This window comes from Mesorhizobium sp. B2-6-1, from assembly GCF_006440475.1.
GTDB lineage: Bacteria > Pseudomonadota > Alphaproteobacteria > Rhizobiales > Rhizobiaceae > Mesorhizobium.
Window position 1 is genome coordinate 1 of the sequence record NZ_VFUH01000014.1, and the last position, 111,646, is coordinate 111,646.

At 60.5% G+C, this 111,646-nt stretch carries 115 protein-coding genes and 8 pseudogenes (1 of these 123 cut by a window edge); 45 read left to right on the forward strand and 78 right to left on the reverse strand.

The window, feature by feature from the left end; all coding sequences use genetic code 11:
- Together FJ443_RS31285 and FJ443_RS24435 are read left to right on the forward strand one after the other, a co-directional pair.
- Positions 1-312 (forward strand): annotated as a pseudogene (locus FJ443_RS31285) (cation transporter); the annotation flags it as partial.
- Between the two features lie 53 nt (positions 313-365).
- Positions 366-524 (forward strand): annotated as a pseudogene (locus FJ443_RS24435) (MFS transporter); the annotation flags it as partial.
- A 337-nt stretch (positions 525-861) separates the two neighbouring features.
- Here the strand turns inward: FJ443_RS24435 and arcC are convergent.
- From arcC to FJ443_RS24465, 6 genes are all read right to left on the reverse strand, one after another.
- Positions 862-1,767, reverse strand: a complete 906-nt coding sequence (gene arcC / locus FJ443_RS24440) for a carbamate kinase (RefSeq protein ID WP_140522943.1) — start codon at positions 1,765-1,767, stop codon at positions 862-864.
- Between the two features lies 1 nt (position 1,768).
- A complete protein-coding gene (gene argF, locus FJ443_RS24445) occupies positions 1,769-2,770 on the reverse strand; it encodes an ornithine carbamoyltransferase (RefSeq protein ID WP_140522941.1) in 1,002 nt (333 codons plus the stop codon).
- A 17-nt stretch (positions 2,771-2,787) separates the two neighbouring features.
- A complete protein-coding gene (locus tag FJ443_RS24450; protein ID WP_140522939.1) occupies positions 2,788-4,002 on the reverse strand; it encodes an arginine deiminase in 1,215 nt (404 codons plus the stop codon).
- A gap of 13 nt (positions 4,003-4,015) precedes the next feature.
- Entirely contained in the window at positions 4,016-5,482 is a 1,467-nt protein-coding gene (gene arcD / locus FJ443_RS24455) for an arginine-ornithine antiporter (protein WP_140522937.1), read from the reverse strand.
- A gap of 273 nt (positions 5,483-5,755) precedes the next feature.
- The gene (locus FJ443_RS24460) at positions 5,756-6,352 is read right to left on the reverse strand and encodes a cytochrome b/b6 domain-containing protein (RefSeq protein WP_318013168.1); all 597 of its coding nucleotides are present in this window, start codon (positions 6,350-6,352) and stop codon (positions 5,756-5,758) included.
- The gene (locus FJ443_RS24465) at positions 6,330-6,608 is read right to left on the reverse strand and encodes a PepSY domain-containing protein (RefSeq protein WP_140522935.1); all 279 of its coding nucleotides are present in this window, start codon (positions 6,606-6,608) and stop codon (positions 6,330-6,332) included. Before FJ443_RS24465 ends, FJ443_RS24460 begins: the two co-directional genes overlap by 23 nt.
- A gap of 276 nt (positions 6,609-6,884) precedes the next feature.
- Here FJ443_RS24465 and FJ443_RS24470 point away from each other — a divergent pair, with 276 nt between their 5' ends.
- Positions 6,885-7,361, forward strand: a complete 477-nt coding sequence (locus tag FJ443_RS24470; RefSeq protein WP_224656351.1) for a plastocyanin/azurin family copper-binding protein — start codon at positions 6,885-6,887, stop codon at positions 7,359-7,361.
- A gap of 150 nt (positions 7,362-7,511) precedes the next feature.
- A pseudogene (locus FJ443_RS24475) lies at positions 7,512-8,493 on the forward strand (zinc-dependent alcohol dehydrogenase family protein).
- Between the two features lie 14 nt (positions 8,494-8,507).
- Here the strand turns inward: FJ443_RS24475 and FJ443_RS24480 are convergent.
- The 6 genes from FJ443_RS24480 to FJ443_RS24505 form a co-directional block, all read right to left on the reverse strand.
- On the reverse strand, positions 8,508-9,098 hold the full coding sequence (locus FJ443_RS24480; protein WP_140522933.1) for an NAD(P)H-dependent oxidoreductase: 591 nt from the start codon (positions 9,096-9,098) through the stop codon (positions 8,508-8,510).
- 32 nt (positions 9,099-9,130) lie between these two features.
- The gene (locus tag FJ443_RS24485; protein ID WP_140522931.1) at positions 9,131-9,517 is read right to left on the reverse strand and encodes a hypothetical protein; all 387 of its coding nucleotides are present in this window, start codon (positions 9,515-9,517) and stop codon (positions 9,131-9,133) included.
- Between the two features lie 85 nt (positions 9,518-9,602).
- Positions 9,603-10,856, reverse strand: coding sequence for an MgtC/SapB family protein (locus tag FJ443_RS24490; RefSeq protein WP_140522929.1), 1,254 nt, complete (start codon positions 10,854-10,856; stop codon positions 9,603-9,605).
- A gap of 13 nt (positions 10,857-10,869) precedes the next feature.
- Entirely contained in the window at positions 10,870-11,322 is a 453-nt protein-coding gene (gene trxC / locus FJ443_RS24495) for a thioredoxin TrxC (RefSeq protein WP_140522927.1), read from the reverse strand.
- 28 nt (positions 11,323-11,350) lie between these two features.
- On the reverse strand, positions 11,351-13,204 hold the full coding sequence (locus tag FJ443_RS24500) for a heavy metal translocating P-type ATPase (protein ID WP_140522925.1): 1,854 nt from the start codon (positions 13,202-13,204) through the stop codon (positions 11,351-11,353).
- Positions 13,205-13,238: 34 nt separating this feature from the next.
- Positions 13,239-13,625, reverse strand: a complete 387-nt coding sequence (locus tag FJ443_RS24505) for a DUF302 domain-containing protein (protein WP_140523416.1) — start codon at positions 13,623-13,625, stop codon at positions 13,239-13,241.
- Between the two features lie 164 nt (positions 13,626-13,789).
- Between FJ443_RS24505 and FJ443_RS24510 the strand changes: the two genes are divergently transcribed.
- Positions 13,790-16,468, forward strand: coding sequence for a bifunctional acetate--CoA ligase family protein/GNAT family N-acetyltransferase (locus tag FJ443_RS24510; protein WP_140522923.1), 2,679 nt, complete (start codon positions 13,790-13,792; stop codon positions 16,466-16,468).
- 22 nt (positions 16,469-16,490) lie between these two features.
- On the opposite strand, the gene FJ443_RS24515 is transcribed toward FJ443_RS24510, so the two are convergent.
- Genes FJ443_RS24515 through FJ443_RS32095 form a run of 3 tightly spaced genes read right to left on the reverse strand, consistent with a single transcriptional unit; the run spans position 16,491 to position 18,491 of the window.
- Complete coding sequence (locus FJ443_RS24515) at positions 16,491-18,044, reverse strand: bifunctional aminoglycoside phosphotransferase/ATP-binding protein (protein ID WP_140522921.1); 1,554 nt, start codon at positions 18,042-18,044, stop codon at positions 16,491-16,493.
- A 49-nt stretch (positions 18,045-18,093) separates the two neighbouring features.
- Positions 18,094-18,339, reverse strand: coding sequence for a hypothetical protein (locus FJ443_RS32090; protein ID WP_318013167.1), 246 nt, complete (start codon positions 18,337-18,339; stop codon positions 18,094-18,096).
- Positions 18,336-18,491, reverse strand: coding sequence for a c-type cytochrome (locus FJ443_RS32095; protein WP_318013166.1), 156 nt, complete (start codon positions 18,489-18,491; stop codon positions 18,336-18,338). Before FJ443_RS32095 ends, FJ443_RS32090 begins: the two co-directional genes overlap by 4 nt.
- A 173-nt stretch (positions 18,492-18,664) precedes the next feature.
- Here FJ443_RS32095 and FJ443_RS24525 point away from each other — a divergent pair, with 173 nt between their 5' ends.
- The gene (locus FJ443_RS24525; protein ID WP_140522920.1) at positions 18,665-19,501 is read left to right on the forward strand and encodes a universal stress protein; all 837 of its coding nucleotides are present in this window, start codon (positions 18,665-18,667) and stop codon (positions 19,499-19,501) included.
- Between the two features lie 64 nt (positions 19,502-19,565).
- On the opposite strand, the gene FJ443_RS24530 is transcribed toward FJ443_RS24525, so the two are convergent.
- The 7 genes from FJ443_RS24530 to FJ443_RS24555 all read right to left on the reverse strand — a co-directional run bounded on the left by FJ443_RS24530 (position 19,566) and on the right by FJ443_RS24555 (position 23,151).
- The gene (locus tag FJ443_RS24530; protein WP_140522918.1) at positions 19,566-20,012 is read right to left on the reverse strand and encodes a pyridoxamine 5'-phosphate oxidase family protein; all 447 of its coding nucleotides are present in this window, start codon (positions 20,010-20,012) and stop codon (positions 19,566-19,568) included.
- 19 nt (positions 20,013-20,031) lie between these two features.
- On the reverse strand, positions 20,032-20,430 hold the full coding sequence (locus tag FJ443_RS31770; RefSeq protein WP_224656350.1) for a phosphoribosyltransferase family protein: 399 nt from the start codon (positions 20,428-20,430) through the stop codon (positions 20,032-20,034).
- Positions 20,427-20,717, reverse strand: a complete 291-nt coding sequence (locus FJ443_RS31775; RefSeq protein ID WP_224656349.1) for a phosphoribosyltransferase family protein — start codon at positions 20,715-20,717, stop codon at positions 20,427-20,429. Before FJ443_RS31775 ends, FJ443_RS31770 begins: the two co-directional genes overlap by 4 nt.
- A 3-nt stretch (positions 20,718-20,720) precedes the next feature.
- Positions 20,721-21,155, reverse strand: a complete 435-nt coding sequence (locus FJ443_RS24540) for a DUF2267 domain-containing protein (protein ID WP_140522916.1) — start codon at positions 21,153-21,155, stop codon at positions 20,721-20,723.
- A 114-nt stretch (positions 21,156-21,269) separates the two neighbouring features.
- Positions 21,270-22,547, reverse strand: a complete 1,278-nt coding sequence (gene hemA / locus FJ443_RS24545) for a 5-aminolevulinate synthase (protein WP_140522914.1) — start codon at positions 22,545-22,547, stop codon at positions 21,270-21,272.
- Between the two features lie 137 nt (positions 22,548-22,684).
- Complete coding sequence (locus tag FJ443_RS24550) at positions 22,685-22,882, reverse strand: universal stress protein (RefSeq protein ID WP_224656227.1); 198 nt, start codon at positions 22,880-22,882, stop codon at positions 22,685-22,687.
- Positions 22,879-23,151, reverse strand: coding sequence for a hypothetical protein (locus FJ443_RS24555; protein ID WP_140522912.1), 273 nt, complete (start codon positions 23,149-23,151; stop codon positions 22,879-22,881). The genes FJ443_RS24550 and FJ443_RS24555 overlap by 4 nt, the downstream gene beginning before the upstream one ends.
- 369 nt (positions 23,152-23,520) lie before the next feature.
- Between FJ443_RS24555 and FJ443_RS24560 the strand changes: the two genes are divergently transcribed.
- Together FJ443_RS24560 and FJ443_RS24565 are read left to right on the forward strand one after the other, a co-directional pair.
- Positions 23,521-23,904: a phasin family protein gene (locus FJ443_RS24560; RefSeq protein ID WP_140522910.1), complete on the forward strand. Its 384-nt coding sequence runs from the start codon at positions 23,521-23,523 to the stop codon at positions 23,902-23,904.
- A gap of 78 nt (positions 23,905-23,982) precedes the next feature.
- Positions 23,983-24,273 carry a cytochrome c gene (locus FJ443_RS24565; protein ID WP_140523410.1) on the forward strand — a complete coding sequence of 97 codons (291 nt, stop codon included), beginning with the start codon at positions 23,983-23,985 and terminating at the stop codon, positions 24,271-24,273.
- Between the two features lie 505 nt (positions 24,274-24,778).
- Here FJ443_RS24565 and FJ443_RS24570 read toward each other — a convergent pair.
- On the reverse strand, positions 24,779-24,997 hold the full coding sequence (locus FJ443_RS24570) for a biotin/lipoyl-containing protein (RefSeq protein ID WP_224656228.1): 219 nt from the start codon (positions 24,995-24,997) through the stop codon (positions 24,779-24,781).
- Positions 24,998-25,193: 196 nt separating this feature from the next.
- On the opposite strand from FJ443_RS24570, the gene FJ443_RS24575 reads away from it, so the two are divergent.
- Entirely contained in the window at positions 25,194-25,427 is a 234-nt protein-coding gene (locus FJ443_RS24575) for a hypothetical protein (RefSeq protein WP_140527996.1), read from the forward strand.
- Between the two features lie 225 nt (positions 25,428-25,652).
- Here the strand turns inward: FJ443_RS24575 and fixJ are convergent, their stop codons facing one another.
- Complete coding sequence (gene fixJ / locus FJ443_RS24585; protein WP_140522905.1) at positions 25,653-26,267, reverse strand: response regulator FixJ; 615 nt, start codon at positions 26,265-26,267, stop codon at positions 25,653-25,655.
- Complete coding sequence (locus FJ443_RS24590; RefSeq protein ID WP_224656241.1) at positions 26,254-27,744, reverse strand: PAS domain-containing sensor histidine kinase; 1,491 nt, start codon at positions 27,742-27,744, stop codon at positions 26,254-26,256. The genes fixJ and FJ443_RS24590 overlap by 14 nt, the downstream gene beginning before the upstream one ends.
- Before the next feature lie 257 nt (positions 27,745-28,001).
- On the opposite strand from FJ443_RS24590, the gene FJ443_RS24595 reads away from it, so the two are divergent.
- The 4 genes and pseudogenes from FJ443_RS24595 to FJ443_RS24610 all read left to right on the forward strand — a co-directional run bounded on the left by FJ443_RS24595 (position 28,002) and on the right by FJ443_RS24610 (position 32,299).
- A complete protein-coding gene (locus FJ443_RS24595; protein ID WP_140522901.1) occupies positions 28,002-28,814 on the forward strand; it encodes a universal stress protein in 813 nt (270 codons plus the stop codon).
- Entirely contained in the window at positions 28,814-31,459 is a 2,646-nt protein-coding gene (mgtA, locus tag FJ443_RS24600) for a magnesium-translocating P-type ATPase (RefSeq protein WP_224656229.1), read from the forward strand. The genes FJ443_RS24595 and mgtA overlap by 1 nt, the downstream gene beginning before the upstream one ends.
- A 43-nt stretch (positions 31,460-31,502) precedes the next feature.
- Positions 31,503-31,935, forward strand: a pseudogene (locus FJ443_RS31785) (NUDIX hydrolase).
- A gap of 94 nt (positions 31,936-32,029) precedes the next feature.
- The gene (locus FJ443_RS24610) at positions 32,030-32,299 is read left to right on the forward strand and encodes a DUF6455 family protein (protein WP_140522897.1); all 270 of its coding nucleotides are present in this window, start codon (positions 32,030-32,032) and stop codon (positions 32,297-32,299) included.
- Between the two features lie 289 nt (positions 32,300-32,588).
- Here the strand turns inward: FJ443_RS24610 and FJ443_RS24615 are convergent, their stop codons facing one another.
- The 3 genes from FJ443_RS24615 to FJ443_RS24625 form a co-directional block, all read right to left on the reverse strand.
- On the reverse strand, positions 32,589-33,287 hold the full coding sequence (locus FJ443_RS24615; protein ID WP_140522895.1) for a CBS domain-containing protein: 699 nt from the start codon (positions 33,285-33,287) through the stop codon (positions 32,589-32,591).
- Between the two features lie 130 nt (positions 33,288-33,417).
- Positions 33,418-33,885, reverse strand: a complete 468-nt coding sequence (locus FJ443_RS24620) for a DUF2231 domain-containing protein (RefSeq protein WP_140522893.1) — start codon at positions 33,883-33,885, stop codon at positions 33,418-33,420.
- Between the two features lie 117 nt (positions 33,886-34,002).
- On the reverse strand, positions 34,003-34,281 hold the full coding sequence (locus tag FJ443_RS24625) for a hypothetical protein (RefSeq protein WP_140522891.1): 279 nt from the start codon (positions 34,279-34,281) through the stop codon (positions 34,003-34,005).
- Between the two features lie 131 nt (positions 34,282-34,412).
- Here FJ443_RS24625 and FJ443_RS24630 point away from each other — a divergent pair, with 131 nt between their 5' ends.
- Genes FJ443_RS24630 through FJ443_RS24640 form a run of 3 tightly spaced genes read left to right on the forward strand, consistent with a single transcriptional unit; the run spans position 34,413 to position 36,747 of the window.
- Complete coding sequence (locus FJ443_RS24630; RefSeq protein WP_140522889.1) at positions 34,413-34,739, forward strand: PepSY domain-containing protein; 327 nt, start codon at positions 34,413-34,415, stop codon at positions 34,737-34,739.
- The gene (locus tag FJ443_RS24635) at positions 34,739-35,404 is read left to right on the forward strand and encodes a response regulator transcription factor (protein WP_140522887.1); all 666 of its coding nucleotides are present in this window, start codon (positions 34,739-34,741) and stop codon (positions 35,402-35,404) included. Before FJ443_RS24630 ends, FJ443_RS24635 begins: the two co-directional genes overlap by 1 nt.
- Positions 35,404-36,747, forward strand: a complete 1,344-nt coding sequence (locus FJ443_RS24640) for a HAMP domain-containing sensor histidine kinase (protein WP_140522885.1) — start codon at positions 35,404-35,406, stop codon at positions 36,745-36,747. Before FJ443_RS24635 ends, FJ443_RS24640 begins: the two co-directional genes overlap by 1 nt.
- A 7-nt stretch (positions 36,748-36,754) precedes the next feature.
- Here the strand turns inward: FJ443_RS24640 and FJ443_RS24645 are convergent, their stop codons facing one another.
- The 3 genes from FJ443_RS24645 to FJ443_RS24655 are packed head-to-tail and all read right to left on the reverse strand — an operon-like array spanning position 36,755 to position 39,856.
- Positions 36,755-38,266 (reverse strand): RnfABCDGE type electron transport complex subunit D, encoded by a 1,512-nt coding sequence (locus FJ443_RS24645; RefSeq protein WP_140522883.1) that lies wholly within the window; start codon positions 38,264-38,266, stop codon positions 36,755-36,757.
- Positions 38,263-38,985: an FAD:protein FMN transferase gene (locus FJ443_RS24650; protein WP_224656230.1), complete on the reverse strand. Its 723-nt coding sequence runs from the start codon at positions 38,983-38,985 to the stop codon at positions 38,263-38,265. The genes FJ443_RS24645 and FJ443_RS24650 overlap by 4 nt, the downstream gene beginning before the upstream one ends.
- A 25-nt stretch (positions 38,986-39,010) precedes the next feature.
- Complete coding sequence (locus FJ443_RS24655; protein ID WP_224656231.1) at positions 39,011-39,856, reverse strand: FMN-binding protein; 846 nt, start codon at positions 39,854-39,856, stop codon at positions 39,011-39,013.
- 111 nt (positions 39,857-39,967) lie between these two features.
- On the opposite strand from FJ443_RS24655, the gene FJ443_RS24660 reads away from it, so the two are divergent.
- Together FJ443_RS24660 and FJ443_RS24665 are read left to right on the forward strand one after the other, a co-directional pair.
- A complete protein-coding gene (locus tag FJ443_RS24660) occupies positions 39,968-40,486 on the forward strand; it encodes a cytochrome b/b6 domain-containing protein (protein WP_140522880.1) in 519 nt (172 codons plus the stop codon).
- Between the two features lie 4 nt (positions 40,487-40,490).
- On the forward strand, positions 40,491-41,186 hold the full coding sequence (locus tag FJ443_RS24665) for a VIT family protein (protein ID WP_140522878.1): 696 nt from the start codon (positions 40,491-40,493) through the stop codon (positions 41,184-41,186).
- Between the two features lie 230 nt (positions 41,187-41,416).
- Here the strand turns inward: FJ443_RS24665 and FJ443_RS24670 are convergent, their stop codons facing one another.
- Positions 41,417-41,692 (reverse strand): DUF6522 family protein, encoded by a 276-nt coding sequence (locus FJ443_RS24670; RefSeq protein WP_140522876.1) that lies wholly within the window; start codon positions 41,690-41,692, stop codon positions 41,417-41,419.
- A gap of 744 nt (positions 41,693-42,436) precedes the next feature.
- Here FJ443_RS24670 and FJ443_RS31290 point away from each other — a divergent pair.
- From FJ443_RS31290 to FJ443_RS24690, 5 genes are all read left to right on the forward strand, one after another.
- A complete protein-coding gene (locus FJ443_RS31290; RefSeq protein ID WP_181165392.1) occupies positions 42,437-42,610 on the forward strand; it encodes a hypothetical protein in 174 nt (57 codons plus the stop codon).
- Between the two features lie 54 nt (positions 42,611-42,664).
- Positions 42,665-44,047 (forward strand): hypothetical protein, encoded by a 1,383-nt coding sequence (locus FJ443_RS24675; RefSeq protein WP_318013165.1) that lies wholly within the window; start codon positions 42,665-42,667, stop codon positions 44,045-44,047.
- An 11-nt stretch (positions 44,048-44,058) separates the two neighbouring features.
- Positions 44,059-44,598 carry a DUF2249 domain-containing protein gene (locus tag FJ443_RS24680; RefSeq protein WP_140522874.1) on the forward strand — a complete coding sequence of 180 codons (540 nt, stop codon included), beginning with the start codon at positions 44,059-44,061 and terminating at the stop codon, positions 44,596-44,598.
- Positions 44,595-44,921 carry a metal-sulfur cluster assembly factor gene (locus tag FJ443_RS24685; protein ID WP_140522872.1) on the forward strand — a complete coding sequence of 109 codons (327 nt, stop codon included), beginning with the start codon at positions 44,595-44,597 and terminating at the stop codon, positions 44,919-44,921. Before FJ443_RS24680 ends, FJ443_RS24685 begins: the two co-directional genes overlap by 4 nt.
- A 525-nt stretch (positions 44,922-45,446) precedes the next feature.
- Positions 45,447-45,662, forward strand: a complete 216-nt coding sequence (locus FJ443_RS24690) for a DUF1858 domain-containing protein (protein ID WP_140522870.1) — start codon at positions 45,447-45,449, stop codon at positions 45,660-45,662.
- On the opposite strand, the gene FJ443_RS24695 is transcribed toward FJ443_RS24690, so the two are convergent.
- A complete protein-coding gene (locus FJ443_RS24695; RefSeq protein ID WP_140522868.1) occupies positions 45,659-46,363 on the reverse strand; it encodes a Crp/Fnr family transcriptional regulator in 705 nt (234 codons plus the stop codon). The two genes, FJ443_RS24690 and FJ443_RS24695, sit on opposite strands and share 4 nt — an antisense overlap.
- A gap of 218 nt (positions 46,364-46,581) precedes the next feature.
- Between FJ443_RS24695 and FJ443_RS24700 the strand changes: the two genes are divergently transcribed.
- Positions 46,582-47,028, forward strand: coding sequence for a pseudoazurin (locus tag FJ443_RS24700; RefSeq protein ID WP_140522866.1), 447 nt, complete (start codon positions 46,582-46,584; stop codon positions 47,026-47,028).
- A gap of 84 nt (positions 47,029-47,112) precedes the next feature.
- Positions 47,113-48,318, forward strand: coding sequence for an NnrS family protein (locus tag FJ443_RS24705; protein WP_140523397.1), 1,206 nt, complete (start codon positions 47,113-47,115; stop codon positions 48,316-48,318).
- Positions 48,319-48,461: 143 nt separating this feature from the next.
- On the opposite strand, the gene FJ443_RS24710 is transcribed toward FJ443_RS24705, so the two are convergent.
- On the reverse strand, positions 48,462-49,355 hold the full coding sequence (locus FJ443_RS24710) for a ferritin family protein (protein WP_140522864.1): 894 nt from the start codon (positions 49,353-49,355) through the stop codon (positions 48,462-48,464).
- A gap of 339 nt (positions 49,356-49,694) precedes the next feature.
- Between FJ443_RS24710 and FJ443_RS24715 the strand changes: the two genes are divergently transcribed.
- The 11 genes from FJ443_RS24715 (at position 49,695) to FJ443_RS24765 (ending at position 63,444) form a co-directional block, all read left to right on the forward strand.
- Positions 49,695-51,815 carry a NosR/NirI family protein gene (locus FJ443_RS24715; protein WP_224656232.1) on the forward strand — a complete coding sequence of 707 codons (2,121 nt, stop codon included), beginning with the start codon at positions 49,695-49,697 and terminating at the stop codon, positions 51,813-51,815.
- 24 nt (positions 51,816-51,839) lie between these two features.
- Positions 51,840-53,765, forward strand: coding sequence for a TAT-dependent nitrous-oxide reductase (gene nosZ / locus FJ443_RS24720; protein WP_140522862.1), 1,926 nt, complete (start codon positions 51,840-51,842; stop codon positions 53,763-53,765).
- A 37-nt stretch (positions 53,766-53,802) separates the two neighbouring features.
- Positions 53,803-55,152: a nitrous oxide reductase family maturation protein NosD gene (locus FJ443_RS24725; RefSeq protein WP_140522860.1), complete on the forward strand. Its 1,350-nt coding sequence runs from the start codon at positions 53,803-53,805 to the stop codon at positions 55,150-55,152.
- Positions 55,149-56,066, forward strand: coding sequence for an ABC transporter ATP-binding protein (locus FJ443_RS24730; protein ID WP_140522858.1), 918 nt, complete (start codon positions 55,149-55,151; stop codon positions 56,064-56,066). The genes FJ443_RS24725 and FJ443_RS24730 overlap by 4 nt, the downstream gene beginning before the upstream one ends.
- Positions 56,063-56,893 carry an ABC transporter permease gene (locus FJ443_RS24735; RefSeq protein ID WP_140522856.1) on the forward strand — a complete coding sequence of 277 codons (831 nt, stop codon included), beginning with the start codon at positions 56,063-56,065 and terminating at the stop codon, positions 56,891-56,893. Before FJ443_RS24730 ends, FJ443_RS24735 begins: the two co-directional genes overlap by 4 nt.
- The gene (locus FJ443_RS24740) at positions 56,890-57,450 is read left to right on the forward strand and encodes a nitrous oxide reductase accessory protein NosL (RefSeq protein ID WP_224656242.1); all 561 of its coding nucleotides are present in this window, start codon (positions 56,890-56,892) and stop codon (positions 57,448-57,450) included. The genes FJ443_RS24735 and FJ443_RS24740 overlap by 4 nt, the downstream gene beginning before the upstream one ends.
- A gap of 133 nt (positions 57,451-57,583) precedes the next feature.
- Positions 57,584-58,456 carry an FAD:protein FMN transferase gene (locus FJ443_RS24745; RefSeq protein WP_224656233.1) on the forward strand — a complete coding sequence of 291 codons (873 nt, stop codon included), beginning with the start codon at positions 57,584-57,586 and terminating at the stop codon, positions 58,454-58,456.
- A gap of 465 nt (positions 58,457-58,921) precedes the next feature.
- Positions 58,922-59,200: a DUF2249 domain-containing protein gene (locus FJ443_RS24750; protein WP_140522850.1), complete on the forward strand. Its 279-nt coding sequence runs from the start codon at positions 58,922-58,924 to the stop codon at positions 59,198-59,200.
- A gap of 117 nt (positions 59,201-59,317) precedes the next feature.
- The gene (locus FJ443_RS24755; RefSeq protein ID WP_140522848.1) at positions 59,318-59,788 is read left to right on the forward strand and encodes a (2Fe-2S)-binding protein; all 471 of its coding nucleotides are present in this window, start codon (positions 59,318-59,320) and stop codon (positions 59,786-59,788) included.
- Entirely contained in the window at positions 59,785-62,898 is a 3,114-nt protein-coding gene (locus tag FJ443_RS24760) for a molybdopterin cofactor-binding domain-containing protein (RefSeq protein WP_140522846.1), read from the forward strand. The genes FJ443_RS24755 and FJ443_RS24760 overlap by 4 nt, the downstream gene beginning before the upstream one ends.
- A 186-nt stretch (positions 62,899-63,084) precedes the next feature.
- On the forward strand, positions 63,085-63,444 hold the full coding sequence (locus FJ443_RS24765) for a hypothetical protein (RefSeq protein WP_140522844.1): 360 nt from the start codon (positions 63,085-63,087) through the stop codon (positions 63,442-63,444).
- Between the two features lie 234 nt (positions 63,445-63,678).
- On the opposite strand, the gene ric is transcribed toward FJ443_RS24765, so the two are convergent.
- From ric to FJ443_RS24795, 6 genes and pseudogenes are all read right to left on the reverse strand, one after another.
- The gene (gene ric, locus FJ443_RS24770) at positions 63,679-64,374 is read right to left on the reverse strand and encodes an iron-sulfur cluster repair di-iron protein (RefSeq protein WP_140523391.1); all 696 of its coding nucleotides are present in this window, start codon (positions 64,372-64,374) and stop codon (positions 63,679-63,681) included.
- A 647-nt stretch (positions 64,375-65,021) separates the two neighbouring features.
- Positions 65,022-65,551 (reverse strand): annotated as a pseudogene (mog, locus tag FJ443_RS24775) (molybdopterin adenylyltransferase).
- Between the two features lie 318 nt (positions 65,552-65,869).
- A complete protein-coding gene (locus tag FJ443_RS24780; protein ID WP_224656235.1) occupies positions 65,870-66,472 on the reverse strand; it encodes a U32 family peptidase in 603 nt (200 codons plus the stop codon).
- Positions 66,473-66,476: 4 nt separating this feature from the next.
- A pseudogene (locus FJ443_RS24785) lies at positions 66,477-67,363 on the reverse strand (peptidase U32 family protein).
- 108 nt (positions 67,364-67,471) lie between these two features.
- On the reverse strand, positions 67,472-68,020 hold the full coding sequence (locus tag FJ443_RS24790; RefSeq protein WP_140522842.1) for an SCP2 sterol-binding domain-containing protein: 549 nt from the start codon (positions 68,018-68,020) through the stop codon (positions 67,472-67,474).
- A gap of 28 nt (positions 68,021-68,048) precedes the next feature.
- The gene (locus FJ443_RS24795) at positions 68,049-68,489 is read right to left on the reverse strand and encodes a hypothetical protein (protein WP_140666177.1); all 441 of its coding nucleotides are present in this window, start codon (positions 68,487-68,489) and stop codon (positions 68,049-68,051) included.
- Between the two features lie 156 nt (positions 68,490-68,645).
- Between FJ443_RS24795 and FJ443_RS24800 the strand changes: the two genes are divergently transcribed.
- From FJ443_RS24800 to FJ443_RS24810, 3 genes are read left to right on the forward strand one after another with little or no spacing between them, the layout of a single operon-like run.
- Entirely contained in the window at positions 68,646-70,154 is a 1,509-nt protein-coding gene (locus FJ443_RS24800) for a UbiD family decarboxylase (RefSeq protein WP_140523388.1), read from the forward strand.
- Positions 70,151-70,735 carry a UbiX family flavin prenyltransferase gene (locus FJ443_RS24805; protein WP_140522838.1) on the forward strand — a complete coding sequence of 195 codons (585 nt, stop codon included), beginning with the start codon at positions 70,151-70,153 and terminating at the stop codon, positions 70,733-70,735. The genes FJ443_RS24800 and FJ443_RS24805 overlap by 4 nt, the downstream gene beginning before the upstream one ends.
- A gap of 37 nt (positions 70,736-70,772) precedes the next feature.
- Positions 70,773-71,027 (forward strand): DUF2249 domain-containing protein, encoded by a 255-nt coding sequence (locus FJ443_RS24810; protein WP_140522836.1) that lies wholly within the window; start codon positions 70,773-70,775, stop codon positions 71,025-71,027.
- A gap of 57 nt (positions 71,028-71,084) precedes the next feature.
- On the opposite strand, the gene FJ443_RS24815 is transcribed toward FJ443_RS24810, so the two are convergent.
- Entirely contained in the window at positions 71,085-71,396 is a 312-nt protein-coding gene (locus FJ443_RS24815) for a hypothetical protein (RefSeq protein ID WP_140522834.1), read from the reverse strand.
- A gap of 143 nt (positions 71,397-71,539) precedes the next feature.
- Positions 71,540-71,932, reverse strand: a complete 393-nt coding sequence (locus FJ443_RS24820; RefSeq protein WP_140522832.1) for a hypothetical protein — start codon at positions 71,930-71,932, stop codon at positions 71,540-71,542.
- 262 nt (positions 71,933-72,194) lie between these two features.
- Here FJ443_RS24820 and FJ443_RS24825 point away from each other — a divergent pair, with 262 nt between their 5' ends.
- Positions 72,195-73,385, forward strand: a complete 1,191-nt coding sequence (locus tag FJ443_RS24825; RefSeq protein ID WP_140522830.1) for an NnrS family protein — start codon at positions 72,195-72,197, stop codon at positions 73,383-73,385.
- 160 nt (positions 73,386-73,545) lie between these two features.
- Here FJ443_RS24825 and FJ443_RS24830 read toward each other — a convergent pair whose 3' ends face one another.
- The 18 genes from FJ443_RS24830 to ccoN form a co-directional block, all read right to left on the reverse strand.
- On the reverse strand, positions 73,546-74,361 hold the full coding sequence (locus FJ443_RS24830; RefSeq protein WP_140522828.1) for a c-type cytochrome: 816 nt from the start codon (positions 74,359-74,361) through the stop codon (positions 73,546-73,548).
- Positions 74,361-75,983, reverse strand: a complete 1,623-nt coding sequence (locus FJ443_RS24835) for a b(o/a)3-type cytochrome-c oxidase subunit 1 (protein WP_140522826.1) — start codon at positions 75,981-75,983, stop codon at positions 74,361-74,363. Before FJ443_RS24835 ends, FJ443_RS24830 begins: the two co-directional genes overlap by 1 nt.
- Entirely contained in the window at positions 75,973-76,530 is a 558-nt protein-coding gene (locus tag FJ443_RS24840) for a cytochrome C oxidase subunit II (protein WP_140522824.1), read from the reverse strand. The genes FJ443_RS24835 and FJ443_RS24840 overlap by 11 nt, the downstream gene beginning before the upstream one ends.
- Before the next feature lie 202 nt (positions 76,531-76,732).
- Complete coding sequence (locus FJ443_RS24845) at positions 76,733-78,010, reverse strand: cytochrome c (RefSeq protein WP_140522822.1); 1,278 nt, start codon at positions 78,008-78,010, stop codon at positions 76,733-76,735.
- 9 nt (positions 78,011-78,019) lie between these two features.
- On the reverse strand, positions 78,020-78,730 hold the full coding sequence (locus FJ443_RS24850; protein ID WP_140522820.1) for a c-type cytochrome: 711 nt from the start codon (positions 78,728-78,730) through the stop codon (positions 78,020-78,022).
- A gap of 308 nt (positions 78,731-79,038) precedes the next feature.
- Positions 79,039-79,380, reverse strand: coding sequence for a DUF982 domain-containing protein (locus FJ443_RS24855; RefSeq protein ID WP_140522818.1), 342 nt, complete (start codon positions 79,378-79,380; stop codon positions 79,039-79,041).
- Between the two features lie 177 nt (positions 79,381-79,557).
- Positions 79,558-79,815, reverse strand: coding sequence for a hypothetical protein (locus FJ443_RS31295; protein WP_181165394.1), 258 nt, complete (start codon positions 79,813-79,815; stop codon positions 79,558-79,560).
- 122 nt (positions 79,816-79,937) lie between these two features.
- Entirely contained in the window at positions 79,938-80,315 is a 378-nt protein-coding gene (locus FJ443_RS31460) for a hypothetical protein (RefSeq protein ID WP_140522814.1), read from the reverse strand.
- 885 nt (positions 80,316-81,200) lie between these two features.
- Positions 81,201-82,070 carry an SUMF1/EgtB/PvdO family nonheme iron enzyme gene (locus FJ443_RS24875; RefSeq protein WP_140522812.1) on the reverse strand — a complete coding sequence of 290 codons (870 nt, stop codon included), beginning with the start codon at positions 82,068-82,070 and terminating at the stop codon, positions 81,201-81,203.
- A 53-nt stretch (positions 82,071-82,123) separates the two neighbouring features.
- A complete protein-coding gene (gene nirK / locus FJ443_RS24880) occupies positions 82,124-83,230 on the reverse strand; it encodes a copper-containing nitrite reductase (protein ID WP_140522810.1) in 1,107 nt (368 codons plus the stop codon).
- A 207-nt stretch (positions 83,231-83,437) separates the two neighbouring features.
- The gene (ccoS, locus tag FJ443_RS24885) at positions 83,438-83,593 is read right to left on the reverse strand and encodes a cbb3-type cytochrome oxidase assembly protein CcoS (RefSeq protein WP_140522808.1); all 156 of its coding nucleotides are present in this window, start codon (positions 83,591-83,593) and stop codon (positions 83,438-83,440) included.
- Positions 83,593-85,878 (reverse strand): cation-translocating P-type ATPase, encoded by a 2,286-nt coding sequence (locus FJ443_RS24890; RefSeq protein ID WP_140522806.1) that lies wholly within the window; start codon positions 85,876-85,878, stop codon positions 83,593-83,595. Before FJ443_RS24890 ends, ccoS begins: the two co-directional genes overlap by 1 nt.
- A complete protein-coding gene (locus FJ443_RS24895; protein ID WP_140522804.1) occupies positions 85,853-86,371 on the reverse strand; it encodes a FixH family protein in 519 nt (172 codons plus the stop codon). The genes FJ443_RS24890 and FJ443_RS24895 overlap by 26 nt, the downstream gene beginning before the upstream one ends.
- Complete coding sequence (gene ccoG / locus FJ443_RS24900; RefSeq protein ID WP_140522802.1) at positions 86,368-87,927, reverse strand: cytochrome c oxidase accessory protein CcoG; 1,560 nt, start codon at positions 87,925-87,927, stop codon at positions 86,368-86,370. Before ccoG ends, FJ443_RS24895 begins: the two co-directional genes overlap by 4 nt.
- A gap of 173 nt (positions 87,928-88,100) precedes the next feature.
- Positions 88,101-88,964: a cytochrome-c oxidase, cbb3-type subunit III gene (gene ccoP / locus FJ443_RS24905; protein WP_140522800.1), complete on the reverse strand. Its 864-nt coding sequence runs from the start codon at positions 88,962-88,964 to the stop codon at positions 88,101-88,103.
- 2 nt (positions 88,965-88,966) lie between these two features.
- On the reverse strand, positions 88,967-89,116 hold the full coding sequence (locus FJ443_RS24910; protein ID WP_140522798.1) for a cbb3-type cytochrome c oxidase subunit 3: 150 nt from the start codon (positions 89,114-89,116) through the stop codon (positions 88,967-88,969).
- 11 nt (positions 89,117-89,127) lie between these two features.
- Positions 89,128-89,859 carry a cytochrome-c oxidase, cbb3-type subunit II gene (ccoO, locus tag FJ443_RS24915; protein ID WP_140522795.1) on the reverse strand — a complete coding sequence of 244 codons (732 nt, stop codon included), beginning with the start codon at positions 89,857-89,859 and terminating at the stop codon, positions 89,128-89,130.
- Between the two features lie 11 nt (positions 89,860-89,870).
- A complete protein-coding gene (gene ccoN / locus FJ443_RS24920) occupies positions 89,871-91,481 on the reverse strand; it encodes a cytochrome-c oxidase, cbb3-type subunit I (RefSeq protein WP_140666178.1) in 1,611 nt (536 codons plus the stop codon).
- Positions 91,482-91,625: 144 nt separating this feature from the next.
- On the opposite strand from ccoN, the gene FJ443_RS24925 reads away from it, so the two are divergent.
- Positions 91,626-92,123 (forward strand): hemerythrin domain-containing protein, encoded by a 498-nt coding sequence (locus FJ443_RS24925; RefSeq protein WP_319023035.1) that lies wholly within the window; start codon positions 91,626-91,628, stop codon positions 92,121-92,123.
- Between the two features lie 2 nt (positions 92,124-92,125).
- On the opposite strand, the gene FJ443_RS24930 is transcribed toward FJ443_RS24925, so the two are convergent.
- Positions 92,126-92,854, reverse strand: a complete 729-nt coding sequence (locus FJ443_RS24930; protein WP_140522791.1) for a Crp/Fnr family transcriptional regulator — start codon at positions 92,852-92,854, stop codon at positions 92,126-92,128.
- Between the two features lie 160 nt (positions 92,855-93,014).
- Between FJ443_RS24930 and hemN the strand changes: the two genes are divergently transcribed.
- Positions 93,015-94,364 carry an oxygen-independent coproporphyrinogen III oxidase gene (gene hemN, locus FJ443_RS24935; protein WP_140522789.1) on the forward strand — a complete coding sequence of 450 codons (1,350 nt, stop codon included), beginning with the start codon at positions 93,015-93,017 and terminating at the stop codon, positions 94,362-94,364.
- A 46-nt stretch (positions 94,365-94,410) separates the two neighbouring features.
- On the opposite strand, the gene FJ443_RS24940 is transcribed toward hemN, so the two are convergent.
- The 6 genes and pseudogenes from FJ443_RS24940 to FJ443_RS24965 form a co-directional block, all read right to left on the reverse strand.
- Positions 94,411-94,770 carry a DUF779 domain-containing protein gene (locus tag FJ443_RS24940; protein ID WP_140522787.1) on the reverse strand — a complete coding sequence of 120 codons (360 nt, stop codon included), beginning with the start codon at positions 94,768-94,770 and terminating at the stop codon, positions 94,411-94,413.
- A gap of 41 nt (positions 94,771-94,811) precedes the next feature.
- On the reverse strand, positions 94,812-96,329 hold the full coding sequence (gene adh / locus FJ443_RS24945) for an aldehyde dehydrogenase (RefSeq protein WP_140522785.1): 1,518 nt from the start codon (positions 96,327-96,329) through the stop codon (positions 94,812-94,814).
- Positions 96,330-96,471: 142 nt separating this feature from the next.
- The gene (locus FJ443_RS24950) at positions 96,472-97,440 is read right to left on the reverse strand and encodes a GAF domain-containing protein (protein WP_140522783.1); all 969 of its coding nucleotides are present in this window, start codon (positions 97,438-97,440) and stop codon (positions 96,472-96,474) included.
- A 198-nt stretch (positions 97,441-97,638) separates the two neighbouring features.
- A pseudogene (locus FJ443_RS31790) lies at positions 97,639-98,070 on the reverse strand (ion channel).
- Between the two features lie 172 nt (positions 98,071-98,242).
- Complete coding sequence (locus FJ443_RS24960) at positions 98,243-98,782, reverse strand: hypothetical protein (protein ID WP_140522781.1); 540 nt, start codon at positions 98,780-98,782, stop codon at positions 98,243-98,245.
- A 10-nt stretch (positions 98,783-98,792) separates the two neighbouring features.
- Positions 98,793-99,302 carry a hypothetical protein gene (locus tag FJ443_RS24965; protein ID WP_140666180.1) on the reverse strand — a complete coding sequence of 170 codons (510 nt, stop codon included), beginning with the start codon at positions 99,300-99,302 and terminating at the stop codon, positions 98,793-98,795.
- Between the two features lie 161 nt (positions 99,303-99,463).
- Here FJ443_RS24965 and FJ443_RS32100 point away from each other — a divergent pair, with 161 nt between their 5' ends.
- Both FJ443_RS32100 and FJ443_RS24975 read left to right on the forward strand, forming a co-directional pair.
- A complete protein-coding gene (locus tag FJ443_RS32100) occupies positions 99,464-99,928 on the forward strand; it encodes a metalloregulator ArsR/SmtB family transcription factor (protein ID WP_210239480.1) in 465 nt (154 codons plus the stop codon).
- Positions 99,929-99,996: 68 nt separating this feature from the next.
- The gene (locus FJ443_RS24975; RefSeq protein WP_140522777.1) at positions 99,997-100,440 is read left to right on the forward strand and encodes a hypothetical protein; all 444 of its coding nucleotides are present in this window, start codon (positions 99,997-99,999) and stop codon (positions 100,438-100,440) included.
- Between the two features lie 661 nt (positions 100,441-101,101).
- On the opposite strand, the gene FJ443_RS24980 is transcribed toward FJ443_RS24975, so the two are convergent.
- The 7 genes from FJ443_RS24980 to leuC form a co-directional block, all read right to left on the reverse strand.
- Positions 101,102-101,932: an ABC transporter permease gene (locus FJ443_RS24980; protein WP_140522775.1), complete on the reverse strand. Its 831-nt coding sequence runs from the start codon at positions 101,930-101,932 to the stop codon at positions 101,102-101,104.
- Positions 101,929-102,681 carry an ABC transporter permease subunit gene (locus tag FJ443_RS24985; RefSeq protein WP_140522773.1) on the reverse strand — a complete coding sequence of 251 codons (753 nt, stop codon included), beginning with the start codon at positions 102,679-102,681 and terminating at the stop codon, positions 101,929-101,931. Before FJ443_RS24985 ends, FJ443_RS24980 begins: the two co-directional genes overlap by 4 nt.
- The gene (locus FJ443_RS24990) at positions 102,678-103,496 is read right to left on the reverse strand and encodes an ABC transporter ATP-binding protein (protein WP_140522772.1); all 819 of its coding nucleotides are present in this window, start codon (positions 103,494-103,496) and stop codon (positions 102,678-102,680) included. The genes FJ443_RS24985 and FJ443_RS24990 overlap by 4 nt, the downstream gene beginning before the upstream one ends.
- Positions 103,493-104,485, reverse strand: a complete 993-nt coding sequence (locus tag FJ443_RS24995; RefSeq protein WP_181167710.1) for an ABC transporter substrate-binding protein — start codon at positions 104,483-104,485, stop codon at positions 103,493-103,495. Before FJ443_RS24995 ends, FJ443_RS24990 begins: the two co-directional genes overlap by 4 nt.
- A 114-nt stretch (positions 104,486-104,599) precedes the next feature.
- The gene (locus FJ443_RS25000) at positions 104,600-105,478 is read right to left on the reverse strand and encodes an isocitrate lyase/PEP mutase family protein (RefSeq protein ID WP_181165395.1); all 879 of its coding nucleotides are present in this window, start codon (positions 105,476-105,478) and stop codon (positions 104,600-104,602) included.
- On the reverse strand, positions 105,475-106,113 hold the full coding sequence (leuD, locus tag FJ443_RS25005) for a 3-isopropylmalate dehydratase small subunit (protein ID WP_140522766.1): 639 nt from the start codon (positions 106,111-106,113) through the stop codon (positions 105,475-105,477). The genes FJ443_RS25000 and leuD overlap by 4 nt, the downstream gene beginning before the upstream one ends.
- Positions 106,110-107,597: a 3-isopropylmalate dehydratase large subunit gene (gene leuC, locus FJ443_RS25010; protein WP_140522764.1), complete on the reverse strand. Its 1,488-nt coding sequence runs from the start codon at positions 107,595-107,597 to the stop codon at positions 106,110-106,112. Before leuC ends, leuD begins: the two co-directional genes overlap by 4 nt.
- Before the next feature lie 170 nt (positions 107,598-107,767).
- On the opposite strand from leuC, the gene gcvA reads away from it, so the two are divergent.
- Positions 107,768-108,682, forward strand: coding sequence for a transcriptional regulator GcvA (gene gcvA, locus FJ443_RS25015; RefSeq protein ID WP_140522762.1), 915 nt, complete (start codon positions 107,768-107,770; stop codon positions 108,680-108,682).
- A 169-nt stretch (positions 108,683-108,851) separates the two neighbouring features.
- On the opposite strand, the pseudogene FJ443_RS25020 reads toward gcvA, so the two are convergent.
- From FJ443_RS25020 to FJ443_RS25050, 4 genes and pseudogenes are all read right to left on the reverse strand, one after another.
- Positions 108,852-109,020: pseudogene (locus tag FJ443_RS25020) on the reverse strand (DUF4158 domain-containing protein); the annotation flags it as partial.
- Positions 109,021-109,611: 591 nt separating this feature from the next.
- Entirely contained in the window at positions 109,612-109,962 is a 351-nt protein-coding gene (locus tag FJ443_RS25035; protein WP_140522758.1) for a DUF2200 domain-containing protein, read from the reverse strand.
- Between the two features lie 796 nt (positions 109,963-110,758).
- On the reverse strand, positions 110,759-111,451 hold the full coding sequence (locus FJ443_RS25045) for a hypothetical protein (protein ID WP_140522756.1): 693 nt from the start codon (positions 111,449-111,451) through the stop codon (positions 110,759-110,761).
- Between the two features lie 47 nt (positions 111,452-111,498).
- Positions 111,499-111,646, reverse strand: partial view of a lysozyme inhibitor LprI family protein gene (locus FJ443_RS25050; RefSeq protein ID WP_140565795.1) — the 3' end only. Its footprint extends 2,786 nt past the window's final position; only the last 148 of its 2,934 coding nucleotides appear in the window; its start codon lies off the right edge, out of view; it ends in the stop codon at positions 111,499-111,501.

The following is a 111,646-nucleotide window of genomic DNA, read 5'->3' on the forward strand; positions in this document are numbered from 1 at the left end:
CCGGAGCCTTTCAAGGTCGTCAGCGACCTGGCAACGGGAACGCTCGAAATCGTCGATACGCCCGCTGGCGAGCGCTTCCGTCTCACCATCGACAGCCATGCCGACGATCTAGGGGCGACCGTGATCATCGACCGGTCCGAAGATCCCGAGACGCTTTCGCTCGGGCCTGTCGCCGGCAATCACCACCGTCGTGAAAGCAGCGTCGCCCCCGCCGAGCCGCACGAGTTCGAGGCGAGGCTGATCCTGACCTCAAAGGGCAAGCAACAGGTCCTGCCGTTCAAGATGGTTGAGCCGGAAGGCCACAAACACTGATCCTACTACTGGCGTGGCACCTTACGCCGCCCAAGCATCCCGAGAAGATAATCATGCTGGAAGTTCTCGCCGATCGCACCTATCGGCATCTGTTCATGGCGCAGGTCATCGCGCTCATCGGCACCGGCCTCGCCACTGTCGCGCTCGGGCTTCTCGCCTATGATCTTGCCGGCGCAGATGCGGGCGCGGTGCTCGGCACTGCGCTCGCCATCGACTGCTCCCACAAACTGCGCGGCCAGCTCGGCGCCTTCCGGAGCCATTGTCACCGGCAGCGGAGCTTCGGCCGCGCAAAAAGCCTATCAACCGGGCGAGGTCGATACCTACCCTGGCAATGGGCTCGATCGGACCGTCAATGTCCACGTTCAAGCGAATGGATTTGTAGCTCATCCGCCGGCGCCCCGTTCGCGTTTCCAGGAGCAACCTAACGTGCGACGCGGCTTGCCTTGACGGCGATCAAGCGATGCGCATGACGATGAATTTTAGAGGTACTGGGATCTCAGCGAGCAACCCGGCTGGAAAAATGCTCGAAGGCCTTGAAGGCCGGACGGCTCAGGGGGCGAACAGGGTGCCTCGCTCGCCTTTGACGATTTCAACGGCGTCCTTGAGTTGGCCTATCGCTGAAGGATTGCCAGTCGCTTGCGCGAATTCGACCGCAGCTTCGATCTTTGGCCCCATCGATCCCACTGCAAAATTCCGCCCTGATATTTCCGTTGACCGCACTTGACGAAGCGCGCGAGCGCCCGGCGTGCCGTAGCCTTCATAAACGGCGTCGACATCGGTCAGCATGAGCAGCATGTCGGCTCTCAGCTGTCGGGCGAGAAGTGCGCTTGCCAGGTCCTTATCGATGACTGCCTCCACACCGCAAAGACTGCCGTCCTCCCTTGCTATCACAGGAACACCGCCGCCACCGGTGCAGATGACGATCACGCCGCGCTCGACCAGGAACGCGATTACCGATGCTTCCAGGATTGCCAGGGGCCTGGGCGAAGGCACGACGCGGCGCCACTTGTCGCCATCTGGCGCGATCTGCCAATCGCGCTCGCTGGCAAGCCTGCGTGCGGTTGTCTCATCGTAGACAGGGCCGATAGGCTTCGTTGGATGAGCGAAGGCCGGATCCTGCGGATCGACCCTCACCTGCGTCAGCAGCGTCGCAAAAAGCCTCTCCTTAAGGAGGTTGCAGAGCTCCTGCTCAATGACGTAGCCGATCATCCCCGCGCTCTCGGCGCCAAGCACGTCGAGTGGAAATGTGCGACCGTCCGCAGTTGTCGCTGCCTGCAGGGCCAACAGTCCCACCTGCGGACCGTTGCCGTGCGTGACGACAATCGAGTGCCCTGTGTTGACCAGCTTCGCCAACACAGCGGCAGCGCGCACGATGTTGGCGCGCTGGTTTTCGGCCGTCATCGGTTCGCCGCGTCGCAGTAGCGCGTTTCCGCCAAGTGCAACGACGATCAGCATCTCAGTTACCGATCGTGGCGACGAGGAGCGCCTTGATTGTATGCATGCGATTTTCGGCCTGATCAAAAACGATGGAGGCAGCAGACTCGAACACCTGGTGGGTGACCTCCATGCAATCGATGCCATATTCCTTCGCAACGAAGGCACCGATCTCGGTATCCGTGTCATGGAACGCCGGCAGGCAATGCATGAATTTGACGTGGGGGTTGCCGGCGGCAGCCATTACCTCGCCGGTCACGCGGTAGGGTGTCAAAAGACGAATACGCTCGGCCCAGCCGGATTTGTCCTCGCCCATTGACATCCACACGTCGGTGTAAATGAAATCGGCATCCTGGACGCAACCCGTCACATTCTCGTCGAGCCGGAAGCGGCCGCCGCTTTGTGCTGCGAGCTCTCCGACATGGCCGCAAAATACCTCATCCGGCCAGAGCTCCCTTGGCGAGGCGATGCGCATGTCGATACCGACCTTGGCTGCGCCTAGTGCCAGCGACAGCGCGACGTTGTCGCGCCCTTCGCCGACGAAGGTGACGGTCATGTCCGAAAGATGCTTGTGCGTGTATTCGCGCATGGTCATGAGGTCGGCGAGGATCTGTGTTGGATGCGCCTCGTTGGTGAGGCCGTTGTAGACGGGCACGCCGGCATGCGCGGCAAGCAATTCCGCCTGGTGCTGGCCAAAGCCGCGATATTCGATCGCATCGTACATGCGACCGAGCACGCGCGCCGTGTCCTTCATCGATTCCTTGTGGCCAATATGGCTGCCGCTGGGACCAAAGTAAGTCACGTGTGCGCCCTGGTCGTAGGCCGCGACTTCGAACCCTGTGCGCGTGCGAGTCGAGTCCTTCTCGAAGATCAGTGCGATGTTTTTCCTGACCAGACGCGGGATCTCATGCCCGGCGAGTTTGGCCGCCTTGAGGTCCGCGGCAAGCTTAAGAAGAAAGCGGATTTCATCGGCGGTGAGATCGTCCAGCGTCAGGACGGAGCGGCCGTGAAGATTGGTCGACATCCAGAATTCCTTTCACGTCAGATTGCGTCGCGGACCACCGGACAGGTCATGCAATGGCCACCGCCGCGGCCGCGGCTGAGTTCAGCCCCCTCGACGGTGATCACTTCGATGCCCGCGCGGCGCAGAAGCGTGTTGGTGTAGACGTTGCGGTCATAACCGACCACCACGCCGGGTTCGACCGCAACGACATTGTTGCCATCATCCCATTGTTCGCGTTCGGCCTCGTAGCGGTCGCCACCGGTGGCGATGATTCGGAGCGTTTTCAGCCCAAGCGCTTCGGCAATGACAGCCGTGAATGGTTTTGCCTCATCCGTGACCTCGACCGCCGCCTCGCCATCGCCCGGCCGCAGCGAGAAGGAGCGCAAGCGGTCGACCACCGGTGGATACAAGGTCACAAGATCGCGATCGCAGAAGGTGAAGACGGTGTCGAGATGCATGAAACTGCGGTCGCGTGGCATCAAGGCGGCAATCACGCGTGTTGCCTCACCGGCTGCGAACAGCTTGCGGGCCAGGTCGCCAACGGCTTGCGGCGTGGTGCGCTCCCCCATGCCGACGAGAACAGTCCCGCCACCGATCGGCATAACGTCGCCGCCTTCGAGGCTCGTGCCTGTGCCTAGGTCCGGCGACACGAAAGGTATGCCGCTGTCGCGAAAGCGAGGATGGAAGCGGTAGACGGCCTCGACGTTGGCGGCTTCAGGGCGCCGCGCAGCCCAGTACATGGAATTGACCGAGACTGAGCCGTAGATCCAGCAGGAACTGTCGCGGGTGAACAGCTGGTTCGGAAGCGGCGGCAGCACGAAATCTTGGGGGGCGAGCGTCCTCCCGGTCAGACCTTTGGGTTCGAAAGGAAGCTCCGCCCTGGCAACCCCGCCGACGAGGAAGGACGAAAGCTGCGCCGACGGCATATCATCGAGCCATCCGCGCAGCTCATTGACCATGTCGAGACCGACGACCCCGGGGTGGACCCTGCGGTCGAGAAGCCACTCGCGGGCCTTGGCCAGGCTCATCGTCTCAGCCAGGAGCTCTCCGAAGGAATGGACCACGACGCCGCGTTCACGCAATGCATCGACGAAGACATCGTGCTCCTGGCGGGCGCGCTTGACCCATAGCACGTCATCGAAAAGCAGCGCCTTGCAGTTCTCCGGCGTCAGCCTGCGCAGGCTGAGGTCCGGACGATGGACCATAACCTCGCGCAGACGGCCGACTTCGGAGTGAACACCCAGGCTTGTCATCGAACCGATCCCTTCAAAGCGGGCTGACGGCGCCGGTCCACATCTCGTAAACGGCGAGGATGGCGACGGCGACGAGAGCTGCGGCGAGCGCTGCTTCGGCAGGGTGGAACACACGCTGGTTGGTTTCGCGGCGCGCCCAGATGTAGAAGATGATGCCGGGCGCATAGAGGATCGCGCACATGAACAGGTAGGCGGGTCCCGCCGCATAGACGAGCCACAGTCCGTAGACCGTGGCCAGCAATCCGGCAAAAAGAGCCCCGACGCGCTGCTCGCCATTCCCGTAACTCTCGTCGGTCAGCGCGAGCTTGGCTGCGTAAGCTCCGGAAAAAATGTAGGGAACCAGGATCGCGGCCGACGCGATGTAGAACAGCGCTTGATAGGTGCTTTGGGCGAAGAGCGTGATCACCAGGAATGCCTGGACGAGCAGGTTGGTGATCAGCAGCGAGGTCGATGGCACACCGCGTTCGCTCTCCCAGCCGAAGAACTTCGGCATTGTGCCGTCCTTGGCGGCGACATGCGGAATTTCAGCCGCAAGCAGCGTCCAGCTCAGGAAGGCGCCGACCACCGACACCACGAGCGCGATGTTGATGAGGCTAGCGCCCCACGGGCCGACAACGGCTTCTAGCACACCGGCCATGGAGGGGTTCTTCAGGCCGGCGAGTTCGGGTTGACTGAGGACGCCGAGTGACAGCAGCGACACCAGGGCGTAGAGCGCGAGGCATGTGAAGAAGCCAAGAACCGTCGCGGTGGCGATGTCCTTGCGGCGCTCCGCACGGCCAGAAAAGACGCTGGCGCCCTCGATGCCGATAAACACCCACAACGTCACCAGCATCGTGCTCTTCACCTGTGCGGTGATCGAGCCGAGACTGGCGTTGCCGAGACCGGTAAAGTCGAGGGACCAGACCTGAAGCTTGAAGGCAACGGCAACAACGCCAACGAACAGGACGATCGGAGCGATCTTTGCCGCGGTGACTATGAGGTTGACGACCGCGGCCTGCCGGATGCCGGCGAGAACCAGGATGTGGATCAGCCACAGCAGGACCGATGCGCCGAGCACCGCCTGCCAGGTGTTTCCGTCACCGAAGGCCGGAAAGAAATAGGACAGGGCGCTGAACACGATCACAGCATAGGAGACGTTGCCGACCCAGGCACTGATCCAGTAGCCCCAGGCGCTGTTAAAGCCGATGAAGGGACCAAAGCCGGCCTTGGCGTAAGCATAGGGACCGGCGTCGAGCTCGGGCTTGCGGGTCGCAAGCGATTGATAGACGAAGACCAGCGCCAGCATGCCGAACGCGGTGATACCCCAGCCAATCAGAATTGCGAGGGGACCAGCGCCTGCCGCCATGTTCTGCGGCAGGCTGAAGACGCCGGACCCGACCATCGAGCCGATGACCAAGGCGGTCAACGACCCCAATCGAAGTTTCGCAGGCGCCAAGGTACCGACTTGCGGAACCGGGATGTTGAAATCAGCCGTAGTCATGATGCTCTCCCCACTTTTGAAAGCTCTGATGGGAGGCAATAAACAGGAAGGCAGGACCGGCAGCTTTGATGCGGGTCAATAAGCGGTTGCTGAATAAAAAGAGTGGCGTTGGTGTTCCGGTTTCTGGGTCGCCGCACCAATGCCTGCTCTTATATTATCCGCTCCGCCCATGTCGCATCGCGCGCTTCCAGGGCCATGTTGAACAAGGAGCGACCGACACGCGCCCCCGATATCGGCCGGGGCGCAAATCGAATTTGGCCCATTGGCAGGTCGTCAGGCGATGTCCGCCGACTCGGCTTTGCGTTTTCGCCCGGTGATCATGGCCCGTACCAGGTTTTCGCGATGGCGAAAGCTTGCCAGCGCGACGCCGCCTATATGGAAGAGGACCAGCACAAGTAAGCCGTGCGCGCTCAGGCTGTGCGCCGTTTCAACCCGCGACACGCCGAAATAGGCGTCCGTAGTCATCAGCCAGCCGGTCAGTGCGGTTGACCCCATCGCAGCCATCAGCGCGACCACCATTGCGCCGCCGGCCGGGTTGTGGCCGATGTAGCGGGCTTCGCGACCGCTCGGTATTGCAGAGAGATAGCGCAGCACCGTCGCCGGGTCTCGCACGAATTGAGTGAACCGCGCATAGGGCGTGCCCACAACGCCCCACAGGAGCCGCATCACGACCAGGGCGGCGGCGGCGTAACCTGCCAAATGGTGCAAGACCTCGGAGGAATGGGAGGTGAACCAGGCCGTTACGAAGCTGAGCACCAGCGCCCAGTGGAAACTCCGTACGACCAGGTCCCAGACGCGCACCATCTGCGAAGATGGCTGCACGTCCGCAGTGGCTGAAACACGCAGATCAGTTTTCGCCGGCTTCGGCATTGTCGAGCTTTTCAAGGGTTTCGGCATTGTAGGCCAGGTTGACTTTCTTGCCGGCCTTGTCGACCGCGTAGACTTCGTAGCAACCCTTCTCGACCTTGATCTGGCGCACGGTGAGGCCTTGGCCGGTCAATTGCGCCTCGAGCGTTGCCTTGGGCTTGAACTGTGATTTCGGGGCGGTGCTGCAGCTGTCGCCGGCGGCGAGCGCCGGTCCTGCAATCATGCCAGCGAGAGCGGCGAGGACGAGTGTGCGATACATGATGGCTCCATTCGGGAGTTGGGCGCCGATTTTGCGCCTGCGGGTGGATTTCGATCGGTCTGTCAGACGGCCTTTTCGCCGTCATTGGTTCCGAAATAACCACTTCAACCTGACAACTGGCTGACAGTTTGGTCGGGCCGCAGATCGGGCTCGCATCGGTCGGTTTGATCTGGCGCAACGACCGCGGGTGTGCTGCGAGCATGATGACCGCCAGGATGTAGAGCGCTTCTGCTGCCGTCCTGAAAGAGGAATACCGTGGAAACCATATCGAGGAGAGTGGCGCTCGGGCTTGCGGCCGCAATGCTGATGGCAAGCAGTGCGGGCGTTGCGCGGACTGCCGAGCTTGTTCAGGTCTCGCTTTCGGACAAGGGCGCGAGTACGGAGATGCCGATGGCTCTTGCTTATGCAACGCCAGGACGCGATCTCTCGAAGGCCACCATGGGCATCAAGGCGTCCCCCGGAGCCGTGAAGGCCGGGGAGGTCACATTCAAAGTGAAGAATGACTCCAAGGACACCGTTCACGAAATGATCGTGATGTACCTTGCCGATCCCGGCAAGCCGCTTCCCTATGTTGAGGCCGAGAACCGGGTCGACGAAGACAAGGCGGGCGACAAGGGCGAGGTTTCGGAGCTCGATCCCGGCAAATCGGGCACATTGACCGTCGACCTGAAGGCTGGAAAATACCTGCTTATCTGCAACGTGCCAGGTCATTTTGGCGCCGGCATGTGGACCGAGTTCACCGTCGGTCCATGAACCCCCAAAACAGAGCAGCGCTAGGAGCCTGCGACTTGTCGCCGTTTTCGAAAGGTTGCCCGGATCGCATCCCATCGCCTGGTGCCGGGAATAGCGGAGGAGTTGATCGTAATCGGCTTCGTTTGTTTGCGGGGCAACATGGAGCGCGTCATAAGAGCAATGGTGCTCGAAAGCATAGGCACTCCCTTGAAACTGGTCGAAGATTCGACCCCTTACCGGGGATGGGTGAGATCAGGTTGAAGGTCGAGGCATGCGCTATCTGTCGGACCGATCTCACGTCATAGATGGCGATCTGCATCACCCAAAATTGCCGCTCGTTCCCGGTCACGAAATCGTCGGCATCGTCGATGCCGTGGGCAAGGGGGTGGCGCCTTCCAGGATCGGGCAGAGAGTCGGTGTGCCATGGCTTGGGCATACTTGCGGGCGTTGTCCCTACTGCGCCACAGGACATGAAAATCTTTGCGATCAGCCAGATTTCACGGGCTACACGCGCGATGGCGGCTTTGCCAGCCATGTCATTGCCGACGCGCAATTCGCCTTCGATCTGGACCGGGATGCCGACCCCGTATCGCTGGCACCCTTGCTTTGCGCCGGCCTGATCGGCTGGCGATGCCTGAAGAAGGCCGGCGACGGCAAGCGGCTCGGGATTTACGGCTTCGGCGCCGCCGCGCACATCGTCGCTCAGATCGCGATCTGGCAAGGCCGTGAGATTTTCGCTGTCACCCGGCCCGGTGACGAGCAAGCACAGGATTTCGCGCGCTCGCTTGGAGCGACCTGGGCGGGCGGTTCGGATCAACTTCCGCCCGGGCAACTCGATGCCGCGATCATCTTTGCTCCTGTGGGTGACTTGGTGCCGATCGCGCTTGGTGCCGTCCGCAAGGGCGGCCGGGTGGTTTGCGGCGGCATCCCTATGAGTGACATTCAGGCGATGGCCTACGAGTTGCTCTGGGAAGAGCGCGAACTGGTGTCGGTGGCAAACCTGACGCGCCGCGATGCCGAAGAGTTTTTCCCCATTGCCAAGCGTGCGCAGGCACGCACCCACACCAAGGTCTACTCACTGGAACAGGCCAATCAGGCACTGGACGATCTGAGGCAAGGCAGATTGAGCGGCGCCGCCGTCCTGGTACCGTGATTGGCGGTTGAGGATTATCTGGCCCGCTCGCCAAGATTTCGGATCTGGCTGATCCACTTCGCGCGGGTCGCATCGCTGGCGCCGGCGACCATGCCGAACAACGTCTCGCGCACCGGACTGATACCGACAAAATGCAGGATGCTTCGCTTCATGCCGGCGATGCCGTGTCCCAGGAACCATAGCCGGTAAAGAACGGAAGGCATACCCATCGTCACCACAACGCGCGCGGAGCGGCCGCGAAGCAGTGTCTTGGTAAAGCTGCCGCCCTTGTCCGGATAGGCAAAGGCCGTCCCCGGCCGCATGACCTGTTCCAGAAATGCCTTGAGCATGGCCGGCATGGTCCCAAGCCACAGCGGAAAAACAAAGACAATGTGCTCCGCCCAGACGATCGCTTCGGCTGCGTCCTTCAGTTCATCGGGAATTGAACCGTGCTCGAACTCCTGCATTGTCCGCAGCATCGGGAAATCGATCGCCGCCAGGTCGACCCGGCGGACGGCGTGCCCCGCCTTCTCCGCGCCCTCGCCATAGGCCCTGGCGAGACCGCGGCAGAGCCGGTCCGGGGACGGATCGGGATGGCCGACCACAATCAAGATGCGTCGCGACATGGTCTACTCCAGGGGAGCCTTGCGTCGCCGCGTCAGGGCCGCTCGACCCTCGCCACCTGGTACGTGTGCATGGCGCCGTTGCGCTCGATCGACACATACTCGCCGGTCACGAACCGTTCGTCGCCGAGACGAAAGCCGATCTCGTCGTCGCGGTCGCCGTCGGCATAGTCGAAGAACCAATGTCCGCCGGGCTTGCGCCTCAGCCGACCGACCAGATCCTCCTCGCCAGTGCGAAATCGGCGAACGCGGCACGAGGCCTTGTGCGATTTCCACTCTTGCGCATCGATCCGGCCTTCGCCGGTCAACGGAGCGAGCACGTCATAGCCCTCTTCGCGGTCGCCTTCCGGATGACCTTTCTCACGGGCGAGCAGCAGCCGGACGTTGCGGAATTTCGGGGTGAGGTCCTTCACACTGGTCATGGCGAACTCCTTCTACGGAGTTTCATAGAGCGGTGGCGGGACCTAGCTCTTGATCCGTATCAAAAAAAGCGCGAGCACAGCACTTCTATCCAGGACCGAGCAACAACAGGGCGCAGATACCCATGGCCGCGGCTATCAGTGTTGTGACGGCCAGTGGCAACCAGAACGTGATCGGACCAGCAAATACTGCGAGCGACAGGCGACCGATCGCGTTTGCTGCGAGCGCCGCGAGCACGGCCTGGCCCACGGTCTCGACGGACACGGAATGCTTGACCAGGCGCAGCGCGCCAAGCACCGAGACATCGACATCGAATGCGCCGGCCAGCGCCGAACTCGCCAGCAGACCGCGCCCACCGAATTGAACGGCCAGCCCGGCACTTGCGGTCGCGACGATGGCAAAGAGCAAGGCGAAGAGCAGCAAGGGGCCCAGTTCGAATGGATTGCGCGCGATCGCGCTGCCTTTACCGTTCCCGCTGTCACGAGCCAGCAGCAATGCGCCGCAGACAGCGAAGGCAAGCGCTGCGGTAATCGCCGGAATCACGACCGATGCGAGCACACTTGGCTCGACGATCAGAACCACGGCGCAGACGCGGAGCACCGAAACCATTGCTGCCAGGGACGCCGCCCCGGCGAGCGGCAGCGGATTGCTTGCCGACGCGGCATTGCGGGCAAGCGCCAAGGTCACTGCTGTGGAAGAGACGATTGCACCGGTGAGCGAACTGACCAGCAGACCGCGTGTATTTCCCAGAATGCGAACAGCCACGTATCCGGCGAACGAAATCGAGGCCATCAGCACCGTCAGGAACCAGACTTCCCAGGGATTGAAACCGGCCCACGGGTCGATCGTGCGGTTTGGCAGCAAGGGCAAGACGATCGCCGTCATCACCGCAAGGACCAGCGCCGAACGCAGTTCGACCCAGGTCAGTCGCTTCAAAAGACCGTGCAGGACCTCGCGGCTGGCCAGGATTACCGCCAATGCCGCGCCACCGGCGGCTGCAGCACGATAATCGCCGGCGACGGAAAGCGCGCCAAGGGCAAACACCCCCAGGCCCGCGATCACGCTGGTGACGCTGAAGTCCTCGTCATGGGCAGCCTCGCGTGCCTTGTACCAGGCAAAGATTGTCGCAAAGGCGATGAACCCGCCGACCAGCACGGATACAGCGCCGAGTGCGTTGGCGAGTGCAGCGAGCACGCCACCCAGCAGGCCAGATATGCCGAATGTCCGGATGCCAGCTGTGCGACTGCGATCGGGCGCGTCCCGCTCCTGCCAACCACGCTCCAAGCCGACAAGAAGACCTATTGCGAGCGCCAGCCCAAGCCGGGCGATGATCGGATCCATTGGCGCGACGACTTCAGGCGGTGACCGTTGGCGGCAGGCGGTCACGAACCCACCTGACGATTTGGCCTGCCGTCATTGCGCCGGATGTGCGCGCGATCTCGCGCCCGCCATGGAACAGGATCATGGTCGGAATGCCACGGATGCCGAGCCTGGCCGCGACAGCCTGCTCATTGTCGGAGTTGAGTTTGATCAGACGAACATGCGGCTCCAGTTCACTTGCCGCCGCTTCATAGGCTGGCGCCATCATCTTGCAGGGGCCGCACCAGGGTGCCCAGACGTCGACGACAACGGGCAGACTGCTGCGCGCGATCTGATGATCGAAACGCGCGGCGTCGACATCTTCCGGGTGACCCGAAAACAGCGCGGTCCCGCACTTTCCGCATTTCGCCTCACTGGCATTGCGGGCTGGCGGCAGGCGGTTGACCCCACCGCATTTGCTGCAAACCACCAGATTTTGCTGTGCCATCGCCATTCACCGATTTTGTTCTCAACCACTATGCGCGCCACAGATGCCCATCGCCAAGCGTGCGCAAGGCGTTCAGGATAACCGCGACGTCAATCCCCTCCTGAAGCAGCGCTCCGGCAACCGGCGTGATCTGCCCCATGGCCGCCGCGATCATTGCCAGCCCGGACAACGCCAGCCCGGCGATGATGCTCTGCAAGGCGATCGATCGCGTTCGCCGTGCAATCCGAACCGCGTCCGCAACCGGCTGCAGCCTGTCGGTCAGCACGATGACGTCGGCCGCCTCGGAGGAGGCGGTCGCACCACGGGCGCCCATGGCGATACCGACCGTTGCGGCGGCAAGGGCAGGTGCATCGTTGATGCCATCGCCAACCATCATTGTGGGCGCTGTTGCTTTCTCGGCCTCGACGGTGGTGACCTTGTCCGCAGGGACGGCATCGGCGATGATGACATCCAGATCAAGCCTGGAGGAAACACGCTTTGCTGCCGCACTGTCATCACCTGTAAGCATGACCATGCGCGTGATGCCAGCCGAGCGCAGATTGGCGAGCGCGTCGCGTGCATCAGGACGCAACGCATCGCCCAAGGTGAAAATCCCAGCAAGCTCTCCAGCGACGGCGACAAAAACCCTAAGCACCGGCTCGTCCCGGTATTTTTCTTCGCCGCTTTTCGCCCAGCCGGGCAGCGGCTCGTCGGCGAGCACGAAAGCCCGCGATCCAGCCGCGACCGACATGGTGTCGACCCGGCCGTTGAGGCCTGCACCGCGATGCTCGCTGACATCATGCGGATGCGAAAGCATCAGCTGCCTGCCGCGCGCCGCCCGGATGATCGAGTCGGCGAGCACATGGTGCGATGCCTGTTCCAGGGATGCCAGCAGCTGCAGCGATTGGTTCGCTTCACAGCCGGGTGCGGCTTCGATGTCGATGAGCTCGGCGCCGCCGATGGTCAAGGTCCCCGTCTTGTCGAAGATCGCGGTTCGGACTTGCGCAAGCGCTTCCAGAGCCGCGCTGCCTTTCATCAGGATGCCTGCACGCGCGGCACGCGAGACGCCGCCGATGAAGGCAACAGGGGCAGCCAGGATGAGCGGGCAAGGTGTGGCGACTACCAGCACGGCCAGCGCCCGGATTGGATCACCGGAGATGTACCAGGCGGCGCCGGAAACCACCAGAGTGGCAGGCAGCAGGAACAGGGCGAAACGGTCGGCCATGCGAATGAAGGGGGATTTCGCCGTCTGCGCTGCAGCGACCATGCGTACGATCGCGGCATAGGTGCTCTGGTCTGCCAAGGCGGAAGCCTGCATGCTGAATGTCTCGCCGGCATTGATGGTGCCGCTGCGCAGCGTGTCGCCCGCTATCCGCCGCTCGGGCAGCGGCTCGCCGGTCACCGCGGACTCGTTGAGGGAGGCCGAAGGATCAAGCAATATACCATCGACGGGAAGCAATTCGCCGGCCCGGACCAGAAGCTCGTCCCCGACAGCAACATCTTCGACGGGGACTGTCTCTGTCCCTCGGGTTGTCGTCCGATGGGCCACACGCGGCGATCGGTCGGTCAACGCCTTGAGGTTCCGTTCCGCGCGGCCACGAGCGAAATCCTCAAGGACTGTACCACCGGCATACATGATAGCGACCACCACTGCCGCAAGCGGTTGTCCGAGCAGCAGCGCGGCGGACATCGAGACCAGCGCAATCGCATCAACGCCGAAGCGGCCGATCCAGAAATCGCGCAGAATGGAGATTGCGAGAGCCGCCACCACGGGCAAGGTCGACACCGTCCAGATCGTGTGGGCTTCGATGGGACCGAGCCCCGTTCGCCAGGCTCCGGCTCCGACGGCGAGACCCAGGATAGCGATGACCAGCAATGCGCGTCGTAGAGCAGACTCGCTCATCCGATGTCCCTCAACCTTGATGGCCCCTTTGGCGCTAGAGCTCGCGGACCATCTCCTCGAGCACGCGACGCACAACGTTCGCGACCTGCGCAAGCTCGCGATTGGCGATGGCCCCCATTGAAGCGACCGGATCCACCGCCGCGACTTCTACCTTTCCTGGTTCGACCTCGGTGACGATGACATTGCAGGGCAGCATGGTTCCGATCTTGTCTTCGGCCTGAAGGGCTCGCCAGGCGAAATGCGGATTGCACGCGCCCAGGATCACATAGGGCCTGAAATCTTCACCAAGCTTGGCCTTCATGGTCTGCTGAACATTGATCGAGGTCAGAACGCCAAACCCCTTGCTTGCGAGCTTGTCGCTCACGTGGTCGATTGCCGCTGTGAACGGCATGGCGACGATCTTGCTGAAATAGTAACTCATCTTAACTCTCCAATCCTTGACCGCAGCAGTGGCTGCTACGTCGCAAGCGACCGCTTCGAACCCTCTTGCAACAGCTAATCGCGAGAACCGGACGAGGCTTTGATCCAGCGCAATGAAGGGGCAGGATCGATTGGCGACTATCGCCGCGAACGGGAGACCCACCGGTGACGATCCGAAATCTTGAACATGCGTTCGCCCCGAGGTCGGTCGCCGTATTCGGCGCATCGGTGCGCGAAGGCTCCGTCGGCCGCGTCGTCTTCGACAATATGGTCAGCGGCGGCTTCGAGGGCGAGATCTGGCCGGTCAACCCGAAATATTCGCAAGTGGCTGGTCGGCAATCCTATGCCAAGGCGGCCGATCTTCCAGGCGTTCCAGACCTTGGTGTCATCGTCACGCCGCCCCGAACAGTTCCGGCCATAGTGCGCGACCTTGCAGAGAAGGGCACGCGGGCGGCGATCGTCATCACCGCCGGGCTCACGCACGAAAACGGCCTGCGTCAGGCGATGCTCGATGCGGCCAAGCCCACCGTTTTCCGCATCATTGGGCCGAACACGGTCGGGCTGATGATCCCGCCATTGAAGCTCAATGCTGGATTTGCGCACATGGCCGCCAAACCCGGCAGCATCGCGCTGCTGTCGCAATCCGGCGCCATCGCGACGTCGCTGATAGACTGGGCGGCGGACAACAATGTCGGCTTCGCCCAGATCGTCTCTCTGGGCGACATGGCGGATGTCGACGTGGGAGATTGTCTCGACATGCTGGCGGGCGACATGCACACGCGCGCCATCGTAATGTATCTCGAAACCATCCCCAATCCGCGCAAGTTCATCTCGGCCGCGCGTGCGGCGGCACGCATAAAGCCGGTGATTGCGATAAAGTCGGGCCGGCACGAGCAATCAGCCAAAGCAGCCGCGACCCATACCGGCGCGCTATCGGGCGCCGATCGCGTCGTCGATGCGGCATTGCTGCGTGCTGGCATACTGCGCGTCAAAGGTCTCACCGAGTTGTTCGATGCGGTTGAAACGACCGCCCGTTTCGTTCCGCTGGAACGAGCCCGCGTCGGCATAGTCACCAATGGTGGCGGCGCCGGCGTGCTTGCCGTCGATCAACTCGTCGAAGGCAACGGGCACCTGGCCGAGCTATCGCCGGAAACGATCACTCGTCTGGATGCCGTCCTGCCGAGTACATGGTCCCACGCCAATCCGGTCGACATTATCGGGGACGCCCCGCCAGAACGCTATGCCGCCGCGATCGAGGCGATCATGGCCGATGCCGGCACCGACGTCGTCCTGGTCATGAACTGCCCGACTGGGCTCGGCTCGCCGCTTGCCGCGGCAAGCGCCGTGGCGGTGCTCGCGCAGGGCGGCAAGATCAGCGGCAAACCTGTCCTGACCTGCTGGCTCGGCGAACACACGGCGCGCGAGGGGCGACGTGTTCTTCAGGATGCTGGTCTTGCCAGCTTCGAGACGCCGGCGGACGCCGCAACGGCGGTTTCTTATCTCAGCGAATGGTCGCGTGCCCAGCGGGCATTGATGCGCACGCCGTCGAGCCGCAGCGACATCGCGAGCGACCGGGAAGCCGCGCTTGCAATATTCAGGGCCGTCGCCAGGGAAGGGCGGCGTATGCTGACCGAGTCCGAAGCCAAGGCGGCAATCTCGGCCTACGGCATCCCTGTCCCCGAGACGATCGTCGCCAGATCTCCTGCCGAAGCGCAACTGGCAGCCAGCCGGTTCCTCAAGACATCCGAGCAGGCCGTCGTCAAACTCCTGTCCAAGGCGATCACGCACAAGTCGGACATTGGTGGGGTGGTGCTTGGCATCGCCGACCCCGTTGCCGCCGGGGAGGCGGCACGCGCAATCGAGGCGCGCGTGCGCAAGCACGCACCGCAAGCCGACATTGAAGGCTATGCCGTTCAGCCAATGGTGGCGCGAAAACAGGCGCAGGAACTCATCCTCGGGATAAGCCGCGACCCGATCTTCGGGCCAGTCATCCTCTTTGGAGCCGGGGGCGTCGCGGTCGAAGTGATGAACGACACGGCGATCGCGTTGCCGCCGCTCGACGACATTCTTGCCGGTGACCTAATCGACCAAACCCGGATCGGCCGCGTTCTTGCCGGGTTTCGTGATCGCAAGCCGGCCGATCGGCAATCGATCATTGCTTCACTCAACGGCCTATCGCAGATGATCGTCGACTTTCCGTGCCTCGTTGCGGTGGATATCAATCCGCTGCTGGCCGACGCCGAGGGTGTGATTGCACTCGACGCCCGCATCGAGATCGAGCCGGAACGGGTGGAAGAGGCGGGGCCGAACCCGGCACTTGCCATAAGGCCCTATCCGTCGGGTTGGGAAAAGGTGTTTTCGGCGGGCGACATCGACTACAATATCCGTCCGATCAAGCCGGCCGACATCTCGCTCTATCCCGAATTCCTTGCCAGGATTTCGCCCGATGATCTGCGCCTGCGTTTTCTGTCGCCCCGCAAAAGCTTCTCCGACCAGATGCTGAAGCGGCTCACCCAGCTAGACTACGGTCGCAACATGGCTTTCGTTGCGCTGAATACGAGCTCCGGCGCGCTGGCCGGTATCAGCCGGATATCTTGCGATCCCGACCACACCGTCGCCGAATACGCCTTGCTGGTGCGTACAGATCTCCAGGGTAATGGTCTTGGCTGGGAATTGCTCAGCCAGATCGTCGATTATGCGAGGGCCGATGGGATCGGACGAATCGAAGGGATAATGCTCGCCGAGAACACGAGGATGTTGGCCATGTGCCGCGAGTTTGGCTTCTCGATAAGGCGTCATCCTAGCGAACCCGGCCTTGTCGAGGTAACGCTCGAACTCAGTTGAGGCCGATCGCCCGCTGCACCGATCAGGACGCTGTGCACAGGGTTTCGGACGCATCGCTCTCTGAGTGCCTTCTCAATTCCAAGACAATGTCGGCGAGCATCCGATCAGCGTCGATTTTTCGCCAGCCAGACTGGGTGGCATTTCGCTCCAATTGCCGCGAGAGTATCTCGATCGTGGCATCTGAAGGGCCGCCCTTGCGCTCGCTGACCCGCTGCCACAGGACAAGCGGGGCCGCCTCCAACCAAAATCCGGAGAATCTGATAGCCCGGCTGCGCGCCGCTTTCTCGATCCGCTCACGATCGGCGGGTCTGTCGAAAACGGCATCGGCCACGACCGAGCCGCCCTGCGAAAGGATCAGGCCGGCGCGCCATGCCATTTCGCGGTAGACGCGATCGGAAACTTCGGGCCGATAGGCTTTGTCCGGCAGCCTGGTCTCCGGCGGTACACCATGCATGGCCTTGCGGACGCGGTCGCTTTCGACAATGCGGGCGCCTGGCGCTGCACCGAAATGGGCGGCCAGCGCCTCGGCAACGGTCGTCTTTCCCGAGCCACTCAGACCGCCAACGGCAACGAGTCGCGCCGGTTTTTCCTGGAGAAATGTTCGGGCAAGGTCGAAATAGGATCTCGCCTCGGCAACCAGCCTGTCGCTGTCGGCGCTGCGTTCCTCGACCTGCGTTGCGATGACGTGGGCGCGCACGGCAGCCCGCACAGCCATGAAAAAGGGCAGCAGCACGAACCCATCCTCGTCGTCGGCTTCATCGAGATAGCGGTTCATCACAAGGTTGGCGAGCTGCGGAAAACCGCGATGCCAAAGATCCATCAACAGGAAAGCAAGGTCGTATAAAACGTCGATGCTGGCGATCTGGTCGTTGAATTCGATACAGTCGAAGAGGCGAGGCTCGCTGTCTAAAAGGCAGATGTTGTGCAAATGCAGGTCGCCATGGCAGCCGCGGATCTTGCCTGCGGCTTCCCGGCGGTCGAGCAATCCGGAATGCCGGGCGAGGGCGTTGCGGAAGGCCTCGGCAAAGCTCGTGACCTCAGCTTTTGCGAAAACGTGGCTGGTGGCAAAGCCAGCCTCGTTGATGTCGAGCACGCCAGCCAGATTTGATGAGCCGCCGCCATTGTGGATCGTCGGCGCGGCACGGTGGTAGCTGACGATCATGCGCGCAACCGCGGTCATCAGCGCCGGCGTCAATTCTCCGGCGGTTGCCATCCGATCGAGGAGCTTCGACTGGTCGAAGCGGACCATCTCGATCGCAGCATCGACCATTTGGCCGGTGCCATTGAAAGCCAGTTTGCCGTCGGCTTCGCGGGTGATTCGACGCACGACCAAATAGAGGCCGGGCGCGGTCTTCGAGTTGAGTTCCACCTCTTTCTCGCAAGCGGCAAGCCTGAGGGCCGGCGCCGAGAAATCGACATAGGGCAGCTTGACCCCCCGCTTCATCTTGTAGGCGCGTTGGCCAACGAGGAAAATACGGGAAATGTGAGTCTCGATCGCCTCGACGGCCCCGACCGCGCCATGGGTAGCAGGATCAAGCAGAAAAGAGGCAGCGGCTTGCTGCTCATCGACGATCATGGCCGGCCTTCCACGTGTGTTTTGCGTATTTCGTTTGCGCGAGCTGCGTTCATTGCTGCAATGTCTGGACATAGCCTGCCAACTCATGGATCCGTTCCCTGGTGACGATTTCGCCTGCGTTCGGGCCATATTTCTTCACGTCGGCAGGCAGGAATTGGCTGCCCCACACCGGCATGTCGCGCTCGCCATGCGCCGGCACCATGGCGCGGCCGTCGATCACGGCATAAACACGCCAGTAAGGGAATTCGCCGCCATTGCGCCTGGAGAGGCGCGTCAGGTCGCTCGGCCGCTTCAACAACTCGTCGCCAACGGGCCGTCCCCCTTGCCTTCCGGACCATGGCAGACCGCGCACGAGTTCATGTATTCGGCCTTGCCGTCGCCAAGTTCCTGGGCGCGAGCCGCGTTGAAGGCCAATCCTGCCAGAGCCGCCGCGATCAGGAATTTCATCTGCGTTTTCCGATTGATTAGCTGAAAACCTACAGCCCTGGTTTGGCAGTACGTTGATGCGGATCAAATGCCCCGCGGTCACGGTATTTGATTCAGCGCAATGAGCGCGCCGGGCACCCGCGCTAATGACTGAAGCCAGATTGACCTTTCAATCGAAATCAGGAGTTGCCGCCGTGACTTTCAGGACGCTGCTTACGGTTACTGGGCCGAACCAGGGCGAAGCCGATCTAAAGCTGGCCGCCTCACTGTGCGAACAGGTCGGTGCCCATCTCTCCGTGCTCGTTCTCGAGCTGGCCGCGCCGCCCTCTGGGGGCGAGTATGCCGCTGTCGTCTCGCCTGCCTGGCTTGCGGAGCGGCAGGCCGAGTTGAGAAGGCTTGAGAAACGAAAATCAGACGTCGCCGGCTTTCTCTCCCAGACTGCCGTATCGGCCGATCTGAGCGACGACTATCCCGACATGGGATGGGCCGACGACGTCATCGGAAGGCGTGCCCGCTACGCCGATCTGACCCTTCTCGGACCAGATCTGCTGGCAAGCCATGCGCTGAAGGAGAAAGTCATCGAGGGCACGCTGTTTTCATCGGGAAAGCCCATCCTGCTTGTTCCCGAGGGCTCGCGCCCGACGCTGAAGCCGAAACGCATCCTCGTTGCATGGGACGCCCGCCTGGAGTCATCGCGCGCCGTCCGCGAGTCGCTCGATATGCTGAAAGGCGCCGAAGATGTGCGCCTTGTCATCATCGATCCCATCGAAAATGAGTTCCATCACGGCGACGAGCCAGGTGCAGATGCCGCGGCTTATCTTGCCCGGCACGGCGTGAAGGTTACCGTCGAGCGGCTACCGAGTTCGAATCATTCGGTTGCCGACGTGCTTCGCCAGCATGCCGGCGACGTCGCGGCCGAGCTCTTGGTCATGGGCGCCTATGGTCATTCCCGCCTGCGGGAGCGAATCTTCGGCGGGGTCACTAAGTCAATGCTTGAGGGCTCGTCACTACCGGTCTTAATGGCGCGATAACAATCCAAAAGGGCCGGTGCAGATTGCGCCAGCCCTTCGCATCTCGCGCAAATTGATGGAATGACTACTCGCTCGCTTCCCGTCCCGATACCCGTTCGATCAGGATCCGAAAGAAGACATGCGGCGCACTGTCGGCTGTGGGAGGAACCAGCGGCTTGAGTGCGCCGGGTTCCCACCAGTCGGAGTGCTTGCTCAAGACCGTCCAGGCATGATCCCGCTCAAGCTTGTGGCCGATCCGGTCAGGCAGTTCTTCGTATCGGCCGTCAACAACGACGCTTCTCCATCCCCGCCCCTGTCCATGCTCATCCACCTGGACGCACACCAGCGGATTGGCCCGCATCCATTCGATCTTTTTGCCCGGCATGGAAAACGCGTAAAGATGGGCGTCCGAATAGGCGTAGTGGAACGGCACGACATAGGGCTGTCCATCCTTTGCGCATGCCAGGCGGCCCACGCGATTGGCCGTCAGCAATTTGGTACATTCCAAAGCAGAAAGCGTGCGGATCTGCATCAGTTCGATCTCCTGTTCTTCATGGCCTTTGAACCAGGCCGGAAACGTGCCACTGGCCAGTTTTGTACAGCTGGGCAGCCTCGTCCATAGCGGAGACAACGTCGTTGTCAGAGAGTTGCGGGAACTGGCGATAATGATGGCTCAAGGCCTGGAACTGTCCTGGCCTACTGAGGCAGACTACACGGTCCGCTTCCTGCTCCAGCGCGGCGACCGTCACTTGCGGTGAAACGGGAACCGCCACGACGATTTCCCTCGGTGACCGGCGCTTGAGGGCGCGGATCGCGATTTTCATGGTCGTACCGGTCGCGACACCGTCATCGACGATGATAGCCGTCTTTCCTGCGATCGACATCGGTTTGGTCTTGCCACGATAGGCAACGCGCCGGCGTTCGAGTTCAGGACGTTCATTTGCAATCAAGACACGTAAGGCGTCGTCGTCGAGCCCATAGGCTCGACAATTTCACGGTTCAGCACGACCTCCCCAGGGTCGCCATCGATGATTGCGGCAACAGCCAATTCGGGATTGCCCGGGGCGCCGATCTTGCGGACGATCAGCAGGTCAAGAGGAGCGTTGAGGGCTTTGGCCACTTCCACTGCGACGGGCACGCCGCCACGCGGCAATGCCAGTACGATGGGCCGATGCAGTTGAAGTCTGCTCAGCTCCAGGCCAAGCTTCGCTCCAGCGTCTTCCCGGTCACGGAACATCGGTCAATCCACCGGCCACAGGTTTCGCAGCGACTTTTTCATCGAGTTTCTGACCTGTACGATCTCGCCATGCGAAATGTGACGGTCGAGAAGCTTGAACACGGCACTGATCGCGACATCGAAATCGATCTCCTCATCGTAGCCGAAACTGTTTCTGACACTGATAATGAAGTCGCGCTTCGTGCGCTCATGCGCAGGCACCGACGGCTTCCAACCTTCGAAATAGATGCCGCGGACCAAAACAGGCAGTTGCGCCGAGAGATCGGCCATTTCCGCCGGCGACAGCCAGTCCCGCACCGTGTGCAGGACAGCCCTCAGCAGCCGGCACGCGCTCGGTTCGCTCCAGCAGAGGTCTTTGGCGAGCTCCTTGACCCATTGTTGCGCCTGCTGGCCGGCATGCGTGAAGTCAGCGAAGGACGTGTGAGGACAAGGACCCATGGCGATGCTCCTGAGATTTGGCGCCATTCTGGGGCATAATAAGGCTCTGAGCATTGAGCGGGATCAAATCGTTCGGGCTCTGCGTCAAACGAACCGGAGGTGCTGGGCGCCAGTTCAGCCAAAAGCCTGCTGCACCAGCAGGGGAATGATCCGGTCGGTCTTGGCCACGGAAGGTCGTCCTGCTGAACCATAGGAAATGCCGAGCGCGTCCCAGGTCTCGACCAGGGCGTCCTGCAGCTCGGCGATCAGCGCATCCGAATGGAACGGCGTCGGCGTGATGCGCAGCCGCTCCGTGCCGCGCGGCACGGTCGGATAGTTGATCGGCTGGATGTAGATGCCGTGCACGCCGAGCAGCCGGTCGCTTGCCATCTTGCAAAGCTCGGGGTCGCCAACCAGCACTGGCACGATATGGGTCGCCGATTCCATCACCGGCAGGCCGGCGGCGGAGAGGATCTGCTTGGTCCGCGTCGCCTGCTGCTGCTGGGCGTCACGCTCGGCCTGCGAGCGCTTGAGATGACGGATCGAGGTGGTGGCAGCGGCGGCGATGGCCGGCGGCAGCGCGGTGGTGAAGATGAAGCCCGGCGCATAGGAGCGCACGGCGTCGATGACAGCACTCGTGCCGGTGATGTAGCCGCCCAGCGTGCCGAAAGCCTTGGCCAGCGTGCCCTCGATGATGTTGATGCGGTCGGCGAGGCCTTCCCGCTCGGTGATGCCACCGCCGCGCGGACCATACATGCCCACGGCGTGGACCTCGTCGATATAGGTCATGGCGTTATAGCGCTCGGCGAGGTCGACGATCTCCCGGATCGGCGCGATATCGCCATCCATCGAATAGACGCTCTCGAACACGATCAGCTTGGCGCGTTCGCGGCCCGCCGCCTGCAGCAGGCTTTCCAGGTGCGCGACATCGTTGTGGCGAAAAATCTTCTTTTCCGCGCCCGAGCGCCGCACGCCTTCGATCATCGAGGCATGGTTGAGCTCGTCCGAAATGATCAGGCAGTTGGGCAAAAGCCGCGCGATGGTCGAGATCGAGGCTTCGTTGGAGACAAAACCGGAGGTGAAGACCAGCGCGGCTTCCTTGTCGTGCAGGTCGGCGAGCTCATGCTCGAGTTCGACCAGCGGATTGCTGGTGCCGGAGATGTTGCGGGTGCCGCCGGCGCCCGAACCCATCCGGCCCGCCGCGTTCTGGAACGCTGCGATGACATCCGGGTGCTGGCCCATGCCGAGATAGTCGTTGGAGCACCAGACGGTGATTTCCTCTGCGCGGCCGTTGGCGCGCCAGATGGCACGCGGAAATTTGCCCGCTATGCGCTCGAGGTCGGCAAAGACGCGGTAGCGTCGTTCCGCATGGAGCTGGTCGATCGCGTCCTCGAAGAACCGCTGATAATTCATGTCCGAATCTCCTTATTTACTCGCTGTCGCGCTGCGGGCATCGGCTACACCGAATTTGGCAAGGGTTGGACGTAACCCTTTGCGGCAACGGACGACCTTGATTCATGTCAAAATCACGACTCCGAGGCTCCGCCTGCTCAGGTCGATATGAACCGATGCAATGATCCGCTGCGCAGCACAGAACGCGTCACGCCGCCAAAGGTCCTCTCCAGTAGCCGACTGTGACCGTAGCCGCCGAGAACTATGAGATCGGCCGCAATATCCTGTCCGATCTGCAGGAGGATGTCCGCCGGTTCGGAGAGGCGCGCATCCAAGACCACAGATCGCGCTGTCACTCCGTGCCGTGCCAGAAAGAGCTAACGTCCGCGACATCGTCGCCACGGGACGCCAGGATGAGACTCGCCGCATCCAGCATACGATTATGGTCGACCACCAGATCGGTCGACGGCGAGCCGGTCAAGATCAAATCGGCAGCACGCGCATTGAGTGCAAGTTCGCGCGTGGGATTGCCTATCTTTGCGCGCCAAGATGCACGATTGCTGCCGTTGACGGTGCTCAGGAATTCCTCTCTCAGGCAGTCGAGGCGACCTTCTATCTCCTCCACCTGGCACCACAACGCCTTGGGCGCGGCCTGGTCGTCAGTGCCGGTCGGAAGGACAAAATGCGGCTCGGCGGCGCTAGAAGCCAGAGGTCGGCCTCGAGCCGTTGAGCCAAATCCCATGCCATCGAGATGCGCGGCGCGGCGTCGCGTCTACGTCCAGTTGCACCATAATCATCTTAAAAGCCATCGCTCATTCCATCTGCGGTTGAACCGACTTGGCCATCAAATAGAGGGAGGCGTAAAAGCAAGGAAAACGGCTGGTGCCGGCACGCTCGTACAGCCCGCAAGACCATAGGGTTGATCCTGATCAAGGACATGACGACGAATGGCGTCAACGTCGTGCTGTGGAGATTCAGAACGGAGTAGTCGATAATGCACACTCAGCCCGAGCCATCCTCATTAGGCACACAATTGTTGCCGGTGGCGGAGAATGGCCAGAAGCTCTTCCTCGCCGCCGCGTCCCTTCAGGTGCACGCCTTCAAGGCCATGATGCGCTTCAATGTTGAAACGCTGGCGTTTCTGAAGCATCGTTGTGAGCAGGACGTGAGGCTGGCCGATGACTTGATCAGTGGTCCGCAGTTCAATGATGCCTTCGACATCTTCGCTGCTTTCGTGCAGAATGCGACGTCGCAATACGTGATCGAAGCCGGCAAGGTCGCCGCATTGACCTCCAGGCTCGCTTCCGAAACGGCCAGAAACATGCGTAAGGGCGCCAGGATAGCGATCGAGGATGCCGCGGCTAAGACTGTCGTGTAGACGGCAATGCGGAGGTCGTCAGACAACATGAACGCCGTTTACAGACATAGTCGTCTCAGGGCTTCCGTATTTGCGTTGATGTTACTCGGATGTGTGCAGCCAGCCTTGGCCGATAGCGTAACGGAGCATGGCAAGGCGTTGGTGGAGGTCAACTGCGCCCGCTGTCACGCCGTCGGAAAAACTGACAGGAGCAACCATCCCGACGCTCCGCCATTTCGCACCTTGTCAAAGCGCTATCCGATCTCCGATCTGGAGGAAGCTCTTGCGGAGGGCATTTCGACTGGCCATCCGGATATGCCAGAGTGGACTGCGAGCCCCGATCAGATCGAAGCAATCATCACGTATATCAGCACGCTGCAGCAGCCGTGACCCAGTCTCGAATGCGGCAGGCGATCGGGTCTGAACGGCTCCGGCTATTCGCGGCCAATTGCCGGCCAGCAAACTGCTACCGGAGAGGGCCAGGGCAACATCCGGCCAGGGGCACGAAGAAACGACTGCGCATGCGCCAGGATCTGGGCCTCGGTAGGAGGATCCGCCGGTTCGATGCCGACAATGCGATTGTTTAAGCCGGTGTTGTACTCGCGGATGTGCGTGGCCAGCTCGTGCTTCGCCGACCCTGGTCGCGGACCGAAGGGCGCTGAGGATGTCGTGGTAGAAGGCCTGATTTCCCAATGCACGCTTGCCGTCGACCGAGCCAGCCTTGTTGTGGCTCGGATGATGCGCAAGCGTCGTCGCAAGTCTCACACTGTCGGAGGTTCTCGCGGTTGAAAAAGAACACCTTGGCTTCACAATGGTCGCAGGCGCGGCGTGTCGGGTCGCCATTGCTGGAAATCCTTGCGTGTATTGCTGAACGGCAATCTGAGGCGCTGAGGGCTTAAGCAGGCTGCGACACCAGGATTGCCAGGATCGATCCAGGTTTAATGACGGTATTCGCCGATGCGACAATGGTCGCACGCCCAGCTGCCGGCGCGACAATCTCGTGCAGCGCGCTTTCGACGCGAACCTCGGCTATGCGCTCTCCGGCCCTGATCGGGTCGCCGCTGGCAATGAACCAGTGCTCCAGGATGCCCTCTGGCAACATGCTGGCCGCCACTGCGCCTTCGTCGACCTAGGTATACCGCATGGCAAATCTCGTTTTGCCGTCGAACGATAGGCTCCTAGGCGGCGCAGTCCTTGATCACGATCAATCGGCGTATGGCGCAGATGCCGCGATTGTGCGGTGATTGACGCGGATCAAATTCTGGTTCGGCAGCCGGCCTAAGATGGCCGATCATCGCCGGAGCGAGGTCATGGAGCAGTTCAGGGAAATGGTGCCCATCGCCATGGACGTCGGATCAGATATCAATGCTGCAATCGCGATCGATTGGGCTGCCCGCGGCGCGCATGTGATTGCGGCCGGTATGGCGTCTGCCGCAGGAATTGTGGTCGACATCGGTTCGACACAGGCAATCGCGCCCGCTTTGCCGGTAATTTCAAAAAGTGATGCAGATCAAGGCGCGCCACACCGTTTGCGAAGATTTTGATGCGATGTGGAAACCAATCCTAAGCGCTCCTTTTGGTCGCGATCTAGAACTGGCCGTTTTCGACGAAGACGGCGAGCACGCGCTTGTGTTTGCCTGCAGAAGGATAAAGGAGGGCTGGAAGAATGCTGCTAGTGGTGCCCGTCTCGACATCCGGCCGACCCATTGGCGCGATTGGGATTGGGAAAGGACCGAGGTCAGAAATCGCAATCCTCTCGAGGACTCTCCCTAGGGTCGGGACTCCACGATCAACGCCATACGCACCAGGTGTGACAGACTACTCGCCTCCATTTTGCTCATGACATTGGCCCGGTGGATTTCGACCGTGCGCGGGCTGATCCCCAGATCGTAGGCAATCGTCTTGTTGGGTAAACCGGCAACGAGTCCGTCCAGCACTTGGCGCTCGCGGTCAGACAAGGTCGATAGACGCGCGCGGATATCCGCGGACTGGGGATGCGCCGCGTTCGCCTCGTTCCGGTTGGCCAGTGCAGAGCGTATCGCCTGGATCAGCATCTCGTCGTCAAACGGCTTTTCGACGAAATCGGAAGCGCCTTCCTTCATGGCCTGAACGGCGAGCGCCACGTCGGCGTGACCTGTCATGATGATGACCGGAATCTTGTGGCCGCCTGTTCTGAGTTGCCGTAGCAATTCGATGCCGTCTATTCCCGGCATGCGCACGTCCGTAACGATGCAGCCGTCGAGATGGCCATCCGCCGCTGAGAGAAAAGCAGTGGCCGACTCGTACAGGCGTACGGCAAAGTCGGCTGTCGCCAGCAGAAAACCGAGAGACTTGCGAACATCAACATCGTCGTCGACGACGTGGACCAGATCACTGTCGGCCATTTGTGACCTCATCCTTCTCAACGATGCGTAAGGTGAACCGAAAGGCGGTGCCGCCCGTCGGCATTGCCTCGGCCCAGATGTGGCCGCCGTGCGATTCAACGATGGTGCGGCAGATGGAGAGACCGACACCCATACCCTGCTTCTTGGTGGTCACAAATGGCTGGAACAGTTGCGCCGAAACCTCTGGCGCGAGCCCCGGACCGGTATCGATCACGCTCACTTCAGCCATGCCATCGTCCCGGGCAACGGTTGTGATTTTCAATTCACGGCGCTGCGTTTCCTGCATGGCCTCCACTGCGTTGCGCATCAGATTGAGCAGAACCTGCTGAATTTGGATGCGATCGGTCAAGACCAGTTCCGCGGCAGGGTCGAGCTTGTAGCCGATCTGGACATTGATCTCCCTCGCACCAACCAGGGCGAGCGACGAGGCTTCCTCGATGAGCGCCGGCAATCGCTCGACCTGGCGCTCGCTTTCGCCCCTGGCAACAAAATCGCGCAGATGACGAATGACGTCGCCTGCCCGCAGGGCCTGCTCGGCGGCCTTTTCCACGGCATCCCGCAGCATCGGCGCGTTTGCTTCCGTGCTCTTCTCCAGGAGCCGTCGGCTGCCCTTCAGGTAATTGGTGATGGCTGTCAGCGGTTGGTTGATCTCATGAGCGAGCGTCGATGCCATCTCGCCAAGGGCGGTAAACCGCGCCATGTGCAGAAGCTCCTGCTGCTGTTCCTGAATTCTTGCTTCCGCGCGATGACGTTCAGTCAGGTCGCGGCAAAAGCCGGTAAAGAAGCGTCCGGTTCCCGGGTGCATTTCGCCGACGGAAAGCTCCATCGGGAAAGTCGTGCCATCCTTGCGTGCCCCGGTCACGGTGCGGCCGAGCCCGATGATCCGACGCTCCCCGGTCGTCAGGTAGCGAAGCAGATAAGCATCGTGCTCTTCGCGATAGGGCGCCGGCATCAGCATCTTGACGTTCTGTCCGATGACCTCGCCCGACTGGTAACCGAACAGCGTTTCGGCGGCCGTGCTGAAGGACTGGATACTGCCTTGCTCGTCAATGACGACCATCGCATCAGGCACGGTCGCCAGGATTGAACGCAGATGATCTTCGCGCAACAGAAGCGCGGCATTCGCAAATGAGAGGTCGCTGACATCCGTGCCTTCAATGAAGATGGCGGTAATTCGACCGTCATCGGCCCTGATCGGCTGATAGACAACATCCAGGATACGCTCTTCAATTGGCCCATTGCTGCTGTTGCGGAATCCGACCTTCACGCCTTTGCCGCTGTAGGACTCGCCAGTCACGTACACGCGGTCGAGCCGTTCGAGGAATTCGTGTCTTTCGAGTTCGGGAAAGGCCTCGCGCGCCGATTTTCCAATAACCTGCCGGTCGCCAATGAGTTGCTGGTAGGCGGCATTGGTCAGTACGAACACATGGTCAGGCTCGCGTATCAGAGCCATGAACCCGGGCGCCCGATCGAACATTTGCGACAATAGGGATTCGAGCGTCGTCCCGCCAGGCGTCAAACTGAATGCTTCGTCTTGGATCACCCGCGGTTCCTTAGGCTCGAGACACATAAACAAGGCCTAACTATCACTTCTCCGATCAGAGACAAAACGGATCGAGGCCGAAGTCTAGATGCAAAAGCGATTGGCCGGTTCTTTGACGCGCATCAAGGAAGCCAGCGCCCGTGAATGCAATTCATAGCACATTCGAAACGCTTGAGTGAAAGGCGCGTCCAATGTCCTACAAGTCCATAATCGCGAATCTCGCCGTCGATACGCCCCCTGCTGCGATTGTGAAAGTGGGTATCGAACTCGCAGAGCGTTTCGGCGCCCATCTCATTGGTCTGGCGGCGGCGGATGTTCCGCCCTTGGTCGCGACGGGTGAAGGCATGGTCTACGAAGGGGAGGTCATGCAGATTCAGCGGACTGAAATCGAAAAGAGGCTTGCCGAACTGCGTGCCGAGTTCGAAAGCCTGGTCCCGGCTTCGATCACAAGCGAGTGGGGACAGGCCGTCTGCAGCCCGACCCGCTTCCTCAGCGTTTTCGCCCGCGCAGCCGATCTTGTCGTGACCGGTGCGTCGGGAGACGACGTGTTTCGCGCCGCCGATGTTGGCAGCCTGGCGCTCGGCATCGGCCGGCCAGTCCTGGTCATCGGAAACAACGTCGAACACCTCCGCGCTAATACGGTCCTGGTTGCCTGGAAGGATACCAGGGAGGCGCGACGGGCGGTGGCGGATGCCTTGCCTTTTCTGGCCAAGGCCAATGAGGTTGTCGTCGCCACGATCGCCGCCGCCAAAGGCGACGACAATGTTCGTGACAGTCTCGCCGATGTCGCTGTCTATCTTGAGCACCATGGCATCATGGCGCAGACGGAACTGATCACCGGTGAAGTCGATGGCGAGCAGTTGTTGACATTCGCACGCTCGATCAATGCCGACATGATCGTCTCAGGCGCCTATGGCCATAGCCGCCTGCGCGAATGGGCGTTTGGTGGCGTCACCCGCACGCTGATCGAAGAGAGCAGCATCAACCGCTTCCTGTCATACTGATGGCGAATATCGTGTCTTCTGGCGTGGACCAACATTCCGTTGCGGCGGCCGCAAGTCCGTATTGGTCGATCACCAGCGAAGATCTCGTGCGAGGTCTGGCAACTTCGCCCACATCGGGCCTGGCTGGGTCGGATGCCGCCTCGCGGCTCATCAAATACGGCGCGAATACGCCGGCCTCGAAGTCAGGCGCGTCGGCGCTTAGCGTGTTCGTTCGCCAGTTCCGTAGCCCGCTTGTCCTGATCCTGATCTTCGCGGCTAGCGTTTCGGCCTTCGTCGGTGCAGGTCAGGAGGCCGCAATCATCGGGGCGATCGTGCTGGCAAGTTGCGTTCTCAGCTTCACCCAGGAGTATGGGGCGTCGCGGGCGACAGAGGCACTTAAACAGCGTATCTCGCGCAAGGCTACCGTGCTGCGAGATGGCGTCGAATCCTCCGTTTCTGCCGAAGAAATCGTGCCGGGCGACCTCATCCGGCTATCGGCCGGAAACCTCATACCTGCCGACTGCGTCATCCTCGAAGCGCGGGATTTCAATGTCAGCGAGGCGGTGCTGACTGGCGAAACCTTCCCCGTCCTGAAGGCGGCGGGGCGATCAGATCCTGATGCGTCCGTCGCCCAACGCAACAATGCGGTGTTTACCGGTACGTCCGTGCGCAGCGGCACGGCGACCGTGCTTGCGGCAGCGACCGGCCGGCGCACCGAATTCGCCTCCATCGCAGCGGCACTGGAGCGACAAATCCCGGAAACGGATTTTGCCCGCGGGATCAGATCGTTTGGCTATCTGATGACCGAGATCATGCTGGCGATTGTCATCATCGTGTTTTTTGCCAATCTGATGCTGCATCGTCCGCTGATAGAATCGCTGTTGTTTTCCCTGGCACTCGCGGTCGGCCTCACACCTGAACTGCTCCCGGCCATTATCAGTGTAACACTTGCTCGTGGCGCCCGCGCCATGGCTGCCAATGGCGTCATCGTGCGCCGTCTCGACGCCATCGAGAATCTGGGCAGCATGGACGTGCTTTGCACCGACAAGACCGGCACGCTGACGGAAGGCGTGATCCACCTTGACGGATGGCTTGATGTCGACGGCAACCCGTCAACCGACATCCTGCTTTGGGCACGTCTCAACGCAACCCTGCACACTGGACTGAAGAACCCGCTGGACGAAGCCATCGCCGGTGCGCCGGGCAAGGGTGCATCATTGGCCGCTTTCACCAAGGTCGACGAGATCCCTTATGATTTCATTCGCAAGCGCCTATCCGTTGTTGTGCGAACCAAGGATGGCGAAGATCTTCTGATCACGAAAGGCGCAGTACAGAACGTCCTCGAAACCTGCAGCTTCGTCGGCACAGCGAAAGGCCTGGAACCTCTCGAAGACACGCACCGCGCGGCGATCGACAAGATGTTTCGACGCTGGAGCGCGGAAGGATATCGCGTTCTGGGGCTAGCGACGCGTCGATTTGAAAGCCACGCTACCTATGGCAGGAAGGACGAGGTCGATCTCGCCTTCGCCGGCTTTCTGCTTTTCCTAGACCCGCCCAAGGAAGGCGTAAAGAGCACGCTTGCCGAACTCGCCCACCGGGGCATCGCCGTGAACGTCATTACGGGCGACAACCGCTACGTTGCAGCCCATCTTGCTCAAGCGGTCGGCTTGCGTAGCGATCGGATCATGACCGGGGAGGATCTGTCGAAGTTGACCAAGAGCGCGCTCTTTGCAGCCGTGCAGGACACTGACCTCTTCGTCGAGATCGATCCCAACCAGAAAGAACGCATTGTCCAGGCCTTGCGGAGCAGGGGCCATGTCGTTGGCTATCTGGGTGACGGCATCAATGATGCGCCCGCGCTCCATGAGGCCGATATTGGGGTCTCCGTCGACACCGCATGCGATGTCGCGCGTGAGGCTGCCGATATCATCCTTCTCAAGCAGGATCTCGGAGTGCTGGTGCGGGGCGTCGACGACGGCCGCAAGACCTTCGCCAACACCATGAAATATATCTCCATCACCACCAGCGCCAATTTCGGCAACATGATAAGTATGGCGGTCGCCTCGCTATTCCTGCCTTTCCTGCCACTTCTGGCAAAGCAGATCCTGCTCAACAATTTCCTTTCCGACGTGCCCTCACTCGCCATCGCAAGTGACAACGTTGACGCAGATCAGCTGCACAGGCCGCGCCACTGGGACATCCGTTTCGTGAGGCGATTCATGATCAGCTTTGGCCTGGTCAGTTCGCTGTTCGATTTCGCAACCTTCGCGTTCCTGCTGCTCTTCGCCCATGCCACAGAGGCTGCATTCCAGACAGCCTGGTTTGTCGAATCGTTGCTGACCGAGCTTGCAATCGTGCTCATCGTTCGTACGCACCGCGCTTTTTGGGCGAGCCGTCCGAGCCCCTTGCTCGCCTGGCTGACACTGGGCGTCGGGTTTGTCGCGATCATGATTCCGTATCTGCCGTTCGCAGACTGGTTCGGTTTCGTGCCCTTGCCGCTGCCTATACTTGCCGGACTTGTCGCTATCACCGCGCTCTATCTATGGGCCTCAGAGGCGACAAAGCGCGGGTTCTTCGGCCAGGAGGAGCCGCAGTCGCACCCGAAGAGGCCGGGGCAACCTATTGGCAGAGCCACCAAGTCTCATTCTGCGTACCCGACATTATAGGCTGGGTGGAGAGGCTTGAAACCATCGTGAAAAGAGCGCCGGCATTTTGCCTTATCGCAGATTGGACAAGGGGCTGCAGGTGCTGCTCGTTCATCCAGGCGGCCCATTCTGGCAAAAGCGAGATCTTGGGGCCTGGTCGATTGCAAGGGCGAGTATAATCCTAGCGGGGACGGCGCGGCGCGAGTTCACCGAAGAGACAGGCTGGGAGCTCAAGGGCCCACTGCTGAATTTGGGTGAGTAGCGCCAGCGAGAAGGCAAACCCAGCGCTCGAGGGTGATTTCGACACCGCGATGATGCGCAGCAATCTGTCTGCTATGGAGTGGCCACCACGCAGTGGCCGGGGACAATTGTTTGTCGACGTCGACCGCGGTGAATGGCTGGATCTAGCCTTGGCCCGGGACAAGTTGGTAGTCGGCCAACGGCGTTTTCTCGACCGCCTTGTCGCTTCAGCTCAGAGCCCAAGCCCTCCCGTTTAGCCTCAGGGATTAGCAACGACGCCTGCTGTTGATCGAGATCAATGATTGCGGCCGCCGACATGACAATGATGGTCGCTAGGCAGGAGTGATCAGCATGACATTTCTCGATTATCTGGTTTCAGTCGACGCCAGGACCGCCCTGATGGGCCGCATGATGCAGAAGCTTGGCGTCGACAAACAATTGAAATCGGTGCCGGATCATGCCGCCGTCACCAACCGGGCAGTGGACCGATGCCGCTCGTGTGGGCATCAGGACGAATGCTCGACCTGGCTCGACGAACACCAGCAAGCCGATAATCCGCCAGACTATTGCCGCAACCGTGATCTTATCGCACGGCTGCAACACGCCGCCGGTCAACGTTAGAACCGTCGACGCCTCGAGCTGGATGGAGGGTCACTCAACCTCTGGAAAGACCGTACGTCTTGGAGGTCCAGCGCAACCGGATGCGTAGGCTCCGGACTCCATGGATCGCCCTGGCGGGCTTGATAGCACGGACCTCTTCAGCTGGTGGCCACATCTTCAGGCGAGCATCCAAACCCGTTTGGCATGGTAATCGGCTGGTGATGTTCTCATTCTCGACAATTCGCTGTCGAGCGAGATTGATCGTGGACCCGCGGCTTGCAGTGGCAAGTTCGTCGGGATCGTCCCGCCGCTACGAAACAAGCACCACGGACAACGGATCGGCGCAGAAGAGACCATCCCTGACAGCCTTTACGCCGGCAACGTTTTCGGCTGCCACAAAGGCTGCCTGGCGCTCACGTTCGTCGAAGATGACACCGCTCAATATCACCACGCCCTTGTTCACCATCACGTGGATCAGGTCTTTGCCGGTCCATTTGTGCTTTGCAAGCTCGCCAGCGACGTTGTGGCGAATCTGCTCGTCATCGATGACCGAACGGCCTGCATCCGGAAGGACGCTGAGCAATGCCCGCAGCAGATCAGAACGGGTGATGATGCCGACGACTTTCCCGGCATCGATGACCGGAATGCGTTTGACGTGATGTTGCGTCATGAGTTCGACGACCTCGGCGAGCGACGCGGCGGGAGACGCCGTGACGACATCGCTGGACATCACCTCCTCGATCCGTCGACCATTGGCGTGGACATATTCGTCGGCGGCCTTTCCAGGACTGACGAGAAACTCTAGCCAGCGCGAGCGCTTTTGCTCGGTGTCCAGTTCTCCTCGTCGCAGGAAATCGCCCTCGCTGACAATCCCCACCAGCGTGCCGTCGCCGCGAACAACAGGCAGGCCGCTGATCTTATTGGACAGCATCAGCCCGGCCACCTCGGCGATCGAGGCGGACGGGTCCGTGCAGATGACTGGCTTGCTCATGATGGCTTCGGCTTGCATGCTCGCTCCCCGGAGATATTTCATTCCCGGCTTCTTAGATGCCGCATGAGCGAAGGGCCTTGATTTGAATCATTTTGCCCTCGAGACAAATGACCCAAGCTGGGGCTGCAAATAACCAGGCGCGTGCCCGTCAACCAGCGATCGCGGTCTTAGCGACGTTCACGCCAAGTTCGTAGACAAGCAGTCCACCATAATAGGCCGTCGCCGTGACCAGAATTGCTCCGCCAATTTCGACCAGAGGAATAGCAATGGTCAGTAGCCGCAGTTCACGATTCCGCACCCAAAGGCCGAGCCTCACTAGGCCCCAGATCAGAAACGCGAACGCTGTGATACCTCCCAGGCTCTCGTGGATCTCCGCTATGTCACTGCTGAAGCCGGCGGCTTCAGCATGATCGAGTGCCATTCCCCCATAGAACCAGGTTCCAATCGCGAACGCCCCGGCTGCGAGAGCGATAAAGGTCGATACCGTCCCCACGCCAGAACGCTTGGTCACCGCGTTGCCGCGAGCGAGCACCACAAGGTCGATCGCCGCCAAAGTGTAGATGAGGACAATGGGAAAATGCACGAGCATGGGATGGATATGCTGGACTGGGATCATGACAAGGAAAATCTCCGGAGTGGCCAAGGGATGGCGCAGATAGAGGGGGTAAGTTTGGCGATAGCGCAATTGATCAGCGGACGCCCAGCTCAAGGGCTGGGCATAAGCTTTTCGGTATCAGTCGTCGTCCCCCTGGCCGTCCTCGTCAGTGCTGCTGAAAACGGCCTTACTGGAAGTGTGACTGTCGTCGCATTCGTGGTCATCGCCAACGCCCTTGATCGCCTTGGGACCGGTGGCATCCTGCATGGGGATGGCCTCCAGATCGATTGGGCCGGCAGGGGCAATTGAGGATGAGGATGACGCTGCGCATGAACCTTCTTCAGATTCAGCGGCTGCCGGCAGGGCAAAGGTCGAGAAGCATCCGAGTGCTGCGAGTAAGAACAGGGAATTGCGCATGGTTTCGACATCCTTTTCTCTGCGCGGCCATGATTGGCCGCGAGGATGCCGTGATAGCGAGCCTTTGCTTGCCGGCAGCTGTGGATGGTTGACAGCAAATTGAAAGCTTCGACGTGCGACATGCCTCCCTCATGATGGTCAAACTAAAGAGCCTCGCAATCCTGGGCCTGGCCGGGCTTGTCCTGGCCCAGCCACTTGCCGCGCGGGCTGACGAGGACGACGATGGCGATCATGACAGGGCGCGGGATCTCTACGAACACGGTGAGATAAAAGGCCTTTCCAATATCCTCGATATTGTTCGCGCGCAGGCTCCAGGCGACATCGTCGCGGTTGACCTCCTCCGCAAGGCCAACAAATGGGTCTATCGATTCCAGGTCGTCGGCGCCGATGGCCGGCGAAAGACTGTCGATGTTGACGCCGGTGCCGGTGTCATCATGCGCGAAAGGGAGGGGGACTGATGAAGATCCTCCTTGCCGAGGACGAGCCCCGTATCGCCGCCGATATCGCTACAGCCCTTAAGGCATCCGGTCTGGCGGTTGATATCGTTCGCGATGGAGAGGCTGCCTGGTTCGCAGGCGATGTGGAGAACTACGATGCTGCGATCCTGGACCTCGGGTTGCCGAAGCTCGATGGTCTCACTGTCTTGAAGCGCTGGCGGGCCAATGAGCGCAGGTTTCCGGTTCTCATCCTGACGGCAAGAGGTACGTGGACCGAACGCGTGGACGGTATCAATTCCGGTGCTGACGACTATCTTCCCAAACCCTTTGAGATGGAAGAACTGCTCGCCCGATTGCGGGCGATCCTGCGTCGTTCGGCCGGGCAGGCCGCACCCGTTCTGAGGTCCGGGCCGTTGCTTCTGGATACGCGCCAGATGCGTATTTCGCTCCGTGGCGTCCCCATTTCTCTTTCGCCGCTGGAATACCGGCTCCTGGCGTTTCTGATGCATCATGCTGGTCGGGTGGTGGCGCCCACCGAACTTGCTGAGCATCTCTACGATTCAGGGAACGACCGCGATCCGAACACGATCGAGGTGATCGTCGCGCGCTTGCGTCGCAAGCTCGGGAGTGGCGCCATCGAAACGCGGCGCGGCTTCGGGTATCTGATGCCCGATGATCCCGCCTGATGGGCGGCTCGATCCGCTTCAGGCTGTGGCTGGCGGCAACGATCTCGATTCTTGTCGCGCTCGCCATAGCCGGCGCCGGCTTGCGCTATCTGTTTGAACTTCACGTCGAGCGGCGCGTTGTGGGCGAGCTGACGGTCGATCTCAATGAGTTGATCGGCGCAACGACCTTCACAAGCAACGGCCAACTGGTGTTAGCCCCGGTGCTCACCGACCCGCGCTTCGCCAATCCGCTGTCCGGTTATTACTGGCAGGTCGAAGACATCGCTACCGGCGGTCTCCAGCGCTCACGATCTTTGTGGGACGCCAAGCTGGTCCTGCCTGCCCGCAGCGCAACGGGTGAGATGCGAACGGTCGAGGAGTTCACGGGACCTGGCGGAGAACTCAGCATTGCGGTCGAGCGTACAATCATCGACGCCGGAGGTCGGTCCTTTCGCGCAGTCGTGGCGGAGGATCATCGAACCATCGAGGCGTCTGTAAGCGAGTATGTTCGCGATCTTGCTCCGGCTCTCTTGATGCTCGCCGCAGTTCTCATGGCCGCGTTTTTCATCCAGATCACGATCGGTCTCGCACCTCTGGAGACCTTGCGGGCCGCCGTCGGAAGCGTGATTGCGCAGCGAACGACACGGCTCGATGTGGTGGCACCGAGCGAAGTGCAGCCGCTCGCTGACGAAATCAATCGTCTTCTCAATGCCCAGGAGAAGGCTCTTGCTCGGGCCCGTTCGCGCGCCACCGATCTGGCGCACGGCCTCAAGACGCCGCTCCAGGTCCTGTCGGCTGACATCCGTGCCTTGCGCAAGAAAGGCGAGACGGATCTGGCCGACGAGATCGAGAAGAGCACAGAAGCGATCCGGCGCCATGTCGAGCGGGAGCTCGCGCGCGCCCGCCTCGCGCCCGGCGTTTCCGGCGAGGCATCCTGCCGGGTATCGCAGGTCGCGGCCGGCGTCATTGCCGTCGTCAAGCGCACGCCAAGCGGCAAGCAGCTTTCATTCAAGATGACCGTCCCGGAGGATCTGACAGCGCCGATGGATGAAGGCGACTTGTCGGAAATCCTCGGCAATCTGGTCGAAAACGCCGCGCGCTACGCAAAGTCGTCAGTGCGTGTCGATGCATCCTCCACCGCTGACGAGGTAATCGTCACTGTCGCCGATGATGGTCCTGGCATACCGGATGCCGATCGGGAGACCGCTCTGTCCCGTGGTGTCCAGCTCGACAGCAAGGGCGGCAGCAGCGGGCTTGGCCTGGCCATCGTATCCGATATCGTCGAAGCCTATGGCGGACGCCTTGCCATGGCCAACGCCGATCCGGGTCTGTTTATGGCCATTTCCTTGCGACGACACAGTTGAGCGTCCTTCAGACGAAACCCGGGAAGTAGTCGACCCTTATCTTCGAGCGACGCACGCCCATGGCCAGCAGCTTCTTGCGCAGCGCCTTGACCATCGCCTGCGGGCCGGAAATGTAGAAAATCCGCTCGAGGTGGTCCGGTATAGCCAGACGGATCAGGCGCTCGTCGATGTAGCCAGGATACTGGCCACGCTCGCCACCTCGCGCGACGGCGTGGAACGTTCGGATGCCGAGTTCGCGTTTTGCGGCACCGAGCACGTCACGGTAGGCAATGTCCTGCTGCCCCTCGGTTCCGTAGAGGATGACGATCGGCCGCCGCTCATTGCGGTCGAGTAGGTATTGCAGCATCGAGCGGAATGGCGTGATCCCGATGCCCCCGGCCAGGAAAGCGATCTTGATTTCACGCCGGGCGGGCAACGTGAAATTGCCGGCCAGTTGCGCGGCGTGAATCGTGCTGCCTGGCTTCATGGCCATCAATTCGCGCTTGAAGGCGCTTGATTGCGGATAGAACTTGACGCCGAGGCGGACCGTTTCCTCCGTCGGCGCCGAGGCGACCGTGAAATACCGGCGGTTGCCGCGATTGTCGGCACGATGGAGACCAAGCGTCCATTCGAGATACTGACCGGCCTCGAAGGCGAGCTTGCGCGGCGAGCGGAAGATGAAGTCAAAGCTGTCGACGGCCGACTGCTCGATGCGTTCAAGAGTCAGCACGAAGCGTCCCTTGGGGCCTGCCGCATAGGCAAACAGGTTGCCGGCAAGCAGCGCCAGTTCCGGCGTGAAATAGAACGAGCCGAGATGAATGGCGGGAGCAAACAGAAAGCCGACGATCGCGGCAAAGGCGATACGCGGCCAACGCATCGTCGGCGCGGTCAGCGGCTCGGTCAGCATCACGAAGGCAAAGAACAGCAGGGGCGAGGAACTCAGTGTCTGCGTGAGCGCCGTCCAATACTGGTCCGGATCGGTCGTTGCCAGGATGGTCGCCAGCGCCGCGACAAGGAAGGTCGAGACAAGGTCAAGCCGGCGCAGTTTGCGGACAATGAGCATACCGCCGACGAGCACGAGCGGAAGCAATGGCAGATTGCCGCCCACCCACCAGGTGGCTGGTTGGTCGAGCAGCAGCGCGGACAGCGCCACGCCCAGCGCAGCCGGGTTGAAAAGGTGCTTTCGGCCGATGGCGAGAATGAATTTCGATGAAATCGCCCAGACGGACGCGAATGCCACCGCTGCGATCCCCTTTGTGTCCGTGACCGCCACCGGATCGAGGATAAGCGCCAGGATGAGCGCGGTGATGTAGGCGGACTCGTTGTTGGCCGGGACCGCGAAGACACGCGCAAAGGCCTTGTTGGTGATCCAGCAGGCGGCCAGCGCAAGAGCCGTCGTGAAGCCAAGCGCAATGGGGTCATGTGGCACCAGCTTGGCGAAGCCGAGCACGAACGCTGCGCCGACAAGCGTCATCAGATAGTAGAGGACCAGCCTGTACATGGTCAGGTGATCGAGAAATCGGTCGATGGTCTTGATCATGGCAGGCAAAGGGCTCCGAACCCGGCTGTCGGGGTGGCGCGGCCACTGGCGTCGACGAGATATCCCTCCAGGCCAGGGGTCTGCTCGATGAAGAAAATGCCGTCCCGACCCATGGCGAAGGCCGCGGTGGCGAAACGATCGGCTTCGAGCACATCGGCGCCGATCACGGTCAGGCTGACGATGTCCTGGATTGGATTACCAATCCCGTGCGGGTTGTAGATGTGTTGGCCGCGGACATAGGTGCCTGAGGTCGCGACGCCGCGATCGCGGGGATAGACGACCTTTACGATCTCGTGAGCATTGAAGGGATTGCGGATACCGACGCTCCAATCCTGACCCGAAGCATTCTTGCCGCAGGACTGGATATCGCCGCCCGCCTCGATGAAGAAATCGCTGATGCCGGCCCGTTGAACGATGCCTGCCGCATTGCGGATTGCCCAGCCCTTGACGATGCCGGAAGGATCGAGCGATCCGTCGGGCTTGCGAATATCGAAGTATCCGTCCGTCTCGTCTTTCGTCTGTCTGGCGAGAGCGAGCACTTCCATCATCTCGCCGCTCCAGTCGGCGACCGGAACGTCGCCGCGGTTGATGGCCGCGATCTCGCTGTCGGCCCGGTATGTGCTGAAGCGCCGGTCGATATTCTCGAAATAGCCAAAGACCCTGTCGATCAGCTCCCCGGTCGAGGCGCCACCGATGTCGACCGTTATGGGCATGCCCATCAAAATTCGCGTGTCGCGCATGGACCTACGACGTCGCTTTCTTCAGCGCGCCGCGCAGCGACTGGATGAAAGCCCTGCTGGTCAGGGTCGCGCCCGAAATAATGTCGACATTGGCGCTTTGGGCGCTGATCGCTTCGTCGCGCAGCATGGGCAGCGCTTGCCTGTTGATATTGATGGAGGTGCGGCGGTCGGATGGGTATTTCAATACCTTCAGCGCCTTAAGCTGCCCGCCCTGTATCAGGGCCTGAATCTGGATGATGCCGTAGTAGGCATCGGCCGTAGGGCCGGTGTAGACGCCGTCGGCATAGATCTTCATGTCGACCCGGACGACACGTGCTGGCGCATCCCGATATGCTGGCCTCGGCTGCGGGACTGGTATGTAGACGGCGGGAGTGACGGCAAATGAAGGTACCGATGGCGCAGGATCGGAGGCAGCCGGCGCCACTGGCTGCGCCAGCAGCGCTCGCGAGGGTTGTGGGGTCACCGGAACCACTGTCTGCTTGACCGGATCATCTGTTCGTTCGGCGGGCACTGCTATGCCAGCCGTCGTTTCCGGGGCAATCGGGAACCTTGTTCTGAACCGGGGGTCGAGGGGCGCCGGCAAGGTCGCCGCAAACGGGGCCGGCTCTTTTGGCTGCGCTGAAGGCGCTTCGGCTGCGTCGGCCGGCAGCGCTTCGCCGAGCATATCGTTTGCAGGGTCCTTGCCGGCCTGATCCCAGACATAAGCGCCCGACGCGGCGATCACGAAAAGTGACAAGGCAATCTGTTTCATCGGAGGTGTTTCCACGTTGACTCTCGCAGGGCGGCCTATCTGCTCTCCGGAGGCAATATCCCACGACCAAGCTGACAACTGGCTGTCAGCCGAGTTCAAGCTGCGAGTGCCCGGCAAAGCTCATGGACGACATCAAGTCGATTTGTCATAGATCAAGATATCCACATAAAGCCTGAGCTAAGAGGGCTCTCTCAAACAAGGTAGCTGCCTATGGCTGTTGTCAAAGAGCCGGCCGGATACACCGGAACCCAGATATTGCTGCATTGGACCATCGCGGTGCTGATCGTCCTGCAGCTTGTAATCGGTGAGGACATCAAGCCGGCTTACCGGGCGTTCTCGCGCGGCACCGAGCCGGCAGCTGGCGACATCTTAAACGCGAATATTCATGTCTATGTCGGTTTGGCAGTTCTGGTACTGGCGATCTGGCGGCTTGCGGTCCGTCTCAAGGTTGGTGTGCCGGCAGCACCGTCGGAAGAAAGCGCACTGTTAAAGGGGATCGCCGCTGCCGCCCATTTCCTGCTCTACCTGTTCATTTTCGGGATGCCAATTACCGGAGCGCTGGCATGGTACTTCAACATTCGAGCAATGGGTGAGATACACGAACTCGCCAAGCCAGTGATCATCATCGTTGTAGGCCTTCATGCCGTAGCGGCGCTGTGGCAGCATTTCTTCGTAAAATCGGATGTGCTCGTCAGAATGCTCCGGCCTGCTGGACGGCGCGCGCGGTGATGCCATGAGCCGCCTGCACAGTGAAAACCATCTCGTATCGCGCGTCGGCTGGCTGCGCGCCGCCGTGCTGGGCGCCAATGACGGAATCGTGTCGACGGCCAGCCTGATCGTTGGTGTGGCGGCGGCCAATGCCGCGGCCTCAAATGTTCTGGTGGCCGGCGTGGCCGGACTGGTCGCCGGCGCGATGTCGATGGCGGCCGGAGAGTATGTTTCGGTCAGTTCGCAGTCCGACACCGAACAAGCTGACCTTGCGCGTGAGAAGGGCGAGTTGGCCACGCAGCCAGATTTCGAGCGTCACGAACTTGCGGAGATCTATGTCAGACGAGGCGTCGAGCCAACCCTGGCCTTGCAGGTCGCCGACCAATTGATGGCGAAGGACGCGCTCGGCGCCCACGCACGTGACGAACTTGGTATCTCCGAGGTGACCACGGCGAGGCCGATCCAGGCCGCTCTGACCTCGGCTGCCGCATTTTCGGTTGGCGCAGCCATGCCTTTGGCGATGGTGCTTATTTCGCCGGCCGCCTGGCTTGCCACAACGGTGTCTGTCGCCTCCCTCCTGTTCCTGGCGGTTCTGGGTGCCATCGGGGCCAAAGCCGGCGGCGCCAATGTGCTGAGGGCAATGGTTCGTGTCACCTTCTGGGGCGCGCTGGCAATGGCTCTGACCGCCGGTATCGGCGCCGCCGTTGGTATTGCCATCTGACCGGCCTAGTTATTTCGATCTCGCTGTGTGGCTTGGGCTAGCGCTTCAGCACCAGCGCTCAGATCATTACATGGTCAGTGTGCGAGGCGCAGTGGAACCTGTTCGTGAAGCGAAGTGGCTCGGGATCGAAGTGGGCCAGATCAGTCGGGGTCCCAACGTCAGCAGCCTCATTGTGCTACAAGGAAGGAATTGACGGCCTCGCAGATGTCTCCAATTGCGCTGGGCACGGCTCAAGCCCGCCTCCAACGACGCTTTGGGGTCGCCACGATTAGTTCCTGGCTGATGATCTCACCGTTTGGACCGACAACTATTGTCAACTCACGATCATGAGAACGGAAGGCCAAACGGTGTTTGCCATCGTCCTCACCAACCCCTCGCTCAACCCGCCCTTTGATGCCGCCACGCTGGATCTGCCTTATGAAATACTCAACAGAGAACTTCATCGCTTTGGCGGCAGCCGCGGCATCGATCTCGGGCGCAGCATCCGCCCATTTAACCGAGATCATTCAGACCTCCACACGCAATCTCTGGCAGCGTCTTGTTCTGCATAATTCTCAACCTGCTGATTGCCCTCGGCCAACTGGCAAGGTGAATCCGCTCACCGCAGTTCTGCGTCCATTAGCATCGCGATAGATTCTAAACGACGGCCTTCCATCAAACTGCTAGCTCCAGTTTATGGCATCCCATCGGATGTTCTTTGCTCTAACGCAAGCGTCCTCGTCGCCGTGCTCGCCCCGACGGATTTCGGCCTGGACGGGCGGCTTTGCCCAGGGACGTTGTGGACTGTGGTGATTGCCTTTGGACGACTGATTAAAGCGCTCCCAAGCTGCTCTGGCCATCCTCGCGGCAATTGCTCTACGAAGGCTTGGTCTTGTCGGTCAAGCAGTTGCGATTGCGGAGATCGTTCCCTGCTCAGGCGTAATCGCGCTTGTCAGCGTCCTCACTGCTCTTGCACCGGAATGGCACCCGAAATCCCACAGGGCGATCACTAACCCGAGTAAGACGCGGATCGACCCCAGTTTGCGCGAACGCAAAGAACTATTGGGGCATGTCGGATAGCTTCTCGTAATCGACGTTCGACGACTTTGACCTGATGTGTTCGCGCGCTGCCCGAGGGGGATACGATTGCGCTTCTGCCGTACGATGCGGGATTGCTAAAGCGGTCGCACGTCGAAGCAAACAAAGGATTGCGAGGCAAATGCGAAGCGCTTTGACGGACGCCTCAGCGACCGGGAGTTCAAGGAAGTGACATGAACATGCAATTCGAGATAGGGATGGAAGACGCGATCAACGGATGCCCAAGCCTCGTATTCAGCACTGAAGCGGCGAGCGGCCCAAAGGCAGAGAAGACATGGCTGCCCATGCTCATCGCTGGGCTCGCCCCAATCGTGTTGGGTGCCACAGCGGTGATGGCCCTTGTGTAGAATGTCTGCTGCTCCGATTTGGCGAATGAGTTCTGACATGTCCCATGATCGCAGATGTTTTCATTGTATAGCTGTCTGGCGATGATCAACTCGGCTCTTTCGCGCTGGACCATGGCGTACTTCGCCTCGGCACTGGTGTCTTTGGTCGCCGCTCAGATGCTGATGATGGCCGGCTACGGTTTTCCGACTGTTGCCTTGGAAGCCCCAGAGACGCTTATGATCGTCCACATGATCACAATAGGCTGGCTTAGCCTTCTGATGTGCGGAGCCTTGTTCCAGTTTGTCCCGGTGCTCGTTGCGCGGCCACTTCGCTGCGAGTCTCTGGCCTTGCCGGCGCTGCTGTGCCTGATTGTCGGTCTGACTTGCCTGGTCACCGGATTCTTGCGCCTATCAGGAGCAATTGACGTTGATGTTCCTGCGCTTGCGTTTGCCGGGCTTCTCCTTCCGGCTGGCTTCGGATTGGTGGGATGGGCGCTCGCACGTACGTTATGGGATGTCCGACCATCCAGACTGCCACTGCCCGCGCGCTTCGTTGCGGGAGGGCTTGCCAGCATCGCAGTCACCAGCGTCTTGGGTGCCTCCTTTGCATTCTCGCTCTCCGGCGAGGTGCTAGGTGGGATTGGCATAGATGTGCAAGCGGCTCTTCCCACTCACGTGATGGTAGGCCTTGGCGGCTGGCTCGGCTTCACGGCCGTTGGTGTGAGTTACCGCTTGCTGCCAATGTTTATGCTTTCCCCGGACAGCGAACGCACCACGGGTTATCTGGTCTTGTGGGCCGGCGCTACCGCCCTGCTTCTTATTGTGTCGTCAGAGCCTTTGACACGTCTTTCCGGAGAGATAATGCTGCCTGCCGTTCTCGCTTGCTTACTCGCGTCCGCCGCGACGGTGTTCTATGCCATCGATCTCGTTTTCTTCTATCGCAGCCGCAAGCGACGCAAGATCGAATTGAACAGCAGTTCGGCGATCGGCGCCTTCTCCGCCCTTTATCTGTCGGTTGTGCTTCTCCTCGCTCTGCTGGCGACGGGAACGCTTGCGCAGCATGCAGGCGCAGTTGTCTATCTCGTTGCTTTCGGTTGGCTAACAGGGCTGGGGCTTTCGCAACTCTACAAGATCGTGCCGTTCCTAACCTGGCTCGAATGCTACGGACCGGTGATGGGCAGGAAGCCAACGCCGCGCGTCCAGGATCTTGTCGTCGAAACGCGCGGCAAGGTGAGTTTCGCACTCTTCTACGCCGGCGTGCTGGTCGGGACTGGGGCGCTTCTGACCGAGGTGCCGGGTCTGTTCCGCATGGCTACGGCTGTGACCTTAGCTGCTACGATAGCGATCGTCGCGGAACTCGTTCTTGCGCGCCGCCTTGCCAATGTTACCGCAGCCTTGCGCCTGCCCGAGGGAGCATCGCGCCCGCGCCTTTTCCTGCCCTCCTGGCGCCCATTATAGAGGAAACCCGAATGAGTGCCCCGCATTACGACCTCGACGTTCGGCCGATCCTTCGCGAAGGTGGCGAGCCCTTCAGTGCCATCATGGAAGCGGTGGCCGCACTCGGCCCGGGTCAAAGCCTGCGCTTGCTTGTGTCCTTTAAGCCCATTCCCTTGTTTCAGGTGCTTGGCGCGCGAGGCTTCGAGCCCTCGGCCAAAGAAATTGGCAATGGTGACTGGGAAGTTGTCTTCACGCCGGTTGGGGCAGCACAGCAGGTAGGGGAACCGTCGGAACGATCAGCAAGCACCGACGACATGCCACGCGACTGGCCAGAACCAATCATGGAGCTCGACAATCGCGATCTCGAGCCGCCGGAACCGATGGTCAGAACGCTGCAAGCGGTCAAGACCTTGGCACTTGGTCAGACGATGGCAGTGCTGCTGCCGCGCGAACCAGTTTTTTTATTCGATGAGTTGCAGGTACGTGGGCATCGCTGGCGCGGCACCTTCGAGCCGCAAGGGCACTATCGCATAGTCATCCGCTCTGGTGGGTCAGGAGGGCGAGTATCATGAACGGAGCGGAAGGCCAGGCACTAGCGGTTGGCATACGTGAATCCCTGCGCATGGTCATTGATCCGGAGCTTGGAGAAAATGTCGTCGATCTCGGATTGATCTACCAAGTTTCGGTGGAACAGGATGGGATAGCGCATATCGAAATGACGACCACGGCCCGTGCTTGTCCCGCGACGGGATACCTCAAGGATGCAGTCCGCTCGGCCGCCTGGATAGTACCTGGGATCCATTGGGTAGACATCCGGCTCACATATGATCCACCATGGGCACCTGATATGATGAATACAGACGCCAAGTGCCGTCTTGGCCTGACCGCAACGTGACCCATTGCATGACAGCATGGCTGCAAGGCAACGCCTCGTCATAGACGGTGCGCCGCTCTGGAAACGTCGTTGATTTACGACGGTCAAATGCGCTCCACGGCGTTGTGAAGACATCGGTCCTGATCGTCTTCATGGTTGAAAGGTGTGCGCGATTTCTGACCCGGACCCTTGCTACGGAGTTCCCGCAACCAGCGGCGCATATGCTTGCCTTGCAAGGCCGGGCCTTGCAGTGGCGCGTTTCACTTGTGGGCTTACGCTGTTCGGCCACGGCGAAGCGCGCTCGCTTTCCCGACCGTCGGAATGTTTATGACACGGGCGCTTAGCATCGGCTCAGAGTTTCCTGTTGGGGTGGCATGCCTACTCCTATGGACCAAGCAGCCTGCGCCCGCCCTCGGTGTCCAAAACGCATCTCAGCGTTGCTTGGGAAGGGGGCACACGCGGGAGGGCGCTTCCTCTTTGTCTCAGCGCAACGATCATCTGGAACAGCGGTTGCAAGATATTGCTTCCTAAACCTGGACGACGCGCATGAAGACCCGACTTCGCGACGATGCAACGATGGACGAAATAATGCTCAGGTGGCCGGCAACCATCGGAGTGGTTCTCCAGTATCGCCTGCTTTGCGTCGGCTGCCCGGTTGCCTCGTTCCACACCATTTCCGAAGCGGCGCGTGAGCACGGGATAGGCGAGGAATCACTGCGTGTCGATCTGAACGCCGCGATCGAGCGAACCGGAGCGGACTAGTTGTTCCCAGTCCGTCCTTCGGCCAGCAAAAGCAGGCGGTGAGGTTCCACCACGGTCACCTTTTCGCGGCCACTTTTAACGAGCCCCTTTTCCTCCCAAGATGAGAGCAGCCGACTCACCGTGTGCAGCGTCGTTCCTGTCATCTCGGCGATGTCCTGCCGTGATATCGGGAAATCAATCATGATTCCCTCATCGGTTTGCCGACCGGTCTGCTTGATTAACTTGAGCAGCGCATGGGCGACGCGCTGATCCACCTGTTCGGTGGACATCTCGATCACGCGCGTGTGAGCGTCCTGCAGCCTGCTGCCAACGGTTTTATAGGTATTGGCGCCAAAACTTGGGAAGGAATCCGCGAACTTGAGCCAAAGATGACCTGGCCATGCAAGAGCCACGCAATCGACGGCAGCAATTGCGCTGGCCGGATAGGTGCTGCGACCCAACGCGTGGGCAATCCCCATCAGTTCACCAGGACTAATGTAGCGCACGGTCACTTCTTGGCCGTCTGGCGTTGTCTTAACGACACGCACATGTCCGTCGAGCAACAAGAAGAAGGAGTGGGCTTCCTGCTCTTGCTCGAAGATAGGTTGATCCTTGACAACCCGCAACGATCGCGCTTGGCCGATCATGTAATCAAGATCCGTCGGGGTCATGCCCTGGAAGGCCGATAGCCCGGAGATCAACGACCGATCCAGACGGCTCAAGGGCAATTCCTCTTCCAAGATCTTGCAATGGGCATCAGCAAATCCGTGTCTCTGTCGAGCACACAATGTCATGGGTTCCCGACGGACGGCAAGGGGCACCAAGCCCGGCCTTTTCCTTCGACCTTGTTTGCGTTGCATCAAAGTTCGCATGCTGAAGTCAGTCTAAAAGCTCCCCAACGGCGAACCCGTCAAATATGAAATCACAGAAAGGTAAAATCATGAGATACGCAGTCACCATCGCCACCGCGCTCGCCGCCGCATCGCTAATGAGCGGAGCTGCTCAAGCCGCCGATCACCAGATCCAGATGCTCAACAAAGGTGAGAAAGGCGTAATGGTCTTTCAACCGGACTTTGTCCAGGCAGCGCCTGGTGACACCATCACGTTCGTGCCAACCGACAAGGGCCACGATGCCGAAACGATCAACGGCATGATCCCCGACGGCGCGAAGACTTTCAAGGGCAAGCCGGGCGAACAAATCACCGTTACACTCGACAAGGAAGGTATCTATGGCGTGAAGTGCGCGCCTCATTATGGGATGGGCATGGTGGCGTTGATCGTGGTCGGCAAGCCGGTCAATCTGGCGCAGGCAGCGGCGGTTAAGCAGTCCGGGAAGGCGAAGAAAGTGTTCGAGACGCTGTTGGGTGCAATTCCAGCAGGCAACTGAAGGTGGGGCAATTCTTGTTCAGAGACCTAAAGGACCTGCGGGCGGACGTTAGTCCGCCTATGGTTCCCTTTTGAAATGCATCCGATGGCAATCCCACGCACACGACCCGGCACTTATCCGGCGGTTCTCTCCTACGGTTTCCGGCCGTTCTTCCTGCTCGGCTCGCTGTATGCCGGAGGGGCGATCCTGCTCTGGCTGCCGTTGTTTTACGGTCGTATCGAAACCTCAAGCGCCTTCTTGCCGGTAGACTGGCATGTCCACGAGATGCTGTTTGGCTATCTCGCGGCGATCGTCACGGGTTTCTTGCTGACCGCGATCCCGAATTGGACCGGACGACTGCCGGTGCAAGGCCTGCCTTTGCTGGCACTCGTCCTGTTGTGGCTTGCGGGGCGGTTCGCCGTGTTCTTTTCGGCGCAGACCGGCTGGCTCGTTGGAGCCGCAATCGACTGCGCCTTCCTTGTGGCTGTCGCGGTCGCCGCCGCGACTGAAATCATCGCGGGTCGGAACTGGCGGAACCTCAAGGTGCTGTTGCCGGTCGCCGTACTTTTGGTGGCCAATGTGATGTTTCATGTCGAAGCGCACAACCATGCAGTCTCGGACATCAGCCGCCGGCTCGGACTCGGGGCTGCCGTCGTTCTGATCATGATCATAGGCGGACGTATCGTTCCCAGTTTCACCCGCAATTGGTTGGTACGCGAAAATCAGGGACGCCTGCCGGCCCCGTTCAGCCAATTCGACATCGCAGCGATCGCACTGTCGGCGACCGCGTTGGCGGCCTGGGCATTCTTTCCCGAAAGCAGCGCGACAGGCGCGATGCTGATCGTCGGGGCGGCCTTCAACGCTATCCGGCTTGTGCGCTGGGCGGGTGATCGCACGTTTCGTGATCCGCTGGTGCTGATCCTGCACGTCGCGTTTGCCTTCGTGCCGATCGGTCTCCTGCTCGCCGGACTTGCCGTCGTCGTGCCGGAGACAGTCCCTTCGGCGGCGGGCATTCACGCGTTCAGCGTAGGAGCGGTGGCATGCATGACGCTCGCCGTCATGACCCGAGCCACGCTTGGGCATACAGGGCGCGAATTGCGGGCGACCATTGGCACACGCGTGGTCTTTGTCGCGATCGTGCTTGCGGCCGTCCTGCGCATCGGCGCCGCGTTCCTACCTGCGCAAGCAATGCTTCTCCACATGTCGGCGACGTTGTGGGTGGCGGCCTTCCTCGGATATGTGGCCCTGTTTGGCGGCATGCTCGTTCGGCCCAAATTACGTGCGCGGCAGCCGAACAAGGCGCCTTCTTGACGCGCGAGACCTGGACCGCGCCGTATCGAAGCAAACGGAATGCCGTCGACATCGCTTGGTATGACGAATCCGGAATTTGTATCACGTTGGAGCAGCGCAATTGGCGAATTTCGGTGTTGAACCCACACTGATCGCGCCAACAATCATAGCGGCTGTTCGTCGAGATATCTCAAAGTAGCCAAGCGCTTAATGGCAGTCGTTGCCAGCATTTGAGCTCGGTCGCGGTCGGCCTGGAGGGGAAGGGTTTCCCCCGCGTTGAGGTAGGATTCGGCCAGCAGCTCGCAGAGAGCATCCAAGGATTCCGGCGATCGGTCGCTGATAGACGTGTTCGTTCCAAACGGACTGGCCGTGAGTTGTTGCGCAAGTTTTCGTGCCTCTGCCGCCAGACCGCTAAGCACGGTCTCGTCATGTTCCCCGCGAAGCGCCGCAAATGCTTTCAGTCGGATCGCGACCTGTTCTTCCATGGTTGCAAGGTCGCCAGCGCTGGCAAATGTCGCGTCGGCCTCACGACGCGAAGAGAATGCAAGCCGGCGTTCGACCCGCAGAACACGGGCATGTTCCAACTCCTCTCTGGCCATCTGCTCGGCAGCGGAGCGGATCTCCGTTGAAGGTGCGTTCGAAGCTACGTAGGACCAAAAGGCAAAAGCGCGCTCTTCGTTTCTCACTGCCATCGCAAACGAATGGTAGGGGTCCACAAGTTCCGGCGAGACCACGGCCGTGTTCTCGTCATCGAAAACACCTTTCGGCGTCCATCGGAGCTGCCTCAGATCCGGATCATTGCCACTGGATTGCCGGGACCAGCGAGTGACGTTTTCGATATGGCCCGTTTCCTCCTTGACCAGGCGCTCGAAGACCTCGGCCAGTCTCGCCTGACCCTTATCGCGCATTCGTTGTGCCAGTTCTGAGTACCTTTGAGCAGATTCCTTCTCCATCGCGAAAGCGATTGCCAGAAGTTCGGCCATCGACCTGACCGGCGCCGCCGGCTCTGCTCCCAAACGAGACATGACTTTTTCCTCCGATGCCAGTTTTTCCGACACTAAGCCAACTGCCTGGGAGTTGTTTGCGCTGCGTCAAAGAACTCCCGTCCAAAACCGCCGACACACGCGCCAGAGGCTGCTGGCGGACGAAACCAGCCGGCTCCCAGCTTGAGAACGTGATGAAGGAAGCCAATGCCGGGGAGCATTTCCACACGATATATGTTGGCCGCTTGTTTCCGACTCTGGAGGAACTGGCGCCGCCTTGCTGCGTGGGCAATTACAACCCTTGCAATCCTAACTGTCTTGTCCGCTCCCACCCATGCGGCTGGGAGCCTTAAGGATTACCTGGCAAACACCAAGCCCGGGGAGCTTATCCAGGGAGGCGACCGATACGGGGAGATGGAGGGGGTCCCGGCGCTGGCGCCAGTCTATTCGGGAAACCGAAAGATCGGATATGCCTACCTCAACACCGACTTTTCCAGCGCCGTTGGATATTCGGGAAAACCGATCAGAATTCTTGTTGGCATTGATCCCGCGGGCATTATCCGCGGAATCAAGCTGGTCGAGCACAAGGAACCGATCGTCCTCATAGGCATACCGCAGGCAAAGGTCGTTGCGGCGCTCAACTTATTGATCGGCAAGGACCTTAGTCGCGTCGCTGCTGGGGCAGAACAACTTCCGCAGGTCGACATCGTCAGCGGTGCCACCGTGACAGTTCTGGTGATGAGCGACAGCGTCGTCCGCTCCGCCGTCAAACTGATCCGGAGCAACCGTCTTGGTGCAACGGGTTCGTCCACCTCACCAGTCGCCCCAGGGCTGATTAAGAAACCGGACCTATCCAAGTCTGAAATCCGCGATTGGGCTTCGCTCCTGGGCGATGGCTCAATTCGCAGCCTCCGCCTCAGCGTCGGCGAGGTCTCCGACGCTTTCGCGCAAGCCGGCCATCCAGAAGCTTCCGTCAAGCCCGAGACAGCCAATCCAGGCGATCGCTTCATCGACTTGTATGTGGCTGCGGTCAGTGTGCCGACGATCGGTCGCAGCCTTCTGGGAGATGCCGCCTACGAGCGGCTGCAAAGGAAGCTCAAGCCCGGGCAGCAGGCAATCGTTGTTGCCGGGGAGGGCGCTTATTCCTTCAAGGGCTCTGGCTATGTCCGGGGCGGGATCTTTGATCGGATCGAACTGCTGCAAGACGGCCAAGGTGTCCGGTTCCGCGATCGAAACCACACCAGACTCGGCGACCTGGCGGCCAAAGGCGCGCCGAGCCTGCGCGAAATAGCATTGTTTTCCGTACCGGAGGAATTTTCGCTCGATCTGACGCGGCCTTGGGAACTGCAACTGCTAGCCCAGCGTAGCTTTGGTGCGCGCGACAAGGCGGTGCTTCCGTTCAATGTCGGCTATACTCTTCCCGACCGTTACCTGACGATCGAAGAGCCTCCGGTGCAGGAGGCCGTCAAATCGGTTTCGGAAGCGGCCGCGCCGGCACCTGCGTCGGCTGAAGAGCCAGGCGCGACTTTCCCCGACCAAGAACCGCTCTGGATGAAAATTTGGAGGATGGACACCGTTTCGCTCGCCATCACCGTGGCCGCCCTCCTTGTCCTTACCGCCATCTTCTTCTTCCAGAACTGGCTGGTTCGGCGGCCACGCCTGTTCGGTTGGGTGCGACGAGGCTATCTCCTTTTCACACTGGTCTGGCTTGGATGGTACGCCAATGCCCAGCTCTCCGTGGTCAATGTGCTGACGTTTTTCAACTCGTTGATCAGCGGCTTCAGCTGGGAATTCTTTCTGTCGGCACCCCTCATCTTCATCCTTTGGGGTGCGGTTGCGGCCGGGCTGCTCTTCTGGGGCCGTGGGCCGTTTTGCGGCTGGCTTTGTCCGTTCGGTGCGCTCCAGGAGCTAAGCAATAATCTGGCGCAGTGGCTGAAAGTGCCCCAGATCACGCTGCCCTTCGGCCTGCACGAGCGGCTGTGGCCAATCAAGTACATCATCTTCCTCGGCCTCTTCGGCCTTTCGCTCTATTCGGTGGGAATGGCAGAGACTTACGCCGAGGTCGAGCCGTTCAAAACCGCGATCATCCTGAAGTTCGCCCGCGAATGGCCGTTCGTGATCTTCGCGCTGGCGCTTCTGGTTGCCGGCCTGTTCATCGAACGCTTCTACTGCCGCTATCTCTGTCCGCTCGGCGCCGCACTCGCCATACCAGGGCGCATCCGCATGTTCGAGTGGCTGAAGCGCTATCCCGAGTGCGGCTCGCCCTGCCAGCGTTGCGCCAAGGAATGCCCCGTGCAGGCGATCCATCCAGAGGGCCAGATCAACGTCAATGAATGCATCTACTGCATGCATTGCCAAGAACTCTACCACGACGACCATCGCTGCCCGCACATGATCCAGGTGCGCCTGAAGCGCGAGAAATTCGAGGCGCTCTCGTCACCGTCGAGCCGGGGCAAGGGGCCGGCCAAGCCGGTGATCGCCTTCAAAGGCAAGCCAATCGAGCAAAGCAGCCCTGTTCTCAGTTCAACGACCTAAGACTCAACCAGAAGGAGACGGAATATGTCGGAAGAAGACCGCAAGAGAACCCTGAGCAGGCGCCAGCTGTTGGGTACGTCGGCAATCGTGGCGGCCGCCGGCGCATCGGGCATTGGCGGCACGCTGACATTGGGCGGAAGCATGGTGTCGCCGGCTGCGGCACAGAGCGCTGCGTCTGGAGGGCAAAAGTTCGAGGTCATGCCAGGCGAGCTCGATGAATATTATGTGTTCTTTTCGAGCGGCCAAAGCGGCGAAGTCCGCATTGTCGGTGCGCCTTCGATGCGCGAACTGATGCGGATCCCCGTCTTCAACCGCTGCAGCGCGACCGGATGGGGCCTGACCAACGAAAGCCGCAAGGTGCTGACCGAAGGGCTGCTGCCGCAAACCAAGGAATTCCTGAAGGACAAGGGCGGCATCTACCTCAACGGCGATCTTCATCACCCGCACCTCTCGTTTACGGATGGCACCTATGACGGCCGCTACCTGTTCGCGAATGACAAGGCCAATACCCGCGTGGCCCGTATCCGCCTCGACGTGATGAAATGCGACAAGATCATCCAGCTGCCGAACCAGCACACCGTGCACGGGCTGCGCGTCCAGAAATATCCGAAGACAGGCTACGTTTTCTGCAATGGCGAGGACCGGGTGCCGATCCCGAACGACGGTAAAGTCCTCGACGACAAGACGAAGTACCACGCCATCTTCACCGCCGTTGACGGGGAGACAATGAAGGTCGCATGGCAGGTGATGGTCGACGGCAATCTCGACAACGTCGATGCCGACTACCAGGGCAAATATTGTTATGCCACCTGCTACAATTCCGAAGAAGGTGTCAATTTGGCCGAGACGATGGCGAAAGAGCAGGATTGGGTCGTCATCTTCAATCTCAAGCGCATCGAGCAAGCCGTCGCCAAGGGTGATTTCAAGGAAATCGGCGGCGTGCCGGTCATCGACGGACGCCACGGTTCGCCCTACACGCGCTACGTTCCCGTTCCGAACAGCCCGCATGGCATCAATACCGCGCCAGACGGAATCCATGTGGTGGCCAACGGCAAGCTGTCGCCCACCTGCACGGTTTTCGATGTGCGCAAGTTCGACGATCTCTTCGACGACAAGATCCAGCCCCGCGATGCCGTCGTGGCCGAACCCCAGCTCGGTCTTGGGCCGTTGCACACGGCTTTCGATGGCCGGGGCAATGCCTACACCACCTTGTTCATCGACAGCCAGATCTGCAAATGGAATATCGACGATGCCAAGCGCTCCTTCGCCGGCGAGAAGGTCGATCCGATCCGCCAAAAGCTCGACGTCCATTATCAGCCCGGCCACAACCATTCCTCGATGGGGCAGACGAAGGAGGCGGACGGCAAATGGCTCATCTCCCTCAACAAGTTCTCCAAGGACCGGTTCCTCAACGTCGGCCCGCTCAAGCCTGAGAACGACCAGCTCATCGATATCTCGGGGGATACCATGGCGCTCGTCCATGACGGGCCGAGCTTTGCCGAACCACATGACGCAACGCTGGTTCACCGGTCGAAAATAAACCCCGTCAGCGCATGGGATCGGGCGGACCCGTTCTTCGCTGACGCGGTAAAACAGGCAGTTGCTGACGGCATTGACCTGCTGGCGGATAGCGAAGTCATCCGCGACGGAAACAAGGTTCGCGTCTACATGACGTCGGCTGCACCGGCGTTCGGACTGGAGAGCTTCTCCGTCAAGCAAGGCGACGAGGTCACGGTCTACGTCACCAATATCGATGAGGTGGAAGACCTCACCCATGGCTTCGCAATCGTCAACTACGGGATCAACATGGAAGTAGCGTCCCAGGCAACTGCTTCGGTGACGTTCACGGCCGACCGCGCAGGCGTCTACTGGTATTACTGCTCCTGGTTCTGTCATGCCATGCACATGGAGATGCAGGGCCGCATGTTCGTCGAGCCGCAGGCGGCGTGACAGCATGGCTCGATTGGCCACCCTCGGAACTTTGGGAATGGCGGCGTTTCTCGTCGCCATTCCTGGTAACGATGCCGGGGCGGCGGAAATCGCCGTGCCGGCCGATGAGACGCCCCTTCAAACGACCGTCGATGCCGCCGCCCCCGGCGACGTGCTGTTGCTCGCAGTCGGCAGACATCGCGGTCCTGTATCCATCAACAAACGGGTGACCCTGCAAGGCCAGGCGGGCGCAATCGTCGAGGGTGATGGCCAGGGCAACGTGATCACCGTCGAGGCCGCGAATGCTGCGGTGCGCGATTTGGAGATTGTTGGTTCTGGGTCCGACTTGGATGCGATGGACGCCGGCGTGTTCGTGAAAGAGACGGCCAAGGGCGTGATGGTCGAGGGAAACACGATCCTCGGCAACCTCTACGGAATATATCTCCATGGCGCTGCGGGCGCCGTCGCTAGGGGTAACCGCATAGAGGGCATGCGCACAGGGCGGACGAACCAGGCTGGAAATGGCGTCTCCGTCTGGAACGCGCCAGGCGCCAAGGTCGTCGGCAACCAGATCAGCTTTGGACGCGATGGCATTTTTGCGACTGCCAGCAAACACAATGAATTCAGCGCGAACACCTTCCACGATGTGCGGTTCGCCATCCATTACATGTACACAAACGACAGCGTGATCAGTGACAACGTTTCAGTCGGCAATGTTGTTGGCTACGCCATCATGTATTCCAGTAGGCTGCGGGTCACGGGCAATTTGTCCGACGGCGACCGCGACAACGGGCTGCTGCTCAATTATGCCAATGGCTCAGAAATAAGCGGCAACGTGGTTCGCGGCCGAAGGCAGCCGATCGGAAGATGGGCGAGCAACGGACAGCGTTTCGCCGACACGGACGGACTTCCTGTGGCCGACGCGGACAGGGTGGTGACTCCGACAGGGGCCATTACCCGCCTAGGCCCCGAGAAGTGCGTGTTCATCTACAATGCAAACAAGAACCGCTTTCGCGGCAATCGATTCGAGGGTTGCGAGATCGGCGTGCATTTTACGGCCGGTTCGGAAGGCAACGAGATGGCCGGTAACGCCTTCATCCGCAATCGAAACCAGGTGAAATATGTCGGTACGCGCTACCTTGAGTGGTCGAGCGGCGGCCGAGGTAACTACTGGAGCGACAACCCGGCTTTTGACCTGAACGGCGACGGTATCGGCGACAACTCCTACCGACCAAACGATATGATCGACAAAGTGCTCTGGACAGCGCCGGCGGCGAAGGTTCTCGTCAACAGCCCCGCGGTGCAGGTGATCCGCTGGGCGCAGACCCGATTTCCCGCAGTCTTCCCCGGCGGCGTCGTCGACAGCCATCCTCTGATGAAGCCGGCTGACACGAAGGAGAGCCCATGAGCGTCAACATTCAATTGAACTCCGTTGCCAGGCACTTTGGCAGGGTCAGGGCCGTCGATGACGTTTCATTCGCACTGAGTGATGCTGAGACCGTCGCCCTCGTTGGACATAACGGTGCGGGCAAGACAACCCTGATCAAGCTCATGCTTGGGCTGAGCCGGCCCACATCAGGTTCCGTGACCGTGCTGGGGCAGGATACGTCAGCCGGAAATTCCGCCGTTCGCAGACATCTTGGCTATCTGCCGGAGAACGTTTCGTTCAATCCGGTTCTGACTGGCCGCGAAATGCTTCGATTCTACGTTGGATTGAAGGGCGAGAGCCCGCGCTCCGTGAACGAGCTGATGGATCGGATCGGTCTTGCGCATGCTGCGGACCGACGCATTGGAACTTACTCGAAGGGCATGCGGCAGCGGCTGGGATTGGCGCAAGCGCTGATCGGAACGCCGCGGGTTCTTCTGCTGGACGAGCCGACCACCGGCCTCGATCCAGAACTGCGCCAGCAATTCTATCGGATCGTGCGTGAAATGCGGGATGCGGGGACAACGATCCTTCTGTCGTCGCACGCCCTCAACGAGCTCGAAGGAAACGCCACGCGCGTCATTATAATGAACGAAGGCAAGAAGATCGCGGACGGGTCGCTCGATGAATTGCGGCGGATCTCTCGCCTGCCGACGGTCATTCGGATGAGGGCTACCGACGGCGGCGTCCAGCGCATCAGGGACTGGATGGGAAATGGGCCGGATCTCCGGCAGGTGAACGGCCATACCATCGAATTGGACGCGTCCCCCGATAGCAAGATCGCGTTCCTGCGCCGGACAGGCGGCGCCGAAGTGCCATTCGACGACATCGAGATGGTGCCGCCCGGCCTCGATGAACTTTATGCCCATTTCCTCGGCGGGAGACCATCAGCATGAGTACGATCGCGCTTCTGGCCGTCAAGGAAATCCGCGAAGGGCTGCGAAACCGCTGGGTGGTGGCAGCGACAGCACTGTTGGCGGCGCTCGCGCTAACCCTGACGTTTCTCGGCAGTGCGCCAACTGGCAATGTCGGGGCCGGCGCTCTTGACGTTGTCGTGGTGAGCCTGGCCAGCCTCACCATATTCATCGTTCCGCTCATCGCCTTACTGATCTCCCATGATGCGATTGTCGGCGAGATCGAGCGCGGCACGATGACGTTGTTGCTGAGCTATCCCGTGCGGCGTTGGCAAGTGCTTCTCGGCAAGTTCCTTGGCCATCTTGCGATCCTGGCATTTGCGACCCTCATTGGGTATGGCGTTGCCGCGATTGCGCTGGCGGCGACCGGAAAGTCGATTGGCGGCGCCAGTTGGTTCGCCTTCGGAACAATGACGGCCTCATCGGTGCTGCTCGGAGCCGTGTTTGTGGCGATCGGCTATCTTGTGAGCGCGCTCTCACGCGACCACGGAACCGCGAGTGGGATCGCGATCGGTATCTGGCTCCTGTTTGTGCTGATCTACGACATGGGGTTGCTGGGATTGCTGGTAGCCGATCAAGGGCGATTCGTGACCGCCGGCATGCTAAATGCCCTGCTTCTTCTTAATCCGACCGATGCGTACAGGCTGCTGAATCTCATGGGCACTGCCGAGATCAGTTCGGCATCCGGCATGGCTGGAACCGTCCAGAGTGTCGGGCTCGGTTCCTTGTCGCTCGTGGCGACACTAGCAGCGTGGACGGTGGCGCCGATGGCCGCCGCCGCTTTCATATTTTCGACGAGGGAGTTGTGAGGATGCGCTTGGGACTGGGACTCCTCGCCGGAAGCCTCATAGCCATAGCCGGCTGTCAGCGCGGCCCGGACAAGATGCCGGCGCCGTTCGCCATGACCGAAGATGCGATGGGTCGCTATTGCGGTATGAACATCCTCGAACATCCGGGCCCGAAAGGGCAGGTTATCCTTGCCAAGTATGACGAGCCCATCTGGTTCTCCTCGGCCCGCGACACGATCGCCTTTACCATGCTGCCAGAGGAACCCAAGGACATACGGGCGGTCTACGTGTCCGACATGGCGAAAGCACCCAACTGGGATAATCCAGGTATCAACAACTGGGTGAATGCCAAGGACGCCTTTTTCGTCATCGGGAGCGACAAAAAGGGCGGCATGGGAGCTGCGGAAGCGGTGCCTTTCTCCTCCAGCGAATCCGCCCGGGCCTTTGCCAGCGAGCATGGTGGCCAGGTCCTGAACTTCACCGACCTGCCGCGCGATTACGTTCTGGGGCAGGAGTCTGAGACGGTTTCCGATCGGGGCTCGGACCCGCAATCGCTTGATCCCGACAACGTCAATTGAGGGCGCCATGATCTCCCATATGTCTCGCCGTCGATTCATTGGCATAACTGCTGCGGCTGCTGGAATGGCCTTGCTTCCGCTCGGTCGCAAAGCTCTGGCGACACCGTCGGCCGTCTCGTGGCGCGGAGAAGCTATGGGCGCCCAGGCAACGCTGCTGATCAACCATCCCGACCGAGCCTTGGCCTTGAGGCTCGTTGACCAAGTTGCCGCCGAAGTCCGCCGCTTGGAAAGGATTTTCAGCCTCTATCGTGAGGATTCGGACCTTTCGAGATTGAATCGCCAAGGATTCCTGGTCTCGCCGGCAACGGATCTCGTCGAAATCCTTCGCCGTTGCAACGACGTCTGGCGTCTTACCGGGCGCGCCTTCGATCCTACGGTGCAGCCATTGTGGCTGGCCTATCAACGCCACTTTTCCGATCCCGGAGCCACTGCGGCCGGGCCGTCGCGGCGGGTCATGCAAGAGGCCCTTGATCGGGTCGGCTTCGACAGATTGGCCTACTCGGAAGATCGCATAGAATTGCCGATGGCCGGGTCGGCGCTCACGCTCAACGGCATCGCGCAGGGTTACGCAACGGATAAGGTTGTCGATCTGCTGCGTGCCGGCGGCGTTGAGCACGCGCTCGTCAACATGGGCGAGGGCCGTGCGATCGGATCGGCGCCGGAGGACCGTCCTTGGCGCATTGGCATAACTGATCCCTTCAATTCCGATTCGATTCTGAAAGTCTTGCCGCTGACGGACAGCGCCGTCGCCACCTCGAGCCCGGCCGGCTTTCAGTTCGATGAAGACGGCCGGTTCACCCATATTATTGATCCGCGAACCGGATCCACTCCCCAACGCTATGCGAGCCTGAGCGTCGTCGCGCCGACTGCCACGATTGCGGATGCACTGTCGACCGCCTTCAGCTTGATGGACGTGGAGACAATTGCCGGTGCGGTCCGACGCCTCGATGGCGTAGACGCGTATGTTCTGTCGCAAGACACTCTATGGACGCACGTCAAGTCTTAAATCGGGGAGTGGGGATGGGCGGCAAAGGTACAAGTCCAATTGCCCGCATTGTCAGGCGGCTCTGCCAGGATCGGGTGCCAAGTGAGTCTTCTCCCGCAAGACTGCGAGATAATCGAGAAAAAGCGATACTGGCTCACCTTTAGAAATCGCCAGTCAGTCGGCACAGGTACCTGGCCTCCCACTGCCGGCGAGAACGCGGAGCCGTTGGGTCACTGGTACAACCGCGAAGGACGGGCATCTATTTTCTCAGGACGGACGGAGCGTCAGTCATGCTAGCCGTTCGCCCGTACGGCTCTTTGCGGAATGCCGACAAGCGGCAATTTCCCAATTCCTCCAGGATTCTCGGAATTGTTTGCGTTTCGACAAATAGGCTGACTGACCACGGGGTAGATTTTCGCGCCGGGATCGACCATCGCCGCCGTCTCCTGGCTCCAACGTTTCTGGCGGCCGGGAATTCCAATCGACATGGCAGACCCAGAACTTGCATCGACACTTTTGATCGACGTGCGGACCATCGCCCCGATAGATCGTCACCCGCGAATCTTCGGGGTAGCGGCCGCGTTGGTCGAGGGTTCTTCTTTCATCATCGTCAACGACCACGACCCACGACCTCTGCACTATCAGATCGAGGCCAGATATCCCGGTGTATTCGCTTGGGAATACCTTGAGCGAGGGCCGGAGGTCTGGCGCGTCGAAATCAGCAGACCGCAATCGTCTGGCTGCGACTGTTGCTGCGGCAGCTGATGACCAGCCCAACGTCCGGCAGCACTTTGCAAGGTTTCTTTTTCGTCGCCACCGACTGGTCTGGCCGCCGCCTAGGTCAAACATTCGAAACATCTAAGGCGAGGAAGGTTCCTCGCCATGAGAATGTCGCTGAAGGTTAACGGTCAGGCGATCGAGACTGAGATCTTGCCAATCTCGCGATTGAGCAGCTTTCTTCGCGACGTCCTTGGCCTGACGGGTGTCAAGGAAGGCTGTTGCGAAGGCGAGTGTGGCGCATGCACGGTGCTGCTGGATAGCCAGCCGGTTGATTCCTGCCTGATGCTGGCCTTTCAAGTCGCGGGGCGCGAGATCACCACCATCGAGGGACTCTGTGGGAGCGGCATCAACGATCTGCAGCAGGCCTTCTTGAAGATGGGTGCCGTGCAATGCGGCTACTGCACGCCGGGAATGCTGCTGGCAGCCCAGGGACTCTTACATGCCAATCCCAGCCCAGGTGAAGCCGAAATCCGCCATGCACTAGCAGGCAATATCTGCCGCTGCACCGGCTTCGAGACCATCGTGCAGGCGGTCGCTACCGCAGCCGCCGCTCGCCAGGGGGCAGGGCGATGAATGCGCTCACGGTCTCAGCGCCCGTCGACATGGCCGAGTTGCGGGCGACGCTCGCCGCGGAAGCGGGGCCGGTGCATTTCGTCGCCGGAGGGACGGACATGCTGATCGCGGGCCGTCCGCTCCCCGAAATCGGACTGCTGGTTGATCTCGCCCGTGTGGCGGGCATGGCCTTCATTTCCACGGATGGCTCGGATGTTCGCATCGGAGGTGCCACCACTGTCGCGGTGCTTGCCGCGGATTGCAGGCTGCGAGTACGAATTCCGGCCCTTTGCGAGGCTGCCGCACAGTGCGAGTCTGTCCAGATCCGCAACCGGGCCACCATCGGTGGCAACATCGCCAATGCCGCCCCAGCCGCCGACTTGATGCCCGTGTTGGTCGCCGCGGGAACAAGACTGGTGCTGCTCAAGCACGACGGGACACAACACGAGGCCGCGCTCTGCGAACACCTTCCAAGCTCCGGTCATCTGATTACGGAAGTGATCTTGCCAGCAAGCGGCCTTCTGCCGCGAAGCGCCTTCGTCAAGCTCGGATCTCGGCAGGACATGACCATCTCGCGCCTCAATCTCGCACTGCTGGCTGAGTTTCAGAGCAACCATTTCGGTGTCGTGCGGATCGCAGCCGGAGCGCTTGGTCCCGTTTCTAGCAGACTGCTCCAGGCAGAGGGGGCGCTCGCGGGCCGTAAGCTCGGTGCCGCCACGTTGCGCGACTTCATTGCGGCGTTAGTCGACGATGTCGATACGGCCATTCCCGGCCGGAATTCGCAGATATACAAGCGCCGCGCGATCGCCGGACTCGGCCTCGACCTGATCGCGCAGGCCCTGGGGCTCAGCCCACGTGGATCGGCTCTTCGAGGAAGCAGCGGGATGAACCAGATCTCCCATCGGGTGCCGCTCGTTGACGGTGTGGCAAAGGTCACGGGCGCATTGCGCTTCGCGGCCGATTTGCATGTCGAAGGATTGCTGCACTGCGCGCTCGTTTTCAGCCCGCATCCACATGCCCGCGTCGCCTGTGTCGATGCTGCATCCGCGTTGGCGGTTGAGGGCGTACACGCTGTCTTCTGGCATGAAAACACGCCCCCACGATACTACAACAGCTCGATCTGGTTCGCCGGACAGGAGGCGCTGGCAGACGAGCGAATGTTCCCGGCGGTGGTGCGCCATATTGGCGACCGGGTTGCGGCTGTGGTGGCGGACACGGAGGAGATCGCGCGGCACGCCGCACGGTTGGTGGCGGTCGAAGATGTAGATCTCCCCGCTATATTTGATCCTGAAGCTGCGCTCGGTCACGCCGGGCCAGCGATGCGGGACGATGGCATCCCGGCTTTCATGAACCCCGTGGCCGACGAGAGCTTTACGCATGGCGATCTTGATGCCGGATTTGCGGCGGCTGACCTGGTGGTGGAAACACATGTCACGACTCCGCGCAGCCATCACTGTGCCCTTGAACCTCACGCCTGTATTGCCAAGCCTGAATCCGACGGTCGAATCTTGATCCTTTCGCCGTGTCAGAGCGTTTTTGGAGTGCAGGCTGTCGTCGTCCAGGCATTGGGAGTGCCACCAGATCAGATACGCGTAGTGAAGACTCCCATAGGCGACTCCTTCGGCGGCAAGGCCGAGCCGATTCTCGATCCGTTGTGTGCATTCTTTGCGCTGGTACTAGGGCGGCCTGTCATGATCCGCTACGACCAGCATGAAACCTTCACCGCGACCCGCACGCGGTCGAGCGTTGTCGGCCGGATGCGGATCGCGCTTAGCTCCGACGGCCGAATCCTGGCGCGCGACACCGAGACGCTGGTGGACATCGGCGCTTATTGCACCGGCGGCAACTATCTGCCCAGTTCGATGCTTCAAAGACTGGTTCGGCTTTATGACGTTCCCGCCGAGCGCTACACGGGCCGCGCAGTCTACATCAACACCGCCCCGGCAGGCGCTTTTCGCGGTTACGGATCCCCCCAGATCCACACAATAGCCGAGATCACGCTTGATATATCCGCGCGGCGGCTGGGGGTGGATCCGGTGGCGATGCGGCTGAGGAATCTGGTTGAGCCTAACGCGATTGAACCTTGGCAAGGGCTCAACGTTGGCAACGCTCGGGGGAGAGAATGTCTGCTACGCGGGGCCGATGCATTCGGCTGGCAGGCGCGTAGGCAGACGGATGCCGGACGAGGCCGGTGGCGGCGAGGAGTGGGGGTAGCCTCGGCCACTCACATCAACGGCTGCTATCCCGGTTTCCACGAGGAAACGACGGCGAGGTTGAGCCTCCTGCCCGACGGGCGAGCGGAACTCGTCTGCGCGCTCCACGACCTCGGCTGTGGGGCCGACACGACGCTTGCGCAGATCACGGGCGAGACGTTGGGTCTTAGGGCGTGCGACATTGCCATCGTTCCCGCCGACACCGATAGCTGTCCATATGATCTCGGCACACGGGCCAGTCGCATGACCTATATCTGCGGCGAAGCAATCCGACTTGCAGGCGTGGCACTCTCGGAAGTGATCCGGGCTGCGGCGGTCCTGGAATTGAATACAGAAGTTGATGAATTGAGGCTGGAGGCGGGCGCAGTGCGCCGCCCGGACGGCTCGGGCCTGGCGCTTTCAGAACTCGCTGCCCGCTTGACGGTCCGCGGGGCGGAACTGCCCACGGCGACCGAGACCTATCGCGCCCAGGCCAATTCAGGCTCATACGCAGCGCATTTTGCTGAGGTGGAGGTCGACGGACTCGCCGGTCGCGTACGCGTGACAGATTATCTAGCCGCCCATGACGTCGGCCGAGCGATCAACCCCATGCTGGTGGAAGGCCAACTCCATGGGGGAATCCAGATCGGTATCGGATATGCCCTTTACGAGGATGTTGCGATCGACCCTGTCACTGGTCGAATGCGTGGCGACAGCTTCAGCCGCTATACATTGGCCAATGCCTCCGAGATGCCGCCGATGCGTGTCCTGCTCACCGAAGAGGGTGAGCCGACCGGCCCCTTCGGCGCCAAAGCCGTCGGAGAGATCGCGACAATCCCGGTCGCGGCGGCCGTGGTCAACGCCGTCAATGATGCCCTGGGCACTGAACTGACAGATTTGCCGCCAATACCCGTGCGAGTCCTCGCTGGATTGAGTTGAGGGACAATGGTCATGGAGGTGCATCTAAGCCACTGTGGTATTGCACTCGGTCCGAAGCCTAGGGTGCGCCTGCGCTTTCTGGCCGTGCATCCCTTCCATGCCTGTTCACTGCCGATGCCGCCGAACGATATCAAATGCGCGGCAAGCGCCCACACCGGATATCTCGTAGGATAGCTGGGGTAGGGCATGTCAATCGATCACGCTGTTGTGTGGCTGGAATTCCGAACAGCAAAAGTGTTCCTTTTTGAAGACGCTGCAACGCCGTCAGTCGCTGGAGAACCTGAATTCATCGGTGACATGCGGCTGACGCATGATGGTCAGAAAGGCCAACGTCGAGACGATGATTTCTTCGGGGAGGTTCTTGGCTTTCTGGAAGCTCGGAAGAAATGGATTATAATCGGAAATAGATCGAGCTGTGTCGGCTTGCTCGAGCGCATATGCCGTCAGAAGGCCGAGGGTCGTGTCGTTGGCGTGGAATTTGTCGATGCGGTCACCGCTGAGGAAGTGTTATCGCGAGCCCGTAGCTATTTTAGCGACCGCCACTAGGCATTTCCGCCACGCCATTGGCCGTCGTGAGATCAGGCCAAACTAGGATAGGGCAGGGCGAAGACCTGGCCGATGCCAACGACATCAGGGACAGGTTGGACGAACTGGAAAGGCGCGTTGGTCCACAGCGAGTTGGTGCTGACGACAACACGGTGGCTACCTCAGTACCAAGACCATCAGCCGAGGATTCGCTATGCGATCCGCGTAGCTGCAGTCGTCGTCGACGTTAGGCGGCTAGACGCGGCCTTCCGTTGCCGCGAACCGCGGGAACAGGATGTTGTTCTCCAAGTGGATGTGTTCCATCAGGTCTTCGGCAAACTGAGCCGTGCCGACGTAGAGCGCCTGCCAGGAGCGGCAGGCTCCGTCGGGCGTGACGAAGTCGCCGGTGAGGCTTTCGAGGAGCCGAAGCAAGGTGCCTTGGTCGTCGTGCTCGTGCCGCAGTTCCGAAATCGGGATATCGAACTTGCCTTTGCCCCACTGCCGCATTGCTGGAAACAGAATGGCCTCTTCCTTGGCCATGTGTTGCTCCAGTTCGCTCTGCAACTGCCGTAACGCATCCGAAAGGCCGGCCGGCACCTTCGGATGTTCGCGATGCACCGCCTCAACCTTACGCGACAGTGCAATGAGCTCGGGCAGAGCGCGCCGGTGCGCTTCGTGGTAGCAGGCTTCGATGTGGTTGATCAGTTCATCGCTGTCCATCGCAGCCGGCGCCGCTGTACCCGCAGTGTCGGTACCAAGTGCCTCCAACGCGCGCTCAAGGTCGTCGGGATCGACTCCGCGCCGGTGCGCGGCGCCATCGAGGGTGAGATCGCCATTGCAGCAGAAGTCGATCTTGAATTTGCGGAAAACGGCGGTGGCGCCAGGCAGCGTTGCGGCTATGTCGCCGACCGTGCGTTCCCATAGTTCTGGAACTGGGAATTGGGTGTTCATGACGAAGCTCCATGCATTTTCGACACAACGGCTTTGAAACTTGAAGCGGGCCCATTCGACGCGACGCAATGTCTCGAGGACGAAATCGTGCCAACCGTTGGACCATGAATTGCCCAGATAAAGGTCCGCGTCTTTGCGCTGGAACAAAGAGGAGCAGATCACCAAGCTGTCGCCGTCAGCCTCCCAGCGGGAAGCCTGAGTGCGTGCGGCGCGGCTGAGTTCAGGGCATTTGGCTCAAAGAACATAGCAATTTATCAAGTTCGGATCCTGCGTGTCCGGGCAGGGGTGCGCACCTGATCGCCTAGCGTGATAGGCCCGATGTCTTCGGCGATTGAACAGAGTTTTCCGCTGTTTCAGCCGCAGGAGGCATGAGGGCATCCGGTGCGCTTCATCCGGCCGTCGCGCAAAGGCCGCAGGCTTATGCTCTGATCGGCGGCCAGCCAAAGTCGCAATGGCCGACGATGCCGATCGCCTGCGCCATGTGATCGCAAACACGCGGTGCGCCAAGCCACTCTGGTCGAATGTTGCTTCTCAAAGCTCAAACAGGTGTGACGCATCGCAACTCGCTTGAGAAAACAATCAGGAATTCCCTCGTTGTCGCCCTCTCGCAGCTACGATCCGATGGATCAGGTGATTGTCCGCAGCTCTTAATCTAAAAGCGCTGTCGACACGGGATCATCCGAACATCGCTCGGGTATGATTGGCGCTGCGCCGATCAGTTCGAGACAGTAAGGCACGGCAGGAAAGACGGCGTTCAAGCATACGTCGATTAAAGCCGGCTTGCCTGGCAGGTTTATGATCAGCGGATGGCCGCGGACTCCCGCAGTCTGACGTGAAAGAATGGCTGTGCGGACTTGCCGCATGCTGGCCTGCCGCATGAGTTCGCCAAAACCGGGAAGTTCCTTGGTGATGACTTGCTGCATTGCCTCTGGGTAAGATCCCTTGGAGATGGACCGGTCCCTCCAGTCGTCAGGATAAGATCAACGCCGCATTGGTCGCAAAGCTCGATGAGCACATTCCGGACACTTTCCACGCCGTCAGGGACTATGCGGCGGATGAAGACGCAAGGCGATGCTACGACACGTCGAAGCCAGCGCTCGATGGCAGGCCCGCCAAGATCTTGATATTCGCCGCGGCTTGCACGTTCTGACACTGTAATGATTGCAATCTGGGTCATTTTTTCTGTTCGAGATCCACCTTCAGATCGAAGCGGTCGCTTGCCATCCGGGCTTGGCATGGGCGTATCCATCGACGAGCGTGCCGGGCAGATCGAGGCACGAGAGAATAAAACGGGCCCCCTCGCGATCCTCTCTCCCATTGGCAAGAGCTCTGTACGTCTTTGCCACCTCGATCATGTCGCACGTGTGCGGAGACAGGCGGATGCGCCGGACGCCTCTGGAGGCGAGATCCGCGGGTGCGGGGCAAAAGGCCTGCACCTGGTTGGAGAGCGTCTGCACGCCATTGATCGCGAGGAACTGCTGGTCGTCGAGCGTGTCTACGGCAAGACCGTCCGGGTCTTTCTCGCAGGTAAACTGGCACGAATCCTTGTGAAGGCCGTAAATGCGCGCATGATAGCATCGCCCGGAAGCGCGAGCGGCAGCCGACCGAAGGCGAAAATCTCGAAATCCGCCTCGGGACATGCGCTGGCCATGGCGCCGACGGCGGCGAGCGACAATTCCACTGGCGGGCATATGGTTTTGGCACCGCGATGAATGAGGAATTGCGCGGAAGACCCATTATAAACGTTCAGGAACGGACCTGTCACGAAAGGCTTGCCGGAGCGTGACGGCAGGGCGGTGACATCGTTGATCTCGATCAGCCGATCGTCGCCACAGAGGTCCTCGATGCTTCTGCGTTCCCGAACGGTCGCCGGTGCTGCCAGGGTAGACAGCACCACTTCCTTTCCGGCACGCTCGAGGCGTTCGATGATCTCAGGCCATACGGGGTCGGAAAACGGCATCCGCTTGCCGCAGACGACTTCGCCGATATGGACCCGGTCGATCGGAGCCTCGTCCGCGATCCTGCGGTAGAAGTCCGTGAGGCGGTCGGGCGACCAGTGGAAGAAGACCGGCCCAAGCGTCAACGCAATTGCGGACAAGGTGCTATCTCCACTTCTTGCTGTACGCTCCTGCCGTCTGCCGGGAACCTTCCGACTGGCCAGCAAGAATCCGATCGATCTCAATGGCGTCGCCGCCTTGCTCGACCGCGTCAACGGCCTTCCGGAAGGCGCGGACCACTTCCGTCACATAACCTTTGCCGCGCTGGCGTCCTTCGATCTTCAAGGCGGTTACGCCGGCGGCCTTCAGCCCGGCAATCATCCCGCCAGCGTTCAGGCTGACGGGATCCTCGAACAAATAGGAGGTCTTGCCGCCGGCCTTGAATTTGCCCTTGCACAAAGTGGGATAGCCTACTGGCTCGCCGAACTCGTAGCGGTCGATCGTGAACCCTGAAAGCCGTGCTGCCGTGCCGTTAGGCTCGTCGTCGTAACTCACCATTTCGGGTGGCGAACAGACGCCATTCAGATTTGGCGATTTTCCCGTCGCGTATGAAGAAAGATAGCATCGGCCTTCGATCATCACGCAAAGGCCGCCGAACACGAATGCTTCGTCTCCACGTCGATCGCGCGGTTGAGCGCCGCGATCTCCTGAACCGAAAGAACCCGCGGCAGCACGACGCGACGAACTCCGAAACTTTTCGCGTAGAATCCGATTGCTTCCGGCGTTGCTGCCGCAGCCTGTACCGACAGATGAAGACGAATTTGTTTATGGTTCTTGGCGACATGATCAAGGACGGCTATGTCCGCCGCGATGATGGCATTTGCGCCGCATTCGGCTGCGGTATCCGCTGCCTTTTTCCACAGGCCAACATCGTTGACACGCGCGAATGTATTGATGGCGACGAGAACCTTGCTGCCGTGGTTATGCGCGAAGCGGACGCCCTCGGCCAGTTCTTCCCCGGAGAAGTTGAGCCCCGGGGAAATTCCGGGCATTCGTTTCGTCGCGAAATCCGCAATAGACTGCGTCCGCGCCTGCCTGGACGGCTGCCCTCAATGTAGGCGGGGTTCCGGCCGGGCAGACAAGTTCCATGCGTCCGCTTGTCATGCCTCTGGCGCCTCGCGTCTGGAATTTCGATTGGCCATTTGGCGTGCGACGCTCAATGCGCCGAGAATGCCCGTATTGGCGAGACGAGCCAGGAAGCCACGCAGGCCGAGTAGGTCCGCGGGGCTAAGCTCGGCGTCCTCGATTGTGTTCCTCAGCGCGAGCACCGCCTCCGTGCGGCCGCTGATCGAGATGATCCGGCTGAAGAAAAGCGCATCGCCATCCAGCGTGCCGTCGAGCAGGCTCAAGAGTGTCAGAAGAGGTCCCCTGATCTGGACGTTTGATGTCGCGGCCTCACTTCTCCTGACGACACGAACGATCGAACGCTCTGCGTCCGGTACGACGGTAAATGCGAAGGCGAGGTCGACCGGGTCGATGAAATCGCAAGCTGTTCGATGTTCGCCCAGGCGGTCGAACAATCGGGGCTGGCGCCTAGCCATCGAGCGCAAGGATAGCGTCAGCAACGGCCCGAGGGGAAGTCCGGCAAAAGGTGGGAAAAGATGACGAATGACCGCCGGCAACGTCGGTTCCGTGCTGATCGTCACCATTCAGTACATCCTATCCACATGAGCTCGTTCAGCAGGCCCTTCCGGCCATCGACTTCCTGCGTCCGTCTGCCAGCAAGTCCGCGAAATTGACACTGTTGGGACAGAAATCCTGATAGTGGCTTTCGAAATCGAAGGCGGCCAGGTGGCCATGACACTGGCGGCGATGCTGGCAGGCGATGCAGATGCGTGACATGAAACGGTGCGCGGCTTCCAGCGATTGAAAGCTGTCAGGATCGATGTCAATCGAACGCATCGCGGAAGAAAGCAGGTCTTGCGAAGCGTAGGGTAGCCGCATGGCTTCATCGAATTCGCTTCGTGACAAACCGATGCCATTCAGGATGCCTGTACACTCATCCAAACCCATTGCCCAAAAGTCCCTTGTCGCTGCCATGCTCTGCCGGCGATCCGCGAGAAGGGAAATTACGGACCGCAAAGCTTCGACAGTTTCGGTAATGAGATTGCCTGCCATGTGAAATCCTTTTGGCTCGATCGCCTTCCTCGGAAATGATGTGAGAAGGGAAAAATAGCGGGGACGGATCGTTCGCTCTTTGCGCTAGCGCAAAGTTCTTCGTCAGCCCTGATGGCAAAATCGATCGCCGACGAACCGGTCGGGCCGGATTTCGCTATGCATCACCGCTGCCTTCCCTTGTTTTCAGATCTTGGCTCATTCCTTTCGTTCCTCGATCGGAACGGGCAGCTTCGTGAGGTTGGCATCCCTGTCTCGACACGGCTCGAACTGACCGAGATACACAGGCGGGTGATTGCCTCGAAAGGCCCAGCGCTCCGCGTTACGGCGCCTGTCGACGATCGCGGCGTCAAGTCAGCCTTTCCCGTCGTCGCAAATCTTTTCGGCACCCGGGAACGTGTAGCCTGGGGCCTTGGCACCGACCTTCACGGTCTGGAAACCCTCGGCGCGCTCCTTGCGTGGATGAGATCGCCTCAGGCTCCACAGAACCTTCGTCAGGCCCGACAGATGTTGCCTGCGGCGCGGGGTGCACTCGTGGCGCGGCCGAAGATCGTCTCCCCGCCCAGAGAGTGGCGCGACGCCGATCCGGATTTTTCGCTTCTTCCCATCCAGACTTGTTGGCCGGGAGACGCAGGCCCACTCATAACATGGCCAGTGGTCATTACTCGCCCGCCTGGCGAGGACGACCCGAGCACATACAATCTGGGCATATACCGGATGCAGGTGCTAGCCCGTGATCGTGCCATCGTAAGATGGCTGCCCATGCGAGGTGGAGCAGCCCACCATCGCATATGGCAGGCGAGGGGGCTTGAGATGCCGGTGGCGGTCGTCATCGGGGCAGATCCCGCGACGTTGATCGCCTCGGTGATGCCGGCGCCTGAAGGCGTGTCGGAGCTGGCACTGTCCGGGATGATCAATAATCGCCGAGTCGGATTGGCGCCCTGCAAGAGCATCATGCTTCACGTGCCAACCAGTGCGGAAATCGTGCTTGAAGGTGCCGTCTCTTCAACAGAAACCGCGCTGGAGGGCCCTTTCGGCGATCACACGGGATATTACAACACGCCGGAGCGATACCCCGTATTCAACCTCAAGCGCGTTCGCGTTCGCGACGGGGCAAATTACCTGACCACGTTCACCGGGCGCGCGCCCGACGAGCCCTCGGTTCTCGGCGAGGCACTGCTCGATGTGTACAAGCCACTCCTGCGCCAGCAGATACCGGAAATCGTTGATGTGTGGCTTCCGCCGGAAGCCTGCTCCTACAGGATTGCGGTCATCTCGATCGCCAAGAAGTATGCCGGACAGGCCAGGCGCGTGATGATGGGGTTCTGGTCCCTGCTGCCGCAGTTTTCGATGACCAAGATTGTCATCGTGGTGGATGACGATATCGACATTCGATCATGGCCGGACGTGATGTGGGCGGTCGCCACCCGGATGGATCCCTCGCGCGATCTGATGCAGGTGGACCGAACCCCTATCGACCAGCTCGATTTCGCCTCACCCCTCGAAGGGCTTGGGGGAAAGATCGGGTTCGATGCGACGCGCAAGATTGGGTCCGAGACCTCTCGCGAATGGGGAAAGGAGCTGACGATGTCAACTCATATCGAGGAGCAGGTGTCTCAACGATGGAACGAGTTTGTTTCGCAGACGACCGCTCAGGGGCAACAATGACCAAACGGCTGATAATCGGTGTGACAGGTGCATCCGGCTCCGTGCTCGCGCTGGAGACCATACGTCAGTTGGTCAGGGCCGGGGTGGAGACGCATCTCGTCGTCTCCAAGGGCGCGCGATTGGCGATCCCACATGAGCTCGGCACCGACGGCCTTGCCCAACTGACCTCCGTCGCCAACCGCGCGTATTCCTATCAGGACTTCGCCGCACCAATCGCCAGCGGCTCTTTCAGAACGGATGGCATGATCGTCGTTCCCTGTTCGATGCGGACCTTGGCAGCTATGGCACACGGTTTAGGCGACAATCTTCTCACCAGGGCCGCCGATGTCGTCCTGAAGGAAAGGCGCCGGCTGGTCATTGTTCCACGCGAGGCGCCGCTCCATGAAGGGCACCTCGACGCGATGTTGAGACTAGCACGGATGGGCGCAGTCATCGCACCGCCGGTACCGCCGTTCTATGTCAAGCTTGCCTCGATCGAGGAAATGGTAGTCGAGATGGCTGCCCGACTGATTGGCTGGGCGGGCGTTGACCCGGGCGACAAGCTCACGCGTTGGGGCGAAAAGAAAGTCGCCGCCGCGTGATCATCCTGATGGATTGGCTCAACGTGCAAGGATAGCAATGAATTTGCAGACGTCGAAAGGCGCGACATATGACGTACGGAAACTTCCACCTGAAAGGAAGCAGTCCGCTGTATTGTCAATGTTCGACGGACTCAAACCCGGTCAGACATTCGTGGTCGTTCTCGATTTTGATCCTGATAGACTCAGGCGTCAGTTCGAAGCGTTCTTTGCTGGCGAACACATCTGGCTTTGCCTTAGACCGGGGCCACCAGAATGGCTGATCGAGATAGGAAGACCTCAACCTGCGCAGTGATGTCGAGCTCTACGAAGAGGTCGCACACGCCGATCGACCGATCTGGTCACTCAAGACTCAGGTGGCAGTGACCGTGAGGGCCCCCTTCATTCCAAGCTCATAATGACCCCGTATCAGGTGGTCGTATTCGCCTTCATTGGTGAAGGCCAGACGCACCGTCTCGCCTCTTTTTACGGTGACTGAAACCGGATCGAACGCCATCGATCCATCTTCGTTCTCGACCATGCTGATCGCGATGGTACGATCTATTTTGGCCGCCATGCCCGGCTGACCGATAACCATCAGTTCATGGCCGTCATGAGTGCCGGAATGCATTCCCGCCGCAAGCGCCGGGGCGATGAAGAGGACCATGGCGATTGTTGGCATCATGCATTTCTTCAGTGCGATTTCTCCGTTGTGAAATGTGTTGAGTTTCACCCTGTCGGAGGTGGCCGCGGGCTCTGTTTTGGACCGCGATCGGCGGAACCAGGTTAGCAGGGTCGCCTGAAGCCTTCACCAGTTCTTGCCGCTGATCACCTATGGCCCGTCTGCACCGCAGATAAACTGAGTTGCCGCATCGAAAATGCACCCTCCTTTGCGGTGCTCGCGATGTCGTCAAACAGGAGAGCGAGATCCATGTAGACGCTGCGATCCCGTTCGGCTGCGCCCATTTCATCGAGATCCTGCAGGAAGAAGAGAATGGCTTCGATGCGCTCGCGTTGACAGCGGGCGTTGGCAAGATGCTCGCGTGCCGCGCGCCGCACTTCCAGAGCCGTAAATCGCGCCAGCGTCTCGTCGAGTCTGGAACGGCACTCACAATCGAGCCGGGCGTCCTTGATCAAATTTGCCAGCCTGCCGACAACGGCCATGCCAGCAAAGCGCCGGGAACAGTCGTCAATACTACTCAATGGAACGTTTTGTTTCATCTTCTTCGCTCCTAGGGCAGACGTTTCGCAGCCGGTCGCAACGCGAACAGACGACGCGCGCCCTGCCAATCGGCAGACGCGGTCTCGAAAATTGTTTTGATTATAAGCGACTATTTTTGCTGCCTGTTTGCGCTGGAGCAAACACGTAGACCGATCATCGACGGTATTGCCTTCGCATTGAGTTTTTTCCGACCGCCGATCTTGCGAGTTGAGAAGCGGCACGAGGACGTCGTGTCAGTCATCCCTGTAGAGGAATTGTCGCATGGCCGCCGACGGGAGTGTGCTTATTTTCGACGCGAAGCAGAGGCGGATGTCGGCGCCGTTTCGGCCATTCTTTCTAATCGCGGGGTTGGACGCGATTGTAGGCCCGGCGGTCTGGCTGCCGTCAACGTTCGGAATACAGGCCATCGGCCCGACCGGGATATCTCCCGGCGATTGGCATCGCGACGTGCTTCTTTTCGGGATGGTTCCAGCCATTTTGACTGGCTTTCTGTTGACGGCATTGCCTCGATGGACAGGACGACGCGCAGTCTCGCCACTTACCACGCGTCTGCTCGTCGCCCTATGGCTGTGCAGCCGGGGGACTTTCCTGTTTCTGTCGCATTCGGCCGGGCTTGCCCTCTATGCGTTTTTGGTGCTGACGCTCCTCTTGATTGCGGCGGGACGGGTGATCGCGAGCCGCGACCGCCGCAACCTGAAGATATTGTTTCTGCTGCTCGCCTTTTGTGGTGGCAACATACTTGCGGCGGCGTCCTACCAAGTAGAATTTGCGCTGCGGCTAGCCTTGGCTTCGATCGTCGGACTTGTCATGATCATCGGAGGACGCGTCGTCCCGGCGTTGACGGTGGCCTATGTCGAGAGCGCGGGCGGTCGAATCTCCGTCAACCGTTCTGCCGTTTTGGAATACGCGGCAGCGGCTATTGCGGCATGCGCCCTTGGTTTGTGGGTTGTTGCGCCGCAGGCACAACTCACCGGCGTTGCCTGCGCGCTCGCCGCCTGCGGTCAGACCATGCGAGCCGCCCAATGGAATGGTTGGCGAAGCGCGGCCTCGGCGACGGCTCTTGCCCTTCACATAGGATATGGATGGATCATCGTGGGTTTCGGACTTCTGGCGATCCACATTCTAGCACCGGAGTGGCTGGGACAGGCGGCTGCGGTCCACGCATGGACGATCGGCGCCATTGGCACGATGGCCCTCGCTATCATGGCGAGCATGATCCGTAAGCATAGCCACCGCGCCTTCGCGTCTTCGGCTCCGACGACCGGTGCGTTCATAGCGATGACGACTTGCTGCCTGTCGCGCCTCCTCGTCGAACTGTTGCCGGACTACGGGACAGGCTTGACCAACCTCTCGGGAGCAATGTGGGTTGTCGCCTTCGGTCTGTTTGTCACAGCATTCCGTAGAATGCTCATCCTGCGCAAGACGAAGCCAGACTGCCGCTCCACATCCTAAGCGACGATCAATGCCGCAGCGCGCCTGATTGAGCTGATCCGAGGGTGCCATGCCGTCGCTGCCGATTGCCTTCACACCCAATTCGTGAAGTTATTTTTGCGACAGCATAGGGCCGCCGGTTCGGTCCAGTGGAAGATGCTACCCACGCTGCTGAACGCCTTCAAGGTTGCGGCTTATACTTATCCGGGGGTTGAGATGCGTAGTATTGTGCTACTTGCTCCATTTCATCGTCCGTCATTGCGCGTGCAATATTTCGCATCTGCTGGCTAATATCGTTGCGACGACCTCCGTCTGCGAAAGCGCGCAGTTGAGCTTTGATGTAGACGGCCGACTGGCCTTCGAGCCACGGACTGCCGGCCTTGTTGTCCAAACTGCCGTGACACGAGCCGCAAGGCGCAATTCCGCGCATTGGGGCTCCATTGATGACGATGCGAGGCGCAGGAACCTTTTGCGAGGGATGATAGGCAGGCAATCGCGGCAGGTAATTATAATAGGCCGCGAGGTCGATCATGTCCTGGTCGGCAAGATGAGGCGCGAATGGACTCATTACGGCGTTCACGCGCGCGCCCGATTTGAAGTCTTTTAGCTGTTTGTATATGGCGGCTGGGTATTGCCCTGCGAGGTTGGGCGAATCGGCGCGGCTGACGCCCGTCGGGCCATGGCATATCGCGCATTGCTGAGCGAGCGTCGCACCGCGGTTGATCGACTCGTTCGAAGGATTGGCGAGCATGGCTGACGTCATGATGACGTCCGAGGTCTTGAACGTGGGCTGAACGGTCCTGGCACCCGATGTCAGTTTGGGAATGCCGGCAGCACTGCATATTGCGTCCCACAAGCCAGCCAGCTTCAGATCAGACTGTGCATAGGGAAGCAGGATGAAGCCGCCAAGGGCTGTCAAGACCACCAGCGCGGCCGTGATACCAATACTCAACCTGACCCAAGGGTTTGTCGCTGAGAAGAGGCGTTCCGTCGACATTATCGGGCTCCAATGTAGACAGCCGGAACAGAGGTGCCCTGCCTGAACGCGAGTTGCAAGATTGGGAACCCATAATTGGTCACAGTGAGCCCGATCATCAGTGCCAGCCAAAGGCCATAGCTGTTAAGGGCAGCGGGCACAGAAACGGGAGCATGGACGGCCGTGCTGAAGCGATATTCGCCCGCATCCATCGCCGGGGCGCGCTGGCCTCGTATGAGGATGAGAATGAAGATCGCGCCGGAGATCAGCAGGATCAGCCCCCCAAAGGCCGACATGCTCACTGACATCGCTTCGGAGGCAAGTCCGGGGTCGGTATAATCGAAGTAAGCCATGCGGCGAGGCATGCCTAATATACCAACATAATGCCACGGGAAAGTTGTAATGATCATGCCCAGAAACCATAGCCAGAGCTGCAGGCGCATGAGGCGGAAGTCGATGAACGCGCGCCCCGTCAGATGTGGCCATAGATCGTAGGCGATGGCGAAATACATGATCACGATCGCGCCGCCGAAGATCAGATGGAAATGGCCGGTTATCCACTGCGTGTTGTGGATCGTGGTGTCGAGCTGATAGCTCATGTTAATGAGGCCTCCGGCGCCGCCGAAACCCAGAAGCACGAAGGAGAATGCCGTTGCCAGCATGATCGGATTGTTCCACGGCAATGTAGCGATCCATCCCAGTGGTCCTCTGCCCCCACGCAGGCGACCTGCGATTTCGACAGATGCGCAGATCGTGAAAACAGTCAGCAGGGTCGGCAGGGCCACAAGCGCCGTGAACGCCGAATGGATGAACTTGAAGCCGGCGCCGACCTGCGGATCGGCGAAAGCGTGATGGATGCCGATGGGCATCGCAACGACCAGAAAGAGGATGAAGGCAATCCTGCCCATGGAGTCGCTGTAGAGCTTCCCGCCAATGGCCCGCGGCACGATCGTGTAATAGGCGATATAGGTAGGCATCAGCCAGAAATAGACGATGGCATGAAGCGTCCATGAGAAGAAGACGCGGGCCAACCCAGCGTCTATGGTCGATTTCAAGCCGAGCGCTACCGGCAAAATCTGGAACAAAAGCTCTAGCGCCGCTCCAACGGCCGTCCAGGCCCAAAGATATGCGCCCGCTACATTGGCGAACATGGCGAGAGGCACCGGCGCGTCCGGGTTGTTTCGCTTCCAGATCCTCAGGTTGATGGACATGAGTGCGACCCATATCCATGACCCGAGCACCACCAGCACGACGCCGATATAGTAGAATGGGCTCCCAATCAGCGGCGGATAGAACGTGTAGAGTACGGATGCGCGGCCAAGCGACACGGGAACCATCGCCGTCACTGCGCCGATCACGATCAGCCAGAAGCCCGCCCAGGCCCATCGCCGTCCGATGAGTGGTTGCTTGAGCGCGCTTTCGGAAATGGCGTAGCCGAAGCCCATGGCCACGAGCGTCGGGAACACGTAACCCATAATGGTTCCGTGGGCCGTCAGCGAGCGATAATACCATTCCGGATTGGTGATCCAGGTATGAAGCGGGCTTCGAATGAACATCTGCCAGGCGCCCATGATAAGCGCGAGCCCAAAAACCGCAAACGCAAGCCAAAAATGAGCAAGTATCAGTCGCCGGCTATTTAACACAGCTCACCCTCTCTTGCTTGGTTGCCATGGTCATGAACTCGGCTTTGTCAATGACCTTGACTTTCCCCCACATTCCTTCGTGCCCGAAGCTGCAATATTCCTGGCATGGCATCAGGTACTCGCCCGGCTTGCGGAAGCGGGCGTTCTGCACGGAAATGTAGCCGGGGACGAGCATGGTGTTGACGTTCGTCCCCTGAATAAGAAGGCCGTGGATGACATCTGCACTGGTGGCGCGGATGGTTATCGTCGTGTCAGTCGGGACGAGAATGCACTGTGGCGCGAAGGAGTATTGTTGCCCGATTGCCCGGACAGTTACTGAACCGTCAGGCTCGATGGCGCTACCAAGGTTGGATTCGACGAACTCACCCGAAATGTGAAGCGTGGTTGGATCAGCGGTCTCCACCCGCGCCTGCGGCATCGTCGCCTGATGGATGCCGGCGAAGGCCGCCATGCCGGCGAGGAAGGCGATGATCAAGACCGCGATTATTGCCCAGTTTTTCTCGGCGCGAATCGCAGCCCCGGCATGGTCAACAGGATCCTCGGTCATCTGGATAGCCTCGAAGCCCTAAGGATTGGCGTGGGGGATGAATACGAGTAGGTAGAACGTCAACCACATGCCAAGCACAATGGCGGTCGTAATACCGGCGAGGAGAAAAGCTCCGCCTGGGCCCGATCGTAATATCCGCTCCAGTGCCTCCTTTTCGGATCCGGCTGCGCCTGTCGGCTCATCAGAGTTGATCATCCGGCCCTCAATTCAATGTCGCAGAGCGCAGCTGGTTTGCTTCCGACGGGCTGATCGCTGCTCCCCGATTGCCCCACGAGGTGCGGACATAAGTGACTACCGCCGCCACCTCGTTGTCTGACAAAGTGCCGGCAAACGGAGGCATGCCATACGGCATCGGATTGCCGGCGGTGCCGGGAGGATAACCGCCATTCAGTACCATCCGGATCGCGTTCACCGCCGACTGCATCTGGATGGACTGGTTGCCGGCCAATGGCGGGTAATGTGGCGGAGCCCCTTCGCCTCGCGCGCCGTGGCAGCTTGCGCATCGTTGATCGTACACCGTTTTGCCAAGGCTTATCAGCAGGCTTCCTTCGCTCGGCGGCACGGAAGGTTTAGCGACATCGGGGGCGCTGTCCTGAGCGATGCTCTTCAAGTAGACGGCCATTGCGCGCGTGTCTTCGTCGCTGAGATACTGGAGGCTGTTGTAAACGACTTCGGCCATCGGCCCGTAGACCGCGCCCCTGTTCGAGACCCCGGTGCGCAGCAGATCGGAAATGTCCTTGATGCTCCAGTCGCCGAGCCCCGCTTCCTTGTTCGAGGTGAGGGATGGGGCATACCAGTTCTGCATCGGGATAAGACCGCCCTTGAAGGCGTCGGACTGAGAGTTGCCTCCAAGGGCGTTGATCGGCGTATGGCACATGCCGCAGTGCCCGAGCCCCTCGACGAGGTAGGCGCCGCGATTCCACTCCTGCGACTTGCTTGGATCGGGCTGATATTCGCCTTCGGTAAAGAACAAGGTACGCCAGCCAAGGATTAGTGATCGGTTGTTGTATGGAAAACTGAGGTCATGGGGCCGGTTTCGCTGTTTCACCGCTTCGACAGACTTGAGATAGGCGTAAATCGCGTCGCTGTCTTCCCGGGTCACCTTGGTGTAGGAGGCGAACGGCATTGCCGGATAGATCAATCCCCCATCCCGTGAACGCCCGGTATGCATCATCCTGTAAAACTCGTCGGCCGTCCATTGGCCGATACCGGTCTCAGGATCCGGTGTGATGTTGGAAGTGTAGAGTGTGCCGAAGGGGGTGAGCATGGCGCGGCCGCCTGAAAACAACTTGCCTTCGGGCGCCGTATGGCAGGCGATGCAATCTCCGGCACGTGCCAGATACTCGCCTTTGAGAATAGTGGCCGCCGGGTTTGTCAATGTCCGTTCTTGCGCCCAGGCGGCGTCGTCCAGCTTGAGGGCGGCAAACGAAACCGCGCCTGAAAACGCCAGGAGGCCGACGAGAACTTTGGGCTTCAGCATAGCGTCCTCTCAGTTCGGCTGGCTTCCACAATCGAAGGGCAATGTGAAGGTGCCTTTCGGGGCTGGCGCGGCATTCGGCGGGGCCGGCAGGGAAGACAGCCACGCCGCCACGGATCTCACATCATCTTCCGTAAGGTGCCCTGCCACGACTTGCATGCAATCAGGAGCAGTCGCCGTCCGGGTCCCGTAGCGCCAGGCGCCGAGCTGAGCGCTTACATAGGCTGGGCGCAGACCAAGAAGGCCGGGAATTGCAGGCTCCATGCCCGTAAGCGAAGGGCCGTGACAGCTCGCGCACGCAGGTATGGAGCGCGCTGAGTCACCATGTGTCACCAGTTCCTTGCCATGCATCAAAGCGTCTTGCGAGACGTCGGGGGGCGCGGCAACAGGCAAGGCCGGCCGTTGGTCGGCAAAATAGTCCGCCATCTTCTTGAGATAGGACTGCGGCAGGAATTCGAGCAAGTAGTTCATCGGCGGATAATGGCGCCGTCCCGCTCTGAACGCGAGCAACTGATTATAGAGATATCCGGATGGCTTGCCCGCCAGTCGCGGGAAATAGACGTCGCTGGTGCCCTTGCCTTTGTCGCCATGACAAATGGTGCAGGCCTGCACGCGAGCTTCCATTGTGTCTGGAGCGTTGTTTGGCGGATTGTCTTGCGAAAGTGCGGAGACGGAGGTGAGCAACAGAGACGCAACAACAGCGAGCGGAATTGGGTTGCTCATACCTAAGCTCCATCGGCCTGGCTGAGACCATAACCAAGACAGCAAGGATATGGAACCCCCGCAGCGGCAACTCGCTTGTTTTCACAGACATGAGCTGATGGGCCACGGAAATTGCCGCAAACGGGTCGAGGAGCGCGTTGGAGAGGACGAGACGAAGCAGATGGAGCTTGAGCCGGAAAGGTAGCCTGAACCGCAGTGTTTGGCAGAAACGCGGGGTCGGAAACGGGCGGGGCAGCTTGGGGTTTCTCCAGGCGATTTCTGGGGCATCGACGCGTATTGTCAGCCAGACCGAAGGATCCTAGCTCATACTAACCCGCTTGAACCGGCAACTCCATGCGGAACCATTCTGCGCCGTACAGGTTGCTTTTGCAGAGTGTTCGATTCCCCGAGGATGCAGCCGCTTGAGGCCCGTTGTCCGTCCCTCCGGCAGCGGGCCTTCCTTGCTCAGTCAGCCCCCTAATGGGGCACCTCGGAATTTCCCCTCCTCGATAGCAGCCAGCTTGAAGCACTCTCGAGCCTTCCTGAGGTGTCGCTTGGCCAGCCAGAGCGGCCCAGCAAGCGCGCACCGCTTGTTTCCACTTAGGGCCACGCTTACTCCACTGAAGGAGATGCTCGGCGGCAGCCTCTACGCTGCTGACCATGTACGTCATGCCTGACGGGTTGCCGCTGACGGGACCGGTGGGGTGAACCAGTGGGTGGCCATCAAGGTGGCCATCAGCTGACGCTCCGATAGGAGAGCCTGCGTTTGAGTTCAGAGGCGTTCAGGAGCATCACGAGGTCCGTCGCGTAAGGTGACCTCAAGGCCGACCGCTGGGTGACCCTCGGGTTCAGCGGGTTTCCCGGTCTTTTGGTCGACCACCGTCCACCCCTTGGGGTCTCTTTTCCGTTCGTACCTTGGGGCCATGAGACCATTCGCTGTATTTCCGTCTCAGTTCTTCGAGCAGGGACCGATGCTCCTGGGGGAGATCGTGGTCTATCCGCAGCCCCAGCAACTGGCGAAGGTGGCGGCGGAACGCCTCTGTCTTGATCCACCGGCGAACAAGGTGGGCTATGGCCTGCTGCCGGGCTTTGTCGAGTTCTGCCATGGTCGGTCTGCACGAGTAGTTCAGCACCGAACTCCGGGTGCCCTGGATGGTTCCCAAGGCCAGAAAGCGCCCGAGAGCCCTGAGCTTCGTCATTCAGGCTAAACTGACGCCGGCAGGGACAACTACTTGCTGATGATCCAATCCACCAAGCCAACTTCGACCGGCACGCACCCGACGTATTCGAGTACCAGGCTCTTAGCCAGATCGCGCCATTGACACTCGGGCGCGTTCGTTCCCGAGACCAAATCTCGGAACACAGCGCGGAGAATATCGGCATCGAACGCTGAGATGGTAAGGGGAGCCGGGTCTGCATCTTCCCAAGGTCGGACGGTGTCATCGTTCTGGGACTGGTGAAGCCGTCTCAGAAGGTCGTGTGATGCCGTGGTTACGCTTCGGGTATGATTAATATCGCGCCGAAATGCGGCTCTTTCAGCAAAGGAGCGATGCCGCAGCAGGAAGGTGGCTTCGATGGCCGCGCGCGATGTCTGTATGCGCTGCAAGCATGGGGCTTCCTCCCCCTCGAAAGGATTTATTTACTCCCTGTTGAACGGACCCCACAAAGCAAATCAACACCCGAACCAAAGCGGCCGGGAATGTTTGAGCGCGAAGGATCAATCAAGCGTTGCCAAGCGTTCGCTTGCGATCAACCGCGTTCAAGACGGCCACCAAATCCTCGGCAAATTTCGGGACGCTTATGTGGTTCCTTACTCATGGAGGTCGAAGAGGACGAGCTTTTCACCTATTGACGCAAGGTGAACCACCCTCGTTCATCGGCGGAAGGATCGTTCCGAGTTTCACGCGCAACTGGCTCGTCCGCCAAGACACGACCGGCTGCCGACACAATTTGCCCAACTCGACATCGTGGCAATAGTCATCTCGGCCGTCGCGCTGGGCACGTGGTCGACCGCTCATGACGACAGCGCCTCAGGACTGTTTATGGCCGTGGCCGCTATCCGCCAGGCGTGGCGACCGTGGGCTGCGCTGGTCCTCCATCTTGCATGGGCCTCGTGCCGGTTGAAGTTGCCTTCATTTCGGCGCCGATCTTCTTTCCTGCCATGGTGCCGACCGCTGCCGGGCTATGCGCGCTCGGAACGGGTGCGGTGGGCGCTTTGACACCTGCTCTGATGACCAGCGCTCGGGCACACTGGGCGAGAGTTCAAAGCTGGAAATGGCGCCTTTGTTCATCTTCGTAGCCGTCCTTCTTGCGGGATCACTGGGAATTCTGATCGCCTTCGTCCCCAACTGGAGCGGCGGGTGCTGGCCGGATGGCGGCTTTTGCCGGCTTTATCCTGATCTATCGAACAGCATAGATGAGGCCAAAGACACCGTGAGCCCGGAGCAGCAATCGACCGACGAAACCAGAACGCAGCACTTGCTCCTGACTGTCAGGTAATGCCGAGATAGCTAAGGAAACGGTTGGCCCATCCACGATGCCCTCGCACCAGTCTGAATCCCAGATTGTCGGGGGGCAAGCCGACGGCGCAGCCTCCGCTTTTTCCGTCACTTACGAAATTCGACATATAGGCTCTGTGAAGGCCTTCAAGGACATGGACGCCACAATTGTCGACCGCGCTCACAACCCCGCTTCCGTCTTCGGCCAGCGTCGTGCGGACATAACAGGTCGAAGTCCACTCCCACACGTTGCCGGAAAAGTCGGCCAAGCCACGCGAATTCACACCAAAGGAACCCCGGCTCCTGGGCAACGGGTCCGGTTTGCGATTGAGGTCAAGCTCTGCCTGGTAGCTGGTGAGCCAACGCCTGGCAGGGTTGTTGGCATCGTTTTCGACACCTTCGAATTCGCCTGCAAACCGCTCAGCTGCCGCAAATGCCCATTCCTCGTCGGTGGGCAGCCGCCATTGGTCACCTGTTGCTTCTGAATACCACCGGGCGTAGGCAACGGCGTCGAGATAGCTCACTGTCGTTGCGGGTGCGTCATGCGGGATTGAGCGGGTCTCCTCCGCCGGCCGACAGGCCCCAGCCGACACGCAATCCGTATAGTCGGCTGCGCTGACCTGATAAGTCATGATCTCAAGCGGACCGTTGAGTTGCTGCTCGACCTTGGGATTGGTTTGCGGTCGTCCGTTCTTCAGGAACTCGCCGGGCATCGGATAGGTGATCGAACCGGGGAACAGGCTAACCGTTGTGGCAATGGCGTGGGGCTGTCGCTGGCCATCGGCGGCCTGTATCGAGAGTCCTACCGCTACCGCTGCGGCCACCACGGCCATTGGCACGAGCTTCAGGATGAAAGCCGACATAGTTCTTGTCCAAGCCCGGACAGGATCACTGTCCGGGCAAATGCGAGGGCCGTTCAGTTCATGGCGACGGGTTTGGGCGCTTCCACCTGCGTCATGAGGTCGTCGTTCCAATCGCCCTCGACCTTGAAGTGAGCGGTCGCTCCGAGCTCCACGGCCTCGATCAGATTGTGATTGACGTAGGCGTAGACGCCCGGCTGCAGGAAGGTGTAGAGCGCCGAGCCCGCGGAACCACCACGAATGAACCAGGTTTCCAGATCCTTGGCCGGCGGGTTGGCGAATTTACCCTGTTCCCAGACGTAATCGCCATGGCCGCCGATCAGATGCGGCCGCGTATCGCGGTTGGCCTGTGAGTGGACGATCAGCACGGTTTCGCCGACCTTCGACTTCATGGCGTTGTCGCCGGTGAGCGATCCGACCTTGCCGTTGAACACCACATGCGTGGGAATGAGCCCGCGCATCACCTTGACGGTGTCATCGTAGGCGTCGCCGGCGGATTCGTAGCTCTTGAAGTTGCCCTTCTCGTCGCGCGGGATATAGAAGTCACTCTCGCCCACGTAGAAGATCTTGTCGTACTTGACCGGTTCGCCCTTGTCGTTCCTCAAGCCGTCGCGCGGCAGCACCATGACCGCGCCGTTCATCCCAGACACGACATGCCAGGGGATCATCGCGCCGCCAGGGGCGCAGTGATAGATAAACGTTCCCGTCCGCGTCGCCTTGAAGCGCAGGGTCACCTGTTCGCCGGGGTTGATCAGCGTGAGCTCGCCGCCACCCAGAGCGCCGGTTGCGGCGTGGAAGTCGATGTTGTGGGCAAGCGAATTGGTTTCAGGATTGATGAGCGTCAGCTCGAGGTAGTCGTCCTGGTGCACGACCATCAGCGGGCCGGGGATCGAGCCGTTGTAGGTCATCGCGTTGAGCTTTGTGCCGTCGGCATCAATGACGATCGGCTTTTCTTCGATTGTCATGGTGAACTCGACGATCTTCGGTCCGCCCTTGGCAATCTGGTCATGCGAATGCACAAAAGGCGGCGCAACGAGCATGATCTTTTCGCGGGGCAGCCCCCGCACCTCTGCCTTTGTAACCGTTGCCGACAATGCGGGCAGCGCCGCAACGGCGGCAGCGCCAAACGCTGCTCCGAAGAGGGCTTCGCGTCGCGTAATCATGTCAATCTCCTGTCTCTCGACCATTGTGGATGAGGAGAAACTACCTGACCTGACCTAGCGTTTCTTTGCGTTGGCGCAAATTGGTGATGTTAATCGCGGAAACAACAGCTCGGAACGCAGCGATCTTATGTGTCACTATTTGAAGTGGAGAATTTTGGCGTCGCCGTTTTCTGCAAGGATGCGCCGTCACGGGCCACTTCTTGAATATCAGCGGCCGCTTTTATCTTCCGTATCGATCAGAATCCGTTCGGCGGCTCCGTCGAGATCTTCGTACTGGCCAGTTTTCAAAGCCCACAGGAAGCCCCCCAGGCCAAGCGCTCCAAGAAACAGCGCGACAGGTATGAGGTAGGTCAGTGTGGTCATTACGGTCCGACCCGTTCGTTGGAGTTGGACAGCCTATCGTGGCGAATATCGCTGGCCGGTGAGATTGGTTTCGACGATCGCAGTCGCAGCGCATTGCCGATGACAAGCAGCGATGAGGCGGACATGGCGATCGCCGCTATCAAGGGCGTAACGTGGCCAAGGATGGCGATCGGTACCGCGACCGCATTATAGACGATCGCGATGGCGATGTTTTGCCGGATCAGGCTTCCTGCCTTCCGCGAGATGTCCAGCGCGAGAGGCACGGCCAGAAGACTTTCGCGCAGGAAAACGAAATCCGCTGCATTCCGGCCGATATCGGCGGCGCTGGCCGGTGCGATCGAGACATGGGCCGCGCTCAGCGCCGGCGTATCGTTGAGCCCGTCGCCAACCATCAGAACCTTGTGCCCATCTCTCGCCAGACTCTCGATGCGTTCGACCTTGCCGGACGGCAGCAGGCAGGGAACGAAGTTATCGACACCCAGCACGTCCGCAACCTCGGCGCAGGCTTTAGCGGTATCGCCCGACAGCATTTCCACCGATACCCCGGCATCGTCCAACCGTTGGACGGCCGCTCTGGCGTGGGCGCGCAGCGCATCCTCGAAAACGAAGGATGCGGCAATCATGCCATTTTTCGTCAGCACCGTTCCGCCGTAGCCGTATTTGCCTTCGCCGCCAGTGCGAGCCTTCCAGCCGGCCCATCCGCGTCGACCCAAACGCCAGATGGTTCCGGCGTCGGTGGCTTCGATCCCGAAACCTGGTTGCTCGGTCACCGCATCGAATTTGTGCTGCCGGCTCGAAATGGCAAAGCCGGCTATGGCCTTTGAAAATGGATGACGGGAATGTGCGGCCAAGTCGGCTGCGATCGCCAGCATGCCTGGATCGATCGACGAAGCGTTGACCAGCCGGGGCCGGCCAAGGGTCAACGTGCCGGTCTTGTCGAACACCGTCGTGTCGATTGTCGCCAGGCGTTCCATGGCCGAACCATCCTTGACCATGATGCCGTTCTCGAACAGGCGTCGTGCTGCGACCACCTGAACGATCGGCACGGCGAGGCCGAGCGCGCATGGACATGTGATGATGAGAACCGCGATGGCGATCGTCACGGCCCGGTGCCAGTCGCCGGTCCCCGCCATCCAGCCCAGGAATGTCAAGAAGGCGGTGAGATGAACCACCGGGGCGTAGAGCGCCGAGACGCGATCGGCGACGCGGCGATAGCGCGCGCGACCGCCCTCGGCGGCCTCCATCAGCCGGACCATTTCCGCCAGGAACGAATCCTTTGCGGCGGCTGTCGCCTGAATCATCAGCGGGCCGGTAAGATTGAGCACGCCGGCCTGTACTGCTTCGCCCGGCGCCACGTTTTTCGGCGTGCTTTCGCCCGAGGCCAGCGAGCAGTCGAAATCCGACGTTCCCTGGATGATCTTGCCGTCGACGGGGATCCTCTCGCCGGCTGCGATCAACAATCGCATGCCTGGTTCGATCTCGCCGACCGGCAAATAGTCGCGCGCGCCGTCGCCGCGCAGCACCATGGCGCCACGCGCGGCCAGCTGAGACAGGCCTTTCACGGCAGTCCGGGCACGCTCCCGCATCACATGATCCAGCGTGCGTCCGATCAAAAGGAAGAACAGCAGCGATACCGACGCGTCGAAATAGGCGTGGTCGCCATGATTGACCGTCTCATAGAGGCTCATGGCGTAGGCGAGCGAAACACCGACCGCGATGGGCACGTCCATGTTCATGCGACCATGGCGCAGAGCATTCCAGGCCGAACGGAAGAAGATGCCGCCGGCAAAGGCGAGGGCAGGAATGGCGATCAACGCCGAGACCCAGTGAAACAGGTCGCGGGTAGCACCTTCGGCGCCGGACCAGACCGAAACCGAAAGCAGCATGATGTTGCCCGCCGCAAAGCCGGCAACAGCGACTGCGCGGATCAGTTCGGCAAGCGTCTTGTCCTTGTCGTCGATCTCGGGTGCGAACAGATGCGCCTCGTAGCCCAGCCTGCCAAGCGCGGCGACGAAGGGTGGCACCTCGTCTCCACGCCACCGGACCGCGACCCGTTTCGTCGACAGGTTGACGCGCGCGCTTTCGACGTGATCGAGCCTTCCAAGTGCCGCTTCGATCGTCTGGATGCAGGCGGCGCAATGAACCGTCGGCACTGAAAGGTCGGTCTGCCGAAGATCGTCGCCAAGCGATCGGCTCGCCAACCTGATCTCCTGGCTGGATGGCAGGACCGATGTGGCGCCGTTCAGATCTAGCGCCATTTCAGCGCCCGGTGCACAGCAGCTCACTGCAGCCTCCATGAGAAATCATGATCCTGCGGACGTCGCGATAGGGTCGTGCCTGGCCGGCATCGGCGTCGACTTCGACGATCCAGACACCGTCCTTCGGCATATGCTGCGCTGCGAATTCCTGGCCGGAGGCAAGCGCGAGCGTGACGGACTCGTCCTCTTTCTCGTAGGCGGGATGACGAAACAGCACCTTGACGCCGTGCAGAGGAACCGGCTTGCCGGCTGCGTCGGAGAGGCCGTAGCGGACTTCGCCCCATGCGATGGTCAGCTTGCCGGTCCAACCGAGCGCTGCTTGGGCGCGGCCGGCCTCGGCCTCCTTGTTGAATTGCTGGCTGGCCACATAGGTGTTTTCGACGACGAGGCCGGTCCAACTCGTATTGGCGAGCGTGGCCATGGTCAGGTTGACCGCGATGACCACCCCGAAAAAGGTGAGAATGATGGCCAGCATGTGCCTGCCGGTGAATTCGCGAGGCTTTTGGGCATTGGCGGTCATTTGGCGGCCTCTGGCGCGTTGAATGTGGCGGTGTACTCGTTCGACTCGAAGCTCGCCTTGTCCTCGACACGGAGCTTGAAGGTCTGGGCCGGGGCGTGGATCTGGTCCGCCGGCTGGCGAACGAAGACCTTCAACGTTTTCAGGCGGTCGGGTTCGACCGGGACGGCGAAAGACCGGCCGGCCGGGATGTCGTCGCCGACGACGACCATGTCGGCACCCTCCAGGCCCTGCATGGTGACGGCGATGGTCCTTGGCTCAGGGATCATGTTGAGCAGCTTGACGGTATAGCCGTTGCGGATGGAACCATCGGATAGCGTGACGAATTGCGGATTGCGGTCATGCAGCACGTTCAGCTCAAGCCGATTGCGCGTCAGCAGCGAATAGAGCAGGCCCAGCCCGATCAGCGACCACAGGCCCATGTAGACGTAGGTGCGCGGCCGGAAGATCTTGCGAATGTGAAAATGCGCCACCTGATCGGAGAAGGTGCCGACGGCAGTCCTGACCAGCGACGGATTGATTGAACTGGAGCCGCCTGCGGTCGCCAGCATCATGTTGGCGTTGTAGTCGGAGAGCGTCGCGTAGGAGATCAGCCCGCGCTCCTTGCCGAGCTTGTCCATGACGCCGTCACAGGCGTCGATACACAGCGCGCAGGTAATGCATTCGAGCTGCTGGCCGTCGCGAATGTCGATCCCCATTGGGCATACCGCAACGCAGGCATTGCAGTCGACGCAGTCGCCGACGGACTGCCCTGCGGCTTGCACCTTCTTGGCGTGACGCGAGCGCGGTTCGCCGCGCCAGTCATTGTAGGTGACGGTGAGCGAATTCTCGTCGAGCATGGCTGCCTGGATGCGCGGCCATGGGCACATATAGGTGCAGACCTGTTCGCGCATCAGGCCGCCGAACGTGTAGGTGGTCGCCGTCAACACGGCGATGGTGATGTAGGCGACAGGCGCGGCGGTACCGGTGAAAAGCTCGCCCACAAGTGTCGGTGCATCAGCGAAATAGAAAATCCAGGCGCCGCCGGTCGCCGCACCGATGACCAGCCAGACGGCGTGCTTCGATACGCGCAGCATCAGCTTGCGGGCGGTCCAGGGACCATCGTCAAGTTTCATGCGGGCGTTGCGGTCCCCCTCGATCGCACGTTCGATGACAAGGAACAGATCGACCCATACGGTCTGCGGACATGCATAGCCGCACCAGGCACGGCCGACAGTCGAGGTAATCAGGAAAAGTCCAACGCCGGCCATGACAAGAAGGCCGGCCACATAGTAGAATTCCTGGGGCCATATCTCGACAAAGAAAAAGTAAAAGCGCCGATTGGCGAGATCGAGCAGCACGGCCTGGTCCGGGGCAAATGGACCGCGGTCCCAACGCAGCCACGGCGTCAGGTAGTAGATGCCAAGCGTGATCGCCATCACCAGCCATTTGAAGCGGCGAAAGTTGCCTGAGGCGCGCTTTGGGAAAATTTTCTTGCGCGCAGCGTAAAGGGGCTGACGGGTCTTGGCGGAATTGACCGCCTCGGCTTCCAGCCGTTCTATCTGCGTCTTGTCCAGCACGAGTATCTCCACTTGCGCGCAGACCGTGACTTTGAGTGCGCTGGACAACCTTGCCGCGGCATGGACAGACCCGCGTTGATGCAGGTCAATCGAGGAATGCCGAAAAAATTGAGGCCCGGACTGGCCGGGCCGCGTCGCTCAGGCGGCGAAGGGCAGGAAAGAGGGCCCCCGACCTATTCCCCGCCGCCGAGCGAATGGATGTAGACCGCCAACTCCTTGACCTTGGTCTCGCCGAGACGCGCGCCCCACGCTGGCATCACGCCCTGCTTCGGTGCGCGAACCTGGTCGGCGATTGCCGTTTCGCCCGACCCGTAGAGCCAGATCGCGTCGGTCAGGTCGGGCGCGCCGAGCTCCCTGTTGCCTTTCGCATTGTCGCCGTGACAAGCGACGCAGTTTTCGGCGAAGACCTTGGCGCCGAGTTGAATAAGAGTTGCATCGCGGACCTTGCCGGACAGGCTGGCGACGTAGGCGCTGACCTGGGAGATCTGGTCGGCGGTGATGATGTCGCCGAAGGCCGGCATTTCCGACAGGCGCGTGTCCGGATCTGAAGCGAAGCGGATGCCGTGCGTGATCGTCTGCTGGATCTGCTCGGCCTTGCCGCCCCACAGCCAGTCGTCGTCGTTGAGGTTGGGAAAGCCCTTGGAACCCTGGGCGCCGGAGCCGTGGCACTGCGTGCAGTTAACCTTGAATGCGGCGCCGCCGGCCGCGACCGCGAATTCCCGCAAGACATCGTCCGCGGCGATTTCGGAGATGCTTTTCGACTCCACCGCCGCGACGTACTTGCCCTTCGCTGCTTCCGCCGCCGCCAGCTCGTTCTTGACGTCATTGCGGCTCGAATAGCCGAGAACACCCGTTGTCGCCGAGTGCAGCAGCGGCCATGCCGGATAGGCGATGGTGTAGCCGATCGCCCACACGATGGTGACGTAGAACGTTGTGACCCACCAGCGCGGAAGCGGGTTGTTCAGCTCCCTGATGCCGTCCCATTCGTGACCGGTGGTTGAGACGCCAGAGATTTCATCGATGTGCTCGTCGCTCATGATCACTCGTCCTCAAGGGGAATCCGGGCAGCTTCGTCGGCCAGCTTGCGGCTGCCAGGGCGCAGGGCAAAGACAATTGCTCCGACAAAGAAGAGTGCCATGGCGACCAGACCCCAGCTGTCAGCAAACTCCCGCATCAAATTGTAATCCATGGATAAACTCCTCAACGGTAGCCGGCGGCTTCGTCGTAGTTCTTGAAGTCGACCAAGGTCCCGAGCATCTGGAGATAGGCAACCAGGGCATCCATTTCGGTCACCTCCTGCGGATTGCCGTCGAGGTCACCGACCTTGGCTTTGGGATAGCGCTTCTCGAGGCCGGACGTGTCGGCATTCGGGTCGGCCTGCGCCTTCAAATCGGCATTGGCGTTGGCGATCATGTCGTCCGAGTAAGGGACACCAACGCGCGCGTTCGCAACCAGGTGCGTCGAGAAGTTCTTCACCTCGATCTGCGCGTCCTTCAGAAAGGCATAGCTCGGCATGACCGATTCCGGGACGACCGAGCGGGGGTCGGCAAGGTGCGCGACGTGCCAGGCATTCGAATAGCGGTCACCGACGCGGGCGAGATCCGGCCCGGTGCGTTTGGATCCCCACTGGAAGGGGTGGTCGTACATCGACTCCGCAGCCAGGCTGTAGTGGCCGTAGCGCTCGACTTCGTCGCGGAACGGCCTGATCATCTGGCTGTGGCAGAGGTAGCAGCCTTCGCGCACATAGATGTTGCGCCCGACAAGTTCGAGCGGCGAGTAGGGGCGCATGCCTTCCACCTTCTCGATCGTGTTGTCGAGATAGAAGAGCGGTGCGATTTCAACGATGCCGCCGATTGTCACAACAAGAAGGGAGCCCACAAGAAGAAGCGTGGCGTTCTTCTCGATTAGTGCATGTCTATCCATCAAGCCCATGTTCTGGCTCCTTATTCGGCAGGCTGAAGGGCGGGAACGGAGCCAGGCATCGGTTGCTCCTCGCGCTGGTGGCCGAGGATGGTCATGGCGATGTTCCAGGCCATGACCAGGGCGCCCGAGAGGTACATGGCGCCACCGATGGCGCGCATGACGTAGTAGGGGTGCATGGCTGCGACCGTTTCGGCGAAGGAGTAGACCAGGAAGCCCTGCTCGTCGTATTCGCGCCACATCAGGCCCTGCATGATGCCGGACACCCACATGACCGCGGCGTAGACGACGATCCCCAGGGTCGCCAGCCAGAAGTGCCAGGTAACCAGCCGCAGTGAATAGAGCCGGTTACGGTTCCAGAGCTTCGGCACCATGTAGTAGATCGCGCCGAACGAGATCATGCCGACCCAGCCGAGCGCACCGGAGTGCACGTGACCAATGGTCCAGTCGGTATAATGCGATAGCGAGTTGACCGCCTTGATCGACATCATCGGGCCTTCGAAGGTCGACATGCCGTAGAAGGCGATGGCCATCACCATCATACGGATGATCGGGTCGGTGCGCAGCTTGTCCCAGGCGCCGGACAGCGTCATCAGACCATTGATCATGCCGCCCCAGGACGGCATCCACAGCATGATCGAGAACACCATGCCGAGCGTCTGCGCCCAGTCGGGCAGGGCGGTGTAGTGCAGGTGATGCGGCCCGGCCCAGATGTAGAGAAAGATGATCGCCCAGAAATGGATGATCGAAAGCCGGTAGGAATAGACTGGCCGGTTCGCCTGCTTGGGCACGAAATAATACATCATGCCGAGGAAGCCGGCGGTGAGAAAGAAGCCGACCGCGTTGTGGCCGTACCACCATTGCGTCAGCGCATCCTGGACCCCCGAAAAGGCGGAGTAACTCTTGGAACCGAGCAAAGAGGCCGGCATCGAAAGGTTGTTGACCACATGCAGCATCGCGATGGTCACGATGAAGGACAGGTAGAACCAGTTGGCGACGTAGATGTGCGGTTCCTTACGCTTCAGGATCGTGCCAAGGAACAGGATGAGGTAAGCGACCCAGACGATAGTCAGCCAGATGTCCACGTACCATTCGGGTTCGGCGTATTCGCGGCTCTCGGTGATGCCGAGCAAGTAGCCTGTCGCGGCCATTACGATGAAAAGCTGGTAGCCCCAAAAGACGAACCATGCGAGATCGCCGCCAAACAGGCGGGCGCGGCAAGTGCGTTGCACGACGTACAATGAGGTGCACAGCAGCGCATTACCGCCGAAGGCGAAGACGACCCCGGAAGTGTGCAGCGGCCGCAAGCGGCCGAAATTGAACCAAGGCTGAATGTTGAGATCGGGGTAGGCCAGCTGCAGCGCGATAACCACGCCGACCAGCATGCCAACCACGCCCCAGAACATTGTGGCGATGGCCCCGTAGCGGATCGGACCGTCCGTGTAGGCGGAAGGGTCGATCGGTGCGGTCACTTCGAAGCTTGAGTTGCGAATGAGGATGGCGACAAAACCGAGCAGCACGAAGAACAGCACCCACATGTGCTGCCGGAATGGCTGGTCCACGCCGAAGCCGGCGGCCACCAAAGCCGCGAATGTAAAAAGGCTCAACGCGAAGATTTGTGTGCCGAACTTCATGACATATCCCCGACCTCGGATTCCCTGCGCGGGCGCCAATCCGCGGCAACACCAATTCCGCAGCCGGCACGTCGCCGCCTTGATCCATGTCAAAGTCATTTGCATTTGGAGTGGGCAGGCTTGGTCCTGCGAACGATCAGGAGATTGCCGTTGAACTCGCAGACAGCAGGGGGACCATTTCCGCCGCATGCAGCCGGCAAAAATTCGATACCGACAGCGTTTGCTGCGGTGATGAAACGTGCACACCTAGAAAAACTGCAGCTCTGCGACGTCTTGGAAAGGATCGCGGACACGTTGCCCAAGGTCGACACGTTGGCGTGCCTGAGCGTAGCCAACGCAATCGTTCCGCTGTTGCGCGACAGTCATCGATACGAAGAGACGGTCATCTTTCCCGCCTACGAGGCCGCGTTGGCCAGCAGTGATGCCGACCTTGGTTCAGCAAGGCGATTGAGCGCCGAGCATATCGAGGACGAGTGCTTTGCCGGTGAGGTGACCGAAATGTTGCTGGCGATCGGCCACGGCAAGACGATCGACAACGCCGAGGCGGTTGGGTTCATGCTGCGCGGTTTCTTCGAAAGCCTGCGCCGGCATATCGCCTTCGAGCGCGAGCATGTCCTGCCGATGATCGGGTTTGTCGATTGAGCCTAGGCGCCGGAGCGGCTCTGCAGCCGATTCAAGCTATCGACACTAACATGCCGATTGTTCTCGATGCGGATCACGCCATCTGATCGCAGCCGGCTCAGCTGACGGCTGACAGTCTCGATCGTCAGGCCGAGGAAATCGGCGATGTCGGCGCGGGTCAAAGGCAGGTCGAAACGTGTCGACTGGGCGGTCGGATCAAGCGTGGGGTCGATGTTCTTGGCGATCATGAGAAGGAAGCTCGCCACCTTTTCCGAAGCACTCTTGCGGCCCAGCATCACCATCCAGTCGCGGGCATCATCGAGTTCGTTCAGCGTCTGCTTGAAGAGACGATGCTCCAGTCCCGGCGATTGCTTCATCATCCGTTCGATGACGGCCCTTGGAAACGAGCACAGGGAGACCGCGGTTGCGGCTTCGGCGTTGATCGCGCTTTCCACCTTGAAGGGCCGGCCCAGAAAATCGGGAGCAAATTGAAGCCCGACAATCTGCTGGCGTCCGTCCGAAAGGCTCTTCGTCAGCTTGACCACGCCGGAAAGCACATTCGCGTAACTGTCGATGGCCTCGGCATCACCGATCAATTCCACGCCCGCTTCAACGGTATGCTTCGATGAGGTCTTGGCGAGGCCCACCAGTTGGTCCGGATCGAGCGCGCCGCAAACGCCATGATGCCGCGCTTCGCATGACTGGCAAAGCACGGGAATGCCGGCGCTATGTACATCCTGACGCACTGTCATCGTGGTCGTCCGCGAACCCAAAGTACTGGCAGGATATAGTATCGGCCCGAGAAATCCGTTGCGGCAGTTTGTCCGCGGCGAGATATCATTGACCGAGATCAAGGCTGCCATTGTCCGATGTGAGCAGGATCGTGCAATACACATCGGAGCAGATATCGAGATGCGGCCAGAATTAATTGCCAGGCTTGGTGAAAACGTGCCGCGTTATACGAGCTACCCGACGGCGCCGCATTTTCATCCGGGCGTCGATGCCGCCGTTTGTCGCGACTGGCTGAAGGCGCTCAACAAGGGCGACGAGATCTCGCTCTATCTGCACATCCCTTATTGCGACAAGCTTTGCTGGTTCTGTGCGTGCCACACCAAGCAGACACGCCATTACGAACCGGTCACCAAATATCTGAGATCACTGCATGCGGAGATCGCCACCGTCTCAAGTCTCGCCGGAGGCAAGGGCCGGGTACGTGCCGTCCATTTCGGTGGCGGCTCACCGACGATGCTCAAACCACAGGACATGGTCGCGCTGGGAGCCGTTCTGCGCAACTGCTTCTCATTTCTTCCCGGCGCCAAGATCAGCGTCGAAATCGAACCCAACGATATGGACGAAGCCCGCCTCGACGCACTTGCCGAAATCGGCATGACGAGGGCGAGCCTCGGGGTCCAGGATTTCGATCCGAAGGTGCAGAAGGCCATCAATCGCGAACAGACCTTCTTGCAGACCAAGACAGTCGTCGACGGCGTTCGGTCACGCGGCGTCGAGTCGGTCAACCTGGACCTGCTTTACGGCTTGCCGCACCAGACCAGGGAGAGTGTCTTGTCCACTGTCATGCAGGCGCTGACGCTCGAACCCGATCGGATCGCCCTTTTTGGCTATGCCCATGTGCCATGGTTCAAGAAACATCAGACAATGATCGACGAGGCCTGGTTGCCAGGCCCGGAGGAGCGGTTCGCTCAATCGCAACTGGCAGCTCGCGCCATACTCGACCAGGGATACGAAGCAATCGGGCTCGACCATTTCGCCAAACCGGGCGATGCGCTGGCGCTTGCTGCGCACGCGGGGATGTTGCGTCGTAACTTTCAGGGCTACACCGAGGATCGCTGCGAAACCTTGATCGGCCTCGGCCCGTCATCCATCAGCCAATTCCGGCAAGGCTATGTACAGAACATGCCTTCGACCGCCGAGTATGGCCGCATGGTGGATGACGGTGGGTTGGCTGCGGTCCGCGGAATTGCTTTGTCCGACGACGACCGCGCTCGCGGGTGGATCATCGAGCGGCTGATGTGCGATTCCGGCTTTTCAGCGATCGACCTGGTCGAGCGCTTTGGCGAAGCTGGCCAAAGGCTTCTCGGCAGAGCGAGTTCCACCGCCCTTCTTGACCCTGCCCGGTTGCTTGAACTTGACGGTGACCGCTTCGTCGTGCCGTTGGAAAGCCGCCCCTTTGTCAGAAGCGTCGCGGCGAAGTTCGACAAGTATTTCGAAACCGGCAAGGCGAGGCATTCCGTGGCGGTCTGAACATCGGCTGCGGTCAGAAATGCTCGCCCAAATCGTATGGAAAGGCCTACATCCCGATCTGGACAGCGCAGATCGTCGACCGCGTCAGGAACCGCTTCTCCCTTCCGTTGTCCAGCGAGAACATGCCGCCTCGGCTTGGCACCACGTCGATAATGAGATCGTTATGCTTCCAGGCCTCGAATTGCGATGCGCCGATGTAGAACGGCGCATCACCGATATGGCCGAGCAAGACATCGCGATCGCCGACGATCAATTCGTCCAGCGGATAGCACATCGGCGAAGAGCCGTCGCAGCAGCCGCCGGATTGATGGAACAGCACTGGACCGTGCTCGGCAACGATCTCCGCGATCAGTTCAAGCGCTGCCGGCGTTGCCGTGACCTGGTATGCATTAGGTTTTCGATCCAGCTTGGGGCGCGGTCCCCTGCGGAGCCGCGCCCTTGAGCCGATCAGAAGAAGCCAAGCTTCTTCGGGCTGTAGCTGACCAGCATATTCTTCGTCTGCTGGTAGTGGTCGAGCATCATCTTGTGGGTCTCTCGGCCGATGCCGGACTGCTTATACCCGCCGAAGGCCGCATGCGCGGGATAGGCATGGTAGCAGTTGGTCCAGACGCGGCCAGCCTGGATCGCGCGGCCGAAGCGATAGGCACGGTTGGCGTCGCGTGTCCAGACACCGGCACCGAGGCCGTAGAGCGTATCGTTGGCTATGCTGAGCGCTTCGTCGTCGTCCTTGAAGGTCGTGACCGATACCACCGGCCCAAAAATCTCCTCCTGGAAGATGCGCATCTTGTTGTGACCCTTGAACACCGTAGGCTGGACGTAGTAGCCGCCGGCCAGATCGCCGGGCAGAAGACTGCGCGCTCCACCGGTCAGCAACTCGGCTCCTTCCTGGCGGCCGATATCGATATAGGACAGGATCTTTTCCATCTGCTCGGACGAAGCCTGGGCGCCGATCATCGTTGCCGGATCGAGCGGATCACCCTGCACGATCGCCTCGACGCGCTTGAGGGCGCGTTCCATGAACCTGTCGTAGATCGATTCCTGGATGAGCGCGCGGCTCGGGCAGGTGCACACCTCGCCCTGGTTCAGCGCGAACATGACGAAGCCTTCGACCGCCTTGTCGAAGAAATCGTCGTCTTCGGCGACGACATCCTTGAAGAAAATGTTGGGTGACTTGCCGCCGAGCTCGAGCGTCACCGGGATCAGGTTTTGGCTGGCATACTGCATGATCAGCCGGCCCGTCGTTGTCTCGCCGGTAAAGGCGATCTTGGCAATGCGCGGCGACGAAGCCAGCGGCTTGCCGGCCTCGAGGCCAAAGCCGTTGACGATGTTGAGCACACCCGGCGGCAAAAGATCGCCGATGAGATCGGCCCAGAGCAGGATGGCAGCCGGGGTCTGCTCGGCAGGTTTCAGGACGACGCAATTGCCGGCCGCCAACGCGGGAGCAAGTTTCCAGCATGCCATCAGCAACGGGAAGTTCCACGGGATGATCTGGCCGACCACGCCGAGCGGCTCATGGAAATGATAGGCGACAGTGTCGTCGTCGATCTGCGAAAGGCTGCCTTCCTGGCCACGCACCGCGCCGGCGAAATAGCGGAAATGGTCGATGGCCAAAGGCAGGTCGGCCGCGGTCGTTTCGCGGATCGGCTTGCCGTTGTCCCACGTTTCGGCGCATGCGAGGAGATCGAGGTTTTCCTCCATGCGATCGGCGATGCGGTTGAGGATAAGGGAGCGCTCGGCCACGCTGGTGCGCGCCCAGGCGTCCTTGGCGGCATGGGCGGCGTCCAGGGCCGCCTCGATGTCCTGGCCGTCCGAGCGCGCTACCTCGCATAGCAGCTGGCCATTCACCGGCGAGAAGTTCTCGAAATAGCGGCCAGAGCGGGGCTCGGCCCGTTTGCCACCGATGAAATTGCCATAGCGCTTGTCGAAGGGCGCCTTGACCGAGCGTGAGAATTCAACCTTGTTCATGCGTCTTCCTCCCAAAGCTGACGTCGCGGGATGCGACGCTTCGAAAGACACTTGCGATTTTCGGCGGTGCTTGTCACCGCGCCGGTCACGCTGGTCGGGTAGGATGTGTCGCAGAATTGCGACAGTTATGAGAGCTTGGGCGTCAGTGTGACCGGCGGACATCCAGACGGTTGAGCTTGCGGTGAAGCGTCGCCCGGCTGATCCCAAGCGCCTGAGCTGCGGCTGAGACGTTCCCGTCAGCGCGCGCGAGCGCACGCTGGAGGGCTCCACGCTCTGCCTCAGCGAGAACTTTAGGGCCGATCTCAGCCCAGCCGAGCAGATCGGCGGCAGGCATTGGTTTGTCGAAACACTGCTGTGTGATGCCAAGCGCCAGGCGGGCCGAACGGGTCGCGCCGACCACGAGATCGTCCGCGTCAACGGCGATCAGCGCGCCAGAGCCTTTGTTGGTCACCGGCGCCAGCAGAATTCGCGCCTTCGGGAATGCCATCTTGAAGTTCTCAATCTCGATCCGGTGCACCGCGTCGACCACAGCCATCGAGATGAGATTGACAAAGGCTTCGGTCAGATCAGCCCGGCAGGACGACACGTCAAGCACGGCTACAAGATTCCCCTCATGATCGTGGATCGGAGCGGTGGTGCAACTGAGCAGCGTATTGCGCGTATGGAAATGCTGGTCGCGGTGAATTGTCAGCGGGCGTCGCTCAACCAGACAGGTGCCGATCCCGTTGGTGCCCTGCCTTTCCTCATTCCAGACGGAGCCAGTCCACAAACCCCAGGAATAAAACGTCTCGTCGTCCACGAGCGCGCCGCGCCGTTCGACAGGCACGCCGTCGCGATCGGCGAGCAGGACACAGCATCCCACGCCGCCTACTGCGAGATAGAGACGGTCGAGACTCGCTTGGGCAGCGCAAATGAGAGGTTCGATTCGTTGCCGGGCCTGTCCCAGTTCGGCCTCCGTCAGATAATGTGGAGGCCTGCAATCGGCTGGTTCGAGTCGATGCAAATTGGAAGACCGTCGCCAGGAGGCAACCAGGGCGGATTTCGCCGCAGCGTCCGACGCAATCGCCGCCTGGATGCGGTCGGCATGATGACCGAATAGATCTTCTCCCATGCTTATCCTCCCAACTCTGATGTCTTTCCTCCCGGTCTGCGGTTCGATCAGGTCATAGTCAATTCGTCCAAAGAAGCAGAAAGGCAGATCTCTCCCTCCTGCTGATCGTCGGCCAAATCATGGCTGACCCGATCGTAAGAGCGTACCAACAGAATGCCCGTACAGTATTGATCGGGAGCAAACCTGAGCACCAACTGGTCAGAAATGCTCGCCCGCCTTGGACGGTCCGATGCGGTGCCGGCTGCGATGAGACAGGCGGTCGACCAGCCGATGAGCAAGAACCCGTTAACGCATTCGAGTGCCGCCAGGACACGCCACGCAAGGGCAGGCACTATGTCGCCGTAGCCAACAGTCGAGAAGGTGATGGTGGAAAAAGTACAATGCAGTTTCAAAGTCGGCGAAGATGTTGAGCATCCGGTACAACCCCGCCCAAAGCCAGATCTTTGCCGTCATGACGGCAAAGAGACCCATCACCACGCGTCATCGCGACGATGCGGCTGCGGCGCCCGTGCATGCGAAAACGGGACACAAGGCACCCCCCACCGGGTGTGTGACCTCGATGAGGCCAAAGATATGAATCAGTACCGTCAGGCTGATCACGATGGTACCGATAAGGAGATTGAGAGCCACAGGCGAGTCTCTACCATTCGAGCTCACGACCAGACGTCGTGCGAGATCAAATCTGTAACGGGCATGCAGTGTCGTTGCCCCTCCCGAAGCCGCCCTGACTGATGCTCTGGAATTGCCGCCCCTTTGTCTCGGCCCAAGTGAGGTGAAGAGCGTTGAGGCGCCAAAACCAAACTCAATGTTGAATTACCTCGGCCCAAAGCTTCTTGGCGAAGCCGCGCTCGTCGAGTGCCCAAGTATCACCCGTGACCACAGCTTTGCCGTCCTGGCATTTGTAGGAATAGACGGTATCGTGGCCGCTCGCCGCGGCCGGCACGAAGTCTTCATTCGGGTTCGCCTTGCAGAATTCGTCAGCGCCAGGATTGTCGCGTGAGGCGTTCATCTTGGTGCAGGGCAGATTGGCGCCCACGAAGCAGGCCAGCAGCTTGCCATTCATGCAGCGATAGTGAACCTGGGTTTCGAGTTCCGGTTCCTCCGGCACGATCTTGGCATCTGGAAACAGCTTTTTGAACGCCCTGACCGTGCCGGCGTAAAGCGCGTGCGAATAGGGGAGGACCTCGTCGTCGTTCTTCACTTGGCGGCAGAGCTTGTAGAGATCCTTCGCCGGCGCCGCCATAGCGCTGCCGGTGGCGATGGCGAGCAACGCTAATGCCGACAGCGTAAAGAACCCCAGAGTTGAAAAACGCAAAAGAGATGTAAGGCGCAAAGCAGACATTTTGATATCCTCAGGAGAACACGCAGGGTTTGGCGTCGGGGCCGCAGATCAGGCGCCTGGCGAACTGGATGACAGCGGCGCGCAGACGGATGGTCACCAGCCAGTAGCCGGCACCGTATCCAGCGGCCATCATCAGCGGTAGTGCCAGCGCGAAGGCACTAGCCGGACGGGGTGCTGTGGATGCGGGGCCGATATAGACCGCCATCGTGACGAAGGCGCCGACGACATAGAGCCAGATCGATCGGGACCCGACCAGCCGGCGCACGATCTCAATGCCGACGGCGAAGACCAACATCAGATACGTGATGCCCAAAGTGTCGAGCAGGGCATCCGTCAGGAAGGACTGGTGGCCGATCCAGGTGTTCGGCACAAACCCAGCACCTAATGAGAAGAGACGCATCAGCCCGGCGACAGGAAAGCCGACCGCGTAAGGCACCGTGAGCATGGCCAGGTAGAAGAAGGCGATCGTGGCGACTATGTCAAAGGCGATCTTGAGCAAGGTTTTCAGGGCCGGGCGCATCTCGCCATCCTTCTTTGCCGTCCGCCATCGGCGGTCAGCCTTGTCTCCCGCCCCTGTAGCCCCGATCGAATTCGTTTCGTCATTTAGGTAATCAGCTTATCGTCAATGCGTCAACAATTAATTGATTGCCTAATCGACTTGCTGTCGTGTAGCATTGTCGTATGTCCATCCAACTCATCTTTGAGGCGCTGTCCTCGCCGGTACGCCGCAAGATCCTTGCCTATGTTGCGCATCACGAACTAAGCGCGGGTGACATCGCCGGGCGCTTCGACATGTCGAAGCCGTCGATCTCGCAGCATTTGCAATTGCTTGAGCATGCCGGCCTGGTGTTGAGCGAAAAGCGCGGCAAGTTCGTCTATTACCGCCAGGCGCCTAACACGCTGGCCTCGACGTTAACCGGCTTTGTGCAGGAGATCTGCCCGGTAGGCCGGCCGATCCGCCGCGAGAGCAAGGCACTGGCCAGGAAGGCAAAGGCGCCCGGCGCCAAGGATCAGCAAGTCGCCAAAATCCCGGTGGCAAAGGCCTCAGCCGCGAAGAGCTTGGCTGCAAAGGCCAAGGCGACGGCATCCGCGCCGCCGAAACGCGCAAGGCCCAGAACCAACAAGGTCAAGGAAAGGACTGCCTGATTGCCGCTGTCAATCCTGAATAGGGCCGGCGCGGCTGTGAATGGGCGGGCAGCAGAAAGGAGAGAACCATGCTTATGACCAGATCGGTCATGCTGAAAAGGCAATCCAGCTCGGACAGCCATCGCCGCGCCGGGGCTAAGCGTTCGCTCGCGGTCCTTGTCGCACTGGCGTCGTTCCTGCCGGCAGCCGTCCAAGCCAAGATGCCGAACGACTTCCTCGGCAAATGGTCGACCGATCCGCTGCGCTGCGAGCAGGAGAACGGGGAAGTCGATGTGCTGGAGGTTCTGCCGTCGGGATTGACCTTTTATGAGGTCGGCTGCGAATTCGGCGAACCGCACGTTGACGGAAAAACGCTGCGCGTTGCCGCCCAATGCTACAAGGGCGGCAGCCCGATGAGCGCAGGCACGGTCGAGCTCTCGCGTTCGGAGCCCAACAGGATAAGCCTGTCCCTGCACGGCTTTTCCTGGTCGTCCGATGATCCGGAAACATTCCAGCGCTGCCGCGCGCGATGAGCCGGATGAAATTGCGCTTCGCCTGACCGCCCTTGCCCGGAGAACTGTGGAGAAGTAATCTCCAAGCCCAGATCCTCATCACAGAGGCGATCAAGGCGAGCGCATCGTCCGTCGCCGGCTTCAAGGAAAGCCAGCGAGGTTTCGGAACATCAAGGCACCGCGGCGAAGGATGATTTGAAGATCCGGCCGCGACATGTCCGCAATGGCACTCGGCCGCACTCTCAAGCTCTTCGGCGAGAGATTCTCGGGTCATGGCACCGTTTGGCCGTACTGAAGACGACAGGGCCAGCGACATCTTTCTGAGTCCTACAAACGGCTGGTGCCGAATACAGTCGCCTTGTGCTCGTCCATCATCCAATCGACTGGCTCTTTGACGGAGGCGCTGTGAACGATGCTTTGACCTCTCGTGCAATCCTGCACCTCTTCGGCCACAAGCACAGACACCGTGCCGTGATGGAGGCAGTATATCCGCCTTGGAGCGGGCGCGGTGAAGCCTTCGCGGCACGACCAGCCGTACGATCCTGGCTACAACCTCATCCGTCTCGAATGCGGCGTTTCGGCTGTCTTATCGGCGAGCACTTCCATGGTTGCGCCGGGTCGTTTCTGAAGAGCCAAGCTCGACAAAGATTGCACGCTCAAAACAAAAAGATCCGGGGCTTAGCTAGGCGCGTCCATAAAGCCGCTGGTTGAGATAAAGCAGCAGGCTACTGGAGACGCCCGCAATGACGACGAGCAGGAAAGTGAGCGCCATGATGAGGTCTATGTTGTGCAAGCCGATTGCGTTCATCAGGAGGAAACCGAGGCCGCGCTGTGAGGCGAACATCTCGCCGAGCAGCGTCCCGATCAGCGTCAGCGAAAAGCCAATCCGGATGCCGGCGAAGATCTCCGGCATGGCGGCCGGCAGGACGATGCGCGCGATCATGTCGGCAGGGTTCAGGCGCATGACGTGCCCGGTCTTGACGTAAACGCGCTTGACGTTTCGCACTGCATTGATCGTGAAGAGTGCGATAGGAATGACGCCGTGGATCGTGCCGAATGCGACCTTCGCCGACATGCCAAGCCCAAAGGCGAGCAGCAGGATCGGGTAGAGCGTGATCTTGGGGATCGAATAGACTGCGACGAGCATGGGCTCGAGAACCTCGGCGATGGCGCCGTTCAGGCCAAGCGTGAAACCGATCGCGAGGCCGATGACGACCGCCAACAGGAGCGCGAGGCCGAAGGCCTGGGCGGTCTCGGTAAGATGAACCCAGAACTGCCCGGTTGTGACGAGATGGGCCGTGAAGCCGAGCGTCTCGAGCGGCGAGCGCAGCGCGACCTCTCCCACGATCCAATAGAGGATCTGCCAGAAGACGAGCAGCGCGACAACGAGGGTGACGCCGTTGCGCAGGCCGTCGGGAATATGGAAGTCCTGTGCGGCTGACCGGGTCTCGGTCGACGCAACCGTATCGACCTTGCCGGAGACGACCGCGTTGAGAGGCAGTTTGCTGCTCATCGAAGCCCCCGCCGGTTCATGAGCTTCTTCTCCCAGCGGGCGAGAAGCGCGTTGATGGTGATCGAAACGATCAGGATCAGCAGAATGAGCGGATACATGATCGCATTGTCGAAGTTGTTGTAGGCGAAGCTGATCTCGTAGCCCATCCCCCCCGTCGACATGATGAATTCGGCGCCGATGATGCCGATCAGCGAATAGGCGACGGCGAGTTTGGCCCCCGTGAGGATATAAGGTGCTGCACAAGGCAGGGTGATGCGCCACGCGGTCTCGACCGCAGACATATGGCCCATCTTGGCGGTCTTGAGGAACACCCGCGGCACCCGGTCCAGGCCATTCAACGTATTCACGATGACAGCGACGACGCCCAGCATGGTTCCGATGAAGATCTGCGGTGCGTCACCAAGCCCGAAGAGGATAATCAGGAGCGGGTAGAAAGCAAAGACCGGGATCGCATAGTAGGTCGCGAAGACCAGGTCGAGTGTGTCGCGCACACGCTCGAACTGATGGATGACGATAGCACTCGCGACCCCGGTGACAACGGCAATGACGAAGGCGATTGCGGCGTTGCCCAACGTCTTGGCAATCGCGGCATTGAGCGCGCCCGAGGCCAACATCTTGACGAGATCGATGACGATGCGGTGCGGCGGCTGCATCGTGAGGTGGGGGATGACCCCAACAAAGCACAAGACTTCGAGCAGGCCGACGAAGCCGACGACGATACCGATCCGCCAGAATGTGGCGCTCTTCATGCCGCCCCCTCCATCTTGCCGATCGCCTTGAGCGATTCCTCGCGCAGCGAACGCCAGAGCCGGGCTGTAATTGTCCCGAAGCGCTCCTCCTGCACGATGCGGCTGTCGCGATCCTTCGGCCAGTCCGTTTTAACGATATCGATGAGCCGTCCGGGTCGGGCCGACATCACCCCGATGCGATCGGCAAGCATGGCGGCTTCATCGAGCGCATGGGTGATGAGGAAGACCGTCGCGCCGGTCTTGCGCCAGAGGTTCAGCACCTCATCGCCCATCAGGAGGCGGGTTTGCTGGTCGAGCGCGCCGAACGGTTCGTCAAGCAGAATGAGCCGCGGCTCCGTCACTAGCGTCCGGGCGATGCATACGCGTTGGCGCATACCTCCAGACAACTGGGCAGGATAGCTCTTGGCAAAGAATGTGAGCCCCATCATCGCGAGCGCCCGCGCGATCCGTTCTTCGCGCTCCTGATGCGAAATCTTCATGCGCCGCAGCCCGAAGGCAATATTGTCGGCGACCGTAAGCCAGGGGAAGGAGGCATCTTCCTGGAAGACGACGCCGACGCCATCCGGTATCTGGCCGGCGATCGGCCGGCCTTCGAAGGTGACTTCGCCGCGGGTCGCGGTCGAAAGTCCCGCGACGAGTTCCAGTAGGGTAGATTTGCCGCAGCCGGACGGCCCCACCACGGCGAAGAATTCGCCCTGCTTCAACTCAAGATCGATCGCGCCGAGTGCGTGAACGGTGTCACCCGGCCGTCCCGGCCGGGTGAACACCTTGTCTACGCCGCGCAGCGCGACCTGTGCGCTTTGCGAAATGGTCATTTCAATTCCTTGATATCGTCTGGCAGGAACTGGGTATCGATTATTGCCTTGAGGTCGACGTCGCCGCTCAGGGCGCCGATCATCTTCTGCACCTCGACGGACTTCTCTAGCCCGTCCAGGTGGATCTGCCCCGTGCCCCAATATTCGATGCCGTTGGTACGGCTGTCCACGAGGTTCTTGACCGCGCTGCGCGCTACTTCTGGCTCGAGATTATACACCTTGGCGATGATGTCGCCTGCCTCATCGGGATTCTGCGCCATGAACTCCACCGCGCGACGGCGGGCGCGGATCACCGCCTTGATGAAATCGCCCTTTTTCTCGGCCGCCGAGCCAGCAGCGGCACCGAGCACATTGGCGATGGGCGGCAGCAGATCGGAGGCCTTGGCGATAGGCCGATACTTGTCCTTGAACTTCGACCACAGCGGTTCTGGAATGGGCGCGACGTCGACAAGCCCGGTGTCCAGCGCCGCAACGCCTTCGCCGAAACCGCCAGTCTTCACGAGCTCGGCGTCTTCAGTCTTGAGGCCGCCAGCCTGCAAGACCAGCGCTGCCAAGCCTTGGCTGGTGGAGCGAGGGTTGGTAAAAGCGATCTTCTTGCCCTTCAGGTCCTTGACCGATTGGATCGGCGAATCCGGCTTCACTGCCCAGATGAATTCTGCAACTGTCAGCACGTTGTCGCTGATGATCTTGATATCGGCGCCCTGCTGGATCGCCGCGATGATGGCATTCGGATTGACTTCCGCATATGGCGCGTCGCCAGCGAGCATATTGCGCAGCGTCGTGCCGCCGCCGGCCGAGGAAAGGATGCCTGTAACGTCGGCGCCCTCTTCCTTGAAGAAGCCCTTCTCCATGGCCACGGCAAAAGGCATTCCGTTTGCCGAGACGCCGTAGTTGCTCACAACGATCTGTTCGGCTTGCGCCGTGCCCGCCAGCGCCAGGCTGGCCGCAGCGAGAACCGCTAGACGCGAGAATGCATTCGATACTTTCATAAGTTCCTCCCTTTTCAATTCTCCGGGCGTCGCTAAGCCCGTGACTCTCTTTGCCATGCCAAGGCCACTGCTTGCGCGGCATTCATACCCTCGGAAAGGCGACTCCAGTACGTCCTACCTCGCCCCGGGAGTTTCGATCGCCCGCCAGTGGTCGAGATTGACTGCCTGATCCAGGATCCCGCGCACGGCCACGCCGTTGGCGAGCGGCTGCAGTGTTTCCGTCCCCTCGGCATGGCGCCGCAGCGCGGAGACTGCCTGCTGCATGACCGCGACCACGCGAAAGATGATGCTTGCCGGAAAGGACACCTGCGTAAAGCCCATGGCGCCGAGTTCGGCGGGGCTTAGCCAGGGCGTATCGCCGCCCTCGAACATGGCAGCCGACAGATAGGCGCCCTTGAAGGCGGCACCAACCTTCCGGTAATCCGCTTCGGTGCGGAGCCCCGCGATGAAGATGCCGTCAGCTCCCACGGAAAGAAAGCGTTCCGCCCTGTGCATAGCCGCGTCGAGGCCGAGCGGGCCATAGGCGTCCGTGCGGCCAATGATAAAAGTCTCGGGATACCTCCGTGCACCGAGGGCGGTACGAAGCTTCGCCTCGATCACCGCTTCCTCGACCACCGCGGCCGCCTTGTCGGCACGCTGCTGCTTATGGTCACGACTCTGGTCTTCCAGGAGAAGTCCGCGAACGCCGATCGCTTCATAAGCGGCGATCGTACGCGCCACGCTCTTCACGTCGCCATAACCGTCATCGGCGTCGGCAAAGAAGGGCAGCGATGATGCAGCCGCGATATCGCGAATGCCCTCGACCATGTCGGTCAGCCCGATCAGTCCAATGTCGGGATAGGCATGGCGGGCGGCGAGCAACGCCGATCCGCCTATGGCGAAGGCCTTGAAGCCGGCCTGTTCGATCAGCCTGGCGGAGAGCGCGTCATGTGCTAGCGGCGTAACGAGCGGCGTCTCCTGTGCCAGCGCCTCACGGATGGTCGTACGCGTCATGTGTTCCATTCCCCTTCCACGGGCCGGTAGATCCAGCCGCGACCTGTCTTGCCGGCGGCATAATAAGCCTCGATCTCGGCGGCGTGGCGAAGCGTCGTGTCGATTTCATCGTCGCCACGCACCAACGCCTCAGCGCGCATCGCCGGCACCCGGAAAGCGTAGATGTGCCCGTCCGGCGCAGCGATCTCCGACATCGTCAGATCGACCGTGAACACTGGGTTGCTGGGACGGCTCTCGACCGTTGCGGCCAGCGCGGCGAATGTCTCTGCGTCGATCAAGCCGGCAAGCAGGCCATTGCGAAAACTGTTCTCGTAGAAGATGTCGGCGAAGCTCGGCGCCAGCACGCAACGGATGCCGAACTGCTGCAATGCCCAGACGGCCGCCTCGCGTGAGCTTCCACAGCCGAAGTTCTCGTCCGCCAGGAGAATGCTTGCAGCGCGGAACGGCGGCCGGTTGAGCACGAAATCCGGCCGTTCGCGGCCGGCCTCATCATAGCGATGGCCGCCGAAGAGGCCTTTGCCGAGGTCGGCCATCGCGGACCGCAGATAGGCCGACGGGATAATCGCGTCCGTGTTGACGTTGCTCAGCGGCATCACTGCCACCACGCCATTGACACTGGCGAAGGGCTCTCTCATGCATTCCCCTTACGGACATCGGTGATGTGACCAGCGAGCGCCGCAGCGGCGACCATGGCGGGGCTCGCAAGATGGGTGCGACTGCGCGGCCCCTGCCGGTTCTCGAAATTGCGGTTACTGGTCGCCATGCAGCGCAGGCCCGGACCGACCACATCCTCATTAATGCTTACGCACATGGAACAACCCGCATCGCGCCACTCGAAGCCCGCTTCACGGAAGATGTGGTGCAGGCCCTTGTCTTCGGCTGCGCGTTTCACCGACATGGAGCCCGGCACGACGAGCGCGCGAACATTCGGAGCGACTTTCCGCCCGCGCACGACGGCCGCCGCCGCTTCGAGATCCGCAAGACGTGAGTTCGTGCAGGAGCCTATGAAGGCGATGTCGATCGGGATACCCTCGAGTGAACTGCCAGGCTCGATCCCCATGTAGCGAATTGCGGCAGCAGCGAGTTCGCGGCGCTTCACATCGGCAAAGGAGGCGGGGTAGGGGACATGCCCGTCGATGCCCGTGACGTCTTGCGGCGTCGTTCCCCAGGTAACCTGTGGAACGATCTTGTCGCAATCGATGGTGACGTCGCGATCGAAGACGGCGTCCGCCTCTGTCCGCAGCGTTCGCCAATAGGCCAGCGCGAGCTCGAAATCCGCCTCGGCGGGTGCGAATTCGCGGCCACGGACATAGTCGAAGGTCGTTTCGTCAGGGGCTATGAGGCCGAGGCGCGCACCGAACTCGATCGACATGTTGCAGAGTGTCAGCCGCGACTCTGCGGAGAGCGCCCGCACCGCCGGCCCCGCGTATTCGACCGCCGCCCCGCGACCTGCGGCGATGCCGTATTCGCCGATGGTGCGCAGGATCATGTCCTTGGCGGTTACGCCCGGCCCGAGCGTACCCTCGTAGGAGACACGCATGGTCTCCGGCCGCGCGAGCGCAAGCGTCTGCGTCGCGAGCACATGCTCGACCTCGCTGGTGCCGACACCGATGCCAAGCGCGCCGATCCCTCCGACGGTGGAGGTGTGGCTGTCGCCGCAGGCCAGCACGCTGCCCGGCAGTGCAACTCCCAGTTCCGGCGCAATCACGTGCACGATGCCTTGGCGCGGATCGCCGACGCCGAAGTGGCGGATGTGGTGCCGATACGCATTCGTCCGCATCAGGGAAAGGAGCTCGCGGCCTTCCGGATTGGTGTTCTCGGTACGACCCGGCGCCGTGGAGATGATGTGGTCCTGGGTTGCAAGGGTAAGCTCCGGATGACGCACTTGCCGTCCGGTTTTTTCCAAACCCGCGAAAGCGGCGGCGCACGTCGTCTCCTGCAGCACGTGCCGGTCGACGAAGATGAGGTCGCGCCCGTCATCCAACTGCCGAACGAGATGGGCGGTCCAGATCTTCTCGAAGACGGTCTTCGGCCCAGTGGAGGAGGCCGAAGCTCGCGCCGAAGACGTTGCAACGGCTGCTAAGCCATCTGCTTGCGTCGGCGGCGCGTGAACTGGCATGACTTTTCCTCCCACATGAGTCGTGAAACCCGCGACTTCTGGCTTTTGGCTCCGCCCGGTGTTCGCGCAATAATGCGTCCGTTAGAGTAGATTTCTGCTGACGGTAACCTCCTCCGGCCCTAGGGTACACCCACAATTTACTCTTTTGCCATCAGGAAAAGGCATAGCACATGTCGCGCCGACTTCCTCCCTTGAATGCCTTGCGCGCCTTTGAGGCGACGGCGCGCAACGGCAGCCTGACACGCGCCGCCCAGGAACTCTCAGTGACCCAGGGTGCGGTCAGCCGCCATCTGCACCAGCTTGAGAACTGGCTCGGCACAACCTTGTGCCTACGGCTCAGGCGCGGAGTAGAGACGACGTCCGAGGGGGCGGCTCTGGCTGCTGTGCTGCGCGTCGCCTTCGACCAGATCGAGGCGCAGACGCGGCGCATTCAGGAAAAACCGGAAGGCAACAGATTGCGCATCAAGCTGCCCCCGACCTTCGCCATCCGCTGGTTCGTGCCGCGGCTCGCCCGTTTTCACGCACTCAATCGGGATGTGGACGTGCAGATCACTACTTCGCACCAGCAGGTCGATTTCGATCGCGAGGAGATAGACGTCTGCATCCATTCCGGCTCGGAGCCTCCACCGGGCCTCTATTGCAGGCGATTGTTCGGGGAGATCGTGCTGCCGGTCTGCAGCCCTGGCCTGATTGGCAGCTCATCGCCTCTCGTCGAGCCGAAGGATCTGGTCCGTTACGTCCTGCTCTGTTCGATGCACAGACCGGATGACTGGCCTGCCTGGCTTCATGCCGCTGGCGTGACGACGGTCGACGGCAATAGCGGCCTCAAATTCGAGAATTCGGCGCTCGCCTACCAGGCGGCTACCGATGAACTCGGCATCGTGATGGCGCAGCGCGCCTTCGTCGAGGACGATCTGCGCACGGGACGCCTGATCGCACCCTTCGGTTTGAGAGTGCCGACGCAGGGCGCTTACTATCTGGTGTATCCGCGCGCGACGCGGCGGACGCTCCTGATCCGCACTTTCGAAAACTGGATTGTGCAGCAGGCGACCGAGTTGGAAGAGGCCGCCGATGGAGCTCGTTGAAGTCGGTGACTTGCTTGAGGTTGGGTGGCGCCGGTCGCAGGGGTTTTGAAATGTGTGGCGCGACCCGATCAATCGCACCGTTTGCCCGTGGCTGTCGGTCCCGGATTTGTGCTGGCTCGAACATTTCCAAAGCCGCTCGCGTAGCCGACCGGACTTGCATCTATTTGCCGGCAACATAGTCGAGCATCGCTTTCGGTGGAACCTCATTAGGGGCCAGTGGCCGGCCGGGGTAGCGCATTAGGCAAAGTTGGATGGCAAAGCCGAGTTGATTGGGTTCACGGCGCCGTAGCTGGTTTTCCAGCAAATCGGCCGGGCGAAAGAGAATAGTGGCGGATCATGCCAGCCGTCGCGACTCGCTGATCGGGCGCATGAATCTGGGCCAGAAGCTCACCGACGATGCTGTGACGATGTTCATCAAACTGATGAGTCGGCTGTTCTCGCAAGCTAATAACCGCAAGAAGCAGCGGCACGTTGGCGGATGGCCTCATGCCTGCTGCAATCGATGCACGCACCCCATGTAGTCGTCAGCCGAGGTGAACTGCCAGTCTATTTTCCGGCTCTTCCGGTCGCCGACGCCGATAGGCTGTGATCTCTATCTCGACTTTCAGTTCGGGCTTTCCCAAAGGCATACACAGTGTCGTGTTTGCTGGATGGATACCGCGGAACTTTTCGGCCACAAGCCGGTTGACGATCTCCTTGTCCTGACGATCGGGCACAAAGACGTGTACGACGACGACATCCTTCGGAGAGGTCCCGACCGAAGCAAGCGCGCCTTCTATATTGAAGAACGCATGCTCGGCACTTCACTCTTGGGCCGTTGCGGGGTTCCCCATCGGCCGAGACGTGGGGCTCGGCCGCAGGAGACGGCATTCCCCTTGCGCATCCGCCGAGGTTTGATCTGCGTCGGGTCGAAAACCGCTTTGCGCGAACTATGCGCGGAGTATCTTGTCCATCACTTTGCCCTTGGCGAGCTCATCGACCATTTTGTCTAAATATCGGATCTCCCGCATTGTGGGTTCTTCGATAGTTTCGATCCGGACTCCGCAAACGACGCCGGTTATCATGGACCTCGATGGATTCATTTTGGGCGCTTGTGCGAAGAAGTCCTCATAGGTCGTCTTTTTCTCAATTTGGCCATTGAGCGCTTTTTGCGAGTAACCTGTCAGCCAACGAATTACCTCGTCGACGTCAGCCTTTGTGCGGCCGTTCTTCTCCGCCTTGGCGACGAGAAGGGGATACACCTTGGCGAAGCTCATCGAATAGATGCGGTGTTTCGTCATTCATCGCCCTCTTGGTGCCAAGTGGTATTTTAGATCATCCCGACGAGGCGCAGGAAACGATAAGTTCACGGCGTGTCGTAGCAGCCTGTTCTTCGGGCGCAAGGTGCCCGCAATCCTTAATAGTGGCGCAGCGGATGCTGCGAATGCCAACGCTACGAAAAGCCGTCGATATAACGATTGATGTCGCCAGGCTCATCCGCGCCGCGAATGTAAAGCAGCGGTGTTTCGACAAAATCTTGAGCTTCTCCCCCCGCCCTGTTCTGGGCAGCTGCGGTGAGAATGCGCGACTACCAATCAAATCCGACGCGAAGGGCATCTGGTCTTGCATAGGCCGCGCATAAAGCGTGGTCAGGGGCAGGTCCCGCCATCGACGTAGATAAGCCCGACATCGGCTGGAGTGGCACGCGCCGTCAAGTGGAGCGTGGATGAGCTGCTCGATGCCGACAGCCGACCTCTCGCTTGCGGCCCCTAATTTCACCTTGACGGAAGAATCGCTCAGTTTTCAGACCCGGACGGAAGTCGCATCATTCTTGCGGAGCCACCCTCGAGGCTTTTCAAAAGATAACAAGCCCGAAGCGCGCCCTCTCATCAGAACGATAACCATTGCGGTGTTCGGACGTTGTGGCCCACTGGCGGGAGAGGTGCTCTCATCGGACCGATCGGGCAAAGCGGAGTTGCTCCGGCTAGAGGAACTGCCCTATGATCCGGTGCGGGGATGGCCGACGGGAATCGGCGGCTGGTTTGTCCGGGCCGGCATGAACCGCTGCAATGCCCGGCTGAACAGCTACGCTTTCGATCAATTGCAGTTGGTTCCGGAAGATCGGGTCGTGGAAGTCGGATTCGGCGGTGGGACGGTACTGCCCCGGCTTCTCCGGGACGCAGTATTCGTCTGCTCCTTGCAGAAATAGATGATTGCTCCAAGAATTTGTCCTTCCGCACCCAAGGCCCATGCCGTCTTGTCATCACCCAACGCGTCCGGGATCGCGCCGTCAGTGGTAACGAGCTTCTCGTTCAGACAGCCAGCATAGGCGTCATCGCCCTCGGAAGTGACGCGCGCCAGCTGAGTATTCACCGCGATCGTGGCAGCACCCAGCCTGGCGGCATCGTCCTGGTACTCGGAATGGAAAGCGTCGGTAGGATGAACGCTCACGTTATCGCGCGCCAGGTCGGGGTATGCCGCCAGCGCGGCCGGATTGCACGTTTCGGAAATCGCCTCAACGATGGACTGTTCGACGCCGGTTTTTGCGGGGGTGATTGTCGAATAAAGCTTGATTTTGAAGGCATCGTAGACGGGCAGGAAGGCCGGGCCGTGCTTCACAAAGTTCTTCTCGATACAGCCGGCCAGCTTTCCGTTCTGGAGCCGCGCGCTGCGCAAAACCTCTGTAGAGAATGCGATCTGAAGATCGGTATCCTGCCTGCGGTAGTTGACAAAGAAGTCGTAGAGGGATGTCGCCCGTGCCGGCGCAAGCGACATGCCAACCGACAGCATGGCAACTATCAGTCGCGCGGCCAATGTACCAGAAGAACAAGGTGGTGCTACTGCTGGCACTTTCTTAGATCCTCACTGACGCTCGGCAGAAGGTTGACCACGGTCGAGTAGTTCCGGCGCGGATCGGACTTCAGGTAAGCGCCTTCAACCGCAGTCAACCGCTGTTCAAGAATAGGACCTGCGCAAGCACAATAA

Coding starts and splice junctions, on each gene's coding strand:
- arcC (WP_140522943.1), bottom strand. CDS start 1,767: ATGCTGATCGTCGTTGCACTTGGCGGAAACGCGCTACTGCGACGCGGC.
- argF (WP_140522941.1), bottom strand. CDS start 2,770: ATGTCGACCAATCTTCACGGCCGCTCCGTCCTGACGCTGGACGATCTC.
- FJ443_RS24450 (WP_140522939.1), bottom strand. CDS start 4,002: ATGACAAGCCTGGGTGTTCACTCCGAAGTCGGCCGTCTGCGCGAGGTT.
- arcD (WP_140522937.1), bottom strand. CDS start 5,482: ATGACTACGGCTGATTTCAACATCCCGGTTCCGCAAGTCGGTACCTTG.
- FJ443_RS24460 (WP_318013168.1), bottom strand. CDS start 6,352: ATGCCGAAGCCGGCGAAAACTGATCTGCGTGTTTCAGCCACTGCGGAC.
- FJ443_RS24465 (WP_140522935.1), bottom strand. CDS start 6,608: ATGTATCGCACACTCGTCCTCGCCGCTCTCGCTGGCATGATTGCAGGA.
- FJ443_RS24480 (WP_140522933.1), bottom strand. CDS start 9,098: ATGTCGCGACGCATCTTGATTGTGGTCGGCCATCCCGATCCGTCCCCG.
- FJ443_RS24485 (WP_140522931.1), bottom strand. CDS start 9,517: ATGACCAGTGTGAAGGACCTCACCCCGAAATTCCGCAACGTCCGGCTG.
- FJ443_RS24490 (WP_140522929.1), bottom strand. CDS start 10,856: ATGGATCCGATCATCGCCCGGCTTGGGCTGGCGCTCGCAATAGGTCTT.
- trxC (WP_140522927.1), bottom strand. CDS start 11,322: ATGGCACAGCAAAATCTGGTGGTTTGCAGCAAATGCGGTGGGGTCAAC.
- FJ443_RS24500 (WP_140522925.1), bottom strand. CDS start 13,204: ATGAGCGAGTCTGCTCTACGACGCGCATTGCTGGTCATCGCTATCCTG.
- FJ443_RS24505 (WP_140523416.1), bottom strand. CDS start 13,625: ATGAGTTACTATTTCAGCAAGATCGTCGCCATGCCGTTCACAGCGGCA.
- FJ443_RS24515 (WP_140522921.1), bottom strand. CDS start 18,044: ATGATCGTCGATGAGCAGCAAGCCGCTGCCTCTTTTCTGCTTGATCCT.
- FJ443_RS32095 (WP_318013166.1), bottom strand. CDS start 18,491: ATGAAATTCCTGATCGCGGCGGCTCTGGCAGGATTGGCCTTCAACGCG.
- FJ443_RS24530 (WP_140522918.1), bottom strand. CDS start 20,012: ATGCAGATCCGCACGCTTTCTGCTTTGGAATGTACCAAATTGCTGACG.
- FJ443_RS31775 (WP_224656349.1), bottom strand. CDS start 20,717: ATGTTCCGTGACCGGGAAGACGCTGGAGCGAAGCTTGGCCTGGAGCTG.
- FJ443_RS24540 (WP_140522916.1), bottom strand. CDS start 21,155: ATGGGTCCTTGTCCTCACACGTCCTTCGCTGACTTCACGCATGCCGGC.
- hemA (WP_140522914.1), bottom strand. CDS start 22,547: ATGAATTATCAGCGGTTCTTCGAGGACGCGATCGACCAGCTCCATGCG.
- FJ443_RS24560 (WP_140522910.1), top strand. CDS start 23,521: ATGCACACTCAGCCCGAGCCATCCTCATTAGGCACACAATTGTTGCCG.
- FJ443_RS24565 (WP_140523410.1), top strand. CDS start 23,983: ATGTTACTCGGATGTGTGCAGCCAGCCTTGGCCGATAGCGTAACGGAG.
- FJ443_RS24575 (WP_140527996.1), top strand. CDS start 25,194: ATGGAGCAGTTCAGGGAAATGGTGCCCATCGCCATGGACGTCGGATCA.
- fixJ (WP_140522905.1), bottom strand. CDS start 26,267: ATGGCCGACAGTGATCTGGTCCACGTCGTCGACGACGATGTTGATGTT.
- FJ443_RS24590 (WP_224656241.1), bottom strand. CDS start 27,744: ATGTTCGATCGGGCGCCCGGGTTCATGGCTCTGATACGCGAGCCTGAC.
- FJ443_RS24595 (WP_140522901.1), top strand. CDS start 28,002: ATGTCCTACAAGTCCATAATCGCGAATCTCGCCGTCGATACGCCCCCT.
- mgtA (WP_224656229.1), top strand. CDS start 28,814: ATGGCGAATATCGTGTCTTCTGGCGTGGACCAACATTCCGTTGCGGCG.
- FJ443_RS24610 (WP_140522897.1), top strand. CDS start 32,030: ATGACATTTCTCGATTATCTGGTTTCAGTCGACGCCAGGACCGCCCTG.
- FJ443_RS24615 (WP_140522895.1), bottom strand. CDS start 33,287: ATGCAAGCCGAAGCCATCATGAGCAAGCCAGTCATCTGCACGGACCCG.
- FJ443_RS24620 (WP_140522893.1), bottom strand. CDS start 33,885: ATGATCCCAGTCCAGCATATCCATCCCATGCTCGTGCATTTTCCCATT.
- FJ443_RS24625 (WP_140522891.1), bottom strand. CDS start 34,281: ATGCGCAATTCCCTGTTCTTACTCGCAGCACTCGGATGCTTCTCGACC.
- FJ443_RS24630 (WP_140522889.1), top strand. CDS start 34,413: ATGATGGTCAAACTAAAGAGCCTCGCAATCCTGGGCCTGGCCGGGCTT.
- FJ443_RS24635 (WP_140522887.1), top strand. CDS start 34,739: ATGAAGATCCTCCTTGCCGAGGACGAGCCCCGTATCGCCGCCGATATC.
- FJ443_RS24640 (WP_140522885.1), top strand. CDS start 35,404: ATGGGCGGCTCGATCCGCTTCAGGCTGTGGCTGGCGGCAACGATCTCG.
- FJ443_RS24645 (WP_140522883.1), bottom strand. CDS start 38,266: ATGATCAAGACCATCGACCGATTTCTCGATCACCTGACCATGTACAGG.
- FJ443_RS24650 (WP_224656230.1), bottom strand. CDS start 38,985: ATGGGCATGCCCATAACGGTCGACATCGGTGGCGCCTCGACCGGGGAG.
- FJ443_RS24660 (WP_140522880.1), top strand. CDS start 39,968: ATGGCTGTTGTCAAAGAGCCGGCCGGATACACCGGAACCCAGATATTG.
- FJ443_RS24665 (WP_140522878.1), top strand. CDS start 40,491: ATGAGCCGCCTGCACAGTGAAAACCATCTCGTATCGCGCGTCGGCTGG.
- FJ443_RS24670 (WP_140522876.1), bottom strand. CDS start 41,692: ATGATCTCGGTTAAATGGGCGGATGCTGCGCCCGAGATCGATGCCGCG.
- FJ443_RS31290 (WP_181165392.1), top strand. CDS start 42,437: ATGAACATGCAATTCGAGATAGGGATGGAAGACGCGATCAACGGATGC.
- FJ443_RS24675 (WP_318013165.1), top strand. CDS start 42,665: ATGTTTTCATTGTATAGCTGTCTGGCGATGATCAACTCGGCTCTTTCG.
- FJ443_RS24680 (WP_140522874.1), top strand. CDS start 44,059: ATGAGTGCCCCGCATTACGACCTCGACGTTCGGCCGATCCTTCGCGAA.
- FJ443_RS24685 (WP_140522872.1), top strand. CDS start 44,595: ATGAACGGAGCGGAAGGCCAGGCACTAGCGGTTGGCATACGTGAATCC.
- FJ443_RS24690 (WP_140522870.1), top strand. CDS start 45,447: ATGAAGACCCGACTTCGCGACGATGCAACGATGGACGAAATAATGCTC.
- FJ443_RS24700 (WP_140522866.1), top strand. CDS start 46,582: ATGAGATACGCAGTCACCATCGCCACCGCGCTCGCCGCCGCATCGCTA.
- FJ443_RS24705 (WP_140523397.1), top strand. CDS start 47,113: ATGGCAATCCCACGCACACGACCCGGCACTTATCCGGCGGTTCTCTCC.
- FJ443_RS24715 (WP_224656232.1), top strand. CDS start 49,695: ATGGAGGGGGTCCCGGCGCTGGCGCCAGTCTATTCGGGAAACCGAAAG.
- nosZ (WP_140522862.1), top strand. CDS start 51,840: ATGTCGGAAGAAGACCGCAAGAGAACCCTGAGCAGGCGCCAGCTGTTG.
- FJ443_RS24725 (WP_140522860.1), top strand. CDS start 53,803: ATGGCGGCGTTTCTCGTCGCCATTCCTGGTAACGATGCCGGGGCGGCG.
- FJ443_RS24730 (WP_140522858.1), top strand. CDS start 55,149: ATGAGCGTCAACATTCAATTGAACTCCGTTGCCAGGCACTTTGGCAGG.
- FJ443_RS24735 (WP_140522856.1), top strand. CDS start 56,063: ATGAGTACGATCGCGCTTCTGGCCGTCAAGGAAATCCGCGAAGGGCTG.
- FJ443_RS24745 (WP_224656233.1), top strand. CDS start 57,584: ATGGGCGCCCAGGCAACGCTGCTGATCAACCATCCCGACCGAGCCTTG.
- FJ443_RS24750 (WP_140522850.1), top strand. CDS start 58,922: ATGGCAGACCCAGAACTTGCATCGACACTTTTGATCGACGTGCGGACC.
- FJ443_RS24755 (WP_140522848.1), top strand. CDS start 59,318: ATGAGAATGTCGCTGAAGGTTAACGGTCAGGCGATCGAGACTGAGATC.
- FJ443_RS24760 (WP_140522846.1), top strand. CDS start 59,785: ATGAATGCGCTCACGGTCTCAGCGCCCGTCGACATGGCCGAGTTGCGG.
- FJ443_RS24765 (WP_140522844.1), top strand. CDS start 63,085: ATGTCAATCGATCACGCTGTTGTGTGGCTGGAATTCCGAACAGCAAAA.
- ric (WP_140523391.1), bottom strand. CDS start 64,374: ATGAACACCCAATTCCCAGTTCCAGAACTATGGGAACGCACGGTCGGC.
- FJ443_RS24790 (WP_140522842.1), bottom strand. CDS start 68,020: ATGGTGACGATCAGCACGGAACCGACGTTGCCGGCGGTCATTCGTCAT.
- FJ443_RS24795 (WP_140666177.1), bottom strand. CDS start 68,489: ATGGCAGGCAATCTCATTACCGAAACTGTCGAAGCTTTGCGGTCCGTA.
- FJ443_RS24800 (WP_140523388.1), top strand. CDS start 68,646: ATGCATCACCGCTGCCTTCCCTTGTTTTCAGATCTTGGCTCATTCCTT.
- FJ443_RS24805 (WP_140522838.1), top strand. CDS start 70,151: ATGACCAAACGGCTGATAATCGGTGTGACAGGTGCATCCGGCTCCGTG.
- FJ443_RS24810 (WP_140522836.1), top strand. CDS start 70,773: ATGAATTTGCAGACGTCGAAAGGCGCGACATATGACGTACGGAAACTT.
- FJ443_RS24815 (WP_140522834.1), bottom strand. CDS start 71,396: ATGATGCCAACAATCGCCATGGTCCTCTTCATCGCCCCGGCGCTTGCG.
- FJ443_RS24820 (WP_140522832.1), bottom strand. CDS start 71,932: ATGAAACAAAACGTTCCATTGAGTAGTATTGACGACTGTTCCCGGCGC.
- FJ443_RS24825 (WP_140522830.1), top strand. CDS start 72,195: ATGGCCGCCGACGGGAGTGTGCTTATTTTCGACGCGAAGCAGAGGCGG.
- FJ443_RS24830 (WP_140522828.1), bottom strand. CDS start 74,361: ATGTCGACGGAACGCCTCTTCTCAGCGACAAACCCTTGGGTCAGGTTG.
- FJ443_RS24840 (WP_140522824.1), bottom strand. CDS start 76,530: ATGACCGAGGATCCTGTTGACCATGCCGGGGCTGCGATTCGCGCCGAG.
- FJ443_RS24845 (WP_140522822.1), bottom strand. CDS start 78,010: ATGCTGAAGCCCAAAGTTCTCGTCGGCCTCCTGGCGTTTTCAGGCGCG.
- FJ443_RS24850 (WP_140522820.1), bottom strand. CDS start 78,730: ATGAGCAACCCAATTCCGCTCGCTGTTGTTGCGTCTCTGTTGCTCACC.
- FJ443_RS24855 (WP_140522818.1), bottom strand. CDS start 79,380: ATGACGTACATGGTCAGCAGCGTAGAGGCTGCCGCCGAGCATCTCCTT.
- FJ443_RS31295 (WP_181165394.1), bottom strand. CDS start 79,815: ATGGCAGAACTCGACAAAGCCCGGCAGCAGGCCATAGCCCACCTTGTT.
- FJ443_RS24875 (WP_140522812.1), bottom strand. CDS start 82,070: ATGTCGGCTTTCATCCTGAAGCTCGTGCCAATGGCCGTGGTGGCCGCA.
- nirK (WP_140522810.1), bottom strand. CDS start 83,230: ATGATTACGCGACGCGAAGCCCTCTTCGGAGCAGCGTTTGGCGCTGCC.
- ccoS (WP_140522808.1), bottom strand. CDS start 83,593: ATGACCACACTGACCTACCTCATACCTGTCGCGCTGTTTCTTGGAGCG.
- FJ443_RS24895 (WP_140522804.1), bottom strand. CDS start 86,371: ATGACCGCCAATGCCCAAAAGCCTCGCGAATTCACCGGCAGGCACATG.
- ccoP (WP_140522800.1), bottom strand. CDS start 88,964: ATGAGCGACGAGCACATCGATGAAATCTCTGGCGTCTCAACCACCGGT.
- FJ443_RS24910 (WP_140522798.1), bottom strand. CDS start 89,116: ATGGATTACAATTTGATGCGGGAGTTTGCTGACAGCTGGGGTCTGGTC.
- ccoO (WP_140522795.1), bottom strand. CDS start 89,859: ATGGGCTTGATGGATAGACATGCACTAATCGAGAAGAACGCCACGCTT.
- ccoN (WP_140666178.1), bottom strand. CDS start 91,481: ATGAAGTTCGGCACACAAATCTTCGCGTTGAGCCTTTTTACATTCGCG.
- FJ443_RS24930 (WP_140522791.1), bottom strand. CDS start 92,854: ATGACAGTGCGTCAGGATGTACATAGCGCCGGCATTCCCGTGCTTTGC.
- hemN (WP_140522789.1), top strand. CDS start 93,015: ATGCGGCCAGAATTAATTGCCAGGCTTGGTGAAAACGTGCCGCGTTAT.
- adh (WP_140522785.1), bottom strand. CDS start 96,329: ATGAACAAGGTTGAATTCTCACGCTCGGTCAAGGCGCCCTTCGACAAG.
- FJ443_RS24950 (WP_140522783.1), bottom strand. CDS start 97,440: ATGGGAGAAGATCTATTCGGTCATCATGCCGACCGCATCCAGGCGGCG.
- FJ443_RS24960 (WP_140522781.1), bottom strand. CDS start 98,782: ATGTCTGCTTTGCGCCTTACATCTCTTTTGCGTTTTTCAACTCTGGGG.
- FJ443_RS24965 (WP_140666180.1), bottom strand. CDS start 99,302: ATGCGCCCGGCCCTGAAAACCTTGCTCAAGATCGCCTTTGACATAGTC.
- FJ443_RS32100 (WP_210239480.1), top strand. CDS start 99,464: ATGTCCATCCAACTCATCTTTGAGGCGCTGTCCTCGCCGGTACGCCGC.
- FJ443_RS24975 (WP_140522777.1), top strand. CDS start 99,997: ATGCTTATGACCAGATCGGTCATGCTGAAAAGGCAATCCAGCTCGGAC.
- FJ443_RS24980 (WP_140522775.1), bottom strand. CDS start 101,932: ATGAGCAGCAAACTGCCTCTCAACGCGGTCGTCTCCGGCAAGGTCGAT.
- FJ443_RS24985 (WP_140522773.1), bottom strand. CDS start 102,681: ATGAAGAGCGCCACATTCTGGCGGATCGGTATCGTCGTCGGCTTCGTC.
- FJ443_RS24990 (WP_140522772.1), bottom strand. CDS start 103,496: ATGACCATTTCGCAAAGCGCACAGGTCGCGCTGCGCGGCGTAGACAAG.
- FJ443_RS24995 (WP_181167710.1), bottom strand. CDS start 104,485: ATGAAAGTATCGAATGCATTCTCGCGTCTAGCGGTTCTCGCTGCGGCC.
- FJ443_RS25000 (WP_181165395.1), bottom strand. CDS start 105,478: ATGACGCGTACGACCATCCGTGAGGCGCTGGCACAGGAGACGCCGCTC.
- leuD (WP_140522766.1), bottom strand. CDS start 106,113: ATGAGAGAGCCCTTCGCCAGTGTCAATGGCGTGGTGGCAGTGATGCCG.
- leuC (WP_140522764.1), bottom strand. CDS start 107,597: ATGCCAGTTCACGCGCCGCCGACGCAAGCAGATGGCTTAGCAGCCGTT.
- gcvA (WP_140522762.1), top strand. CDS start 107,768: ATGTCGCGCCGACTTCCTCCCTTGAATGCCTTGCGCGCCTTTGAGGCG.
- FJ443_RS25035 (WP_140522758.1), bottom strand. CDS start 109,962: ATGACGAAACACCGCATCTATTCGATGAGCTTCGCCAAGGTGTATCCC.
- FJ443_RS25045 (WP_140522756.1), bottom strand. CDS start 111,451: ATGCTGTCGGTTGGCATGTCGCTTGCGCCGGCACGGGCGACATCCCTC.